The organism is Pectobacterium wasabiae CFBP 3304, from assembly GCF_001742185.1.
In the GTDB taxonomy this organism is placed as follows: Bacteria; Pseudomonadota; Gammaproteobacteria; order Enterobacterales; family Enterobacteriaceae; genus Pectobacterium; species Pectobacterium wasabiae.
Map to the genome: position 1 here is coordinate 3,572,914 of NZ_CP015750.1, position 112,018 is coordinate 3,684,931.

General features: G+C 49.9%; 127 protein-coding genes, 1 tRNA gene and 3 pseudogenes (2 of these 131 running past the window's edge). 89 read left to right on the forward strand and 42 right to left on the reverse strand.

The genetic code is table 11. From position 1 onward, the window contains the following. Positions 1-1,096: the 3' portion of an ABC transporter substrate-binding protein gene (locus A7983_RS16185; protein ID WP_005972789.1), read on the forward strand. The gene continues 500 nt to the left of window position 1, outside the view; 1,096 of the gene's 1,596 nt are visible here — the last part of the coding sequence; its start codon lies off the left edge, out of view; it ends in the stop codon at positions 1,094-1,096. Positions 1,097-1,142: 46 nt separating this feature from the next. Here A7983_RS16185 and A7983_RS16190 read toward each other — a convergent pair whose 3' ends face one another. After that, positions 1,143-1,814 carry an epoxyqueuosine reductase QueH gene (locus tag A7983_RS16190; protein ID WP_039477288.1) on the reverse strand — a complete coding sequence of 224 codons (672 nt, stop codon included), beginning with the start codon at positions 1,812-1,814 and terminating at the stop codon, positions 1,143-1,145. 230 nt (positions 1,815-2,044) lie between these two features. Between A7983_RS16190 and dusC the strand changes: the two genes are divergently transcribed. The 8 genes from dusC to pbpG all read left to right on the forward strand — a co-directional run bounded on the left by dusC (position 2,045) and on the right by pbpG (position 8,983). Next, entirely contained in the window at positions 2,045-2,977 is a 933-nt protein-coding gene (gene dusC / locus A7983_RS16195) for a tRNA dihydrouridine(16) synthase DusC (protein WP_005972785.1), read from the forward strand. A 141-nt stretch (positions 2,978-3,118) separates the two neighbouring features. Next, complete coding sequence (gene mmuP / locus A7983_RS16200; protein ID WP_005972783.1) at positions 3,119-4,531, forward strand: S-methylmethionine permease; 1,413 nt, start codon at positions 3,119-3,121, stop codon at positions 4,529-4,531. Beyond that, positions 4,524-5,471 carry a homocysteine S-methyltransferase gene (gene mmuM, locus A7983_RS16205; protein WP_005972781.1) on the forward strand — a complete coding sequence of 316 codons (948 nt, stop codon included), beginning with the start codon at positions 4,524-4,526 and terminating at the stop codon, positions 5,469-5,471. The genes mmuP and mmuM overlap by 8 nt, the downstream gene beginning before the upstream one ends. Before the next feature lie 17 nt (positions 5,472-5,488). Beyond that, a complete protein-coding gene (locus tag A7983_RS16210; RefSeq protein ID WP_005972778.1) occupies positions 5,489-6,037 on the forward strand; it encodes a hypothetical protein in 549 nt (182 codons plus the stop codon). A gap of 337 nt (positions 6,038-6,374) precedes the next feature. Continuing rightward, on the forward strand, positions 6,375-6,917 hold the full coding sequence (cyaB, locus tag A7983_RS16215; protein WP_005972777.1) for a class IV adenylate cyclase: 543 nt from the start codon (positions 6,375-6,377) through the stop codon (positions 6,915-6,917). A gap of 60 nt (positions 6,918-6,977) precedes the next feature. Next, positions 6,978-7,334 carry an FMN-binding protein gene (locus A7983_RS16220; protein WP_005972775.1) on the forward strand — a complete coding sequence of 119 codons (357 nt, stop codon included), beginning with the start codon at positions 6,978-6,980 and terminating at the stop codon, positions 7,332-7,334. Between the two features lie 41 nt (positions 7,335-7,375). Next, positions 7,376-7,885 (forward strand): DUF6622 family protein, encoded by a 510-nt coding sequence (locus A7983_RS16225; protein ID WP_005972773.1) that lies wholly within the window; start codon positions 7,376-7,378, stop codon positions 7,883-7,885. Between the two features lie 150 nt (positions 7,886-8,035). After that, positions 8,036-8,983, forward strand: a complete 948-nt coding sequence (pbpG, locus tag A7983_RS16230) for a D-alanyl-D-alanine endopeptidase (RefSeq protein WP_005972771.1) — start codon at positions 8,036-8,038, stop codon at positions 8,981-8,983. Positions 8,984-9,057: 74 nt separating this feature from the next. Here pbpG and A7983_RS16235 read toward each other — a convergent pair whose 3' ends face one another. The 5 genes from A7983_RS16235 to A7983_RS16255 form a co-directional block, all read right to left on the reverse strand. After that, entirely contained in the window at positions 9,058-9,744 is a 687-nt protein-coding gene (locus A7983_RS16235) for a glutathione S-transferase family protein (protein WP_005972769.1), read from the reverse strand. 147 nt (positions 9,745-9,891) lie between these two features. Further along, positions 9,892-10,662: a DeoR/GlpR family DNA-binding transcription regulator gene (locus A7983_RS16240; RefSeq protein ID WP_005972767.1), complete on the reverse strand. Its 771-nt coding sequence runs from the start codon at positions 10,660-10,662 to the stop codon at positions 9,892-9,894. Between the two features lie 31 nt (positions 10,663-10,693). Further along, positions 10,694-12,346 carry an ABC transporter permease subunit gene (locus A7983_RS16245; protein WP_005972765.1) on the reverse strand — a complete coding sequence of 551 codons (1,653 nt, stop codon included), beginning with the start codon at positions 12,344-12,346 and terminating at the stop codon, positions 10,694-10,696. Beyond that, on the reverse strand, positions 12,343-13,353 hold the full coding sequence (locus tag A7983_RS16250; protein WP_005972763.1) for an ABC transporter ATP-binding protein: 1,011 nt from the start codon (positions 13,351-13,353) through the stop codon (positions 12,343-12,345). Before A7983_RS16250 ends, A7983_RS16245 begins: the two co-directional genes overlap by 4 nt. Before the next feature lie 77 nt (positions 13,354-13,430). After that, positions 13,431-14,450, reverse strand: coding sequence for an ABC transporter substrate-binding protein (locus tag A7983_RS16255; RefSeq protein WP_005972761.1), 1,020 nt, complete (start codon positions 14,448-14,450; stop codon positions 13,431-13,433). 416 nt (positions 14,451-14,866) lie between these two features. Between A7983_RS16255 and A7983_RS16260 the strand changes: the two genes are divergently transcribed. The 3 genes from A7983_RS16260 (at position 14,867) to idi (ending at position 19,553) form a co-directional block, all read left to right on the forward strand. Then, positions 14,867-16,213 (forward strand): aspartate aminotransferase family protein, encoded by a 1,347-nt coding sequence (locus tag A7983_RS16260; RefSeq protein WP_005972759.1) that lies wholly within the window; start codon positions 14,867-14,869, stop codon positions 16,211-16,213. A 353-nt stretch (positions 16,214-16,566) separates the two neighbouring features. After that, complete coding sequence (gene bglX, locus A7983_RS16265; protein WP_005972757.1) at positions 16,567-18,873, forward strand: beta-glucosidase BglX; 2,307 nt, start codon at positions 16,567-16,569, stop codon at positions 18,871-18,873. Positions 18,874-19,013: 140 nt separating this feature from the next. Next, positions 19,014-19,553 carry an isopentenyl-diphosphate Delta-isomerase gene (gene idi / locus A7983_RS16270; protein ID WP_005972755.1) on the forward strand — a complete coding sequence of 180 codons (540 nt, stop codon included), beginning with the start codon at positions 19,014-19,016 and terminating at the stop codon, positions 19,551-19,553. Positions 19,554-19,631: 78 nt separating this feature from the next. On the opposite strand, the gene A7983_RS24940 is transcribed toward idi, so the two are convergent. From A7983_RS24940 to A7983_RS16280, 3 genes are all read right to left on the reverse strand, one after another. Continuing rightward, positions 19,632-19,739 carry a hypothetical protein gene (locus A7983_RS24940; protein ID WP_005972753.1) on the reverse strand — a complete coding sequence of 36 codons (108 nt, stop codon included), beginning with the start codon at positions 19,737-19,739 and terminating at the stop codon, positions 19,632-19,634. 91 nt (positions 19,740-19,830) lie between these two features. Continuing rightward, entirely contained in the window at positions 19,831-20,478 is a 648-nt protein-coding gene (locus tag A7983_RS16275; protein ID WP_039477416.1) for a LysE family translocator, read from the reverse strand. Positions 20,479-20,530: 52 nt separating this feature from the next. Then, entirely contained in the window at positions 20,531-21,364 is an 834-nt protein-coding gene (locus tag A7983_RS16280) for a helix-turn-helix domain-containing protein (RefSeq protein WP_005972749.1), read from the reverse strand. 214 nt (positions 21,365-21,578) lie between these two features. On the opposite strand from A7983_RS16280, the gene dinG reads away from it, so the two are divergent. The 29 genes from dinG (at position 21,579) to A7983_RS16420 (ending at position 49,160) form a co-directional block, all read left to right on the forward strand. Then, positions 21,579-23,678 carry an ATP-dependent DNA helicase DinG gene (gene dinG / locus A7983_RS16285; protein ID WP_005972747.1) on the forward strand — a complete coding sequence of 700 codons (2,100 nt, stop codon included), beginning with the start codon at positions 21,579-21,581 and terminating at the stop codon, positions 23,676-23,678. A 631-nt stretch (positions 23,679-24,309) separates the two neighbouring features. Next, positions 24,310-25,737: a serralysin family metalloprotease gene (locus A7983_RS16290; protein WP_005972743.1), complete on the forward strand. Its 1,428-nt coding sequence runs from the start codon at positions 24,310-24,312 to the stop codon at positions 25,735-25,737. A 103-nt stretch (positions 25,738-25,840) separates the two neighbouring features. Continuing rightward, the gene (locus A7983_RS16295; RefSeq protein ID WP_005972741.1) at positions 25,841-26,152 is read left to right on the forward strand and encodes a protease inhibitor Inh/omp19 family protein; all 312 of its coding nucleotides are present in this window, start codon (positions 25,841-25,843) and stop codon (positions 26,150-26,152) included. A gap of 17 nt (positions 26,153-26,169) precedes the next feature. Further along, entirely contained in the window at positions 26,170-27,897 is a 1,728-nt protein-coding gene (locus A7983_RS16300) for a type I secretion system permease/ATPase (protein WP_005972740.1), read from the forward strand. A 28-nt stretch (positions 27,898-27,925) separates the two neighbouring features. Continuing rightward, entirely contained in the window at positions 27,926-29,254 is a 1,329-nt protein-coding gene (locus tag A7983_RS16305; protein WP_005972738.1) for an HlyD family type I secretion periplasmic adaptor subunit, read from the forward strand. 2 nt (positions 29,255-29,256) lie between these two features. Beyond that, positions 29,257-30,624 carry a TolC family outer membrane protein gene (locus A7983_RS16310; RefSeq protein WP_005972736.1) on the forward strand — a complete coding sequence of 456 codons (1,368 nt, stop codon included), beginning with the start codon at positions 29,257-29,259 and terminating at the stop codon, positions 30,622-30,624. A 216-nt stretch (positions 30,625-30,840) separates the two neighbouring features. Further along, positions 30,841-31,170 carry a putative holin gene (locus tag A7983_RS16315; RefSeq protein WP_005972732.1) on the forward strand — a complete coding sequence of 110 codons (330 nt, stop codon included), beginning with the start codon at positions 30,841-30,843 and terminating at the stop codon, positions 31,168-31,170. A 1-nt stretch (position 31,171) separates the two neighbouring features. Continuing rightward, complete coding sequence (locus tag A7983_RS16320) at positions 31,172-31,783, forward strand: transglycosylase SLT domain-containing protein (RefSeq protein ID WP_005972729.1); 612 nt, start codon at positions 31,172-31,174, stop codon at positions 31,781-31,783. After that, positions 31,773-32,447: a hypothetical protein gene (locus A7983_RS16325; protein WP_005972727.1), complete on the forward strand. Its 675-nt coding sequence runs from the start codon at positions 31,773-31,775 to the stop codon at positions 32,445-32,447. The genes A7983_RS16320 and A7983_RS16325 overlap by 11 nt, the downstream gene beginning before the upstream one ends. Beyond that, entirely contained in the window at positions 32,437-32,766 is a 330-nt protein-coding gene (locus A7983_RS16330) for a hypothetical protein (RefSeq protein WP_005972725.1), read from the forward strand. The genes A7983_RS16325 and A7983_RS16330 overlap by 11 nt, the downstream gene beginning before the upstream one ends. Next, positions 32,759-33,070, forward strand: coding sequence for a hypothetical protein (locus tag A7983_RS16335; RefSeq protein WP_005972723.1), 312 nt, complete (start codon positions 32,759-32,761; stop codon positions 33,068-33,070). The genes A7983_RS16330 and A7983_RS16335 overlap by 8 nt, the downstream gene beginning before the upstream one ends. Before the next feature lie 244 nt (positions 33,071-33,314). Next, positions 33,315-33,782: a Gp37 family protein gene (locus tag A7983_RS16340; RefSeq protein ID WP_005972720.1), complete on the forward strand. Its 468-nt coding sequence runs from the start codon at positions 33,315-33,317 to the stop codon at positions 33,780-33,782. Continuing rightward, positions 33,779-33,976, forward strand: coding sequence for a hypothetical protein (locus A7983_RS16345; protein WP_005972718.1), 198 nt, complete (start codon positions 33,779-33,781; stop codon positions 33,974-33,976). The genes A7983_RS16340 and A7983_RS16345 overlap by 4 nt, the downstream gene beginning before the upstream one ends. Beyond that, entirely contained in the window at positions 33,966-35,393 is a 1,428-nt protein-coding gene (locus A7983_RS16350; protein WP_005972716.1) for a phage tail sheath subtilisin-like domain-containing protein, read from the forward strand. Before A7983_RS16345 ends, A7983_RS16350 begins: the two co-directional genes overlap by 11 nt. Beyond that, on the forward strand, positions 35,393-35,917 hold the full coding sequence (locus A7983_RS16355; RefSeq protein ID WP_005972713.1) for a phage major tail tube protein: 525 nt from the start codon (positions 35,393-35,395) through the stop codon (positions 35,915-35,917). The genes A7983_RS16350 and A7983_RS16355 overlap by 1 nt, the downstream gene beginning before the upstream one ends. Before the next feature lie 142 nt (positions 35,918-36,059). Continuing rightward, entirely contained in the window at positions 36,060-36,380 is a 321-nt protein-coding gene (locus tag A7983_RS16360; protein WP_005972711.1) for a phage tail assembly protein, read from the forward strand. Further along, complete coding sequence (locus A7983_RS24760) at positions 36,325-36,468, forward strand: GpE family phage tail protein (protein WP_086002476.1); 144 nt, start codon at positions 36,325-36,327, stop codon at positions 36,466-36,468. Before A7983_RS16360 ends, A7983_RS24760 begins: the two co-directional genes overlap by 56 nt. Before the next feature lie 222 nt (positions 36,469-36,690). Then, positions 36,691-38,925, forward strand: coding sequence for a phage tail tape measure protein (locus A7983_RS16365; RefSeq protein ID WP_005972710.1), 2,235 nt, complete (start codon positions 36,691-36,693; stop codon positions 38,923-38,925). Next, positions 38,925-39,842 (forward strand): phage tail protein, encoded by a 918-nt coding sequence (locus A7983_RS16370; RefSeq protein ID WP_005972708.1) that lies wholly within the window; start codon positions 38,925-38,927, stop codon positions 39,840-39,842. The genes A7983_RS16365 and A7983_RS16370 overlap by 1 nt, the downstream gene beginning before the upstream one ends. After that, positions 39,842-40,054, forward strand: coding sequence for a tail protein X (locus A7983_RS16375; protein ID WP_005972707.1), 213 nt, complete (start codon positions 39,842-39,844; stop codon positions 40,052-40,054). Before A7983_RS16370 ends, A7983_RS16375 begins: the two co-directional genes overlap by 1 nt. After that, positions 40,042-41,196, forward strand: a complete 1,155-nt coding sequence (locus A7983_RS16380) for a phage late control D family protein (RefSeq protein WP_005972706.1) — start codon at positions 40,042-40,044, stop codon at positions 41,194-41,196. Before A7983_RS16375 ends, A7983_RS16380 begins: the two co-directional genes overlap by 13 nt. Then, complete coding sequence (locus A7983_RS16385) at positions 41,193-41,774, forward strand: phage baseplate assembly protein V (RefSeq protein WP_005972704.1); 582 nt, start codon at positions 41,193-41,195, stop codon at positions 41,772-41,774. Before A7983_RS16380 ends, A7983_RS16385 begins: the two co-directional genes overlap by 4 nt. Positions 41,775-41,833: 59 nt before the next feature. Then, on the forward strand, positions 41,834-42,181 hold the full coding sequence (locus A7983_RS16390) for a GPW/gp25 family protein (RefSeq protein WP_005972702.1): 348 nt from the start codon (positions 41,834-41,836) through the stop codon (positions 42,179-42,181). Beyond that, on the forward strand, positions 42,172-43,275 hold the full coding sequence (locus tag A7983_RS16395; RefSeq protein WP_005972692.1) for a baseplate assembly protein: 1,104 nt from the start codon (positions 42,172-42,174) through the stop codon (positions 43,273-43,275). The genes A7983_RS16390 and A7983_RS16395 overlap by 10 nt, the downstream gene beginning before the upstream one ends. Then, positions 43,268-43,849, forward strand: a complete 582-nt coding sequence (locus A7983_RS16400) for a phage tail protein I (RefSeq protein ID WP_005972690.1) — start codon at positions 43,268-43,270, stop codon at positions 43,847-43,849. The genes A7983_RS16395 and A7983_RS16400 overlap by 8 nt, the downstream gene beginning before the upstream one ends. Before the next feature lie 2 nt (positions 43,850-43,851). Further along, positions 43,852-45,474, forward strand: a complete 1,623-nt coding sequence (locus A7983_RS24525; protein WP_005972688.1) for a phage tail protein — start codon at positions 43,852-43,854, stop codon at positions 45,472-45,474. Beyond that, the gene (locus A7983_RS16410; RefSeq protein ID WP_005972686.1) at positions 45,474-46,088 is read left to right on the forward strand and encodes a tail fiber assembly protein; all 615 of its coding nucleotides are present in this window, start codon (positions 45,474-45,476) and stop codon (positions 46,086-46,088) included. The genes A7983_RS24525 and A7983_RS16410 overlap by 1 nt, the downstream gene beginning before the upstream one ends. 148 nt (positions 46,089-46,236) lie before the next feature. Continuing rightward, positions 46,237-47,205, forward strand: coding sequence for a DNA-binding protein YbiB (gene ybiB / locus A7983_RS16415; RefSeq protein ID WP_005972683.1), 969 nt, complete (start codon positions 46,237-46,239; stop codon positions 47,203-47,205). An 86-nt stretch (positions 47,206-47,291) separates the two neighbouring features. Continuing rightward, on the forward strand, positions 47,292-49,160 hold the full coding sequence (locus A7983_RS16420; RefSeq protein WP_005972681.1) for a M3 family metallopeptidase: 1,869 nt from the start codon (positions 47,292-47,294) through the stop codon (positions 49,158-49,160). A gap of 40 nt (positions 49,161-49,200) precedes the next feature. On the opposite strand, the gene glnQ is transcribed toward A7983_RS16420, so the two are convergent. The 4 genes from glnQ to dps all read right to left on the reverse strand — a co-directional run bounded on the left by glnQ (position 49,201) and on the right by dps (position 52,265). After that, positions 49,201-49,923, reverse strand: coding sequence for a glutamine ABC transporter ATP-binding protein GlnQ (glnQ, locus tag A7983_RS16425; RefSeq protein ID WP_005972679.1), 723 nt, complete (start codon positions 49,921-49,923; stop codon positions 49,201-49,203). Further along, a complete protein-coding gene (gene glnP / locus A7983_RS16430; RefSeq protein ID WP_005972676.1) occupies positions 49,920-50,579 on the reverse strand; it encodes a glutamine ABC transporter permease GlnP in 660 nt (219 codons plus the stop codon). Before glnP ends, glnQ begins: the two co-directional genes overlap by 4 nt. A 26-nt stretch (positions 50,580-50,605) precedes the next feature. Continuing rightward, on the reverse strand, positions 50,606-51,352 hold the full coding sequence (gene glnH / locus A7983_RS16435; protein WP_005972674.1) for a glutamine ABC transporter substrate-binding protein GlnH: 747 nt from the start codon (positions 51,350-51,352) through the stop codon (positions 50,606-50,608). A 409-nt stretch (positions 51,353-51,761) separates the two neighbouring features. Further along, the gene (gene dps, locus A7983_RS16440; RefSeq protein WP_005972672.1) at positions 51,762-52,265 is read right to left on the reverse strand and encodes a DNA starvation/stationary phase protection protein Dps; all 504 of its coding nucleotides are present in this window, start codon (positions 52,263-52,265) and stop codon (positions 51,762-51,764) included. A gap of 337 nt (positions 52,266-52,602) precedes the next feature. Between dps and A7983_RS16445 the strand changes: the two genes are divergently transcribed. Next, positions 52,603-53,142 (forward strand): shikimate kinase, encoded by a 540-nt coding sequence (locus A7983_RS16445; protein ID WP_005972670.1) that lies wholly within the window; start codon positions 52,603-52,605, stop codon positions 53,140-53,142. A 19-nt stretch (positions 53,143-53,161) separates the two neighbouring features. Here the strand turns inward: A7983_RS16445 and rhtA are convergent, their stop codons facing one another. Next, positions 53,162-54,043 (reverse strand): threonine/homoserine exporter RhtA, encoded by an 882-nt coding sequence (gene rhtA, locus A7983_RS16450; protein WP_005972668.1) that lies wholly within the window; start codon positions 54,041-54,043, stop codon positions 53,162-53,164. Between the two features lie 376 nt (positions 54,044-54,419). Here rhtA and ompX point away from each other — a divergent pair, with 376 nt between their 5' ends. Continuing rightward, positions 54,420-54,935: an outer membrane protein OmpX gene (ompX, locus tag A7983_RS16455; protein WP_005972665.1), complete on the forward strand. Its 516-nt coding sequence runs from the start codon at positions 54,420-54,422 to the stop codon at positions 54,933-54,935. 290 nt (positions 54,936-55,225) lie between these two features. Then, positions 55,226-56,395: an MFS transporter gene (locus A7983_RS16460; RefSeq protein WP_005972662.1), complete on the forward strand. Its 1,170-nt coding sequence runs from the start codon at positions 55,226-55,228 to the stop codon at positions 56,393-56,395. 47 nt (positions 56,396-56,442) lie between these two features. Here A7983_RS16460 and A7983_RS16465 read toward each other — a convergent pair whose 3' ends face one another. Beyond that, positions 56,443-57,843, reverse strand: a complete 1,401-nt coding sequence (locus A7983_RS16465; RefSeq protein ID WP_005972659.1) for an EmmdR/YeeO family multidrug/toxin efflux MATE transporter — start codon at positions 57,841-57,843, stop codon at positions 56,443-56,445. A gap of 373 nt (positions 57,844-58,216) precedes the next feature. Between A7983_RS16465 and A7983_RS16470 the strand changes: the two genes are divergently transcribed. After that, a complete protein-coding gene (locus tag A7983_RS16470; RefSeq protein ID WP_005972657.1) occupies positions 58,217-58,753 on the forward strand; it encodes a rhodanese family protein in 537 nt (178 codons plus the stop codon). A 57-nt stretch (positions 58,754-58,810) separates the two neighbouring features. Further along, entirely contained in the window at positions 58,811-59,140 is a 330-nt protein-coding gene (locus A7983_RS16475; RefSeq protein WP_005972651.1) for a DHCW motif cupin fold protein, read from the forward strand. 240 nt (positions 59,141-59,380) lie between these two features. On the opposite strand, the gene A7983_RS16480 is transcribed toward A7983_RS16475, so the two are convergent. The 4 genes from A7983_RS16480 to A7983_RS16495 all read right to left on the reverse strand — a co-directional run bounded on the left by A7983_RS16480 (position 59,381) and on the right by A7983_RS16495 (position 61,783). After that, the gene (locus A7983_RS16480) at positions 59,381-59,863 is read right to left on the reverse strand and encodes a cold-shock protein (RefSeq protein WP_005972649.1); all 483 of its coding nucleotides are present in this window, start codon (positions 59,861-59,863) and stop codon (positions 59,381-59,383) included. A gap of 295 nt (positions 59,864-60,158) precedes the next feature. Further along, the gene (locus A7983_RS16485; protein WP_005972647.1) at positions 60,159-60,698 is read right to left on the reverse strand and encodes a DUF2058 domain-containing protein; all 540 of its coding nucleotides are present in this window, start codon (positions 60,696-60,698) and stop codon (positions 60,159-60,161) included. Positions 60,699-60,952: 254 nt separating this feature from the next. Next, positions 60,953-61,198 carry a DUF2543 family protein gene (locus A7983_RS16490; RefSeq protein ID WP_005972643.1) on the reverse strand — a complete coding sequence of 82 codons (246 nt, stop codon included), beginning with the start codon at positions 61,196-61,198 and terminating at the stop codon, positions 60,953-60,955. Between the two features lie 198 nt (positions 61,199-61,396). Further along, complete coding sequence (locus A7983_RS16495; RefSeq protein WP_005972634.1) at positions 61,397-61,783, reverse strand: lysozyme inhibitor LprI family protein; 387 nt, start codon at positions 61,781-61,783, stop codon at positions 61,397-61,399. Positions 61,784-62,110: 327 nt separating this feature from the next. Between A7983_RS16495 and A7983_RS16500 the strand changes: the two are divergent. Then, positions 62,111-62,401: pseudogene (locus A7983_RS16500) on the forward strand (IS3 family transposase); the annotation flags it as partial. A gap of 11 nt (positions 62,402-62,412) precedes the next feature. Here A7983_RS16500 and A7983_RS23545 read toward each other — a convergent pair. Continuing rightward, positions 62,413-62,531: pseudogene (locus A7983_RS23545) on the reverse strand (integrase); the annotation flags it as partial. A gap of 192 nt (positions 62,532-62,723) precedes the next feature. Here A7983_RS23545 and A7983_RS16505 point away from each other — a divergent pair. Continuing rightward, positions 62,724-63,434, forward strand: coding sequence for a YnfC family lipoprotein (locus tag A7983_RS16505; RefSeq protein WP_005972630.1), 711 nt, complete (start codon positions 62,724-62,726; stop codon positions 63,432-63,434). Between the two features lie 248 nt (positions 63,435-63,682). On the opposite strand, the gene A7983_RS16510 is transcribed toward A7983_RS16505, so the two are convergent. The 8 genes from A7983_RS16510 to A7983_RS16545 form a co-directional block, all read right to left on the reverse strand. After that, a complete protein-coding gene (locus tag A7983_RS16510) occupies positions 63,683-64,129 on the reverse strand; it encodes an integrase arm-type DNA-binding domain-containing protein (protein ID WP_005972627.1) in 447 nt (148 codons plus the stop codon). 391 nt (positions 64,130-64,520) lie between these two features. Next, complete coding sequence (locus tag A7983_RS16515; RefSeq protein ID WP_005972626.1) at positions 64,521-65,702, reverse strand: phage integrase Arm DNA-binding domain-containing protein; 1,182 nt, start codon at positions 65,700-65,702, stop codon at positions 64,521-64,523. A 4-nt stretch (positions 65,703-65,706) separates the two neighbouring features. Further along, positions 65,707-65,913, reverse strand: coding sequence for a hypothetical protein (locus tag A7983_RS16520; RefSeq protein ID WP_005972622.1), 207 nt, complete (start codon positions 65,911-65,913; stop codon positions 65,707-65,709). Between the two features lie 40 nt (positions 65,914-65,953). After that, positions 65,954-66,289, reverse strand: coding sequence for a nucleotidyl transferase family protein (locus A7983_RS16525; RefSeq protein WP_152413552.1), 336 nt, complete (start codon positions 66,287-66,289; stop codon positions 65,954-65,956). 1 nt (position 66,290) lies between these two features. Next, entirely contained in the window at positions 66,291-66,770 is a 480-nt protein-coding gene (locus A7983_RS16530) for a class I SAM-dependent methyltransferase (protein ID WP_005972619.1), read from the reverse strand. Then, positions 66,767-67,582: a ParB/RepB/Spo0J family partition protein gene (locus A7983_RS16535; protein ID WP_005972617.1), complete on the reverse strand. Its 816-nt coding sequence runs from the start codon at positions 67,580-67,582 to the stop codon at positions 66,767-66,769. Before A7983_RS16535 ends, A7983_RS16530 begins: the two co-directional genes overlap by 4 nt. Then, positions 67,575-68,348, reverse strand: a complete 774-nt coding sequence (locus A7983_RS16540) for a hypothetical protein (RefSeq protein WP_005972615.1) — start codon at positions 68,346-68,348, stop codon at positions 67,575-67,577. The genes A7983_RS16535 and A7983_RS16540 overlap by 8 nt, the downstream gene beginning before the upstream one ends. Further along, positions 68,348-69,223, reverse strand: coding sequence for a leucine-rich repeat domain-containing protein (locus tag A7983_RS16545; protein WP_069704151.1), 876 nt, complete (start codon positions 69,221-69,223; stop codon positions 68,348-68,350). The genes A7983_RS16540 and A7983_RS16545 overlap by 1 nt, the downstream gene beginning before the upstream one ends. 516 nt (positions 69,224-69,739) lie before the next feature. On the opposite strand from A7983_RS16545, the gene A7983_RS16550 reads away from it, so the two are divergent. Further along, positions 69,740-69,973, forward strand: coding sequence for a hypothetical protein (locus A7983_RS16550; RefSeq protein ID WP_005967146.1), 234 nt, complete (start codon positions 69,740-69,742; stop codon positions 69,971-69,973). Here the strand turns inward: A7983_RS16550 and A7983_RS16555 are convergent. Both A7983_RS16555 and A7983_RS24245 read right to left on the reverse strand, forming a co-directional pair. Continuing rightward, positions 69,951-70,178, reverse strand: a complete 228-nt coding sequence (locus A7983_RS16555) for a hypothetical protein (protein WP_043885402.1) — start codon at positions 70,176-70,178, stop codon at positions 69,951-69,953. The genes A7983_RS16550 and A7983_RS16555 overlap by 23 nt on opposite strands. Positions 70,179-70,375: 197 nt before the next feature. Next, positions 70,376-70,840: a hypothetical protein gene (locus A7983_RS24245; RefSeq protein WP_005967150.1), complete on the reverse strand. Its 465-nt coding sequence runs from the start codon at positions 70,838-70,840 to the stop codon at positions 70,376-70,378. A 115-nt stretch (positions 70,841-70,955) separates the two neighbouring features. On the opposite strand from A7983_RS24245, the gene A7983_RS23560 reads away from it, so the two are divergent. From A7983_RS23560 to A7983_RS16610, 10 genes are all read left to right on the forward strand, one after another. Further along, positions 70,956-71,189: a transcriptional regulator gene (locus tag A7983_RS23560; protein ID WP_005967152.1), complete on the forward strand. Its 234-nt coding sequence runs from the start codon at positions 70,956-70,958 to the stop codon at positions 71,187-71,189. A 70-nt stretch (positions 71,190-71,259) separates the two neighbouring features. Next, the gene (locus A7983_RS16570; RefSeq protein ID WP_039477264.1) at positions 71,260-71,778 is read left to right on the forward strand and encodes a YmfL family putative regulatory protein; all 519 of its coding nucleotides are present in this window, start codon (positions 71,260-71,262) and stop codon (positions 71,776-71,778) included. A gap of 195 nt (positions 71,779-71,973) precedes the next feature. Further along, positions 71,974-72,150 carry a DUF4222 domain-containing protein gene (locus A7983_RS16575; RefSeq protein WP_005967156.1) on the forward strand — a complete coding sequence of 59 codons (177 nt, stop codon included), beginning with the start codon at positions 71,974-71,976 and terminating at the stop codon, positions 72,148-72,150. After that, complete coding sequence (locus A7983_RS16580; RefSeq protein ID WP_005967158.1) at positions 72,147-73,169, forward strand: conserved phage C-terminal domain-containing protein; 1,023 nt, start codon at positions 72,147-72,149, stop codon at positions 73,167-73,169. The genes A7983_RS16575 and A7983_RS16580 overlap by 4 nt, the downstream gene beginning before the upstream one ends. Continuing rightward, positions 73,166-73,390, forward strand: a complete 225-nt coding sequence (locus A7983_RS16585) for a PerC family transcriptional regulator (RefSeq protein ID WP_005967160.1) — start codon at positions 73,166-73,168, stop codon at positions 73,388-73,390. The genes A7983_RS16580 and A7983_RS16585 overlap by 4 nt, the downstream gene beginning before the upstream one ends. Next, positions 73,383-74,921: a phage N-6-adenine-methyltransferase gene (locus A7983_RS16590; protein ID WP_005967161.1), complete on the forward strand. Its 1,539-nt coding sequence runs from the start codon at positions 73,383-73,385 to the stop codon at positions 74,919-74,921. Before A7983_RS16585 ends, A7983_RS16590 begins: the two co-directional genes overlap by 8 nt. Continuing rightward, positions 74,918-75,265: a hypothetical protein gene (locus A7983_RS16595; protein ID WP_005967162.1), complete on the forward strand. Its 348-nt coding sequence runs from the start codon at positions 74,918-74,920 to the stop codon at positions 75,263-75,265. Before A7983_RS16590 ends, A7983_RS16595 begins: the two co-directional genes overlap by 4 nt. Continuing rightward, on the forward strand, positions 75,262-75,627 hold the full coding sequence (locus tag A7983_RS16600) for a RusA family crossover junction endodeoxyribonuclease (protein ID WP_005967163.1): 366 nt from the start codon (positions 75,262-75,264) through the stop codon (positions 75,625-75,627). The genes A7983_RS16595 and A7983_RS16600 overlap by 4 nt, the downstream gene beginning before the upstream one ends. Continuing rightward, on the forward strand, positions 75,624-76,649 hold the full coding sequence (locus A7983_RS16605) for a DUF968 domain-containing protein (protein WP_005967164.1): 1,026 nt from the start codon (positions 75,624-75,626) through the stop codon (positions 76,647-76,649). Before A7983_RS16600 ends, A7983_RS16605 begins: the two co-directional genes overlap by 4 nt. Continuing rightward, positions 76,642-76,986, forward strand: a complete 345-nt coding sequence (locus A7983_RS16610) for an antiterminator Q family protein (RefSeq protein ID WP_005967165.1) — start codon at positions 76,642-76,644, stop codon at positions 76,984-76,986. The genes A7983_RS16605 and A7983_RS16610 overlap by 8 nt, the downstream gene beginning before the upstream one ends. A gap of 41 nt (positions 76,987-77,027) precedes the next feature. Here the strand turns inward: A7983_RS16610 and A7983_RS16615 are convergent, their stop codons facing one another. From A7983_RS16615 to A7983_RS16625, 3 genes are read right to left on the reverse strand one after another with little or no spacing between them, the layout of a single operon-like run. Continuing rightward, the gene (locus A7983_RS16615; RefSeq protein ID WP_005967166.1) at positions 77,028-77,438 is read right to left on the reverse strand and encodes a hypothetical protein; all 411 of its coding nucleotides are present in this window, start codon (positions 77,436-77,438) and stop codon (positions 77,028-77,030) included. Next, a complete protein-coding gene (locus tag A7983_RS16620) occupies positions 77,435-77,692 on the reverse strand; it encodes a hypothetical protein (RefSeq protein ID WP_039477253.1) in 258 nt (85 codons plus the stop codon). Before A7983_RS16620 ends, A7983_RS16615 begins: the two co-directional genes overlap by 4 nt. Positions 77,693-77,699: 7 nt before the next feature. Next, on the reverse strand, positions 77,700-78,581 hold the full coding sequence (locus A7983_RS16625; RefSeq protein ID WP_005967168.1) for a hypothetical protein: 882 nt from the start codon (positions 78,579-78,581) through the stop codon (positions 77,700-77,702). Between the two features lie 725 nt (positions 78,582-79,306). Here A7983_RS16625 and A7983_RS16630 point away from each other — a divergent pair. The 4 genes from A7983_RS16630 (at position 79,307) to A7983_RS16645 (ending at position 81,565) form a co-directional block, all read left to right on the forward strand. Next, entirely contained in the window at positions 79,307-80,161 is an 855-nt protein-coding gene (locus A7983_RS16630) for a DNA/RNA non-specific endonuclease (RefSeq protein WP_005967169.1), read from the forward strand. 108 nt (positions 80,162-80,269) lie between these two features. After that, entirely contained in the window at positions 80,270-80,614 is a 345-nt protein-coding gene (locus tag A7983_RS16635; protein ID WP_005967170.1) for a phage holin, lambda family, read from the forward strand. After that, positions 80,598-81,038, forward strand: coding sequence for a lysozyme (locus A7983_RS16640; RefSeq protein ID WP_005967172.1), 441 nt, complete (start codon positions 80,598-80,600; stop codon positions 81,036-81,038). The genes A7983_RS16635 and A7983_RS16640 overlap by 17 nt, the downstream gene beginning before the upstream one ends. Continuing rightward, a complete protein-coding gene (locus A7983_RS16645; RefSeq protein ID WP_005967173.1) occupies positions 81,035-81,565 on the forward strand; it encodes a lysis protein in 531 nt (176 codons plus the stop codon). Before A7983_RS16640 ends, A7983_RS16645 begins: the two co-directional genes overlap by 4 nt. A gap of 56 nt (positions 81,566-81,621) precedes the next feature. On the opposite strand, the gene A7983_RS16650 is transcribed toward A7983_RS16645, so the two are convergent. Next, positions 81,622-82,026: a hypothetical protein gene (locus tag A7983_RS16650; RefSeq protein WP_005967175.1), complete on the reverse strand. Its 405-nt coding sequence runs from the start codon at positions 82,024-82,026 to the stop codon at positions 81,622-81,624. A 346-nt stretch (positions 82,027-82,372) separates the two neighbouring features. Between A7983_RS16650 and A7983_RS16655 the strand changes: the two genes are divergently transcribed. Continuing rightward, the gene (locus A7983_RS16655) at positions 82,373-82,732 is read left to right on the forward strand and encodes a hypothetical protein (RefSeq protein WP_005967177.1); all 360 of its coding nucleotides are present in this window, start codon (positions 82,373-82,375) and stop codon (positions 82,730-82,732) included. Between the two features lie 193 nt (positions 82,733-82,925). Here the strand turns inward: A7983_RS16655 and A7983_RS16660 are convergent, their stop codons facing one another. Next, a complete protein-coding gene (locus tag A7983_RS16660; RefSeq protein ID WP_005967179.1) occupies positions 82,926-83,366 on the reverse strand; it encodes a hypothetical protein in 441 nt (146 codons plus the stop codon). 64 nt (positions 83,367-83,430) lie between these two features. Between A7983_RS16660 and A7983_RS23565 the strand changes: the two genes are divergently transcribed. From A7983_RS23565 to A7983_RS16770, 24 genes and pseudogenes are all read left to right on the forward strand, one after another. After that, positions 83,431-83,781 (forward strand): HNH endonuclease, encoded by a 351-nt coding sequence (locus A7983_RS23565; protein WP_039477231.1) that lies wholly within the window; start codon positions 83,431-83,433, stop codon positions 83,779-83,781. 137 nt (positions 83,782-83,918) lie between these two features. Further along, positions 83,919-84,373: pseudogene (locus A7983_RS16665) on the forward strand (phage terminase small subunit P27 family). 2 nt (positions 84,374-84,375) lie between these two features. Next, the gene (locus tag A7983_RS16670) at positions 84,376-86,097 is read left to right on the forward strand and encodes a terminase large subunit (protein ID WP_005967183.1); all 1,722 of its coding nucleotides are present in this window, start codon (positions 84,376-84,378) and stop codon (positions 86,095-86,097) included. Beyond that, positions 86,094-86,252 carry a hypothetical protein gene (locus tag A7983_RS24180; protein ID WP_005967184.1) on the forward strand — a complete coding sequence of 53 codons (159 nt, stop codon included), beginning with the start codon at positions 86,094-86,096 and terminating at the stop codon, positions 86,250-86,252. Before A7983_RS16670 ends, A7983_RS24180 begins: the two co-directional genes overlap by 4 nt. Next, the gene (locus tag A7983_RS16675) at positions 86,242-87,465 is read left to right on the forward strand and encodes a phage portal protein (protein ID WP_005967186.1); all 1,224 of its coding nucleotides are present in this window, start codon (positions 86,242-86,244) and stop codon (positions 87,463-87,465) included. Before A7983_RS24180 ends, A7983_RS16675 begins: the two co-directional genes overlap by 11 nt. After that, entirely contained in the window at positions 87,458-88,057 is a 600-nt protein-coding gene (locus tag A7983_RS16680; protein WP_005967188.1) for an HK97 family phage prohead protease, read from the forward strand. The genes A7983_RS16675 and A7983_RS16680 overlap by 8 nt, the downstream gene beginning before the upstream one ends. Before the next feature lie 8 nt (positions 88,058-88,065). After that, positions 88,066-89,292 (forward strand): phage major capsid protein, encoded by a 1,227-nt coding sequence (locus A7983_RS16685; RefSeq protein ID WP_005967189.1) that lies wholly within the window; start codon positions 88,066-88,068, stop codon positions 89,290-89,292. An 84-nt stretch (positions 89,293-89,376) separates the two neighbouring features. Continuing rightward, positions 89,377-89,676 carry a head-tail connector protein gene (locus A7983_RS16690; protein WP_005967191.1) on the forward strand — a complete coding sequence of 100 codons (300 nt, stop codon included), beginning with the start codon at positions 89,377-89,379 and terminating at the stop codon, positions 89,674-89,676. Beyond that, positions 89,673-90,014: a phage head closure protein gene (locus A7983_RS16695; RefSeq protein ID WP_005967194.1), complete on the forward strand. Its 342-nt coding sequence runs from the start codon at positions 89,673-89,675 to the stop codon at positions 90,012-90,014. Before A7983_RS16690 ends, A7983_RS16695 begins: the two co-directional genes overlap by 4 nt. Continuing rightward, entirely contained in the window at positions 90,007-90,456 is a 450-nt protein-coding gene (locus A7983_RS16700; protein WP_005967196.1) for an HK97-gp10 family putative phage morphogenesis protein, read from the forward strand. Before A7983_RS16695 ends, A7983_RS16700 begins: the two co-directional genes overlap by 8 nt. Continuing rightward, entirely contained in the window at positions 90,453-90,800 is a 348-nt protein-coding gene (gp17, locus tag A7983_RS16705) for a tail completion protein gp17 (RefSeq protein ID WP_005967198.1), read from the forward strand. The genes A7983_RS16700 and gp17 overlap by 4 nt, the downstream gene beginning before the upstream one ends. Before the next feature lie 60 nt (positions 90,801-90,860). Then, positions 90,861-91,568 (forward strand): immunoglobulin domain-containing protein, encoded by a 708-nt coding sequence (locus tag A7983_RS16710; RefSeq protein WP_005967200.1) that lies wholly within the window; start codon positions 90,861-90,863, stop codon positions 91,566-91,568. A gap of 17 nt (positions 91,569-91,585) precedes the next feature. Continuing rightward, positions 91,586-91,960 (forward strand): phage tail assembly chaperone, encoded by a 375-nt coding sequence (locus tag A7983_RS16715; protein ID WP_005967202.1) that lies wholly within the window; start codon positions 91,586-91,588, stop codon positions 91,958-91,960. A 23-nt stretch (positions 91,961-91,983) separates the two neighbouring features. Next, positions 91,984-92,259, forward strand: a complete 276-nt coding sequence (locus A7983_RS16720) for a phage tail assembly protein T (RefSeq protein ID WP_005967204.1) — start codon at positions 91,984-91,986, stop codon at positions 92,257-92,259. 38 nt (positions 92,260-92,297) lie between these two features. After that, a complete protein-coding gene (locus A7983_RS16725) occupies positions 92,298-92,534 on the forward strand; it encodes a YebO family protein (RefSeq protein WP_005967206.1) in 237 nt (78 codons plus the stop codon). Positions 92,535-92,578: 44 nt separating this feature from the next. Further along, complete coding sequence (locus A7983_RS16730; protein ID WP_005967208.1) at positions 92,579-95,875, forward strand: phage tail tape measure protein; 3,297 nt, start codon at positions 92,579-92,581, stop codon at positions 95,873-95,875. Beyond that, positions 95,875-96,225 (forward strand): phage tail protein, encoded by a 351-nt coding sequence (locus A7983_RS16735; RefSeq protein ID WP_005967210.1) that lies wholly within the window; start codon positions 95,875-95,877, stop codon positions 96,223-96,225. Before A7983_RS16730 ends, A7983_RS16735 begins: the two co-directional genes overlap by 1 nt. Before the next feature lie 45 nt (positions 96,226-96,270). Beyond that, positions 96,271-96,681: a membrane lipoprotein lipid attachment site-containing protein gene (locus A7983_RS16740; RefSeq protein WP_005967212.1), complete on the forward strand. Its 411-nt coding sequence runs from the start codon at positions 96,271-96,273 to the stop codon at positions 96,679-96,681. A 72-nt stretch (positions 96,682-96,753) separates the two neighbouring features. Continuing rightward, positions 96,754-97,506, forward strand: coding sequence for a phage minor tail protein L (locus A7983_RS16745; RefSeq protein ID WP_005967214.1), 753 nt, complete (start codon positions 96,754-96,756; stop codon positions 97,504-97,506). 2 nt (positions 97,507-97,508) lie between these two features. Further along, on the forward strand, positions 97,509-98,237 hold the full coding sequence (locus tag A7983_RS16750) for a C40 family peptidase (RefSeq protein ID WP_005967216.1): 729 nt from the start codon (positions 97,509-97,511) through the stop codon (positions 98,235-98,237). Then, complete coding sequence (locus A7983_RS16755; protein ID WP_005967218.1) at positions 98,221-98,820, forward strand: tail assembly protein; 600 nt, start codon at positions 98,221-98,223, stop codon at positions 98,818-98,820. The genes A7983_RS16750 and A7983_RS16755 overlap by 17 nt, the downstream gene beginning before the upstream one ends. Positions 98,821-98,877: 57 nt before the next feature. Beyond that, complete coding sequence (locus tag A7983_RS16760) at positions 98,878-102,312, forward strand: host specificity protein J (RefSeq protein WP_005967219.1); 3,435 nt, start codon at positions 98,878-98,880, stop codon at positions 102,310-102,312. Next, positions 102,305-103,321 (forward strand): DUF6453 family protein, encoded by a 1,017-nt coding sequence (locus tag A7983_RS16765; RefSeq protein WP_005967221.1) that lies wholly within the window; start codon positions 102,305-102,307, stop codon positions 103,319-103,321. The genes A7983_RS16760 and A7983_RS16765 overlap by 8 nt, the downstream gene beginning before the upstream one ends. A gap of 65 nt (positions 103,322-103,386) precedes the next feature. Further along, a complete protein-coding gene (locus tag A7983_RS16770; protein WP_005967223.1) occupies positions 103,387-105,033 on the forward strand; it encodes a phage tail fiber protein in 1,647 nt (548 codons plus the stop codon). Here A7983_RS16770 and A7983_RS16775 read toward each other — a convergent pair whose 3' ends face one another. The 4 genes from A7983_RS16775 to A7983_RS16790 all read right to left on the reverse strand — a co-directional run bounded on the left by A7983_RS16775 (position 105,034) and on the right by A7983_RS16790 (position 107,518). After that, on the reverse strand, positions 105,034-105,255 hold the full coding sequence (locus tag A7983_RS16775; protein ID WP_005967225.1) for a hypothetical protein: 222 nt from the start codon (positions 105,253-105,255) through the stop codon (positions 105,034-105,036). It lies immediately after the preceding gene. 114 nt (positions 105,256-105,369) lie between these two features. Beyond that, positions 105,370-105,446: transfer RNA gene (locus A7983_RS16780), tRNA-Pro, on the reverse strand. Between the two features lie 78 nt (positions 105,447-105,524). Next, positions 105,525-107,273, reverse strand: a complete 1,749-nt coding sequence (gene yejM, locus A7983_RS16785; RefSeq protein ID WP_005967227.1) for an LPS biosynthesis-modulating metalloenzyme YejM — start codon at positions 107,271-107,273, stop codon at positions 105,525-105,527. 14 nt (positions 107,274-107,287) lie between these two features. Continuing rightward, a complete protein-coding gene (locus A7983_RS16790; protein WP_005967239.1) occupies positions 107,288-107,518 on the reverse strand; it encodes a YejL family protein in 231 nt (76 codons plus the stop codon). Between the two features lie 218 nt (positions 107,519-107,736). Between A7983_RS16790 and yejK the strand changes: the two genes are divergently transcribed. Continuing rightward, entirely contained in the window at positions 107,737-108,747 is a 1,011-nt protein-coding gene (gene yejK, locus A7983_RS16795) for a nucleoid-associated protein YejK (RefSeq protein ID WP_005967242.1), read from the forward strand. Positions 108,748-108,802: 55 nt separating this feature from the next. Here the strand turns inward: yejK and A7983_RS16800 are convergent, their stop codons facing one another. The 3 genes from A7983_RS16800 to A7983_RS16810 all read right to left on the reverse strand — a co-directional run. After that, a complete protein-coding gene (locus tag A7983_RS16800) occupies positions 108,803-109,951 on the reverse strand; it encodes a DUF1624 domain-containing protein (protein ID WP_005967243.1) in 1,149 nt (382 codons plus the stop codon). A 99-nt stretch (positions 109,952-110,050) separates the two neighbouring features. Next, positions 110,051-110,335, reverse strand: coding sequence for a 50S ribosomal protein L25 (gene rplY / locus A7983_RS16805; RefSeq protein WP_005967246.1), 285 nt, complete (start codon positions 110,333-110,335; stop codon positions 110,051-110,053). A 259-nt stretch (positions 110,336-110,594) separates the two neighbouring features. After that, positions 110,595-112,018 carry the 3' portion of a DEAD/DEAH box helicase gene (locus tag A7983_RS16810; RefSeq protein ID WP_005967247.1) on the reverse strand. The gene runs 337 nt beyond the window's last position, so 1,424 of the gene's 1,761 nt are visible here — the last part of the coding sequence; the start codon falls outside the window, past its right edge — the gene reads right to left on this strand; it ends in the stop codon at positions 110,595-110,597.

The following is a 112,018-nucleotide window of genomic DNA, read 5'->3' on the forward strand; positions in this document are numbered from 1 at the left end:
CCCATTTCTGGCCGATCTAGCCTGGTACTTCGCTTCCATTCTCTCTGCGGAATATGCCGACGCCATGCTCAAAGCCGGCACGCCGGAGCGCGTGGATATGGAGCCGATTGGCACTGGACCGTTTGAATTAGCACAGTATCAGAAAGATTCGCGCATTCTGTTTAAGGCGTTTCCAGACTATTGGGAAGGCAAAGCCAAACTGGAACGGTTGATTTTCACTATTACGCCAGACGCCTCCGTGCGTTACGCCAAGCTGGAAAAGAACGAGTGTCAGGTGATGCCATTCCCTAATCCTGCCGATCTGCCGCGTATGAAAGAGAACAAAGATATCGTACTGATGCAGAAGGCGGGATTGAATACCGGTTTCCTGTCGTTCAATACCCAAAAGGCACCGACGGATAATGTGAAAGTACGGCAGGCATTGACGATGGCGATTAACAAATCGGCGATTATTGAAGCCGTTTTTCAGGGCACTGGCACTGTGGCGAAAAACCTGCTGCCGCCGGGCGTTTGGAGCGCCGACAGTGAGTTGAAGGATTATGACTACGATCCCGATAAGGCCAGAGTGTTACTGAAAGAAGCCGGTTTGGCAGAGGGCACCGCTATCGAACTGTGGGCGATGCCGGTGCAGCGTCCGTATAACCCGAATGCTCGCCGTATGTCGGAGATGATTCAGGCCGACTGGGCGAAAGTCGGCGTGCAGGCCAAGATTGTCACCTTCGAGTGGGGCGAATACCTGAAAAGGGTGAAGGGCGGTGAACATCAGGCAGCATTGATGGGCTGGACAACGGCGACGGGTGATCCTGATAACTTCTTCGGCCCGCTGTTTACCTGCACGGCAGCCAACGGCGGTTCCAACTCGGCAAAGTGGTGCTATGCGCCGTTTGACAAACTCATCACCGATGCGCGTGCTTCACAGGATCATGAGCAGCGAATCGCTTTATACAAGCAGGCGCAGCAGATGATGCACGATCAGGCTCCGGCCGTGATGATTGCGCATTCCACCATCTTTGAACCGGTACGCAAAGAAGTGACCGGGTATGAAGTTGACCCGTTTGGCAAGCATATTTTCTATCAGGTCGACGTGAAGAAATAAGAAGCCGAAAGTCCGGCACGCTGTGCCGGATCCCGGTGTTATGCGGTTATTCGGTTTCGTCGCCGTAATACAGTTTACCGATGCGGATAATATCGCGCCCTTGTGATTGGCGATATTTATTGGAATCACGCAGTGAATAGATGCAGCCGCAATATTCTTGCTGATAGAAATGTTCACGCTTGCTGATTTCGATCATCCGCGCTGAACCACCGCCTTTGCGCCAGTTATAATCCCAGTAGGTGACACCAGGATATTTCTGCGCCGCATTCTGGCCGCATTCGTTAATCTGCTGCATGTTTTTCCAGCGGGAAATCCCCAACGAACTGGAAATTACGCTAAAGCCGTTTTCCGCGGCATACAGCGCCGTGCGTTCAAAGCGCATATCAAAACACATGGTGCAGCGAATGCCGCGTTCGGGCTCCCGCTCCATGCCTTTGGCGCGTTCTAACCAGTTATCTGAGTCGTAATCCGCATCAATGAAAGGCACGTTATTCTGTTCGGCAAAACGCAGGTTTTCCTCTTTGCGGATCAGATATTCACGCTGCGGATGGATATTGGGGTTATAGAAGAAAATGGTGTAGTCGATGCCAGAAGCGGTGATGGCTTCCATGACTTCACCAGAGCAAGGGGCGCAGCAAGAGTGCAGCAGCAGTTTGTCTGCGCCATTTGGCAGTGAAAGCTGCGGGCGTTTAAATTCTGCGGTTTTGACATTCGACATAAAAATAGCCACTTCGTTGTGGTCCGTGAGGACGGTACTGGCACAAATTCGTAACGAATTATTGATGATATGCCCACGAGAGGCAACCTTTGGGCCTATCTGGCGTTATCTTTCCCGTTGCGTTATCCGTACAATACCCCTAACCACGGGCTTAAGTGACCTGTATTACCCTAATATTGCCTGCTTTTTGGGCCGTCTTATTAACGATCGAAGAATTATTGAGTAGCGTTATGCGTGTTCTGCTTGCCCCGATGGAAGGGGTTCTCGATTCATTAGTGCGAGAACTGCTGACCGAAGTAAATGACTATGACCTGTGCATCACCGAATTTTTACGCGTGGTGGATCAGTGCCTGCCGGTTAAATCCTTTTATCGCCTTTGTCCGGAATTGCAGCATGCTAGCCGCACGCCGTCCGGCACGCGGGTGCGGGTTCAGCTATTAGGACAATACCCACAATGGCTGGCGGAAAATGCGGCACGGGCGGTGGAGCTGGGTTCGTATGGCATCGATCTTAACTGCGGCTGTCCATCAAAGCTGGTGAACGGCAGCGGGGGCGGGGCGACGCTGTTAAAAGATCCCGAACTGATTTATCAAGGCGCAAAAGCCATGCGTGAAGCGGTGCCTGCACATTTACCTGTCACGGTGAAAATACGGCTGGGGTGGGATTCCGGCGCTCGCCAGTTTGAAATTGCCGATGCGGTGCAGCAGGCGGGAGCCAGCGAGCTGGCCGTGCATGGTCGCACGAAAGAAGACGGTTATAAGGCCGAATGCATTAACTGGCAGGCGATCGGGGAAATCCGCCAGCGGCTGCGGATTCCGGTGATTGCCAACGGTGAAATCTGGGACTGGCAGAGCGCACAGGATTGTATGGCGACAACGGGCTGTGACGCGATCATGCTGGGGCGCGGTGCGCTGAATGTTCCGAATCTGAGCCGCGTGATTAAGTATAACGAACCGCGTATGCCGTGGCCGGAGGTCATGCTGCTGCTACAAAAATATGTGCGGCTGGAAAAGCAGGGCGATACGGGACTGTATCACGTCGCGCGCATTAAGCAGTGGCTCGGTTATTTGCGTAAAGAGTACGCTGATGCCACCGAATTATTCAGCGAAATTCGCACGTTGAAGACCTCAACGGATATCGCCCGTGTGATTGGTGAGCCGTAGGTGCTCACCGTTTTTCTTCCTTCTGCTCAATTTTAACCCACCCCATCGCTCTCCCGCTGCCTGTACTTTACTTTACGAATCAGTTGACGGTATAACACCCCATCTATTTGGAAGTTTAGACGTCTATAACGAAAGGTCATCATGGAACAACACGCATCAGGTTCGGAAGGGCAGTTTAAGCGCACCATGAAAGCTCGCCATTTGGTGATGCTGTCGCTCGGCGGCGTCATTGGTACCGGCCTGTTTTTCAATACGGGGTACATTATTTCCACGACTGGCGCGGCTGGGACACTATTAGCGTATTTGATCGGCGCACTGGTGGTGTATCTGGTGATGCTGAGTTTGGGGGAGCTATCTGTTGCGATGCCGGAAACTGGGGCGTTCCATGTGTATGCGTCTCGCTACCTCAGCCCGGCAACGGGCTATACCGTGGCGTGGCTGTATTGGCTGACGTGGACGGTCGCGCTTGGTTCTAGCCTGACCGCTGCTGGTTTTTGTATGCAGTATTGGTTTCCACAGGTGCCCGTCTGGACCTGGTGCCTGCTGTTTTGTGTGTTGATCTATTTACTGAATGTTGTGTCGTCCCGTTTCTTTGCCGAAGGGGAGTTTTGGTTCTCGATTGTTAAAGTGGTCACAATCCTTGCCTTTATCGTACTCGGTGGAGGGGCGATGTTTGGCTTTATTCCGATGCAGGATGGTTCGCCCGCGCCGTTCTTCCAGAACATTACTGCGTCTGGCTGGTTCCCTTACGGCGGCCTTCCGATATTGATGACGATGGTGGCGGTAAACTTCGCCTTCTCCGGTACGGAACTGATCGGCATCGCGGCAGGAGAAACTGAGAATCCGCACAAGGTTGTACCGATGGCGATTCGCACGACCGTCGCGCGGTTGGTGATCTTCTTTTTGGGGACGGTGCTGGTGCTGGCGGCGATAATCCCAATGGAAGAGGCCGGTATCGCCAAAAGCCCGTTTGTACTGGTGTTTGAAAAGATTGGTATTCCTTACGCCGCCGATATTTTTAATTTCGTGATTTTGACGGCGATCCTGTCTGCGGCTAACTCAGGGCTGTATGCCTCGGGGCGTATGCTGTGGTCGTTGTCCAACGAAGGCACGTTGCCACGCCGTTTTTCTCGTCTGACGCGCCGGGGTATTCCGCTTTTTGCTATTTCCGTCAGTATGCTGGGCGGGCTGCTGGCGCTGTTTTCCAGCGTGATCGCTCCGGACACCGTTTACGTGGCGCTGTCCGCGATTTCCGGTTTTGCCGTGGTGGCGGTGTGGTTGAGTATTTGTGCCTCGCACTATATGTTTCGTCGCCACCATGTCCGCACCGGAAAATCTCTTTCCGAACTGCAATATCGTGCGCCTTGGTTCCCGATAACACCGATTTTGGGATTCTTGCTCTGCCTGCTGGCCTGCGTTGGGCTGGCGTTTGACCCAAGCCAGCGGATTGCGCTGTGGTGTGGAATTCCATTTGTCGCGCTGTGTTACGGTGCTTATTATTTCACGCAGTCAATGAAGAAGCGTGGATTAACAGGAGTGGAAGACATTGCGTAAAAATACGGTGACCGACATGCTGGCAACGGCATCAACGATTGTGCTGGACGGTGCGCTGGCGACCGAACTGGAAGCACGCGGTTGTGATTTAACGGATCCCCTGTGGTCGGCGAAAGTGTTGGTGGAAAATCCGGCGCTGATTTATCAGGTGCACCTCGACTATTTCAAGGCTGGGGCGCAATGTGCGATTACCGCCAGCTATCAGGCAACGCCGCAAGGGTTTAAGACGCGTGGGTATAGCGAAGCGGAGTCGTTGACGCTGATTGCCAAAAGCGTACAGTTAGCGGCGCAGGCGCGGGATGATTATCGTCGTGACAATCCGCAGGCTGGTGTGCTGCTGGTGGCAGGGTCAGTCGGGCCGTATGGTGCCTATCTGGCGGATGGTTCAGAATACCGTGGCGACTACCAGTTGCCGCAGGCTGAGATGATGGCGTTTCATCGCCCCCGCATAGCGGCGCTGCATGAGGCGGGGGCGGATCTGTTGGCGTGTGAAACGCTGCCGTCTTTTGCCGAAGTCGAGGCGTTGATTGCGTTACTAGCCGAATTCCCTCAGGCGCAAGCCTGGTTCTCTTTCACGCTGCGTGACAGCGAACACCTCAGCGACGGTACGCCATTACACACCGTGCTGGAACGGGTTAACGCCTGCTTGCAGGTGGTTGCCGTGGGCATTAACTGTATTGCGCTGGAGAATGTGACGCCCGCGCTGACGTACCTGTCCTCGTTGACGAATTTGCCTTTGGTGGTTTATCCCAATTCCGGCGAGCAGTATGATGCACTAACCAAAACCTGGAGTAGCGGCCACGATGCTGCCTGTTCGCTGACGGCGTATCTGCCAGAGTGGCGGGCGGCAGGGGCGCGTCTGATTGGCGGCTGCTGCCGAACCACACCTGCTGATATTGCCGGTATTGCGCGCTGCTGCCAGCACGAGGGTCAGCACTAAATAAGGGGGATGCCGTGATGGAAAATGAGGTAAACCTGCAACATATGTACGCGCTTGCCAGGCAGCGCGTCGCACCGGATGTGCCGGTAACGGTGCTGTGCATTGGTGAACAGCAGACGGCGGTCATCTGCGGGACGGCATCACAGCCGTCGGCAACGTTGCAACTGACAATTGGTTTTGACAAAACAGCAGCGACGTTTTTCAAGCATCTTCCCCCGACGCCGGATGAGATGGAGTTGGCGATCATGGCGGTAGAAGATGAGGTGACGCGTATTCGGCACGACCTCCCGGCGGATTCGGTTCTCTTTTCTTTCGATCCGACATTGGTGACAATCGCACAGATTTCGGGCGTGGAAGAGGAGAAGGCGAGCTGGTGTTTGCCGCAGGATGACATGGAACGAACATTTAAACGTCTGGAACGTGTCATGCTGGGGAGTCCAGCGGCCTGGGAAGGGATTCCGCTAGAAAGCGCCTTTTCCGCCCGGCTGCTTATTTTACGTGAGTTTATGCACCATCACGACTTCGATTCTGCACTGATCTTGCTGTTACCTGCGGTTACTGCGTGAAGAACTAGCGGTTTTTTCTTTCTCAGCTACTATTAACGGCGGTCAGCATCCCGTGCGATTCTGACCGTATCTTTTGGCTTGAAAATCATGGGTGGATAGTTGTTACTCGGCACACTTGTGCGCGCTTCACCCTAAAGGATCAACACGTCGTGTTGTTCAAAACAATGACGTTTGTCGTTAAACTCGAATTATTTAGAGTATATGTTACCGGTATGATCTATTTTTCGGATGACTGAATCATTATTTGCTTGAATTTCCGCATGACAGCGTAATAACGCGCTGAATAATGTGACGGAAGATCAATTTTATTTCAGTGAATCCAGTGAGGGGAAAGAACATGGTTGAACATTTCATAGGGAAATATGAAGTTGAACTTAAATTTCACATCGACGATATCGCCGTTTTCAGAAATACGCTTTTTAGTCTTCATCCAGAGGCTTTCGTCTTTGAAAATAAAGAACATGATATTTATTACGATGACTCAGAGAAGCGATTGCAACAGCAAAATATAAAAATGCTGGTACGTCGCATGGAACCATCGGGGATAAAGCTCTGGATTGTTAAAGGGCCGGGAGCCGATCGCTGCGAAGCGGTTAACGTCGAAATTTTTGAAAAAACCGACAGTATGCTACAGACGTTAGGGTATCAGCCCCTGTTTGAGATTCATAAAATTCGCAGCATCTATTTTTTAAATGCTTTTCATATTACGCTCGATTATATTGAATCCCTTGGTTATTTCGTGGAAATATCGATAATGACCGATGATGAAACCCAGTTGAAAGCACTCAGAGATCGGTGTATGTCGTGTGCGCTACAGCTTCAATTGTCATTGGATAATATTGAAACGAAATCGTATTATCAATTATTAGGTTTTAACTGATTGTTCTTTTCTGGTTATTGAATTGTTGCTCTTTTTGTTTTATTTACGTAGGGAAAACTGATGAAAAAATCTATTCCGGCCGTGCTGACCACGTTAGTGATGGCTTTTTCTTTATCCGCTCATGGTAATAATGTGGCGCAATATAAAGATGGCACCTACATCGGTAAAGCGCAGGGTAAGGCGGCAGAGGTTGAGGTGACGGTCAGCATTAAAGAAGGGAAGATCGCTAACGCTGAAGTGCGCAAGCATGGCGATACCGAAGCGATGATGCTGAGCGCGACCGATGAAATTGTGCCGGAGCTTCTTGAGAAGCAGGACATTAATAAGGTGGATGCGGTAACGGGGGCAACGTTATCGAGTCAGGGGGTGATTAATGCGGTGAAACAGGCGCTGGAACAGGCAAAAGTAACACCGTAATCGTGACCATTCGCGTTGATGGATAAAGGAATCACACTGCCGTGGAAAATCTACTGATTACTCTGCGTCACACGCCTTACTGGGTATGGGCCGTTTTGGGTTACCTGATTTATGCTGGCGTAAAAGCCAGTCAGCCGAGGCGACAATCGCTGGTGCGGATGTTAGTTGTGCCTATGGTTTTCATGGTGTGGGGCGTTAGCGCGATTTTTCACACGTTGCAACTCCCGCTTGCGGCGGTGGGCGGTTTTCTACTGATGTTGGTTATTGGGCTGAGCATTGGGTGGATATGGGGAACGACGTCAGGGATCTACCTGCCGGAACCGCGCTGTTTTCAACGCACCGGATCGTGGTGGCCTTTAGTCTTAATGCTGCTGACGTTTTGTTTTCGCTTCTATTTTTCCGTTCAACTGGCCCGGTTTCCCACGTTAGCGCATGATCCGGTATTCTGCTTGTTGTCCGGTGCAGTGGGCGGGATTACCGCCGGGATATTCAGCGGCGTCAGCCTGCGTTTGCTCAACCAGATGCGTAAAATAAGACCGTCTCTAACGTAATGCTATAAAAAACAGTATCTTGCTAAAGCCGTTTGTCAAAATTTGTCACAAAGCTTTTTCTGCTGCATGAGTGCGTGGGGAGAGGCAGTAAATTATAATGCCGATGCCTATCCCTTTCATTTAACAGAATACTGTTTAAGTTATTGAAGAATGACTAAAAATTTTAAGCTTTCTCTTTTTGGCCTGTTGATACTGTCAACCCATGCTGTGATGTTGCCACAGGCTGTGGCGAAAGCGCCGACGTATTCCGCTGGCAGTGCGCATCAGGAAATTGCTTCCGGTAGCGCGATGGTCGTGGATTTGCGTGATAACCATATCCTTTATTCGAGCAATCCTGACGTCGTGGTGCCGATCGCCTCTGTGACGAAACTGATGACGGCGCTGGTGGTGCTGGATGCCAATCTGCCGCTGGATGAAATCATCTCTGTAGATATCAGCCAGACGAAAGAAATGAAAGGGGTGTACTCGCGCGTTCGTTTGAACAGTGAGATCAGCCGTCATGACATGCTGCTACTGGCGCTGATGTCATCTGAAAACCGGGCGGCGGCTAGCCTGGCGCATCACTATCCGGGCGGCTATCAGGCATTTATCCGCGCGATGAATGCCAAGGCCCGTGCCTTAGGCATGACCCACACGCGCTATGTAGAGCCGACCGGCTTGTCCATCAATAATGTCTCGACCGCTCGCGATCTCACTAAACTCCTGATTGCCAGCAAGCAATATCCGCTACTGAGCCAGCTCAGCACGACACAGGAAAAAACGGCGACGTTCACCAACCCGGCGTATAGCCTGCCGTTCAGAAACACCAATCATCTGGTCTACAAGGCGGACTGGAGTATTCAACTGACCAAGACGGGCTTCACCAATCAGGCGGGACACTGTCTGGTGATGCGCACTGTTATTAATCAACGGCCTGTTGCGCTGGTGGTATTGGATGCCTTCGGTAAATACACACATTTTGCAGATGCTAACCGTCTGCGTAAGTGGATTGAAACCGGTAAAGTTAGCGAGGTGCCCGCTGCGGCATTGAGCTATAAGAAACAAAAATCGCTAGCTTCCCGCCAACCGCAGAGCATGGCGAATATCGATACCGAATAACAGATTGTCCCCTCCCCATGTTCTGGATAGGGGCGTTTTGACGGTGGCCGAATGGGCCACCGTCTGCGACTGTGCTATGCGTGTGCGCGAAAATCCTCTATCACTTCACCTGCATTTGTCACATCTTCCTCGTGTGCGGCTTCACGCCAGGTTTCTGCTAATGCATCCTGTAGCCATTGCTGCATCGCGGGCAATGCCAATAAGTGTTCGCAGTAGGCGGCGGCTTCCGACGAGACGGGAAGCTGATAGGTTTTGATACGGAAAACGACAGGAGCAAAAAACGCGTCTACTGCCGAAAATTGTTTCCCCGCCAAAAACGGCCCACCAAATCGTGTCAATCCTTCCTGCCACAGCTCACTGATACGGGTAATGTCGCTGCTGAGAGCTGGAGATATCTCATTCAGCTTGACACGCACGCCGCAGCTCATGGCGCAGGTATTGCGCAGTGCAGTAAAGCCGGAATGCATTTCGGCGGCGGCACAGCGTGCCCAGGCACGGGTTTTAGCATCGGCAGGCCAGATGTCGGGGTGCTGTTCAGCCAGATATTCGGTAATCGCCAGTGAATCCCAGACGGTGATTTCGCCATCGATCAGGCAGGGGACTTTTGCCGTCGGGGAAAAGGCCTTAAATGCTGGCTGTGCCATGCCCGGCGCAAAAACAACCTGCTTCTCTTCGAAAGGAATCGACAGTGTTTTCAACAACACCCACGGACGCAGTGACCAGGATGAATAGTTCTTATTGGCGATGTACAACTGATACATGTCTGAGGCTCCTTGTATTAACGAAGCCTTAGCATTAGCACGAAAGACGGTATAAATCATCCAGCATCTACATGCCAGCGTGGCGAGTATAAGAATCGGGTATGAGGCCAGCGATGAACCACGGGAAAAGCGATCCATCGTGGTTCATCAGGCGATAATCACCTGTTGGCAGTGCCTCTGGAGTAACGAGAGTTCGGGTTTGTCTGCGCTAAGCGTATCAGTCACGATCATGTCGATTTCCTGCATGGTGGCATAGACCACGCGGCTCGTGATGCCAATCTTGCTGTGATCCGCGAGGATAATTCGCGTTCTGGCATGTTGCACCATCGATCGGGCAATTGCCGCTTCGTGGTGAGCAAAACTGGTCGCGCCAGAGGCCGCATCTACCCCGACCGGAGAGAGGATCGCCACGTCGGCACGGTAGCGATCCAGTTCATTGAGGGTGATATCACCGCTGGTTGCCTGTGCTGAAGCTCCCATGTATCCACCGAGTAGTATCACGCTATGTTGTGCGACAGACTCTGTTGCGGTAAGTTTCTGCGCAACGGTGAGACTGTTGGTAATCACCGTCATTCCCGGCATAGAAAGCAGTTCGTCGGCTAACAGGGAGGTGGTGCTACCCGCGTCGATAAACAGCGTTTGTCCGGCCTTTAGCTGTTGCACCGCTGCACGGGCAATAGCCTGCTTCTCTTTTTCGCGCACGGTATTGCGAATGGACAACGGTGGTTCCGGTGCTTCCGTTGTGGCTACGATCCCGCCATGAACGCGGCGCAACGCTCCTGCCGCTTCCAGCTTGAGAATATCGCGTCGTACCGTTTCGCGTGAAACACCGAGATGCTGAATAATTTTCTCGGTGCTCACTCGGTTTAATGTTGAGAGCAGAGCCTGTATGCGATGTAACCGCGTTTCTTCTAACATAGCTGTCCATTCTTTGATGTTTTGACACCGGTTACCATGATTGCCGCTTCTCTGTCACAAGGTGCAGAAGCAGTGCTGTTATCGCCACGATAGCCATAATACAGGTCGAAAAAGCGGCCGCCTGTGACGTAAAGCCGGCTTCATCCAGCCGCATCACGGTGACGGCACCTAAAGGCAGCGACGGCGTGACCAAAAAAATCACGGCTGATAGTGTAACCATTGAGCGCATGAATAAAAACATAGCGACCGAAATCAGCGTTACGCGCATGGCTGGCAGGTAGACATCACGCAAAATACGCACTACGCCGCCGCCTAAAACCGTGGTGGCATCTTCCATCGCATGCGGGACGTTGCGTATCCCCATCATCATCGTGGTGTAGCCTTGCGTGTGATAGTGGTAATAATTGCACAATGCCACCAGCAGCGCCGAACCATACAGCATTCCCCAGGGAAGATCGGCCGAATTAAACGTGAACACATAAGATAGCCCCAATACCAGGCCGGGGACGGCAACAGGCAACGCGCTAAGCAGTGCGGCGGTATTAGCAACTTTGCCCGGTTGGCGGTGAATACCGAATGTGAGCAGGAATAACAGTGCGGTGCCAACCGCTGCCGCCAGTGCTGAGATCCAGACGGATGTCCACAGTGGCGTATAGCCTCCCGCGAGATCGATATCGTAATGTTTTAGTGTCAGATCCAGACGGTACGGCCATAGGCGTATCATGCTGGCAATAATGACGGTGCCAATAACGGTGACAATCATGAGTGCAATCGTCATGGTTGCCAGGTAGAACGACATATCGCGCGTGCGCAGCGGCTGCGGAACGTGCGGAATAGCCGCATGTGAACCAATGGCTTTTTGCCGTCTGGTCGTTGCGCGCTCTATCCAGATCGATGCTGCCGCAGGCAACAGGAGTAGGATCCCGACAACGGCTCCCATGCCGAATTTCATTTGCCCACTGACCTGGCTGTAGATCTCGGTCGCCAGTACTGAGAAGTTGCCGCCGATGACAATCGCGTTGCCGAAATCAGTGATCGTGATGGTAAAGATGACAAAGGCCGCGCTTAGCAGGCCGTATCGCAGGCCGGGCAGGGTGATATCCAGAAACTGTCGCCAGTCAGATGCACCCAGAACGTTAGCGGCTTCATACTGGCGCGTATCGCTATGGCGCAGCGTGGTGCGAATGATCAGAATCGCCTGTGGCAGCGCGTACAGGACGTTGGCGATCAATAGCCCCCAGAAACCGTAAATATCCAATCGCACGCCAAGAAGATTGCCGATGATGCCGTTTCTTCCCAGCAGAAAAATCAATCCCAATCCCAACACCAGCGAGGGCGCAAGGATAGGCAGCGAGGTCGAAAATGCGATAAAACGCTTTGCAGGCATCGCCGTACATTCCAACCCATAGGCGACAATAAATCCCAGCAAGAGCGTGACCAGCGTGGTGACGATGCCAAGTAACAGGCTGTTTGCGGTCGCCCGCCAGATGCCAGGCGAATCCATTAGCGCCAAATAGTTTGATAACCCAACCGTACCGTTGCGATCGTTCAACAGACTGTGCCAGACGATACTTAGCATCGGTATAGCGAAAAACATGAGCAGTGCCAGCAGCGGGACCCACAGACACAGACGGGAAAGCCAGCGATCGCTGACCGTTTGCGGGGGGAGATGTATCTGATTCATGCATGCACCCAAGCGCAGTCTTCTGCGCGAATCGAGAGATGAATGGAGTCGCCTGGGCTCCAGTTCACGGTGCTGCTAGTCTCGACCAACAGCGGCTGCGACTTCCATAGCACCTGTACGCGTTGGATACTGCCGAGGAAACTGGTGTTGATGACCCGTCCTTCAGCACCTTCTACTTTATGCAGCGCAATCCTTTCCGGACGGATAAACAATTCGGCACCTTCTGGTAGTGCTATTTCCTGTGCTGAGGGGAGCAGTTCCGGCATCCATGTGTTGACGACATCACGCGACAGCAAATTGCTGTGCCCCATGAATTCGGCAACGAAACGCGTGCGTGGGCGGGTATAGAGTTCGTGCGGCGTCCCTTCCTGCACAATGCGCCCTCCGTGCATGCAAATGATTTTATCCGCCATGCTCATGGCTTCTTCCTGATCGTGCGTGACCATCAGGGTCGGAATGCCGAGCCGCTGCTGCACGTCGCGTAATTCCTGACGCAATCCGGCGCGCACGCGTGCATCCAGTGCCGAAAGCGGTTCATCCAGTAACAGTAGGGAAGGATTGACCGCCAGCGCGCGTGCAATCGCGACTCGCTGCTGCTGCCCGCCTGAAAGTTGAGCAGGATAGCGATCGCCAAATCCGCTGAGGCGCACGGTGTCCAATAGGTCGCTGACGCGTGCGGCAATTTCCTCAGCAGGCGTCTGGCGGATTTTGAGACCATAGCCAATATTTTGCGCAATCGTCATGTGGGGAAAAAGTGAGTAGGACTGAAAGACGATGCCAAAGCCTCGTTCCCTTGCCGGTACGTTAACCAGATCGCGATCGTCCAGCGTGATTTTTCCCCCATCACAGCTTAATAGCCCGGCAATGATGCGTAGCAAGGTCGTTTTACCACAGCCGCTAGGGCCAAGAAGGCAGACAAACTCGGCATTGTCGATCGACAAATTGATGCGATCGAGAGCGACATAACCGTCAAAGCTTTTATAAAGATTTTGAATAACCAGTGCCATGAATGCGACCTCTTAATTACGACTGCCGCGAAGGCGGACAGACTTTGTGCGGCAGTCTTTACTGCAAATTCAGACCATTAGCGGCCGATGGATTTTTGCCAGATTGCCAGTGTCGCGTCACGATCGTTGGCGCTTTTGGTAAAATCCACAGGGTAGAGAACGTGAGTGAGATCGGCTGGCAGACCCGCCATTTGCGCGGCTTTTGACTGTTCAACGCCAGGGATGGTTACGATCTCTTTGTATTTGGTGTACAGCGCGGCGGCATGGCTGGAAAGTGTCCAGTCAAGGAACCGTTTAGCGTCCGGTTTGTTCTTGGCCGCCGCCATCAGAGCGGAGGCTTCCAACTCATAGCCTGCGCCATCGTTTGGGATCACCATTTTGACGGGGTAGCCTTCTTCAATTGATTGCATGGCGGCGAAAGCCAGTGACACGCCAATGGCATATTCCCCCGTGCGTGCGGCTTTACACGGGCGTGAGCCTGACTTGGTGTATTGGGCGATGTTGCCATCCAGCGACTTCAGAAATGCCCAACCGTTTTGTTCACCTTTAGATTGCAGCAATGCAGCGATTTGCAGGTAACCGGTGCCGGACGACACGGGGTTTGGCATCACAATCTCACCTTTATAGATCGGGTTCGTCAGATCCTGCCAGGAGGCGGGTACCGGAAGATTCTTGGCTTTTAGCGCTTCGGTGTTGACGCAAAAGGCGGCCATATAGCCTGTTGCCGCAAACCACTTGTGATCCGGCGCGCGATAAGTGGCGGCGAGGTTGTCGCTACCTTTGGCATCGTAAGGTTCTAATAATGCAGACAGTCGTGGATCCATCACGCTGGTTACCGCCCAGCCCCAAATGACGTCATGTTGCGGATTTTTGGATTCGGCCAGGATCCGTGGACCAAGGTCACCAGTGGACAAGCGCAGTACGTTAATGGTCAGGTCGGGCAAATCTTTCTTGGCCTGTGCGACGTAATCTTTGATCTCATCTTCTTCCAACGAGGTATAGACCGTGACGGTGCCAGCGTGTGCGGCAGCGTTAACCAGCGTGGCACAGGTGAATGCCGCAAGCAGACTGACGCGGTGAAATAAAGATCGGTTCATAAATGTTCCCCTACGGTTGTGGAAAATGTTGGCATCGGTGTCCCCCTCGTCTCGAACGGAATATCGCTCGTTATGTGCATTTTTGTGTTTATTACGAGTGGTCTAAATTTTTAGCACTAATCGTGCCATTTTCTGATTTGATGATATTTGTTGTTGGAATTTTAAGGTTAATCAATATGTTATTTATTTTTTCTGTGCGTGAGATGACTTAAACAACAAATGGACAGACCGGTGTATTGTTTTTTGTGACGATTTCATTGCACTTTTTTGGCATTTTTGTGCATCAAAAAAGTGCATTTTTTTGTATTTGTGTATTTTATTGCTTTTGGTGTAGGGTGGACATTATCTGAACATGCACGATGCGTTTTACCCCTGTGATATGCCATCGGGCCACAACCTTTGATACAGGAGTCATTATGGCGACACGATCAACCATTATGGATACCAACAGTTTTCGTACTGAACATGCAGATGCGCTGGATGAGGACACCCGTAGACTGACGAATAGGCGCACCCAGGTGCTAGGGGATTCTTACCGTTTGTTCTACCGTAACCCAGTGCATCTGGTGCGCGGTGAGGGGCAATATCTGTGGGATGCTGCTGGGCATAAGTATCTGGATGTCTACAACAATGTCGCCAGTATCGGGCACTGTCACCCTGCGGTCATCGACGCCGTTCACGAGCAAATGCGTCAGCTCAATACCCATACCCGCTATTTGCACGAACGTATTTTGGATTACTCTGCGGATATTCTCAGTACGGTGCCTGCCGCCATCAATAAGGCGATGTACATGTGTACCGGATCGGAGGCCAACGATCTGGCGATTCGCGTGGCTCGCGCTTATAGCGGAGGGACTGGCATTATTGTGAGCCGAGAAGCCTATCACGGGACCAGCGAACTGACGTCCGGTGCGTCGCCTGCGCTCGGAAGTGGGCAGCCTTTGGCGGCGACAACGCGTCTTGTTCCAGCGCCCGATCGCTATCGCGTGAATGCACCCGATTTGGGTGCCTGGTTTGCGCAGCAAATTCAATGTCAAATTGATGATATGGCCGCGAACGGCATCAAATTCGCTGGTCTTCTGGTTGATTCCATTTTTTCTTCGGATGGTGTAATGCCGGGGCCGGCTGGCTATCTGCAACCTGCGATAGAGGTAGTACATGCCAATGGTGGGATTTTCATCGCTGATGAAGTCCAGCCCGGTTTTGCCCGCACGGGCGAACATTTTTGGGGATTTGGCCGGCATGGTATTGTGCCCGATGTCGTGACATTGGGTAAACCGATGGGCAACGGCATACCGGTATCGGCGCTCTTGGCAAAAGCCGATGTGCTGGCGGCATTCAGCGATGACATTCCCTACTTTAATACGTTTGGTGGAAACCCGGTGTCGATGGCGGCAGCACAGGCGGTATTAAACGTTATTCGCGAGGAAGGTTTACAGGAGCATAGCCGTATTGTCGGGGAAAAATTGCAGCGGGAGCTGGCGCTGCTTGCCGATCGCCATGCGTGTATTGGTGATGTGCGCGGGGCAGGGCTGTTTATCGGCTTTGAGCTGGTTCGCGATCGAGAAACAAAAACACCGGATAAAGCGCTGGCGCTGGACGTGGTTGAACAACTTCGCGCTGAACGCGTCCTCACATCGGTTGCCGGTCCGCATGGTAATGTATTGAAGTTGCGCCCGCCATTGGCATTTCAGGAGCATGATATTGACTGGCTGGTCGGGGCGCTCGATCGGGCGTTAAACTTGCAGTCACATCGACGTTAATTTCCCTCAGAGACACATGCGTCGGCAACTGTCGCCGCATGTGTCTCCACGCTGTACGTTTTTCCCCCGTCACCGCCCATCTTGCTTAGGCTGAATGTGAATTATGCGTATCGTCTAGCATTATTCTTGCAGTTTTTATTAAATGAAATCTCAACAAATGCACTATATTACGCGCTGTGCATTTGAGTGCGTCGGTGCGGCAACCTCTATCGGAAGCCTTAGTCGCTTAAGGCAGGGAAGATGTTTTTCACCTTGTCAGAGAAGGGATGTGACCGTCGGAATTTTCAACCTGTCTTGTGCTTCAGCGCGCTGTTCTGACTCTGACGCCTGGATTGACTGGGTCTTTATAACGAATGAAATGGCTTACTTCACTGACTATAGCAATTGGACTTGCCTGTAATCCGGCGTTTGCGCAGGCGTTGACGCCTGTGCCAGCATCAATATCGCCTTCACATCAGCAGCGTGATGCATTCGTCACGGATTTGCTGAAGAAAATGACGTTGGAAGAGAAGATCGGCCAGCTCCGATTGATCAGCGTCGGAACGGATAACCCGAAAGAAGCCATTCGGGAAATGATTAAAAACGGCCAGGTTGGCGCGATTTTTAATACGGTGACCCGCCCAGATATTCGTGCGATGCAGGATCAGGTGATGCAGCTTAGCCGCCTGAAGATCCCCCTGTTTTTTGCCTATGATGTGGTGCACGGCCAGCGCACCATTTTCCCTATCGCTCTGGGGTTAGCCTCCAGTTGGGATATGGACGTGATTGCGAAAAGCGCGCGGGTGGCGGCTTATGAAGCGACAGAAGATGGTCTGAATATGACCTGGGCGCCGATGGTGGATATCACCCGCGATCCGCGCTGGGGTCGCGTGTCGGAAGGCTTCGGTGAAGACACCTGGCTGACCAGTAAAATCGCTGGTGTGGTAGTCAAATCCTTTCAGGGCGATGACGTCACCGGACGCCACTCGCTGATGACCAGCGTCAAACACTACGCGCTTTATGGTGCGGTTGAAGGTGGACGTGACTATAACACCGTGGACATGAGCCCTCAGCGCATGTTCCAGGACTATATGCCGCCTTACAAAGCGGCGATTGATGCTGGCAGCAGCGGCGTGATGGTGGCGCTGAATTCCATCAATGGTACACCGGCCACCTCAAACAGTTGGTTGCTGAAGGATGTGCTACGCGATCAGTGGAATTTCAAAGGCATTACCATTACCGATCACGGTGCGATTAAAGAGCTGATTAAGCATGGCGTTGCCAGCGATCCACGCGATGCGTCACGTCTGGCGCTTAAATCCGGTATCGGGATGAGTATGAGCGACGAATATTTCGTGCGCTATCTGCCTGAGTTGGTGAAAAGTGGTGCGGTGAGCGTGCAGGAGATCGACGATGCCTGCCGTCAGGTTTTGAACGTGAAATACGATATGGGGCTGTTTGAAGATCCGTATCGTCATTTGGGCGTTGCGAGTTCCGATCCGGTGGATACCAATGCGGAAAGCCGCTTACACCGTTTGGATGCACGTGATGTGGCGCGTAAAAGTCTGGTGCTGTTGAAAAACCGTCTGCAAACGCTGCCACTGAAAAAGCAGGGCACGATTGCCGTCGTGGGGCCATTGGCTGACAGCCAGCGCGATACGATGGGAAGCTGGTCTGCTGCGGGCGTCACGAAACAGACGATTACCGTTTATCAGGGCCTGAAGAATGCGGTCGGCGATAAAGCCACGATTCTCTATGCTAAAGGTGCCAACGTCAGTAATCACAAAGGCATCATCGATTTCCTGAATCAGTATGAAGATGCGGTGCAGGTGGATAAACGTCCACCGCAGGTGATGATCGATGAAGCCGTAGAAGCCGCGAAGAAGGCGGATGTGGTGGTTGCGGTTGTCGGTGAGGCTGCGGGGATGGCACATGAGGCATCCAGCCGATCGAATATCGATCTGCCGCAAAGCCAGCGTGACCTGATCGCGGCGCTGAAAGCCACGGGTAAACCGCTGGTGCTGGTGCTGATGAACGGTCGCCCTCTGGCGCTGGTGCGTGAAGATCAACAGGCCGATGCGTTCCTGGAAACCTGGTTCAGCGGCACGGAAGGCGGCAATGCGATCGCCGATGTGCTGTTTGGTGACTATAACCCATCAGGCAAGCTGCCGATGTCCTTCCCGCGTTCTGTCGGGCAGATTCCGATTTATTACAATCACCTGCCGTCAGGCCGTCCTTATACGCCGGAAAACCCGGGTAAATATACTTCTCACTACTATGACGAGGCCAATGGGCCGCTCTATCCATTTGGCTATGGCCTGAGCTATACCATGTTCAGCGTGTCAGACGTGCGTTTGTCCAGTCAGACGATGAAGCGTAACGGAACGATCAACGCCAGCGTAACGGTGAAAAATACCGGCAGTCGTGCTGGTGAAACGGTCGTACAACTGTATCTGCACGATGTGGTGGCTTCCATCAGCCGTCCTCTGAAAGAGTTGCGTGGTTTTGAGAAAGTGATGCTACAACCGGGAGAATCCCGCACGGTCACCTTCACGCTCGATCAGGATGCACTCAAGTTCTACAATGCCCGCATGCAGCAGGTGGTGGAGCCCGGTAAGTTCGACGTGATGATCGGTCTGGATTCACAGCGTGTGAAAAGCGACAGCTTCACCCTGTTATAAATAGGTTAATTCGCCGCCGGAGCTTCCGGCGGCGAATGCACGAAGGGTGATTATCGAAATGCAGTGTGATTGTCGAAATGCAGTGTGATTGTCGAAATAAAACGTGATTACCGGAGAATAAGGTATTGCAGGAGGAAGGTATGCCATTGACCGAAGTGGTGCTGGTTGATGAAAATGACAAGCCAACGGGCGTCATGGAAAAGCAGGAAGCGCACGTAAAAGGCGTGTTGCACCGTGCGATTACTGTCTATATTTTCAACTCTCGCCAGCAGTTGTTATTGCAGCAGCGTGCAGAAGAGAAATATCACAGCGGCGGTTTGTGGAGCAACACCTGTTGCAGCCACCCTGCGCCCGGTGAAGAGACGTTACAGGCAGCGCATCGTCGTTTGTATGAAGAGATGGGGCTACGCTGTGCGCTGACGCCAATGTTTACGCTGACCTATCGCCTGCCGCTGGATAACGGGTTGATTGAGCATGAGTTGGGGCATGTGTATTTTGGCGTGACGGATGATATTCCGAACATCAATCCCGATGAAGTGTCGAGCTATGAGTACCAGTCGTTAGATGAGATAGCAGGGCGGATGGTGGCAACACCTGAGCAGTTTACGGCTTGGTTCCAACTGACTTTCACGCGTATTCCTGAGCACTGGCAAGCGTTCAAATCTGAGCCATCATGCTAGTCTGAACCGCCGCGTTAATTGCCGCGTTTCCGTGCGGCACCGTTCGTGCTGTGGGGAGCACGAGGCAGATCGAAAGCCTCAGCCCGCGTGCTCGATAATAATGTAACCCACCAGCATCATGCCGGACATACCACCTAAGGCGAGAAAGGCAAAGAGACCGATAATGCCGATTTTTTGAAGAGTCATCAGGTTATCCTTTTGTTAATTGCCTCGAATTATAATGCCTTCCGCCCATGAAACAAGGCCGAAACGCTCCGTGTTTTTTAAATACACCTTATTACCAAAATAAAAGCAGCAGGCCGAAAAACAGTAAAATGACGCCAGCACCGCGTTCAATCGGATTAATCCAGCGCGTTAAACGCTGCTGAACTCGCGGACTTGCTATCAGCGCCGCGATGAGCAGATCCCATACCAGAACCACAGAAAACATCCAACTACCGCTCACAACGTGCTGAGAAGGCGTCACATTTTGTCCAAGAATGCTGGTCATCAGGCTGATGTAGAACAGCATATTCTTCGGATTCAACAGCGCAGAACCGAGCCCCAACAAAATTTGTTTACGCAGCGTTGGGCAACGGTTGGACGACGGTTCCGCCTGAAAGGACGGGACAGAGCGGCTTTTTAGTAACTGGTAGCCAATCCAGATCAGGTAAGCCGCTCCGGCTAATTCTATGAGGCTAAACAGCGTGGGCGAATGTTGAATGCCTGCCCAACCGATTGCCGCCAGCAGGATATAAATGCCATTGCCCAACGCGATACCCAGACAGATTCCCGCACTGCCGCGCAATCGGTAGCGAATGGCGTAGGCCGTCAGCAAAAAGAAGTCTGGGCCTGGGCTCAGTAGCGCCACAAAATGTGCCAGCGCCAGCGCAGGAAAATGGGCGGGAAAGAGGGAATCGGCGGAGAAAAGGGAATTGATAAACATCATATTTCTGACCTCGATAAGTAATCGAAGCCAGTCTAGACAAGGTGTTCGGCTATTTATTGTCAAATATTGATCGCGCGTACTGACCCGGTGTTGCTGCGGTGTATTGCACAAACGTTTTGTGGAAATGGCTTTGATCGCAGAAGCCGCTTTGATAGCTGGTATCCACCAGCGGCGTACCTTGTTTGATCAGCGATTTGGCATACTCAATACGCGCATTATTAAGGAATGCCATCGGTGTAATGCCGGTATCGTGACGAAACTGTCGCACGATGGTTTCGCGTCGTAGATTCAGCTCATCCGCCAGCGTTTCCAGTGAAGGGGATTCTTGCAAATTATTCAGCAGACGCTCGCGGACGTGCTGTGTCGTGGTTTGTAACGCCTGATGGGGTAATGCCGGCTCAGGTAGACAATATTGTCGCCAAATGGGCTCCAGCATCGCGTTGAGCTGATTGTCTGCCGACGTGATTTCACCCTGATACAGCAGGGTAACTACGTGCTGATAACGCATAAACAGCGTCGGATCGCGCAGAACAATACAGTTGCAACGTAAGCTATCCGTCTGATAACCACAATGCGTTGCGATCTGGCCGAGGCACCACTCAACATCCAGATAAAGCATGCTGTAGCTGCGCGTTTTCCCTGGAAGCGGGTTACAACTGTGCGGCTGCTGGGGATCGATAAAGATCAGATCGCCAATCTGTAAATGATGCGTTTCGTTGCGGTAATGGCAAAGCGTTTCACCGTATTCGATCGCCCCAATCGAGAATTGCGCATGGCTGTGTGTTTTATAGGCTTGATTGCTGTTGCGCGTAGTGCGGCTTTCAACATGTGGTAATCGTGGCGAAAACCAGTACGATTGGTTAATGGTGTGGACCGAAGACATAATTTACCGAAGCTATGGTTTACCGAAGATCGCGTTTACCGCTCGCGACAAAGACCGTGTTTGATAAAAATACGTGTTTGATAAAAAGAATAGCTTACCCTAATCGCTGGACGAAAGATTGTCGAGGCCGGAATCATCATGTATGTGATATCGGCTGACGTCGCCGAGCGTCTGTGGGACAATGACGGCCAGATTACACAGATATAGAGTATGCATGACGCTGTCCCCCGCAATAAAATTGCAGATTGGTCAATGGTATAAGGCCCTGCAAGAGCAAATCCCGGATTTTATTTCCCGCGTTCCCCAGCGACAGATGATTGCCGAAGTGGCGAAAACGCTGGCGGGTGATTACCCGCGCCATCTGGCTATTGAAGCACCAACCGGCGTCGGGAAAACGCTCTCTTACCTTATTCCGGGGATTGCGGTAGGGCGTGCGGAGGACAAAACGCTGGTGGTCAGTACCGCGAATGTGGCGTTGCAGGATCAGATTTACAGCAAAGATTTGCCGTTGTTGCAGAAATTTATTCCCGAACTGACATTTACCGCCGCATTTGGCCGTCGTCGTTATATTTGCCCGCGCAATCTGGCGATGCTGGCAACCGATCCCGATGCGCAAGGGGATTTACCGCTCTTTCTGGATGATGAACGGGTGTCTGCCAGTAAGGAAGAAGAACGCATCTGTGTAAAGCTTGAAAAAGCGCTGCAAGGCCACGCCTGGGACGGGTTGCGTGACCATTATCAGGATTCGATTGATGATAGCTTGTGGCAGAAATTGTGTACGGACAAAGCAAACTGCCTTGCGCACAACTGTCACTACTACCGCGAGTGTCCCTTCTTCATCGCGCGGCGTGAGATCGAGCAGGCCGATGTGGTCGTCACTAACCATGCGCTGGTGATGGCGGCGATGGAAAGTGAGTCGGTGCTTCCTCCCCCGAAAAATTTACTGCTGGTGCTCGATGAAGGACACCACATTCCCGACGTTGCCCGCGATACGCTGGAGATGTCCGGCGATATTCATCCCGCCTATATGATGGCGCAAATGGAACAACTGGTGCAGCTCGTTGGGCAGTGTATGGCGCAATTCGCGCCTAAATCGCCACCGCGGCTCGCTAACAGTGAACGGTTAACCAGCCATTGTGAGGAAATCCGCGAGTGCGTGCTGTCTTTCTCGCAAATGTGCGCGCTGTTTTTGCCACATGACGGGCAGGAAACCGAATACCGTTTTGCGATGGGAAAAATGCCCGATGAAATGCGTGAACTCTGTGTGCGATTGTTCAAGCTGACCGACACGCTGCGGGCGCTGGTGGAGTACATGCTTAACGATCTCAGCGAAAAAACCGGCAAGCATGATGTAGTGCGGGTCTATCACGCATTGCTGAAAATGAGCCGCCAGCAGAGTTACCTGGAATCTATGAGCAAGCTGTGGCGGCTGGCGGCGATGGAAAAATCCTCTAATGCGCCAGTTTCCAAATGGATAACGCGTGAAATGCGTGATAACCAGTCACATCTTCACCTGCACTGCGCGGGGATCCGCGTCTGCGATCAGCTTGAGAGGCTGTTGTGGGGCAAGGTGTCGCATGTGGTAGTGACCTCGGCAACGCTGCGGTCGTTGAACAGTTTTGCGCGCATACAGGAGCTTTCCGGTCTGAGCGAGCAGGAAGGGGATACGTTTATTGCGCTGGATTCACCGTTCAACCACCGTGAGCAGGGGCGTTTGGTGATCCCTAAGATGCGTCATGAACCGCTGATGGAATCTGAAGCGCAGCATATTGCTGAAATGGCGCAATTTTTCCGGGCAGAATTACAGCAGGATAAGCATAAAGGTATGCTGATGCTGTTTGCCAGCCAGCGTGCCATGCAGCTCTTTCTGACGCAGGTTACCGATTTACGTCTGATGCTGCTGGTGCAGGGAGATAAGCCGCGCTACAGGCTGGTCGAGCTACATCGTCAGCGGGTACAAGAAGGCCAAACCAGCGTGCTGATTGGCTTACAGTCGTTTGCGGAAGGGTTGGATCTGAAAGGGGATCTCCTTTCTCAGGTGCATATCCATAAAATAGCGTTTCCGCCTATCGACAGCCCGGTGATTTTAACGGAAGGCGAATGGCTAAAAAGCCTCAAACGACATCCGTTCATCGTACAAAGCTTACCCAGTGCGTCGTTTAACCTTATCCAACAAGTTGGGCGTCTTATCCGCAGCCATGACTGTTTTGGTGAAATCGTCATTTACGACAGGCGGCTGCTAACCAAAGGCTATGGCGCACAATTGCTGGCGGCACTGCCCGTTTTTCCGATTGAACAGCGGGATATGCCATAACAAATTCCTCTATACCCTAAATAATTCGAGTTTCAGGCAGGCGGCAAGCGAAGGAGTCCCGATGAGCTTACTCAGGTAAGTGATTCGGGCGACTGAACGCGGCCAACGCACAGGTAACTTGAAGTATGACGGGTATATCCGTCCGCCGAATAAGGGGGTAATTAGTCCCTATTTTGCGCTATATTTTTTTATTCTTATTTGTTAGATTTGTCTTGGAACAGCAAGGACGCCGTTAATTCGGGTGACAACTTATGTCATTACGTAGCACGGTTTTATCAACCAAGGACAGGTACGATGATGAAAATGAATGTAATTAATAAAAATTCCTTCCTTTTCAATGATGAGTGCTGTTTGACGCTCACGCCTTTTGCTTTCTCTCTCTACACTGATAATAAAAAATAGTCACCATCACCTTATTATTTATCATTTTATAATAACGAAAATAATTAGCACCTTTTCTGAATTATTTCCTTATGGGGATAATTTTTTTATTTATATTTTTTTTGTGTATAAATAATTTTGGATTAGTTGTATCTCGCCAAGAGAGCATTAGTTTGCGGCGAATGCAAGACTCATGCATGAAGGGATTTAGGATTCTGATCATCCCGATCAGACTTATGGAGAAGAAAAGATGGCTTTACGAGATGACGATACCTCAGTACCTGCATTGCATGCCGCGGGTACGGGGTATAGCGATGTGTACGATCTGTATAATTACCATTCCCGTGGTGAAGGACAGCTTAATGGCAAACCCTCGTTCACCAGCGATCTGGCAGCGAAGGAAATTGTCCGTGACGGCCTGACCTGGAATGGAACGAACGTATTTGGTAAATCCGCTAATTTGACCTATTCGTTCTTACAGAACGTGAAGTCTATCCCTTCTGGCGATCAGGGTTTTGTGAAGTTCAGCGCGGCCCAGGAACATCAAGCCAAACTGTCTCTGCAATCGTGGTCAGATGTCGCTAACCTCACGTTCACCGAGGTTAGCCCCACTCAAAAAGCCACCATCACGTTTGGTAACTACACCCGTGATTCAAGCGGTAAAATGGACTACGGTACTCAGGCTTACGCTTATATGCCGGGTAACCACTCTGCCGCAGGCAGCGCCTGGTTTAACTACAACTCCGAGACGGTGCGTGACCCGACGACGGAATACGGTAAGCAGACGCTGACGCATGAAATCGGTCATGCGCTGGGCCTGAATCACCCTGGTTCTTACAACGCGGGTGAAGGTGACCCAACCTACCGTGATGTGACCTATGCGGAAGATACACGCCAGTTCAGCCTGATGAGCTACTGGAGTGAGCAGAACACCGGAGGTGATTTCCAGTGGCACTATGCCGCAGGCCCGCTGATTGATGACATCACGGCGATCCAATATCTTTACGGTGCAAATATGAACACGCGTACCGGTGACACGGTATACGGTTTCAACTCTAACGCCGATCGTGATTTCTACTCAGCGCATAGTAACAGCGATAAGCTGATCTTCTCCGTTTGGGATGCGGGTGGTAATGATACGTTTGATTTCTCGGGTTACCGAGACGATCAGCGTATCAACCTTACTGAAGGTGGGTTCTCTGATGTTGGCGGCCTGAAAGGTAACGTTTCCATTGCCCACGGTGTTACCATCGAAAACGCCATTGGCGGTTCCGGCAACGATATTATCATCGGTAACGATGCGAATAATATTTTGCAGGGTGGCGCGGGTAATGACGTCATTTACGGTGGCGGCGGTGCAGATATACTGACCGGCGGTGCGGGCAAAGATATTTTTGTCTATGCCAGCGCGAGCGATTCTTCCTATACCTCAGGTTATGACACCATCACGGATTTCCAACGTGGTATAGACAAGATCGACCTGTCAGCGCTGAATCCAAATAAAGATTTGCGTTTTGTCGAAGGGTCTTTCAGTGGGAAAGGCACTGAGGCGATCCTTGACTGGGATGCCAGCAGCAATATCAGCAACCTGTGGTTGCATTTTGAAGGCCAGAGTACGGTAGACTTTTTGGTGGAAATTGTCGGTCGACCATCCGTGGCAACCGATTTTATCGTGTGATATAGCGAGGACGGGGCAACCCGTCCTTTTCTGTTATCAACCTGGGGCCTCTATGAAAAAGTTAATCATCGCGGCGCTGTTAAGTGCAATAGGCGGAGGATGTATGGCAAGTAGTCTGAAATTGCCTTCAGCAAATGAGCTAAGCGGCGTATGGCAATTGCGTGGCGGGGAGCTGCAGTGTGAGGTTGTGCTGCATAATACGCCGTTAGTGGACAGCACCTGGCGTCTTGACGGTGATGCCCAATGTTTAAAAGCGCTGTTATCCGAGGTGCCAGCAGGATGGAGGCCGACGCCGGACGGTATCACGCTGACGAAAGCGCAAGGTCAGACAGTGGCGTTCTTTAGCAAGGAAAAAGAGGGCTATACGCTAATATTGCCTGATGGCGGTACACGCACCATGCACAAACAGCCCTGACAGGAGAGACAAACGCAGTGAGTCAACTAGCAGATAAGGAACGTTCGTTGTTGAGTATACTGCGTCCTTTCCGGCGCAGCTTCTGGAGTATTGGGATTTTTAGCGCTATCGTTAATATCCTGATGCTGTCGCCTTCTCTTTATATGCTTCAGGTTTACGATCGTGTACTGGCCTCGGGGAATGGCACGACGTTGCTGATGCTGACCTTGCTGATTGCCGGGTTGGGAATATTTATGGCGGCGCTTGAATGGGTGCGGAGTCTGGTTGTCGTCCGACTCGGTACACGAATCGATCTGCAATTGAATCAGCAGGTATTTAACGCCGCATTCGAGCGCAATCTGGAAGCTGGCGAGGCAAAAGCGGGGCAGGCGCTGAACGATCTCACGCAACTGCGGCAGTTTATTACGGGCAATTCACTGTTTGCCTTCTTCGATATTCCCTGGTTTCCCTTCTTTTTATTGGTGCTGTTCCTGATCCATCCGGTTCTCGGCCTGCTGGCGTTGGGGGGAACGGTGGTGCTGGTGCTGCTGGCCTGGCTGAATCAGTATCTCACCACGTCGACATTAGAAAAGGCTAGCCACGAGGCACTGCAGGCGACCCATCTTGCGGATACGCAACTGCGTAATGCCGAGGTGATTGAATCGATGGGCATGTTGCCTAATTTACGTCGCCGTTGGCTGGGGCAACACTATCGCTTCATTACGCTGCAAAATTTGGCCAGTGAACGGGCTGCGGTTGTCGGGGCGGCGTCAAAACATTCTCGTATTTTTCTGCAATCGCTGATGCTTGGTGTGGGGGCGCTGTTGGCAATTAAGGGCGAAATCACGCCGGGGATGATGATCGCGGGGTCAATTCTTGTCGGGCGAGTGCTAAGCCCTATCGATCAGCTTATCGGTATTTGGAAACCGCTGAGCAGTGCGCGACAAGCATGGTATCGACTGAATCGAATTATGACCGCTTATCCGCCCAGAACCGAGACAATGGCGTTGCCTGCGCCAGTGGGGCAGCTTAGCGTCGAAAACGTGTTATTGCAGACTCTGCAAGGGGCATCACGATTGCAGGACATCCATTTCTCTCTTCAGGCGGGGGAAACGCTAGCAATTTTGGGCGCATCTGGCTCGGGTAAATCAACACTGGCACGTCTGCTGGTCGCGACGCAAACGCCAACGCGTGGCAAGGTTCGATTGGATGGCGCCGATCTCAGTCAGGTGGATAAAGCAGCGTTTGGTCCGGCAATGGGTTACCTGCCACAGGATGTGCAACTGTTTAAAGGAACGTTAGCGGAAAATATTTCCCGCTTTGGCGAGCATGACGCAGAAAAGATTGTCGCGGCGGCGAAGCTGGCTGGTGTTCACGACATGATCCTTAGTCAGCCGCAGGGATATGACACCCCTCTTGGGGCTGACGGCAACGGGCTGTCGGGCGGGCAGCGGCAGCGTATCGCTCTGGCGCGTGCGGTGTATGGTGACCCCTGCCTACTGGTACTTGATGAGCCAAATTCCAGCCTCGACAGCGAAGGGGAACTTGCGCTGGCGCAGGCGATTACCCATCTTCAGAAGCGGCGGGCGACGGTGGTATTGATTACCCATCGTCCGGCATTAACCACACTGGCGCATAAGATCTTGGTTCTCAATCAAGGCAGGCAACAGCGTTTTGGGCCTGCACGCGACATTTTGAGCGAATTGCAGTCGCGCCGCGCCGCCAACCAGGCGCAAATGACACCTTCTACCGCTGTCCAGCAGTAACAGGGAATGAGAGAAAACAGGGAAAGACATGTCCGCATTTGAATTAAGCGAAGAGAATATGAACCAGAGGGCGCAGCGCGATGAAAAACGTGCGGTACGTCTGGGGTGGCTACTGGTGCTTGCCGGGTTCGGCGGTTTTCTCCTGTGGGCGCTGTTTGCTCCGTTGGATAAGGGCGTCATGGTGAATGGCAGCGTCGTGATTTCTGGTAACCGCAAGGTTGTACAGCACAATCAGGGCGGTATCGTCGATAAAATTCAGGTGAAAGACGGCGACAGGGTTGAGGCTGGACAGATCCTATTAACGCTCAATGAGGTTGATGCGCGTTCGGCGAGTGAAGGGTTGGATGGTCAGTATTTACAGTTGGTCGCGCGTGAAGGCCGACTGCTTGCCGAGCAGCAGCGCCTGGATGACATAGTGATAACGCCACGCTTGCAACCGATACTGGAAAGGCCGGAGGTGAGTGTAATTACGGCATTGCAGCGCGATTTATTGCGCAGTCGTCAGCAGTCGCTCAAGCTTGAAGCGGAGGGGATGCGTACCAGTATCGCGGGCATGGAGGCGTCGCTCAGCGCCCAACGTCAGGTGATGTCCAGTAAGCAGAAACAGCGCGGGACGCTGGAACAACAGTTGGAAGGGTTACGTTCACTGGCAGCAGAGAACTACGTACCGCGCAATAAAATGCTGGAGAATGAGCGTCTGCTGGCGCAGCTTAACGGTGATATCGCGCAACTGGCGGGAGATATTAACCGCACCCGTCATGATATTGAACAGCAAACGCTGTTGATCGCCCAGCGTCAGCAGGAGTACGACAAAGAGGTAAATAGCGAACTGGCAGAGGCACAGGCGTTGTTGAGTGACGTAGGCAGTAAGAAAGAGAAAGCCGATTTCAATCTGGCGAATATACAGATGCGTGCGCCCGTGTCCGGTACGGTGGTCGGGTTGAAAGTGTTTACGGAAGGCGGTGTGATTGCGCCGGGGCAGACGCTTCTGGAGATCGTACCGGACGACCAGCCTTTGCGGGTGGATGCGCATCTTCCCGTTGAGTTAGTCGATAAAGTCTGGCCGGGGCTACCCGTTGAGCTTCAGTTTGTGGCGTTTAATCAAAGCACCACGCCGCGCGTGGCGGGAACCGTCGAACTGCTGTCCGCCGATCGTCTGCTTGATGAGCGGGACGGTTCTCCCTATTACAGCCTGCGAGTGGTGGTGGATGATGAAGGGAAACGTGCGCTGGAAGGGTTGGAGATTAAGCCCGGTATGCCGGTACAAGGATTCATCCGTACCGGAGAGCGGTCGTTCGTCAATTATCTCTTTAAGCCTTTAATGGATCGCCTGCATCTGGCATTAACGGAAGAGTAATCATGCAAAGGATCGCGATAGTTGTGCTGTTGGGCCTGCTTTCTTCGGGTGCTAACGCATTAGGGTTACTTGATGCCTGGGAGTTGGCGCTGCGCAATGACGCACAGTTTCGTGCTGCGGGGTTTGAGCACGCCGCAGGTCAGGAAGAGGAGACGATCGGACGTGCTAACCTGCTCCCCAACCTCCAATATGGCTATAGCGCTAATCGTAGCCATTCTACCGTCACCCAAACGGATAATTTCAACAATAACACGCTAAAACGTGATTACAACAGTTACACGTCGACGCTATCGCTGCGTCAACCGCTGCTGGATTATGCGGCCTGGGCGCGTTATCAACAGGGCGTTGCCCGCACACTGATGGCCGATCAGCGTTTTCGCGATCGTAGTCAGGATCTCATGGTGCGGCTATACAAGGCCTGGAGTAGTGCGCTGTTGGCGCAGGAAAAACTACAACTGTTGGATGCGCAGCAGCGAGCCTATCAGGAACAGTTGACGCTGAATAAACGTCTACTGCTGGCAGGCGAAGGCACGCTAACGGATGTGCGGGAAACGGAAGCGCGTTTTACGCTGACTGAAGCGCAGCGCATTGAACAGCGGGATAATCTGGATTCTGCGATCGTCGATCTGGAGAATATGACGGGTACGACGCTTGATATCACGGCGCTATATCCTCTAACGCTCACGCAACTGCCGTCTACGGAATCAGCCAAGCAGACGCTGGCGCAGTGGCGCGATCTTGCTGTGCAGCACAACGCCAAACTGGCGATGCAGCGAGAAGGGTTGGCGGTCAGCCGTTATGAAATCGAACGCAGTCGCGCTGGTCATTTACCTACGTTGTCGCTGGTGGCATCGTCGCGCAATAGTCGTTCGGAAAGTGAATACAACTACAATCAGAAGTACGACACGCAGAGCGTCGGTTTGCAACTGAATGTCCCGCTTTACTCCGGTGGTTCCGTTTCGGCATCCATGCGGCAAGCGGCGGCAGAATATCAGCAAAGTCAGGCAGAGTTGGACGATCAAACCAAATCCACGCTGGCAGAATTGAAAAAATACTACAATTTGTACAATAACGGATCGGCGAAAATCAACGCTTGGCAAATGACGGCCTCATCGGCACAAGAAGCTGTCAAGGCCACACGATTGAGTGTCGCGGGCGGTGAACGCATTAATCTGGATATTCTGCTGGCCGAACAAGATTGGTATAACGCCCGACGAGAGCTGGCGGAAGCGAAATACAGTTGGCTTCAGGCATGGCTATTACTGCGCTATACGGCTGGTACGCTGAACGAGAAAGATATTCTGGAACTGGCAGCCTGGTTTCAGCCAGCGACGAATTCTTTAGACACTCATAAAGGCATGAGAAACTAAAACAGATGATAAAAATCATACTCGATAAAGGAGTATGATTTTCGCGTGGACGTAAAATTAGCACGAGTTTGGTGTGGATCCTGACGCCTATGTATGGCGAATATAAATGGTTCAATTCTGTGGGATATTGCGCCGTAGCCATACTTAAACTCCTTTAAAATCATCAAATCTCCTCATTTTGCATAATAGCCTCCATTCTTATCAGGAGGCTTTATCGTGAAAAAAATCAAAAAACCACGTCTTACCGGCTGGATCGTGACATCGGCTTTTCTCTTTGCTGTTATCGGGCTGATTTCACCACAACAGCTTCCCGTCACCATCTATAAACTCTCTCTTATCTCACTCGCCGCCGTATTAGGCTATTGGCTGGATCGTTCACTATTTCCTAAAGCTCGCCCCGGTTTATTCCTCGAACAAGGTGATGAACCTGTACCGCGTGGACGCTTTCCCGTTCGGGACGGTCACCACACTGTATTTGCTGCTGCAATGTTACGACGAGCGCTGATTGTGTCAGCCGTTTGCATCGGCGTAGCGATGGGGCTGTGATATGAGACATCTTCTTATCACTCTGCTTCTTAGTCCCCTGTTTTTTAGCGCTACGGTCTGTGCTGACACGGTCCCCCGTGCTGCGCAGGCGTACCGCAGCGATGTGATCCGCAGCGCACGGCTGGATTGGGGCATGAATGCCCCGATTGCGGATTTTGCGGCGCAACTGCATCAGGAAAGTGGTTGGAATCCACGGGCTGTTTCGCCCGTTGGTGCGCAGGGGCTGGCGCAGTTTATGCCGACAACCGCTAACTGGTTTAGCGGTATTGTTCCTGAACTTCACGCTAATCAGCCGTTTAACCCCGCTTGGGCTATCCGTGCGCTGACGGGCTACGATCGCTGGCTGTGGACGCGAATCAGTGCCAGTAATGACTGTGAACGCATGGCAATGACCTTATCGTCCTACAACGGCGGACTTGGCTGGCTACAGCGTGATAAGCAACGAGCGAAAATCGCCGACAAGGATGTACTTCGCTGGTTCGATCATGTGGAAACCGTCAATGCTGGACGCAGCGCCGCCAACTGGCGCGAGAACCGCCATTATCCCGATCGTATCTTGCATCAGTTGGCACCACGCTATCTGGGCTGGGGGAGGGCGACTTGTGTGGAATAGTCTGTTTTTCAATAGCCTGAAATCCCTTTTCTCGCCGCGCGTGGTCGCTGTCCTGCTTGCCGTTGTGCTGCTACTTGCGGTCTATCTGACCGGCCGTAATCAGGGCTACCAGTTGGCGCAAGCACTGGGGGACGCCGTGTTGGCTAAGCAATTGGCGGCGTTCAATTTGCTCCAGCAGCAACAGGCCGAAACCCAGAATCAGCTATTACGTGCGGCGGCAGAGCAATACCAGCAACAGGTAGAGCGTGGGAATCAACTCGAACAGCGCTATGTGACAGCGCGTCAAAAACTGGCGGCGGATAACGCTGCCCTGCAACGGAAAATCGACCATGTTACTCAGCAATATATTGACGAGAAAGGCAAAGTTCAGCCTATGCAGTGCGTGTTTACTCGTGGCTTCGTGCAGTACTACAACGCCGCGTTCGGTCTGTCCGCCAACGATGCCTCAGACATTACCGCCGCTACCCGCCGCACTGGCGCAGCGTCCGGTTTCGGCGCAACCGCTGACACCGAATTACAGCCTTCAGGCGTCTCCCAGCGCGATATTCTCGCCAACATCAGCGACAACGGAGAGCGCTATCAAGCATTAAGTACGCAGGTTAATGCGTTGCTGGATTACATCGAAGCGTTACAACAGACAGGGGAGGTAACACGTGAAAATTGAAGTGGAGTTTTGGTCGTTGGTTGGCCTGCTGCTGTCGTTCATGAGCTTCTTGTTTGCCGCTGGGCGGATTTTACTCACCCAGATTGAAAAGCGACTGAACGAGCGTTTTGCTGCACTGGAAAGCGCTCGCCAAAAGAGTGAGCAAGGGTGGACGCGACTGGAGCGCGAATTTCTGGAGTTTCGTGCTGATTTACCGCTGATTTACGTGCGCCGCGAGGACTACATCCGTGGTCAGACGGTAATTGAAGCCAAACTGGATGCACTTTACAACAAGCTGGAGTTAGTGCAGCAACGGTATTCGGGAGGCAATCATGGCTGATACGCAGGGTATCCGACAGGAGTCGATGCGCTGGCATTTGCTCATCGCATTAAATAAAACGCGTCCTTATACTGCGAATGAAATGTTCCTGCTAGCCGTGATGCAGCGACTGTATGCCGATGCATCAGAGCCGGAGCTACGTCAGGCGCTGGATTATCTGGCCGATCGCAAGATGGCAGTATTGACCAAAGAGATAGGAGGCGTCTGGCTGGCAAATCTCACCCGTCTTGGGGTTGATGTCGTGGAATATGCGGTTGACTGTATGGTTGGTATCGCCCGGCCGGAAAAATACTGGGATCGGTAATTCCGTAACGTTTGGTTTTTCTTCTGCACTTCCTCTTTATCGGTGTCCTCATCTTCCTTTACGCCAGCACAGTTGTGTTGGCGTTTTTTTTATCTAAATAATTTTATATTTCATGTGATTAGACGTTTTTATCAATAAAAAACTCGCTGTTTTTTTCTAAAACAGATTAAAAGCCGCCGCCAACCGTTATCCGGATACTAGCGCCATCAAAACAGGCCACGACCAACACAGCGGGTGAACGGATATGAATACCAAACCAATTATCGATGCAGTGATAGCCCGCCTCCAACAGTACTTGCCCGCACGTCGGATCGCGTCCTGTCCAGAAAACATTCTGATCGGGCCAGACTACCTGACACCTGGCGATGTACTGGTGGGATATCGCGGCTCCGAGTTTTCCGCGCCGGAAGACGTGGATTCTCCGGTTCAGACGCAGCGCCCCCAACTGATGGTTGCCGTGCTGCTGCCGGAGCTGGATGGCGAAGATGGCGTACTTGCCACGCTCGATACCATTCGTCAGGCGCTGGGTGGATACCGACTGTCTGACTGTCATCGTGGTATCCGGTTAGTACGTGACCGCTACGTGGGTTACACCGGAGGTCGTTGGCATTACGCCATCGATTGCACCACAGAAACCCTTTTTATCGAAGACCGCGAGCAGGCGGATGGTCCGCTGCTTACCACGGTTAATTATGAGGAGAAAGACGCATGAAATACCGCTACACCGGTCCCGCCAGCGGCGTCACGCTGGCAGATGGTCAGGAAATTCTGCTTTGGCCCGCTCAGGTGACTGAACTGCCAGCAGATCATGAGTATGTGAAAACGCTGATCGCGCTGGGCTATTTGCTGCCTGTCGCGAGTCAGAATCTGGCTGATAGCGCAACGGAGGTGACCCTTGGCCGCTAATTATTTACACGGTGTAGAAACGATTGAAGTTGAAACCGGTGCTCGTCCGGTAAAAACCGTCAAGTCGGCGGTAATTGGGTTGATTGGTACGGCACCGCAGGGAGCGGTAAATGATGTCACACTGTGTCTGTCGGAAAAAGACGCGGCGCAGTTTGGTAGCCAGTTCGGCGGTTATACCATCCCGCAGGCGCTGGATGCGATTTACGATCATGGTGCAGGCACCGTACTGGTGATCAACGTGCTGGATCCGGCGAAACATAAGTCCTCAGTGAATGCAGAGAAAGTCACGTTTGATAAAGTGACCGGTACGGCGCAATTGGCGAACCGTGTGATCACTCAGTTGATACTGACGGCTGCAGAAGGCGGCGAGCCGTTTGTTGAAGGTCAGGACTATACGTTGGATACGCAAACCGGCGTACTGAAAAACCTGGGTAAAAATATCGATGTTGCGGCTGTAGTCAGTGCGTCTTATGACTTTGCTGATATTACGAAAGTGACCGCTGCCGACATCATCGGCAGCATCAACGCCGCGGGCAAACGCACCGGCATGAAGCTGCTGAACGATACCTACAACCTGTACGGCTTCTTTGCCAAAATTCTGATTTCTCCGGTGTTCTGTACGCAAAATAGCGTAACGACCGAGCTGATCTCACTGGCGGACAAACTGGGCGCGATTGCCTATATCGATGCGCCAATCGGTACCACCTTTGCGCAGGCGCTGAGTGGCCGTGGCCCGGAAGGCACGATCAATTTCAACACTAGCTCTGAACGTGCTCGTCTGTGTTATCCACACGTAAAAGTGTACGACGCGGAAACCAACAGTGAACGTTTGGAGCCGCTGTCGGCGCGTGCCGCGGGTCTGCGTGCCAAAGTCGATCTGGAGAAAGGTTTCTGGTGGTCATCATCCAATCAGGAAATCAAAGGGATTACCGGCGTAGAGCGCCAGTTGTCCGCAATGATTGACGATCCGCAGAGCGAAGTGAATCTGCTGAACGAGCAGGGCATCAGCACCATTTTCAACAGCTATGGTTCCGGCCTGCGCCTGTGGGGCAACCGCACCGCAGCCTGGCCAACCGTGACGCATATGAAGAACTTTGAAAACGTGCGTCGTACTGGTGATGTGATTAACGAATCTATCCGCTACTTCAGCCAGCAGTACATCGACATGCCGATCAATCAAGCGTTGATCGATGCGCTGGTGGAATCGGTTAACGCCTACGGCCGCAAGCTGATCGGTGACGGCGCGCTGCTGGGCTTCAAATGTTGGTTCGATGCCGCTCGTAACGAGCAAACCGAGCTGGCGGCAGGGCACCTGCTGCTTAACTACAAATTCACTCCGCCGCCGCCGCTTGAGCGTCTGACCTTTGAGACGGAGATCACTTCGGAATACTTGGTAACGCTGGAGGGCACTAACTGATGGCCGGGAAAATTGAAGTAAACCGTATTACCAACGCCAACATCTACATCAACGGTACCAACCTGCTGGGACGTGCGCAGGAAATCAAACTGCCGGATGTCTCTATGATCATGCAGGAGCACAAGGCTCTGGGTATGGTTGGCAAGATCGAACTGCCTGCGGGTTTCGACAAGCTGGAAGGCGAGATCAAATGGAACTCCTTCTACCGCGAAGCGATGCTGGCAGCGGCGAATCCGTATCAATCGCTGGCGTTGCAGTGCCGCTCCAGCGTGGAACGTTACGGCTCTCAGGGCCGTATCGAAGAAGTGCCGCTGGTAACGTACATGACCATCATGTTCAAAAAGAATCCGTTGGGAACGTTTAAACAGCACGAAAACCCGGATTTCAGCAGCGCGTTCAACTGCACCTACATCAAGCAAGTCATGAACGGTGAAGACCTGCTGGAGCTGGATTACATGTCCAACATCTTCATGGTGGGCGGCGTGGATCAACTGAACAGCTACCGCGCCAATATCGGCGGTTAATTCAGTCGTTATTGATAACGGTTGGTAAGAAAGGGGCGAAAGCCCCTTTCTTATGCCTGCCATTTGCGTTTTCTAATTCGCTTTAAAATCGTTATTCCTCGCTACACGCGATACTGCTCCCGACATTTACTAAGGAGCTGTTATGCACACCGAAACTTATTCTCTGCAATTCCCTTATACCACCTCTGCTGGCCAATGTGTGGAGTCCATTTCGCTCAAGCGTTTGAAAGTAAAAGACATCAAAGCAGTGAAAAAAATCAGCAATGATCCAAGCCACTGGGATGATGCGCTGCTGTCGCGCATGACCGGTCTGGTGCCGGAAGACATCGATGAGATGGATGCGCAGGACTACATGGCGCTGCAAAAACGATTTCAACAGCTACTTGGGTTGGATAACGCAGCCAGCGCTGCTGTGGAAAGCGCAAGCTCTGCTGGCGAGGTGGTTTCGCTTTCAGCCGAGTGAGATTGATGCGCTGGAACTGGACGATTTTGAACATTGGCTGGATGAGGCCAGCGAACAGATAAAACGTGAGAACGGTGAGGAAGACTGATTATTGACAGGAGTCATTAGGCCACCATTCACCATGACCCGGCCAGCGACAGGACGCTGGCCGTTTTGTTCCTCACCACCTGTCTCCTTCTCCCGCTTATCGCCCGTTCTTTTCCTCGCTTTTTTCCTTATTTGTGATGAGAAAACCAAACTGGAACGGCGCAAGCCGTCGTCTCCGATCCGCCCCGCGAGGGGCTTTTCTGAATGAGAGTGAACCGTGGATATGCTTTTAAACGGAGTCATGCTGGGCAGGGCGTTTGGCACCACGCTGGATGACACAAAAAAATCGCTGCTGTCACTGAGCGATAGCCTCAAACAAGTGCAGGAGCGGCAGCGGCAGTTTAATCAGTCGCTGGAGCGCTTTGGTGCTATCAGCGTACAAATCGTGTTTCAACTAAACCAGTCGATCCGTGAACTGGAAATCAATCAAGAACGTTTGGCTCACAGTCAGTTGCGTCAGGAAACGCTACACGAAAGTCGTGCCGAACAGACTGAAAACCGCCTGGAAATAAAGGAGACATTTAGCTCGGTGATGGCGCCCATCGTGGAGTCGGTCACGCGCTATGCGTCATTTGAGGCGCAATTGCGCGACATCAGTGTTTCACATGCGATGTCGAGTGAGCAGGAAAAGATGATGGGGCAGCGCCTACGTCAATCTTCACAGTGGGTGAACCAAACGCCGGATGCGTTGTTAAGTAGTGCTGGACAACTGCTTGATAGCGGGATGTCTCTGGATCAGGCAACGGATGTTGCGACGGTGCTGGGGAAAACCTCGACTGCCTCCGGCACTACACTGTCCGATCTTACTGAACTCGCAACCACGCTGGATGATGTGTTTAACCTGAAAGGGGCGAAGACATTGGAGGAATCCTTCTCCCGGATGCTGGCAGGCACTAAACAGGGTTTCTCCATGGCGTCGATGGCGCAATATGTCCCCGCGCTGGCTCCGGGATTTACGGCGATGGGCGCGACGGGTGATCAGGCATTGAGCCAACTGGTTTCCAGTCTTAGTGCCACGAAGGGCACGGATACGGAAGCAAATGCGGCAGCGCAACTGGGTAGCTTTATGCATGCAGTAGGGCGAACAGACATTGCCGACAGCTACCGTAGCGCAGGTGTGAATTATAACGCGTCGCTGAAAAGCTACATGAAAGACGGATATTCGCAGTACGACGCTGCGGTTTTGATCGGTAATCAGCTTATCGACAGTAAAGGCAGTCAATTCCAGCAACTGTGGGCCCAGGTCGCGGGCAATGTGGATGCGCAGCAACGTTTAATGCAGCGTTACGGATTACAGGAGGTGTTTCGCACGCCAGAAGCCGTAAATCATGCGCTGTCGATGAGGCAGAACTGGCAGAGCTATCAATCTAACCAGCAGGTGATGAGCAGTCCGGCCGCTACGCAAACGCTGGGTAGCGACTTTGCCCGACAAAATGACACATTGGCCGCGCGCTGGAATCGAATGACGACATCATTGCTGAATATTGCGCTTAACGTGGGTGAGGCGCTAACGCCAGTGCTGGTTTCCCTAAGTGATGCGCTGATCCCCATTTTGGACCAGTTGGTTAACTGGACGGCGGCGAACCCTGAGTTAGTGCGCGGTATTGTGATGACGGTTGCCGGCTTTTTTATATTTGGAAAGGCGGTTATTGGTGCGAAGCAAGGAATTACCTCGCTGCTATCCGCGTTGCAGAAACTTTGGGGCGGTATTTTACAGATTAAACTTGGCTGGCAATTGTTCAGCGCAGGGTTAAGAACGACGGGTTTCTTACAGGGCATTGGTGCGGCGCTGAAATGGCTGGTTGGTGGCACCGGAATATTAGGACGCATGCTTGGTGGTGTATTACGTAGTGGCTTGATGGTAGCTGGCCGAGCAGTCTTGTCTCTGGGGATTATGCTGCTGACGACGCCTGTTGGGTGGGTGGTTGCGGCAGTTGCCGCGATCATTGGGGTATTTGTTTTGGTTTATAAATATTTCGACCAAATTGTTGATTTCTTGGGCATGGTCGGAGCAAAAATCGGCAATTTATCCAATATGGCGATGGAAACCGTCAGTAACACTATTCCTGATGGCGTCAAAAATTTCTTTGGGTTTGGCCCCAGTGAAAAACTCATCGCTAATAGTAATCAGGCGGCAGCCGTTTTAACCCCAACCTCGGTATCTGCATTATTACTACCACCGACACATCCTGTTGAATTACCTAAGAATGAGGACACAATGCCCACCCCGCAACAGCGTGTCTCACTGACACCACCTGTCGGCGGAACGAAGAGCAAGTCTGCCAGCGCAAATCCTTCCGAACGTGTTCAGGTTGCTTTCTCACCCACCATTTACCTCAGCGGTCAGAAGGCTGTGCCAACGCCTGAAATGACGAAGACGCTGACGCTCAGTATGAATGAACTGGAAAATATGTTGAACAAGTTGCTCGCCCAACGCGAGCGCAGGGGGTATGCCTGATGTTTGCGGTATTAGGAAATATTGAATTTAACGTGATCGCTTATTGGGACGGTTTTGATGCGTCGTTCGGTACAGATTATGCCGAGCATAGCCGTATTGAAGGTAAACCCGGTTTGCAATTTATCGGTGCGAAGCTGGATGAGATTCGTATTAGCCTGGCGTTTCACCAGCAGTATTGCACGCCTGATGTGGAGCTGAAGCGCTTGAATGAGGCGATGCGGGCACATCAGGCGATGGCTTTGGTCTTCGGTAGTGGTGATTATCGCGGCTGGTTTGTGATTACTGCACTCACCTCGACCAGCCAGCATACCGATTCGAAGGGTAATGTCTTGGCTATGGATGCTGAGTTGACGCTGCGAGAATATATTGGCGATCCGAAGAATCCGCTCAAACCCCCTGCGATAAAGACCCCAGTTCCCAATGTCAGCGCAATCAGCAAGGTGGTCGAGAAAGTCGGCGACTTTGCGACGTCGCTGCGCACGGCCGTCACGTATGCCAAGAAGGCGCAATCAGCTTTTAAAGCGGTAAAAACTACCGTTCAGATTGTAAAACGGATGAAGAAAAATCCTGAAACCGCGCTCTTGCAAATTCCTGGATTGCTAACGCAGGTAGGGAATGTGTTGACCCCGTTAAGTGAGGTGGAACCAGCGTTTAAAGAAGTGGCGAAAACTATTTCTGAAGCGGCGGTTCAGGCAGAGAAGATGATGCCTGAAATTACAGCGGTCAATAAAGCGGCGAATGACACGCTAAAACAGGTCAAGCAAATTGCCAGTCTGCTACAGAGCGCCAACAGCAAAAACCTCATCGATACGTTGGAAGCCATTAGTAAGCAGGTTGATGCTGTCAGTGACACGTTTAAAAAAGCCGAACCTGCGTTGAGCAAGCTGACCGCTGAAATCATCAAGAGGGTTAAGTGATGTATCTCGAACATATCACCACACAGGGTGAACGGTGGGACACCTTATCCCATCTGTATTACGGCGATCCACTGGGCTATCCACGTATTATTGCCGCTAACCCACATGTACCCATCGTGCCGCTGTTACCATCGGGCTTGGTTGTGCTGATTCCTATCATTGAGCAGGCTGAGGCTAGTAAGACGGAGGACACCCCACCATGGCTACGTTAACTGAAGAATCATTCTCTCCCGGCGTGTCGGAGGTCCTGCAACCAGTGTTCACCCTGTGGTATCAGCAAAAAGACATCACCAATGATATTGCACCGTATGTTACCAGCGTGACTTATACCGACAGCATCAAGAATGAATCGGATGCGATTGAGGTTCGCCTCGATGATACCGATGGACGTTGGCTGGATAAGTGGTATCCCGGGACGGGCGATACGTTGTCGCTCAAGCTGGGCTATCGCGGTGAAACGTTGTTTAACTGCGGCACTTTTTCGATTGATGAAATTGAGGTCAGCGCACCACCCAGTGAGGTGACGATCCGCGGCGTAGCGACATCGGTCAACCGCGCATTACGGACCAAGTCAAACCGCGGTTTTGAAGATACGACGCTAGCCGCGATTGCGATGCGCATCGCGAAAAAGCATCAACTCACGCTGGCGGGGACGATTCAGAGCATCAAAATCGATCGCGTGACGCAATATGCGGAAACCGATGTCGCGTTTCTAAAGCGGCTCGCCAGCGAATATGGCTATGCCGTGAAAGTCGTTAGTGACCAACTGATTTTTTCACATTTGGCGACGTTACGTAGTCAGGAACCTGTTCGGCAAATCAAGCCAACGGATGTTGCGCGTTTTTCATTGCGTGACACGATCAGCCATGTCTACAAAAACGCCAAGACGAAGTATCAGAAAGGGAGTGAAAAAAAACTGATGGTTTGTGAAGCCAACGGTGGTGTGAAAAACGAAATGAAATCTGCTGGTGCGGCGACCAGTGCAGACACGTTAAAAGTTAACTCGCGTGCGGCGGATGCCTCCGGCGCGAGGATGAAAACGGATGCTGCGTTGGATGCACACAACGAAAAGCAGCAAGCAGGGTCGATGACGCTGATGGGTAGCCCGCAGTTGGCGGCGGGTAATAAAATTGAGCTGGTGGCGTTCGGCCAGCTTTCCGGCCACTGGTTGATTAATTCGGCCCGCCATGTTCTGGAACGTGGCAGTGGTTACACCACGGAGATTGAGTTGACACGCGGGCCGGTCACGGCAGGTAAGCGAAAGTCGGACAGCGGGAAAACGCTGGTGACGTACCACCCGGATGGCAACGCGATGGTGAGGAAGGTCAATAGCAACAAGGAGAAAGTAGCATGAGTTTATCTCGTCGAATTGGCACGATAAGCGCGGTGGACGAGGTTCGCGTTATGGTACGCGTTCGTCTACCTGAGTGTGACAACCTGCGCACAGCCTGGTTGCCCGTGTTACAGCGCAATACGCAGAATAACAAGGATTATTGGTTGCCGGATATTGGTGAACAGGTCGAAGTCCTGTTAGACGATAACGGCGAGGACGGCTTGGTGCTGGGAGCAATTTATTCCGCTGCCGATGTACCAATGCTGTCGGATAAGGACAAACGGGCGGTGACGTTCGCCGACGGTGCGCATATTGAATACGACCGTCGAACGCATACGCTAACGATCAACGGCGGCGTGCAGCATATTGCGATTAGCAGCGGCACTGACGTAGTGGTTAATGCCCAGCGAGTCACTATTAATGCGCCGGAAACGACCGTGGCTGGCAAACTGCTGGTGCAAGGGCAACTCACTTACGAGAGTGGGATGTCCGGCTCAGGTGGTGCCAGCCTCAGTGGTGATATCAGCGTTTCCGGCAACGTTAGCGCCAGCGGCAGCGTCATGGACGCCGGTGGCAATTCCAATCACCACTCACACTAACGCCTTCTCTAAACCGCTTTACAATTTCTTTCTCTCACCGGGGGCGACAATAGCCCCCTATGAAAACTCAATCTGTTTTTTGGCAACCGGCGCTGCAACGTTCTGGCGACATCGTCGAAGGAACGGCAGATATCCTGCAGGCGATTCACATTATCCTGCGGACACCCTGCGGCAGTGACCCACATCGGCCTGACTTTGGTAGCAATCTACATCTGTATCTCGATTATCCGATCGATCGTGCGATCCCGCATGTCGTCAGGGAATCGGTAGAGGCAATCAAACGATGGGAACCTCGCTGCCAGCTACTGGCGGTTAAACCTTCTGTGAATGGGGCTCACCTGACGCTGCTTGTTAGTTGGAAAACCGCTAACGGCGCGACACAGACCACGGAGTTGTTATGGCGCTGACAGAACCCAATTTTATTGAACGCGATGCGGCGAAGATCACCGCTGAAATGATCGCGAAATATGAAGCTGACTCTGGGAAAACACTCTATCCGGCGCATGCCGAACGCTTGTTGATTAACCTCTTTGCCTACCGGGAAACCTTAGTGCGTAGTGCGGTTCAGGAAGCCGCCAAGCAGAACCTGGTTGCGTTTGCTCGTGCACCGATGCTGGATTATCTGGCAGAACTGGTCGGTGTCTACCGTTTAGCACCGCAACCAGCGCAAGCAGAACTTCGCTTTACCTCTGAAACGCCGTCAGTCAGCGACCTGCTGATTCCTGCGGGTACTCGCGTTAGCGCATCGGACAGCGTGACTTTTGCTACCGACAGCGATGCGCTGCTGAGAGCGAACGGTAGCGGTGTCACTGTGCTGGCGACCTGCACTGAACGCGGTGATGTTGGCAATGATTGGCTGCCCGCCCAGATCAGTACGCTGCTGGATGAGATTGGTGATAGCGATTTAAGCGTCAGCAATATCACCAAAAGCAGCGGCGGTTCCGCCGAAGAGGGTGACGACCGCCTGCGTGAACGTATTCAACTGGCTCCGGAATCGTTCAGCACTGCAGGGTCGAAGCTGGCGTATCGCTTCCATGCGATGCGGGCACATCAAAATATTGTCGATGTTGCGGTGATGTCGCCGGAACCGGGTGAGGTGGTGCTCTATCCGTTGCTTAGCACTGGTTTGCCGGACAAAAGCCTGCTCTCGCTGGTGGAAAGCTTTTGCTCCGACGAACAGGTACGCCCGCTGACTGATTTTGTCTCCGCCAAATCTCCCACTCAGGTGGATTATGCCATTAATGCCAAATTGACGCTGTTTAACGGCGAGCAGGCCAGCATTGTTCAGGCCGCGGCGGAGAAAGCGGTACAGGCCTGGGTGGAAACCCGCACGGCAACGCTGGGGCGGGATATTGTCCCAAGCCAGATTATCGCCACGCTTTCCATTCCCGGTGTGTATCAGGTGGAGCTCGTTTCGCCGTCATTGATGGTGCTTGATGACAGTGAATGGGCGAACTGTACGGGCGTTAACGTCAGCATCGTCGGGGTATCGAATGGCTGATTCACTGCAACTGCTGCCACCACCGCTGGCTACTGACGCTCGCTTTCGTTCGCTGGCGAAATTGGCTGACCGCTTTGATGACATCGATCTGAATACATTGCTGGTTTATCTGGTCGATATCGCTGATGGCAGTGCCTTGCCCTGGCTAGCCGAACAGTTCTCATTGTTTGGTGATGGCTGGGAATTGGCAGAATCGGATGACTCCAAGCGTGCGCTAATTAAAGCCGCTATTGATTTGCATCGTAGCAAAGGCACGCCCTGGAGCATTAAAGAGATCATTCGACGCTTTGGCTTTGGCGACAGCACGCTGATCGAGAACATTGGTCGTCTGAACTACGACGGTGAAACCACTTATAACAACCTTTATGTACACGGTGATAAAGCGGCGTGGGCTGTTTATCGCGTGCTGCTAAAACAACCGATTACCAACGATCAGGCCAGAATGCTGCGCAATGCCATTGGGATGTTTGCTCCCGTGCGGTGCCATCTGGCCAGTATCGAATATTGGGAAGTGCCTATCCGCTACAACCGGACGGCGATATACGACAGTAACTACAATCATGGGAGCGCTTGAACATGGCGAATTTGTCAGAGAACCCACAATGGGTTGACGGTATTTATCAAATTGAAACGTCAGATCCGGTCGTGGGTGGGCCGGACGGTGTCTCAAATCGACAGGCTAAAGAACTGGCCAGTCGTACCCGCTATTTGAAAAAAGAGCAGGAAAAAACAGGTAGCGATCTGGCGACACACGCGGCGGCGGCTGATCCGCATACACAATATGCACCGAAGGCGAATCCGACCTTTACCGGCATGCCTAAAGCGCCAACGCCGGCAACCGATAGCAATAGTCAGCAGGTTGCGACGACGGCATTTGTACATTCGGTCGGCTCGATGAAATTGGCAAAAGATCAGAACGGGGCGGATATTCCAGATAAAACTGCGTTCTACGGTAACGTATTGCTGAGGGGCACGCTGGGCGATGGTATGACATTCGCTAATTGTGATAAAGCAGGCGATTATGTTGTCGCGATATCCGATCCCAATAAAGTTTCTGATATGCCTACGTATAAAGGGCAGAAATTGTATGGGTACGGTGTGCTACATGTTTCTCAGCGCTATAATTTTGTCGGGCAGGAATATACCAATCACAGTGGAGATTATGCCTGGCGGCAGAAATGGGACGATGGTGTTTATGCGCCTTGGGTTGTTGCACTTAGTTCATCTCGTGTGCCGACTGCGACTGATGTTGGTGCGTTATCTGAGAATGCGACGGCTCAGGCAGCGGTAAAATTTGCAACGCCCCGTACGATCAACGGCATACCGTTTGATGGTACTGCTAATATCGCGCTGACTCCCACAAACCTCGGTTTAACTGAAACTGTGAATCTTGCTGCTGGGGCATTGGCAAAAGCCAAGAACGGCGCGGATATTCTAGATAAAGTGGCATTTATTTCAAATTTGATTGAGCGTGGGCATTTAAGTGATGGGGGAACATTTTCTGCCTGCAATCAACCGGGGATTTATAGGGTTGGTACGGAAAATCCAGCCAGTATTTCCGATATGCCAAAAAATAATAATGGAGAATATCTGTATTGCTATGGTGTGCTATCTGTACAACGTATTGCTGGGGTAATTACTCAGGTTTATAAAAATCATTTTGGGCAAATAGCAACTCGCCAGTCCTGGGATGACGGCAAAGCATATAACAACTGGAACGTCCCCTATGATAGTGCAATTAATAAACCTACTGCAGCTGATGTTGGGGCATTATCTCTCAATGAACTTGTTGGTATCCCTATGCCGTGGCCACAGGCAACAGCACCATCTGGTTGGTTAAAATGTAACGGGCAGATATTTGATCAAAAAATCTATCCACTTTTAGCACAACTTTATCCATCCAGAGTGTTACCCGATCTTCGGGGTGAGTTTATTCGAGGTTGGGATGATGGGCGTAAAATTGACAGTGGGCGTACAATATTGAGCTTGCAGTTAGATTTGTTTAAATCTCATTATCATGCACTTCAATATATCGGATTTGATAATTCTAATAATGTAAATGGCACAAGCGGAAGTCCTCTTAGATATGCATCAGGAGATGATCCTGGATATTTAAATTATAATATAGATTCTTTGGTTGGGGGGGCTGAAACTCGCCCCCGTAATATCGCATTTAATTACATCGTGAGAGCAGCATAATGAAAAATTATTCTATTAAAGTTAATGCAGCAAAACTGAATGAATCAGGTCTCAGCGTTGAAGCAGGTTGGATTACTATTTATCAAGTTCACCCAACGAGCCGAGAGTATATCGGTGCCCATTATGAATATTTGCCTATTGGCGTTGGTATTCCTGCGGATAGTTATTCCGATGAACCAGAATTACCACCATTGGGTCTGGCTCTACGCCGAACCAATGATGGTTTGCGATGGGAGCATGTGCCGGATTATCGTGGTCAGACTGTTTACAGTAAAGAAACTCGACAAACTCAGGTGGTAACACTGATTGGTGCTTTGCCGGATAATGTCGCTCTGTCAGAACCAGCGACGGTGTTCGATGTTTGGGATGGTAATGCGTGGATGACGGACAAAGAAGCACAGCAGCAGGCTTTGGTTCTGGAAGTAAAAAAAGAATTAGCAACACGACTGAGTGCGGCTAATACTCAGATCAGTACGTTATCCGATGCAGTAACTTTGGGAATAGCAACAGGAGAAGAAATTACACAACTGGCTGAGTGGCAGACCTATCGTGTTCTGCTCAATCGAATCGATGTCAATAAAGTGTCTGATATTAACTGGCCAGATGTGCCGTGATATCATTGATATTGCCTAATCTCTGACGTTTCATACCCTACACTGCGCCGCATTTATTTGCGGCGCAGTTGTTTTTACCAGAACCTCACCAAACATGTTATTTTTATTGATAAGTTCTTTACTGCGTCGCCGCAAATGAGAGGCCAGCATGGATTACACCAAAATTATCAAAGAAGTGGGGCGCGGGAAAAATCATGCGCGCGATGTCGATCAGGCAACCGCTTATGAACTGTATAGCGCGATGCTGCGCGGTGATGTCCCAGATCTGGAGCTCGGTGGGCTGCTGATTGCGTTTCGCATCAAGGGTGAGTCCGAGGCCGAAATGCTGGGTTTTTATCAGGCGATGGATGAACATGTGCTGCGTCTGAATCCGCCTGTGGGCTTTCCCATGCCTATCGTGGTTCCTAGCTATAACGGGGCGCGGAGGCAGGCTAACCTGACACCACTGTTGGCGCTGCTGCTGGCAAAACTGGGCTTTCCGGTAGTCGTGCATGGTGTAAGCGACGATCCGACTCGCGTTACCAGCGCGGAGATTTTGCGTCATCTCGGCGTGACGATTGCGGAGAACGTCGGGCAGGCTCAGCAGGAGCTTGATAAGGGGAGCCCGGTATTTATCCCTGTCTCGACGTTATGTCCGGCCATCGATCGTCAGCTACAGTTGCGCTGGCGTATGGGGGTGCGTAACAGTAGCCATACGCTCGCCAAGGTCGCGACACCGTTTGGTGAAAGCGAGGCGCTGCGTGTCGCCAGTGTATCTCACCCTGAATATGTTTCCCGTGTAGGGACGTTTTTTAACGATATCAATGGGCGAGCGCTCCTGATGCACGGCACGGAAGGGGAGATTTACGCCAACCCGCAGCGCTGCCCGGAAATTCATTTTATCCACCAGCAACATATCAAAGTACTGCAACTTCGGCAGGATATCAGCGTTGCGCCCGATGCTTTGCCGATTGCGAAGGATGCAGTAACCACGGCGCGCTGGACGGTACAGTGCCTGACAGGTGAAATTGCCATACCGCAGGCGATTCGCTTGCAACTGGCGTGCTGTCTGGTTGCTGCCGGTGAGGCGGCAACCATGGAACAGGCTGTCGCAACGATTAAGAAACGCCTTGGCTGAATGGTTTGCCGGGGCGGATTAGGGCGCGGGTTGTCGCGCCACTTCACTCAGCCAGACGGCTGTCATTTGAAGAGAGAAGGAATAGCATGCAACAGGTAGCGGACTATTTTAATGCATTGAATCGTGACTATCTCGCGGTCCATCAGGCAAAAGAAGAACTGTTTTGGCAACTGTATATGGGAACGGGTAACGATGAGGTGTCCGAACGTTTCTCCGCCGCAGAGAGTGCATATAAGCGTTTCATTTCGCAACCGCAGCGGTTGCCTGAGCTGAGAAACCATCTTGCGACTGTAGAAAACAGCACTCGGGATGAACAACAGCAGGCGTTGTTACACGGTTTACAAGGCTGGTATCGGTTCTTCGACTGTAACGTGATTGAAGATCCGCAGGCTCAGGCGCTGATGGATGAGATTATTGCTGCCGAAAGTGCGCTATACGCCAAGCGTAAATCCTATGAAATGACACATTTGGATGCCAAGGGAGAACGTGTTTCTGCCTCGCTCGGGGAATTGCTGACCAATCAGGCGGCCAATGATACCGAAGCTTATCGCCAGAGCTCTCAGCAGGCGCTGCGTTCTCTCGAACAGTGGCTGTTGCAGAACGGTTTCCCTGAGTTGGTTTCGCTGCGTAACCGCTTTGCTCGTCAGATGGGCTACCGGAACTATTTTGACTATAAGGTCAATAAAACAGAGCGAATGACGCCGGAGCAGTTGTTTTCCATCCTCGATCCTTTCGAAGAACAAACGCGTGAGGCGAATGCTCGTAGTCTGAAACATCTGGCGGACGAAAAGGGCGAGGATGCGCTGCAGCCGTGGAATATTCGCTATGCCAGCGCGGGGGATGTGACGCGCCAGCTCGACCCTTATTTCCCTTTCTCTGCGTCGCTGGAACGTTGGATCAACAGCTTTAAACGCTTGCACATCGGGTTCAATGGGGCAGAAATGCAGCTTGATTTGCTGGTGCGTAAAGGCAAATACGAAAACGGCTTTATGCACGGTCCGGTGCCGCCGTTTGTGCAGGAAGGAAAATGGGTTCCTGCACGGATTAATTTCACCAGTCTGGCAAAACCGGATCAAGTCGGTAGCGGTGCTAGCGGCATCAATACGCTGTTTCATGAAGGGGGACACGCCGCGCATTTTGCCAATATTAAGCAGAATGCACCCTGTTTTTCGCAGGAGTTTCCGCCAACCTCAATGGCCTATGCCGAAACACAATCCATGTTCTGTGACAGCCTGTTGGGCGATGCTGACTGGTTAAAACGCTATGCAAAGAATGCGCAGGGAGAGACGATTCCTGATGAGTTGATCCGTGCAGATATTAGCACGCAGCAGCCGATGCGGGCTTTCAACGAGCGCCATATTCTGCTGGTGCCGTATTTTGAGTGGCAGCTCTATTCGTGGGATGACGAGGCGCGCACGCCGGAAGCGATGACAAAACTGGCACGTGATACCGAGTTGCGAATTCTGGGTACTAACGGTAGCCCGCGCCCGACGCTAGCGATTCCACATCTACTGTCTATGGAGTCGGCGTGTTCTTATCAGGGCTATTTGCTGGCGCTGATGGCGGTGGAGCAGACGCGAAGCTACTTCCTGCAACGCGACGGCTATTTGACGGACAACCCGGCTATCGGGCCGGATTTGGCACAGCACTATTGGTTGCCGGGTAATAGTGTGAGTCATGACGATACGCTGCGTAGCCTAACGGGTGAAGGATTCAATCCCGCCTATTTGGCACAGGCCTGTAATCTGACGGTAGAAGAAGCCTGGACACAGGCGAAAAGCACGATGGCGCAGGCCGCTAGCCGTCCTCAGCCAGCCGCAGATTTCGATCTGTCGGCGCGTATTCGTGTGGTCGATGGTAGTCGCGTGCTGGCGGATAACGCACAGGGCGATGAGAAGATGTGCCAGGATTTTGCGATGTTTATTGAGCGGGAGTATCCGCGTTCACAGATATAAGGCTGAAAAGAAGCAAGGGGGCGAATGCCCCCTTAGTTGATCAAGATACGTGTTGCAGGAATTCACGCAGGCGATCGCTGGGTGGATTCGTAATCAGCGTTTCCGGGTCGCCATCTTCCGCGATGCGGCCTTTATCAATAAAGATCAGGCGTGAAGCCACTTTATGGGCAAAGCCTACTTCGTGAGTGACGATCACCATCGTCATGCCTTCCTCGGCCAGATCTTTCATTACGGTCAACACTTCATGGCGTAGCTCTGGGTCAAGTGCCGACGTCGGCTCATCAAACAGCATCAGCTTCGGTTTGACTGCCAGTGCACGGGCGATGGCCACGCGCTGCTGTTGGCCACCGGAAAGCTCGGAAGGGTAGTGATGCGCGCGTTCTGACAGACCTACTTTTGCCAGCAATTCCAGCGCCAGTTTCTCTGCCTCAGCTTTACTCGCGCCGCGCACTCGGATCGGACCGAACGCGACATTTTCCAGAGCGGTAAGATGTGGGAACAGATAAAACTGCTGGAACACCATCCCTGCTTCTTGGCGGATTAAACGTTCATCAACGCGGGGATCGTTCACTTTCAGTCCGTCAACAATCAATTCACCGCTGGTAATCTCTTCCAACTTATTGATGCAGCGCAGCAGCGTGGATTTACCCGAACCGGAAGGCCCGATGATAACGACAACTTCACCTTGGCCGATGGTGAGATCGATATCGTGTAAGACTTGCGTCTTGCCAAAGTGTTTGGATACGTTTTTAAATTCAATCATATAATCTTAAGTCTTCTTTCCAGACGACGCAGAATAAAGCTGAGGACCAGCGTGATGCACAGGTAAATAATGGCAACCGCAGTCCAGATCTCCAGCGCACGGAAGTTGCCCGCGATGATTTCCTGGCCTGAACGCGTGAGTTCAGCCACACCGATAACAATAAACAGTGATGTGTCCTTGATACTGATAATCCACTGATTGCCCAGCGGCGGCAGCATGCGGCGTAGCGCGAGTGGGGCAATCACATGGCGTAATGTCGCGCTGCGAGACAGCCCTAGTGCCAGACCCGCTTCACGGAAGCCGTTGTGAATTGACAATACCGAACCACGGGTAATTTCCGCGATATATGCACCGGAGTTAATCATAATGGTCACCACGGCGGCGGCAAAAGGGTCAATCCGCACGGACGTGAAAATCATCGGCAGGGCGAAGTAAATAAACATCACCTGCACAACAATCGGCGTACCGCGAATAATTTCAATAAAAACGAGCGAAATGCGGCTGGAAAACCAGCCGCCGTAGGCGCGGGCAAAGCCCGCGACCACGCCAATCACCAGGCCACCAAGCAGACCCAGAACAGAAATCAACAACGTCATTTTTGCCCCTTCCATCAGGAGGGGCAGAGAAGGCCAAATGGCACTCCAGTCAAACTGCATGGAATATCTCCAGATTAAATCGGCAATTACTTAGGTTCTACGCCAAACCACTTCTTGTAGATCTCAGCATAAGTGCCGTTTTCACGCAGTGTTTTCAGGGCGCCATTCACTTTTTCACGCAGCTCATTGCTGCCTTTCGGGAACGCGATGCCGTATTGCTGGGCTTTAATAGAATCACCTACCGCTTTAAATTGGCCATTGCCTGCGGTTTTGATGAAGTAGAGGATATTTGGCGTATCGTGCAGCACGGCGTCAGCACGGTTGGTGCCCAGTTCCATATAGGCGTTGTCGATATTTGGGAACTGGCGCAGATCTTTGGTTTTGATATTGGCTTTCGCGTAATCAACGGAACCTGTGCCACTTTTCACCGCAATCACTTTACCGGCTAAATCCTGCTCGCCTTTGATATCGTTGTTGTCCGCTTTAACCATCACCAGCAGGCCGCTGTCATAGTAACCGTCAGAGAAATCGATTGCTTTTTTACGCTCTTCGGTAATGGTAATGCCTGCGAGCGCCAGATCGATGTTACGCGTTTGCAGGGCAGGAATAATACCGCCGAAATCCATTGGCTTCAGAGTGTATTTCAGGTTGAGTTGTTTAGCGATAGCATCCCAGAGGTCGATGTCAAAACCGACGTACTTGTCGCCTTGTTTGAATTCAAAAGGGACGAAAGCGGTGTCTGTCGCGACAATCAGTTCTTTCTCTGCGGCATAACTGGATACGCTCATCATTAGCGTCAATGCAGCCAAAGAGGCCTTAAGTAGTGATTTCATCAAATCCTTCCTATTTAGCAGTTGTGGGAGCTTTTTGTTTTACAGGCGTTTTAAGCATAGTACGAAAGTGGAACCCATTAGAACATTAGGCCAATTATCATGCGTTGTGCTTAACCTGTTGTTTTTATTTTATTACCTTGCAGACGGTGAAATTTTCATCTCCGATTCGCCCAGGCAAGGCGCTGTTATGATTAACTGATTTACACGAGGGAAACAACCGTTGATTGGTGTTATGGCCAATTAATGGAGGCAAAAGCTAATTTTTTGAGCGTCTTAACGGATAAAATGCGTGGTTTGTGCGGATTACACGAAGAAAGAGGGAAGCTTGAGTGGATTTATCAGGTAGTAAAAGGCTGCCTAGGCAGCCTTAAGTGCGTTCGTTATAACTCACGCGGGAAGATAATATCGATTATTCGATGTTGGATTCAATGAACCACAGGAACTGATCCAGATCGCGTGATGCAGCGGTCAGAATGTCTGCAGAGGCTTCATCTTCTGTTTTACCAATGGCCTTGCGTACATTGTTCGCGACAATCGCATAACGTTCGGCCAGCGCTTTTAGATGATCCTGAACGCTATGGATGGTAGTCGGATAGCTTTTCAGTGAAGTTTGTTTACCGACAATTTGCACGGTACCCAGTGCGATACCACCTATCTGCACGACGCGTTCGGCGATGGTATCCTGGTGGTCAATAATCGAGGTGCGGAAGCCATCCAACATTTCATGAACGGCGATAAAGTTTGCACCGCGCATGTTCCAGTGTGCCTGTTTGGTAATCAACGACAGGTCGATGAAATCAACAACCAGTTGGTTTAACAGTGCGATCGTCGAGGTTTTAACGCTATCGTCCAAATCATTGCGAGTATAAAGCAGTTCGGACGGTGCTGATTTCACGAGTTTGGCGGTAGACATAATAGTTATCCTCTCTTTAATTATTCAAAGTCTTACTGTTCAACGTGATTAATTATAACAGCGATAAAAATTAATATTGAAAAGAATTGCCTATCAAATGAATAGCCATAGCATAACGATATTATGGTTATTTGTAGTCAGGATTTTTCTGATATCAATAATGTAGATGTGGCGAAATATTTTAATTTCCGCTGAAATACAATGTCATATATTGATGGATGTCATTATTACATGGGTAGAAATGATTATTATTCATTGGCGTTCGCATTGAAATAGAATGAAGGTGCTGTTTCCCTTCTTAAAACATATAGTGTGTTATTGAAAGGAATAGAGGGAAATGAGAATTAATATTATTGGTACTAGCGGAAGTGGAAAATCTACGCTCGCACGTCATTTGTCTGAGAAGTTGGATGTACCCTACGTTGAAATGGATGCGTTGTTTTGGTTGAGTGACTGGCAAGGGAGAACGGATGCCGACTTCTTTCAACGGCTTGAAAGCGCACTGGAATCAGATGGTTGGGTGCTGGATGGCAACTATAACCGAACGAGAGATATTAAATGGCGCAATGTTGATGTCGTGATATGGGTCGATTACTGTTTTACCCGTACACTTTTCCAGGCTGTGCGGCGTGCCTATCTTCGGGCATGGCGCAAAGAGGAACTCTGGAGCGGTACAGGTAACAAAGAGTCCTTTCTTCGCAGTTTCTTTAGTCGAGATTCGATTATATTCTGGACAATAAAAACCTATTCGAGAAACCGGAAGCGGTATCTGGCGGATTTAGCTGACCCTCGTTATCGCCATATCCGCTTTATTACCCTGCATTCACCTCAGGAATGTGAAACTTTTCTGCAACATTTTCCCGAGGAAATGAAATAAGAACATATTCTATTTCTATTTATGTCTTCTCTTCTTTACGTACCTCTGCTGATTTTATTGTCAACGTTGCGCCTAGTGAGGCGGTGATAATAAATATCAGCGCCATCCACTGTATAAACGCGAGGTGTTCGCCGAGGAAAAGTATCCCGGACAAGGCGGCAATAGCGGGTTCCATACTCATTAGGGTGCTGAATGTTCTGGCGGGTAGACGTGTTAATGCCACCATTTCCAGAGAATAGGGCAGCGCAGTGGACAGGATTGCAACGGCAATGCCGAGCGGGAGTATCGTAAGCGAAAACAGCGTGCTTTCAGCGTAATATGCGCCAATAGGGCAGAAGATCAGTGCGGCAATACAGGAACCAATAGCAACGGTGCCTGGCCCATGATTTGCCCCTGCTTTTTGCCCGAATAGAATATAGAACGCCCAGCAGGCACCTGCACTAATGGCGTAGGCAGCCCCCGTTAAATCAACATTTCCGATATTGTGACCCAGCGGCAATAAAAACCACAAACCCGCAACTGCAAGGAAAACCCATAGAAAATCAATCAGTCTGCGTGAAGCTAACATAGCAACGGCAAGTGGACCGGTGAATTCCAGTGCGACGGCAATACCAAGTGGCACCGTCTGCAATGAGAGATAGAACAGAAAATTCATACCGCCCAACGTAATACCATAAATCAACAGCGGCAGGCGGTTGCTACTGAAGCGCATACGCCACGGTTTGAAAATGATGCACAGAATGATCGTCCCAATTCCCAGACGTAATGCCGTAACGCCAGTGGCTCCGATGAGCGGAAACAGATTTTTGGCCAGAGCAGCTCCGCTTTGGATAGACAGCATCGAGATAATGATGAGCAATACAGGGATGAATGATGACAAACGGTGGGGAAATAAGGTCATTCTTTTGGCCTTAAAAAAGGTATAACATTCCGTCGCTATTATATCCAATTGTAAACAATTTGTCTGGTATGAATTGACTTTTATTGACCTTTATTTACGCATCATTTAACTGGGATTTTTTCATCCAATACCACTAGCATACAAACTGAGCGAGAAATTCAGAATTGTCTGTTTTACCGCCCGGTGGTGAATTTATTTTTAATCTAACTGTCACAATGAAAACTTCAATATAATTAGTGTGATAGATTGATTTTGACAATATTTGTTACATCTAAAGCCTAATTGATAAATATTTATAGGGCGGCAAGCTCCGAACTTCTTTGTTATATTTACTGCGTTAGTTAGTCTTTCATAAAATGAATTTGAGGCTGTAAATATGAAAAAAATCGCGTGTCTTTCCGCTCTGGCTTGTGTATTAGCCGTTGGCGCAGGTTCTGCATTTGCTGGTCAAAGCACCGTAACTGCCGGTTATGCTCAAGGTGATGCTCAGGGCGTACAAAATAAAGTTAAAGGTTTTAACCTGAAATATCGTTACGAGCAAGATAATAACCCACTGGGCGTTATTAGCTCATTCACCTACCTGGAAAAAAATGGTAGTGATGACGGTTTTTATAACAAAGGTCAGTACATGGGCTTCACTGCGGGTCCTGCTTACCGTCTGAATGACTGGGCAAGCCTGTACGGCGTTGTTGGTTTCAGCCACGGTAAAGTTACAAGCAACGACACCAATGGTCTGGATAACGCCAGCAATGACGATTACGGCTTCACCTACGGTGCTGGTGTTCAGTTCAATCCAATCCAAGACGTTGCTCTGGATGTTGGTTACGAACAAAGCCGTATCCGTAGCGTTGACGTTGGTGCCTGGGCTGTTGGCGTAGGTTACCGCTTCTAATCTAACCCTGTAGGGTTTTTATCCCTCAGTGTTGGCGTTAGCTGTGTCAGAAGAATCCGCTCTTTTTAGAGCGGATTTTTTTATGGATTTTTGTCTAAGCCAGCAACGAGCTTTACCCGTAATTTATCCAGTCGCCTTCCAACCGATCGATATCCGGTCGTTCTTGCTGCCATTGATCACATGCATACTGTAACAGCCTATTATAAGATATTATCTTGACGTGAAGATTCTTTCTGTGAAGATAATGTTCATCAGGCAGCAGTGACTTGTTTAAGCGATTGAGGTTATACATGGTAGTGGCATCAACGGCCCGCACGCGGGTTTTTCTTTTCTTCACGATTATCCTGTTGGGGTTGAATTTACGCCCTGTCTTGGCAGGCATTGGTCCGTTGTTGAATCATATTCAGGCTGCAACGGGTCTGGATGACAGCATGGCAGGGATGTTAACGACGCTCCCTGTGTTCGCTATGGGGTGGTGCGCGTTATATGGCGGGCAATTACAGGCGCGTCTCGGTGAGTATCGCGGAATCACGCTGGGTATCGTGGTCATTGCCTTGGCGTGTAGCGCCCGGTGGTGGCTGAATAGCGGTATTGCGCTGCTGGTTAGCGCTGCGCTTGCCGGAATCGGGATTGCCTTGATTCAGGCGCTGGTGCCGTCGTTTATCAAGCTCCATTTTGGTCGTCATAGCAGTCTTCTCATGGGCTTTTACACCACGGCGATAATGACCGGTGCGGCGTTTGCTGCTTCATCGGTTTCTCCGCTGGCAAATGCGTGGGGCTGGCAACGTGCATTGGCCTGCTGGGGAATTGTGGCGTTGGTTGCGGCGGTGGCCTGGCGATGCGTTCCTAAAGCGTATACCGCGAAGCAGGGTGCAGTGACCGTTTTAGCAACGCGTCGAAGTGGAATGGACTGGCTGCTGATGGTGTTCTTTGGTATTGGGACGGGCGCATATACCTTGGTGCTAGCATGGTTACCGCCGTATTACATGCAACTGGGATTAGATGCGACACAAAGCGGTCTGATGTTAGGCGCATTAACGATGACGGAAGTGATTTCCGGTCTGCTGGTATCAACGTTCATTAACCGTTTTCCCGATCGACGGAAGTTGCTGCTTCCTATTTTGGCTGTGATGCTGGTGGGCATGATTGGGCTGATTGCCGCCCCGCTGACGTTCACATACCCTATCATCATCATGCTGGGGATTGGGATTGGCGCGCTGTTCCCGCTGTCGCTGATTGTGGCATTGGATCAGGTGACTGAACCGCATAAAACGGGTTCGCTGATGGGTTTTGTGCAAGGTGGTGGTTATATCCTCGCCAGTTTAATGCCGCTGCTCGCCGGGTTTATACGTCAGCATACGGCGGGTCTGGAACAGGCTTGGATGATTATGACCGTCGGTGTGGTTGTGTTGATTATCATGGCGACCCGTTTTGCTCCGTTGACGAGCCCGGGCCGCTAAGCATGTTATTCTTGTTGTAAGCGAGCGGATGTCCTCGCTCGCCATCATCAATCTGTCGGTGAGCGATAGCGCCATAGCCAGCGGCCGCTCATCAGTCGGCGGTAATAGAAGAATCCGCGCACAATCCAATCAAAGAACATGCCCATCCACACGCCGATCACGCCAAAGCCGAGCATCACGCCGAGGATGTATCCCGCGATGACCCGACATCCCCACATGCCTGCCATCGCTACCCACATGGTGTAGCTGGCATCTTTTGCTCCTTTCAGTCCAGCAGGTAATACCCACGATGCCGCCCAGATTGGCATAAATAGCGCATTAAGCCACAGGAGATGTTTTGCCACGTCGATTACTTCCGGCTCATTGGTGTAAAACGATGCCAAAAAGCTGGCGCTAGGGACCGAGAGAACGGCAAGAGCGCACAGCCCAATGTTGGATAGCCAGAAAATATGTTTTAGCTGACGAGTGGACTGCATGATCTGGCCTTTCCCCAGCCGTGTACCAACAATAATCGTGGCGGCTGCGCCGAGCGAATTACCGGGCAGGTTAATCAGCGTCGAGATGGAGAAAGCTATAAAGTTTCCAGCAATCACTTCGGTTCCCATGCCTGCGACAAAGCGCTGGGTGATGAGTTTACCGATATTAAACATCACGGATTCGATGCTGGCGGGGATCCCGATGCTGAGTACCTCGTAGAGAATCGACACGGTAAAAGGTGCAAAGTAAGACCTGAAGGGAATGCGCAACGCACCGTTAAAACCGTGCATCAGCGTCAGAATCACGAGTATTGCTCCGATATAGCGTGAAATGGTAATTCCGATGCCTGCACCGATAAAACCGAGTCCCTCCCAGGAAAATGCCCCGTAAATCAGTAGGCTACTGATGGCAATGTTGAGGATATTCATCCCAATATTGATGACCATGGGTAACTTGGTATTCCCCGCGCCCCGGAGCGCGCCACAGCCGACTAGCGCGACAGCGACAGCAGGATATCCCCACACTGTCCAGCGAAGGAACGTGAGAGCCAGCGTTTTAACCTGTTCATCGGCCTGTCCTGCGATCAGATCGATAATCGCCGAACCAGCGAATTCAACCAGAGCGACCAATAGAAACGATGATAAAACTAGCAATGACATCGATTGACGAGCGGCAGATCGCGCTTGCTTTCTATTACGCTGTCCTAGACTGAAAGCAACAACAACGGCGGTCCCCAATGCGACCGCAGTGAAGAACGCAATGATGACCATGTTGAAGCTATCAGCCAGGCCGACGGCCGCCATGGCCTCTTTTCCCAGCCAACTGACCAGGAACGTACTGAAAACTCCCATCAACACGACGCAAAGGCCTTCAATAAAGATAGGGAAGGCGAGTGGTGAGATTTCTCTCCAGAAGAGAACGCGGTTGGAGTAACGCTTTTTATACCAGTCTGTATCTTTTAATTTTTTCATGAAACGGTCTTGGAGATATCTCAAGTTTCCCAGTCGATAAGGTAAACAGAACCATAGAATGGCCCGTAAATAGCATCATTTTTGTACGGTGCACTTATCTCTTTGATGCGATTGCGACAGCACGGCTGTTTTTAAAATAGTGTTCCTATTTACAGAGTATCAGTCGGCAAATCGATGTCCAGCCTCGATTGCTTTCCCTGCACGGAAAGTGGTTGCACGCGTACATTATTTAATTTAGATTTAACTTAATTAGATTTGTCTAAACTAATGGCGGCACGCATACAATCAGCAATATCATCTTTCTTGCTGGCTGAACACCATGTTGAGTGGCGCATTATGATGGGTTTCAACGGCTCGAAAGAGGATCACGATCATGCCAACACCACTTGCGATTTCACCCGCACAGGCCAGCAAATTGTTAGATGAAGGCGCGATACTCATTGATATTCGCCAGCCGGAAGAGTACGCCCGCGAGCATATCGCACAGGCGAGATTGCGCCCGCTGAATCCCACAGCAGGATATGCTCTTCCTAAAGAGGATAGGGAAGGAAAGATTATAATTTTCCATTGTTTGTCTGGTATGCGTTCAGCACAGAATGCTGAGATTCTGATGCAGTCTGCGTTTCCGGCAACGGCCTTTTTACTTAATGGTGGAATGACTGCCTGGAAAAAGGTGGGTTTTCCAACGGAAATCAATAATAAACAGCCAATTGACATCATGCGGCAGGTTCAAATCGCCGCTGGTGTACTTATTCTGAGTGGTGTATTACTGGGTTACAGCGTCAATAGTGCTTTCTTCCTGCTCTCTGGATTTGTGGGGGCGGGGTTGCTGTTTGCTGGCGTTACCGGTTTTTGCGGTATGGCAAGGCTGTTAATGAAAATGCCGTGGAACCGTGGCGCCAAACGCTGATTAGCGAAAATAGTAAGCGGAGTGTTAACCAATAACGTTGAGAATAGGGGCTGTAGTATGGACATGAAGAACATTCCGTTTGGTACGACTGATTGGTCACAAATAGAACCCACTGAGTATAAGGGGGAGTCGGGGATCGCGTATTGGCGAACACAGCGTTTTGATCATATCCGCGTCCGTATTGTCGAATACACGCCGGGCTATCTGGCTGATCACTGGTGCTCAAAAGGGCATGTCCTGCTGTGCCTTGAAGGCGAACTTCATACGGAATTAGATGATGGTCGTGTTTTTGTCCTCAAACCTGGAATGAGCTATCAGGTTGCGGATAACGCGGAAGCGCATCGTTCCTACACTGAGACGGGCGCTAAGCTGTTTGTTGTCGATTGATGTTATGGGCTACGTGGTGCTGCGGAGACAGATTGTGCAGTTGTTTCATCATTCAATCGAACTAACATGGCGCACAACGTGGCGAAAGCATTAAGTGGACTGACACATGGAGTGGCTTGATTGCTGGCGGAGTTTGTGAAAGAACGATATATCACAGTGCACTGAAGTCAGTTAGCGATGCCGAAATCTTGCTGATGAATAATGGTGCGGGATTTCGGCACAGGAGCGTTCTAAATTATTTCACATTTTTAGCTGTTTCACTGCGGCATCTATGTCTATTTCATCTTCTGAGAAGATTAACGTTGTTCCCTGAAAGGTGGTGATCGCCAGTTTTTTCAGCGAGCGCATTTCACCAGGTTTAGTGCTTGATTTTGGTCTGATACTACTCATCAGTGCCCCCACAGACAGCACCACATTTTCTTTATCAATGTGGGTATCGGCAGGCACTTCTTCGCTGTAAACCACGAAAGACTTGAGCGACGTGAGTTTTAAACGCTCGCCCGCGATATAGATGTATTTACTTTCCGGCACAACTTTTACAGCATAAGCCGATAGACCCTTGTTATTCGTAGTGGGTTCGAAGGTGACCGCCGCATCTTTCTTAATCAGATCAGGGTTGGCGACTTTAATCACATGAAAATAACGGTTATCACCGTTTTCATCTTTGATAAATCCAAAACCTTTATCTTTAAACCAGGTTGTGATCGTTCCGTTCATCGCCATTACCGCCTGCTTAATCGTTTATCTACTCAGTTTTTGCAGCGCGCAGTGTAAAACACATTTCCTGCGCAGACCATGCCTTTGATTTAAGTCTGGACGATAAATTTCTGGTATGCGAGGGCGCGGTGACGATATAAGCGATAGAGAGTAAAATGCTGCGTCCAGTTGTGGTGAAAACGTTAACAGGGTGGTCGGCGACTATCTAGGATAAGACAGTGCTTTTATTGGCTGGCTGAACACAAAATATGACTGAAAAGCCCTGAAGGACTGTTCAGTCTAGGCATTTGTAAGACGTTTATTACCACATTAAATCATCTGGCACTTTAAAATCAGCATACGGATCTTCTTCGTCTTGTTCTTCCTGACTAAGCGCACTATTTAATACAATGCTGTCCGCATCTCGCTGCATGATTTTATCGGCTACGATGGCGGGGATAATAGCGTATTCACTCTCTCCGCTGTTATCGAGAACCAAACGTGCAATAGCGAGACGGCCACTAATCAACTGAGCCTGAGTCAGTTTGTCCACATCTATTTTTTTAATTAAATTATTATCTGTGAAGTTAAAACCAACATTGCCTTTTGAAACATCAATCCTATTCATTTCAATAAGTTGCTTAACCTGGGCTTTATATTCTTTAGATAACGTCGCTTGTTTTTGTTGTTCGCTTAGCTGCTTGTCACGCTCAAGTTGCGCTTTTTTATTTTCTTCTACAGCCTCTCTTGCCTCACGAGCCTGAACGCGTGATTTTTTAGCTGTTCTTTGGACTTTGGCCATTTTTTTGCTGGTGACTAATCCAGCTTTTAGCATCTGCTCTTGTAAGGTGAGTTTTGTCATCTTCGTTTCTAAACCAGTTGGATAATGTGTGGGATTATACCCGTAATTTTTGAGGCTATACCAGATTGCAGGATTTGATCGCTGCGTCACTTGAATTTGGGGGAGACTGCTATCTACAGTTGGCGTTAGCTGGCCTCAGAATTGGATACAACGTTCAGTTTTGGGCACTATTCGTCCGTGAGCAGTGCCAGGATTTCTTAGGTGTTATGAGTGATATGCGATCATAACATCGCTACGTTGTATCCTTTTCAAAACTACTCATTGCCCCATTGATTCAGAAACATCGCTATCTCATCAATACGTTGTTCGTCTATACCAGCCTCGCTGGCCATCTCTTTCTGCGCATCCTCGCTGATTTCTTCATTATTCATTAAGCGGGTGATCAGCAACTGAAAATAGCGAGCCAGAGCTTCGCGTTCTGGCTCGCTCACCGACTTTGCGGATTCCGTCGAATATTCATCCGCGATGTCATAATATTTAAGTGGTATTTCATTGTTCATAAGTAGCCCAAGGGTTAAGGTCTTTGTCAGTTGCTGCTTGCGTCATCTGGCCCGAATAATATCATTCTTATTCGACAAGAGTAATTCCAGTGGCAATTTCGTTATTGAACACGGTGGTGAAGGTATGAAACACCCGTGTAGCGACTCCTGATTTTTTCACGAAAGATGTTGGGTTTATATTGTAACCGATTCGGTGGCTTAAAGCGGGCAGCTCAGATCCCCTTCTTTACAACGTAGCATGCTTTTGAATTCTTTTACGCGCGCGGCGGTTTTCTGTGTCAGGCACTGGGAATACAGCATGCCATGAACCGATCCCCCTGTTGTTGGGAAAGTCTGAAACTCACAGTCAGCGTCGCGATAGGAAATCCATCTTCTCTGCGCTGACTTGAGCAGTGCTTTGTGTTCTTCAATAACTGTCCGTTTTACGATATCTTGATAAAGCTTATTAAGCTCATCATCCACTTTTTTATACGTCTGATCCGCGCATTGACTCATATCGAGTTGCGTGTTGGCGTTATTGCAATCCAAAGCCGCAGCTTGCGCCGTGGGCAGTAAAAAAAACCATACAATGGCTAATTTTTTCATTATTTATCCTCTGTAAGCAGGAGCTACGTGGTTTTGTTGAATAAATCAGATTTTGGGTAAACGTGCTTATCGAAAGATCGCCTCTGAGGTAATGTGTACACTTTCCGGCATATCGGCCTTTATCACTTTGTTCAGAGTGGACTACGATGGTCAGGTTTTTTGCAACCTGACCATCGTAGTCCACTGTTCATCGCGACATCGCCGTGTATTATACGCTGCCGTAGCGTATAAGGATAAATACCATGGCTATCTTGAAAGAGGTTGGTGGCTTAAATTAAGTTTTTCTTGATTTGTTAAAGCCAGACTCACAAACCGATAGGGCCGGAGATAGCGCATTCGGACAGAGGCAGTCAATATGCGAGCCATCGATACCGGGATGTACTGAAAGACAAGGGTTTACGCTGCTTAATGAGCGGAAAGGGTTGCTGTTACGACAATGCAGTAATGGAAAGCTTCTATCACACGCTGAAAACGGAGTTGATGTGTGGCAAAACGTTTGTCAGCAGAGAACAAGCGATGAACGCGATATTCGATTATATTGAGGTGTTTTACAATCGCCGTCGCAAGCACTCGACGCTGGGTTATCAAACGCCGGTGGATTATGAAATGGCGGCGTAATTAGGTGGGTATAATTTCAGAGACAGATCAATGTTGAATAGGGCCAGATCGCGCGTTTTACCTTCCAGTTCAAGTCTGATTCAATCCCCCAGATATGAGATATCTGAAGCGGTCTTTTTTGTCTGATGATACGGTCTTTGTTTCATACTCAAATCTCCTGCTGTGTGGAAGATTTGAGTATGATTGTCCTCCAAGAGCGAACAACAGATGCTTAATTTGTGGCATGAAAGCATCTCGATTATTCGTGGCTATTCGCAAAGAATTTGATAACTTGAGTTCGCCGTCACCTTAGAGAGCGATCCTACTGATAAAGGAATAACTAATGAAAGCAAAGGTGTTTTTAAGTCTATTATTTTTGGCAATGTCATCTAATGTCGCTGCATTTACTCAATTCAAACCGGCGGTATTAAATGCTGCTCTTTTGTTCGAGCATGATGCAACTACCGGGAACGTAAAACACAGCCTTCAGTGGATCCGAGATGTTTCCGGTAAACTTCAAGCTATGACAGAAGTTAAATTTGATCGCAGCGGATGCTTTACTAATATCAACATGGTTGATAAAGCAAATGACCGAGAGTTCCATTTGGTAAACAAAGATGGCGTACTGACCTCTTTTAAAGGTCAGCGTATTACCGGAAAAATCAATGAACGTTGCGAAATCACTGAGCTCGAGAATGAAAAGGGCAAATTTGTGCTCAGCTATAATGTGCGTGGGTTGCTTGAAACAATTGTGGACAAAGATACGGGCGAAGTTGTAGAGCGATATGAATATCACAGTAACCAATTCCCTGTACGCATAAGGAACTACAAAGATCAAAAGGATAAGCGCATATTTTACCCATCCGGAAGCGCGCAATTTATTGACTCAGAGACAGTATCAAAAAGTGGGGAGTTAACCGTCCGGGTGAAGCAAAGTTGTGCTTACACTGCCGACGGTAATGCAGATAAATGCTCGTTAATAGCCTCCACTAATGACGACTATCATGGCTCAATCCTCATCTGGATTTCTAACCACGAAATAGAATATTTCTGAATCTATTAAAAATGGCCTAAATAGCAGCGCCTAATACCGCATAATTCGAGTTTCAGGGCAAGTGAAAGAATCCAGGATCACTTATTCAAATAAATGATTCTGATAACTGCGCGCTTTCTTACAACCAGTTTATGAAAGAATTCATTCTTATTCGGCGTGTTCTCACTGAGAACAGCACCGACTATATGCACTACATATTCCACGCGTTTTTTCTGGTTCAGTTTATTGCCCCATATATAAATACAGCATCAGCCATTGGCGATGCGTAATCCTCTGGCTCCTTCCGACGCCATCACTTTTCCTGTTGCGGCTGTTTCTACAAATTCACCCCACCAGCACATCAATATCTTGCGTTGTTCCAGATAGGTGGAGCGGTTATAGTTTTCTGTAGCATTTTTTTGCCGTGATTGCTCTGCTTGCTTATGCTCCTGCGGATCAACGTCTTTGCTAAGAAGAAGTCGTGCATCTTCGCGGAGCTTACGCGCTTCGGCAAGAGATACCGAAGGGTAAGAGCCAAGGCTAATCATTGCACGTTTGCGAGTGAAGGGTTTGTAGTAGCGAAAACGCCAGAGTTTTGAACCGCTTGGAGTGACCTGTAATTCTAAACCGTCTCCATCGTAGAGGGTGACGGCACGGTCAGTGGCCTTGGCGCTTTTGACCTCAGTATTGTTCAGGGGCTTTGTCTGACGTGCCATATCGCTCTCCAATCAAATCCGCAAAGCTGTTTAGGCATAGGGTTTAGGCTACATGTTGCGTCGTATGCCTATATCTATGCCTAAAAAGTGTGGATTTCAATGTATCAATATGGAGTTAAGTAGACAACAGAAAAACAGCAGGCTTATGCAACCTACTGTTTAATCTGTTCTTTATAGTCTTGTCTGGACTTCAGTAGACAAAACGTTGGGGACATTTGGTCGGCACGAGAGGATTTGAACCTCCGACCCCCGACACCCCATGTCACCGGACTGATTCGCCGTAAACCCGCGCCAGCACTGGCCTCAGCACCGTTTTGTATGTATATGCAAACAGTGCATTCCCTGCAAAATCTACATCATATACATCAATGACTTATGTGTCGTTTTACCATTACCCTGTTTTAATTTCAGCGTGAGGAACAGTGACCCAGTCCAGATGATTTTGAGTATAAATTTTCGTTGATTTGGCATCGCTGTGCGCCATGCGCGCCTGTGGATCTATTCCCTGCTTCTCAAACATAAATGCGGCTAGCGCACGTATCTCGTGAAATGTTGGGCGCTCTGCTAGTGGATATTCAGACGCCACCCCGACAGTGTCACGCAAGTCAGAGAATGCCCGACTCAAATAGTCTGGGCTAACCTGAGTGGGGTGATTAACCTCCTGGCTGATTGGATTGCTGTTTTTCTCGGGGAGCCGGTGCACTACATACGGACTGGCGATCCGGTCTCTACTGTCATCAATGATGCGCTTAAGCTCACCCCCGATCGGTATAGCGATGTGCGAGGCTTCCTTTTTATGTACCTTCTGTCTGTGGATGTACAGCACACCATGTATTCCATTTTCTGGCACTTGATGCCATAGACAACCGCACACCCCTTCTTTGGGTTCTTTTATTGAATATTTGATACGAGAAACTTCAAGCCGTGCTTGTGTTGTTTGCAATGCAAGATCCATAGCCGTTCGTAACCAGCTTGGCGCAGACGCTCGAATGCGCTGAAAATCCTGAAATGAAAGACGGCGGCGTTTTTTGCCATCCACCCGCCGCATTTTCTTGCGAGACGCAGGGTTGTCGAACATTAGCGACTCATCAACAGCATAGCTGAAAAGCTTTTTAAGAAAGCTAATTTTCCGGTTTTGCACGTTTGCCGATGCTTCTGAATGGTAATGCTGGATATATGCGTTAACGTGCTCCAGTTCTATATCGCATGATACAATATCGCAGAAAAATTCTTTCACGCGGAGAGCATCATTATTCCAGTCAGCGAGCGTATTAGGGGATGGTTTTTCGTCAGTGATCGCACGACTCATAATATTATCGACATGGTTGGAGAAAGGGAGGTTTTCTCCCGATCTCCCGCCTGACTCCCTGATCAGGGAGTTGATTGATACGGCTGATTCCGGGCGCATTTGATAGTTATATTCACGTGCTATTGCAATCGCTATTGCTCGATCTTTCCCTATACTCTTTTTCTTCCCTGTAATTAACGTGAATCTGTAAACGCCTTTACTTTTATCAAAAAAAAGATAATCGGGCAGCGATCGATATTCGCGTTTTCGTGGGCGAGCAGCCATTTCATTACTCACTAATTAACTGCATAACAGCCTGGGAAACGGTGGAGTCAACACCCCATTTTTCAGATGAACAGACCCATGCAGAGCCATCAACGATGCGGCCCCGCAAGAGGCCGTTTTCAATCCATCGCTTTATAGTTCTGGTATCTGGCTCTGAGCCAACTTCAAACTCCCGTTGCCCCCATTTACTTGCTTTCATCAGCTTGCTCATGGGTCATTTCTCCACACCGATTAATTACCAGCCTGTGCACTCAGGCGTTTTCACGCAACCAGATGCAAACTGGCCCGTCTTCTGTATCGTGAATAGAACCAACAAACCAACCATCACCGGCTGGTGGTGTTGGGTTCCAGTCGGACACATTAAGGTCGCCAGCTTCAAAGTAGCGATCTCTAATAGCATCAGCTTCTGTTGCTGGGTCGGATTCCAACTCTGTAATCCCCCAATCCATGCCGTTGTTCTGCATCCATTCATCAAACTCAACAGTAGGAATGGACTCTCGATCTGCGCAAAACTCTTCGTATTTCGGGTGCGTCCAAAAACCGTATTCGTCCCGTTCAACGGGTAATGCTGTAATTGTTGATTTCATGTCATTCACCATTTTTCACAAAAATAACCCAATGAGTTTTGTCATTTTTTCCTGTTCGCTGGGTGATGATCGGTCGCTCATTTATCAGCGATAAAATCTGGCTGGTGGGTATCTGAGTTTCATTCCACTTGAAAATCAATACACCGAGCGGGCGCAAAACTCGGAATGCCTCCAAGAATCCTGCGCGTAAATCATCACGCCACGTTTGCGGGTTAAGCACGCCGTATTTTTTCCGCATCCATCCCTCTGGACCCGCCCGTTCAAGATGAGGAGGATCGAATACAACGACAGGGAAAGACTCGTCAGCGAATGGAAGCTGGCGGAAATCAGCAATGATGTCCGGCGAAATCACAAGGCTGCGCCCATCACACAATGTATGTTTCTCGTCCCGAATATCTATAAACACAGCTCGTGGGTCGCTCTTGTCATGCCAGAACATGCGACTGCCGCAGCACATATCTAAAATCGTCGCATTAGTCATACTTCACCGTCCTGGCAGTCTTGCTGGTGTCCGTTATCACCAAGAACCCAGCGCAGTGCATCTGCATAATCGCCAGTAGCGTTTTCGAGAGCTTTTGTGATTTCCTTTCGGCTTTTGAGTTTCGGTTTCGCGTTGCCCAAAACCTCACGCTGACGACGAACGCGCTCATGCCCAGACACACCGCTGGTGGCCTGAACTAGCTCTTTGACTTTTTCGCGCTGATCATCCGGTGGGAGGTTTGCCAATTGCCTAGCGTGGCCGGTATTTATTTGCCCAGACTCGACAGCATCCTGAACCGCTTGCGTGCAATCCAGCAGGGCGAGTGTTGCTGTAACCGTCTGAGCGCTGCATCCAAAATAAAGAGCCAGATCGCTTTCGTCGTAGCTGAGTGTCAGCATTGACGCCATCTTCTTGGCTCGACCAAGCGGTGTATCTGGTATATGAATTTCATTGGCGCTGATTGCAGCTTCTTTCGCACGATGCACCGAGCCAATACGAACAACTGCGGGAACCATCAGACAAGGTTTTCCCTGATCGACTAATCGCCGGTTCGCTTCACGAGCGTGCTTAACGCGCTGGCGACCGTCAACTACATACACCGTTCCGGTTTCTCTGTCTTTCCAGATAACTATCGGCTCGATAACCCCCTGATCCATGATGTTTAGGACCATAGCCTCGCTCAGTGCCAAATAGATACGTTCGTCATAAAGCGGGTGAGATGGGTCATCTGTCATATATAAGTTTTCTGGAGCGAAATTGAGAACGTTAGTTTTCCCTTGAGCCCCATAAGCATCTTTCGAGTTTTTAGCCACGTTGCACCCCCGCCTTAAGCTGTGCTTCTAATTCGCAGATGACTGAGCGGAGGTGTTCGTTATCTGCATGCAGGTGATTAACGTGGTCAAGAACCTCAGCAGATAACGGTTTTCTACCAGGCAGTTTCAGTCCTTGCTGGATATTACGCAGCATCAATGAATGCATGGCGTTCTCTATAATGAGAGCATCATCCTCTGGTGGCCCCAAATACACTGGCTCGCCTTCATAATCGACAGCTAAATACTGCCCAGCAGTCAGATCGTGAAAGCGATGAATGAACTGCTGCTTAGCCTCAACCGGTGACATGGGGACAATAATCCGATTTGATGGCGTAATACCCTCAAGAATCGGCCATTCGCCAGAATTGGCATGCAGCAACGCTTCTTTCTCTGTTGCCAGCATAACCAGATCGGCGTGTTTTACTTCAGGGCTGGTTTTCAGAGGCAGATCGAATTTCATCCGCACCAACTGTTCAATACGTGTTTCAATGGATTTGTAGTCTGGCAGCAGGTGCTTCAGCGGCGACATCATGTCGTTCACATATGCTTCGTGTGCGTCATGCATGAGCGCTTCCAGAGCAAATTTCTGCGGAACGATATAGCTTGCCCCAACAGAGTGTTGAGCAACGGAATACGGCCAGTTTGTATGTCCGCATAACCGGTTGATCTGGCTCAGTGAATGCGCGATATCCAGCAGACAGATACTGTCTAAATTTGGATCGGCATAATTAAAATGCCGCCCCGTATAGGTTGAAATCCAGCTCATTATTCACCAGCCTTATTCAGTTTTTCTGTCAGATCTGCAACACAATCCCGCGCCGCTTGTTTGTACGCCTCAGCCGCATCACCGGAATAGCTTTCATCAACAGCAGATTCAAATTCATCTAGAGTGTCCCAGAAGCAGCCTGCGGCGATTCGGAAATTCCCCTGAACCCAGGCGGCGAAGATGGTTCGGCTAGAGTTGCCGCAATTCTCGCGGTAAGTGACGTTATCAAAACGCTGCGGATCGAGATAAAGCGAGTCGCAGGTGAAGTTCTCAGGCAGACTGGTGATGCCGGTACCTTCCAGGTCGAGGTAACCGCCGACGCTCAGGTTCTCAGGCAGACTGGTGATGCCGGTACCTTCCAGGTCGAGGTAACCGCCGACGCTCAGGTTCTCAGGCAGACTGGTGATGCCGGTACCTTCCAGGTCGAGGTAACCGCCGACGCTCAGGTTCTCAGGCAGACTGGTGATGCCGGTACCTTCCAGGTCGAGGTAACCGCCGACGCTCAGGTTCTCAGGCAGACTGGTGATGCCGGTACCTCTCAGGTAGAGGGAACCGCCGACGCTCAGGTTCTCAGGCAGACTGGTGATGCCGGTACCTCTCAGGTAGAGGGAACCGCCGACGCTCAGGTTCTCAGGCAGACTGGTGATGCCGGTACCTCTCAGGTAGAGGGAACCGCCGACGCTCAGGTTCTCAGGCAGACTGGTGATGCCGGTACCTTCCAGGTCGAGGTAACCGCCGACGCTCAGGTTCTCAGGCAGACTGGTGATATCAGTACGTCCCAGCAGAGACAGATCGCCTTCAATTACAATAGCGGCATTATCATTAACAACATGGTTAATTTTTTTCTTTTTCAAAACATCTACAAAATTAGACATTTAGATTTCTCCACACCGGTTTTTAGGTTGAGTTAATCCCTCGCCGCAAGGCGATTAATTTGCACATTTGGGATTAATTAATGGGTTGCCCCAGAACTTCTATTTCTCTACACACAAAGGTGGATGCCGGAGTTAAAAAACAAATAAACCGATTCATCATTTCAATTTAAATGAATCCGGCATCCGCCTTTATATGCAGTAAAAAAGTGCGGTGACCCGAGAACCCCTGGTGTGGCATAAACCAGACCACCGCAAAGACTACACACAGCAATTTCACAGCTATCACGGTCCTACGTGATTTTGTAGGGCGCTCGGAGTCGAACCGAGTGTAGGGTAGGGAACCCAACAATCACCTGATCACCACAACGGAAAGAGCACTATCTCCGGTTCTCTCGCCAGCCTGCAAAGCAGCAGCCGTCCCCTAAATGCTCTTACCTGTTGTGTACCTGATTTACTTCACCACCTCAGGCGGCAGTGGTATCTTGGGAGTTACCACACAACCAAGAAGGAACTTACATGCTTAAATCACACCTGATTGCTAAATGCCTTTTTCAGTGCGGCATGATTAGCGATATTCAATCTGGTGAATCTGCTGTAGAAAGTATCTTCAACGAATACTTCCCTGACGGCAGTTTCAGCAAATGGAACACTCAACTATCTGATAACGTCGCTGAGCATTTTTTGCATATATCACGCGGCTCCAGCACTATCCGCGTCGATTCGTTTATCAAAGACCTTTGGGATCTTTAATTGGTAGAGAACCAAGTGTTTCAAACAAGCCGTGCGTAATGGTTTTACCGCTTCGCCCTGCCTCTTTTTCAAGGGCAACCTTGTCCATTATTGCCTCGGTCAGAGCCTGCATAAAACTGATGTAATCAGCCGCTACAGCACTATCGGTTTGCAGTGACGCCAACAGCACACCATTCACATTGATTTGAATCAAACGCCCTGACATGCTCATCACTACCTCTCTGTGCCTGTTCGCTGTTGATGGAATTAATATAGCGTAACGCGAAATTATACGTCAAGCTGAATTTAGCGAAACGCAAATTAGACGCGAAACGCTAAATCGCAGACATAAAAAATCCTGCCAATGGCAGGATTAGTTAGATAAGTCGTCAAGTTACTGGCTCACCATTAGACCAAACCAGCTTAAGCCTTGTTTTTCCTTGGCTCTTGCCGAGATCCTTTTTCCGTCAACCAGCGCCTTGCTTTGGACTCAAGAGAGTCAGCGTAAGCTCGAGCATCGCTATCAACCCATTCGGGTATTTTATCGTTACTGTGACGCAGAATATATCGAACTACCGCTTGCTGTTCAGGGAGGGCGTGTGCAAATAGTTCGTTTATATCTACACCAAGAGACTGTTCATTTGGAGTGGGGGACGAATGATCAATATCGAGCCAGCCTACAGGTTTTCCCGCCGCCTCCTCTAAGCGCCTAGCTGTTCCCTTGCGCATGCCGCGTCGCTTGCCCGTTTTAGAGTCTTTCGCTCCCTTCTTGAGATTGGTGAATTGAGCGGGTGACATGCCAACACGACTAGCGGCCTCTGCTGGGCCGCCTAACTCCACCTCTAAGAGGCGCATGTTCTCACGTCTGATTTCATCAATATCTTTCATGTCTGAATTACATAGCAAAACGCAAAAGTGGTATATGCGCGTAACGCTTAATTTCTTGTTTGTAATTTCGCGTTACGCTATATTCCTGTGATTCCATTTAATAAAGCGAGCATTTATGAACCTGAAAATTTTTACAGGCCAACGTCGGGGATTAGCAACTTTGCTTGGTAAGGAGTTAGGCGTAAACGCTTCACTCATATCGCAGTGGGCTAATGGAGATAGACAAGTCCCAGCTGAACGCTGCCCAGAAATCGAAAAAGCTACAGATGGCAAAGTCACCTGCGAAGAGCTTCGTCCAGATGTTGACTGGGCATATCTACGCAGCACTGAGCGAAACCAAAATCAGTAAACGCCACTTTCTTGCCGCATTTTTACGACAAAGCAGGGCAGGGCGAAACCACAAGAAAAGGTAACTCACTGTGGACAATAAAAACTTTACCGCTCCAGCGGACATAACAGCAGCCATGCACAAGTTGATCACCGAGTTCGCTGGTGGCTACGAAGCGATGGCTCAGCAACTGGCGCATGACGGCACATACAACGCGCTGAGTAATCGCGTTCGGCAGGTGGGCGGACAAATGGTCCCATTCGGTATGGCCATTCAGATGGAGGCAATTTCAAGTAGGACGGATATCACTCAGGCGATGTGTAAGCGTGCTGGTGGTGTGTTTGTGAAGCTGCCAGACGTTGAGCAAACAGACAACGAAGAGTTGCTGGTCAAGTTCAACGAACTACTGGCCTCGCTTGGGGCATTTGCTGCGGCACACAACGAATTTACGGCAGATGGTGTGCTGGATCGGGATGAAACCAAACGCATGCGAGCGAAGGGCTATCGGGTTCAGAGCCTGGTCGCGGAAATCATGGTCGTGACAGAGATGTTGTTTGGAGAGGGTGACGCCAGCAGTGTGCAGCCGCTGGCGTCGGGTGCGTGTAATTAATCGGTGTAGAGAAACTAAACGCATGAACATATTACAGCAAAAAACAGGATTACCACAATTTCGTTGCCTGCCATTGATTGGCGGCGATAAACCCGTTTCGTTTCGGTATGAGCGGATGATAAAGGGGCGCTGGATACCCTGCAACCACGGGAGAGTGAACGGCATTGTGGGTGTGATTAACCGCAGGGGGCAGGCATGGGCGAACAAATCGCAGAACTTGATCGGCGTTACCGCGATCAGTACGGAAAAATCGTCCATGTCATCGGATACGACCGTCAGAACGAGCGCGTCATTTTCATGCGAGAAGGCTATGAGCATGAGTGCGTCAGCCCCTTATGGCAGTTCCAAGCAAAATTCACGAGGGTGTCATGAGCGTTAAGTTGTCTGCATTTGTCTGGGACGGTTGCGCATCGTCTGGCATGAAATTGGCATCAGTGGCCATCATGGCACGCCTGGCTGATTTCTCGTCAGATGACGGCGTTTGCTGGCCTTCAATAGAAACTATCGCGCGTCAACTGGGTGCGGGACCAAGCACGGTTCGCACGACAATAGCTAGGCTGGAGAAGGACGGCTGGCTTACTCGCACCCAGCGAAGGAAGGGCAATCGCAACGCATCGAACATGTACCAACTGAACGTTGCGAAGCTGTATGCCGCTGCCCAATCTCACCTGTCAGATTCTGACCCGTCAAAATCTGACACATCAAATTCTGACGCATCAAAATTTGACCCGTCAAAATCGAGCAAAAAAGGCGGTTTTCACCCTCCAGAATCTGGCGGGGATCCGTCAGTAAATTCAAAACATGATCCATCAGATAAAAAGACTCCTTGTCCGCCTGCTGAGCAGCCGGACCCTGAAGTCGATTTAACTGATTCTGCTAAGTCGGTTCTGTCCCACCTGAATCAGGTTACAGGCTCCCGTTATCAGGTTAGTAAAACCTCTCTTGAAAATATCCGTGCTCGCATCGGTGAGGGATTCACCGTGGACGAACTTTGCCTGACCGTCGATTACCTCAACGCCAAGTGGGGCGCAGATCTGAACATGGCTGAATACTTGCGCCCAGTTACGCTGTTCCAGCCAACGAAATTCCCTGGCTATCTGGAAGGTGCTCGTAAGTGGGATGTCGCTGGTCGTCCTGTACAGCGTGACGGGAAGTGGTTCACTCAGGAAGGGCAATCACTGTCAGCTGATCACACCGAACGTGATGCGGCATACCGCCGATTCATCGGCAGCGCATTACCAACCAACAACCCCAGCCAGATTGAAACTCAGGTGCGTGCTGAGGCCAGTAAAGCCGGGTTGAAATCGTCAAAACCTGAATTTGCAATGAGTCGCTGGAACAGCATCTGGAAAGACGTTGCTCAGCGCCAGCTGGGAGGGAAGGCCGCATGATTCTGGACGACATCGAGTTAGCGAAGCAACTCGAAGAAAAACAGCTTTGGCGTCGTGCCGCTCGGCAGTGGCTGACAGTAATGGATCGGACAAAAGGCACGACAGAGCGCGGGCTGGTAGCAACTCGTCGATCAATTTGTCTGGGTCGTGCTCGTATGACTACGCAGCAATACAGCGGTGTTCGTGTGATGACAGTAGCGGGAGGCGTACTCAATGACTGACAAGAAAGCCATCCAAGTTGTTAGTTTTTCCGGCGGTCGCACTTCAGGTCACTTAGTTCACCTAATGGAACAGCGAAGAATTGCTGGTGAAGATGTGCGTTACATATTCACTGATACCGGTGCTGAGCATTCCAAAACGTATGAATTCATCCGTAATATCGTTAAGCACTGGGGTATCGATCTGATTTGCTTGCGGTTAGTAATCAATCCTGAGCTTGGAAAGGGCAATAGCTACAAAGTAGTTAGCGTTGATGAGATTGGTCCCGACCTTCAGCCATTCCGGGATGCTTGCTCGAAATACGGCACACCTTATGTCGGTGGTCGATTCTGTACTCGGACAATGAAGATCGAGCCGTTCCATCGGTATTGCAAAGACCATTTTCCTGAGCATGAGAAATGGTTGGGTATCCGTATCGACGAGCCTAAGCGGTTGACGCCTAAAGAGGGTGTCCATTACCTGGCTGACATCAGCGATATGGAGAAAAAAGACATTCTTGCTTGGTGGAAGCAGCAGCCTTTCGATCTGGACTTACCTGAACATCTGGGCAACTGCGTATTTTGCATTGAAAAAGGGATTAATAAGATTGCTCTCGCCGCCCGCGACGAGCCGCAGCTCGCCGCTGAATTCTGGCAACTTATTACAGATCCTTCTGTTCGCGTTGTCGATAGACGCCAGCAGGCCAATAAAATCATGTACAGGGGTAATCACTCGCTGGAATCGGTTATCGCGCTGTATGCAGACAAAAGTCGTGAAGATATTGCTGCCACAATTCGGGGTAATGGCGGTTATGAGTCAGGCTCATGCACCGAGTCATGCGAAGCCTTTGCATGTGGTTTTGATGGTGAAGATCTGCTGGTTGATGAAATAGAAACCGCTCCGGCAAACGAATACGTAGCCAGCCTGAATGCATACAAAGCAGCGCCAGCCCATGAGTTAAAAAAAGTTGGCGATCAGTTGTGCACGCCGGATCCACTTTTCTGGGGGATTAATGCCATGTTTGGCCCACTGGTATTGGACCTGTTCAGCGACGGCGAAAACTCGAAGTGTGAAGCCTATTACACCGCCGAAGACAATGCTCTGGCGCAAGACTGGTCGTCGTGTCTGGCTGAACTGAACGGTGCTGCATTCGGAAACCCGCCGTATTCCCGCGCAAAGCAGCACGAAGGCCAATATATCACCGGCATGCGCCACATCATCGATCATGCTATGGAAATGCGTGAACTTGGCGGGCGCTATGTATTCCTCATCAAATCAGCTACAGCCGAAGTTTGGTGGCCTGAAGAGGCCGATCACATCGCATTTATCCGGGGGCGCATCAGCTTCGATCTACCGACTTGGTTCAAGCCAAAAGATGCCACACAGATAGCAAGCAGTGCCGGTTTTGGGGTTGCAATCGCGGTATTTGATAAGCAATGGCGCGGACCAGCAAGTGCCTACATCGAATGTGATCGGCTGTATGCACAGGGTGAAGCATTCATGGCACAGATCCGCAGAGAAGCGGAACGGATGACGAGGAGGGCAGCAGCATGATCAAAGGCCCTCTCATCAGCAGTCAGCGCTATCTTGATCGTGAGAAGGTCGCGGACAAGGCTTATCGGTTTACCAAATTTTACGTTGAGGTCTATCCGGTCGTTCTCCATGGGAATCAATACACCCTAATTATGGACGGTCACCATAACTATGCAGCCTCAAGACTGGCAGGTGTAGAGCCTACCTATCGCCCAATCCGTAAGAAACTGGCGAAGATATTTAGCGGAATGACGCAACGGGAAATTGAAGTCTTCCTGATCAACAACCTTACTGACAGCCACCTGTATTACGTAGAAAGCGGTGAGGTTGTTGAAGAATTGACTATGCCGGAGGTGAGGGCGTGAAATTAACTCTTCCGTTCCCGCCGAGCGTAAATATGTACTGGCGACATACCATGCGTGGGACAAAGATAAGTGCTGGTGGCCGCACCTTTCGTGCTAATGCCATCGCCAGCATTTACGAAACGTTACGCCATCGACCTAAGCCTATCGCCACTTCGGTGGAGGTTCATGTCGTTCTGTACCCCCCAACCCGACAATCCCGCGATCTAGATAATTACCAAAAGGCTCTATTTGACGCTCTGACGCATGCTGGTGTGTGGGAAGACGACAGCCAAATTAAGCGCATGCTGGTGGAATGGGGACCAGTAACGAAAGGTGGCAAAGCGGAGATAGTGATCAGTGATTTTCAGGCAGGTACTGAATGAGGGCGTTATTACGTGCTGTTACTGTGCCTGAGCTGGGACAAGTGATATTACGCCCTGGTAAAGAGTTACTTTCATTGTTTACTGGTCGTGTGCTGGTGGTTAGTGAGCCGGATGAACTTAAAGGACTTCCGTCTGGTTTGCTGCCAAGTCAAGAGCAACAGCTCGCCAATGATCCACGCTGGCGCTCATTCCTCACGAACGAACGTGTGATAAACACCGCTGGTGGCACTGATAGCCTTATTAATTGGCTAAATCAGGCTATGGTCTGCCAGCGGGAAAGTGAATACCACTCACAGCATATGACCACCCTCAAATACGGTAATAGCGCCATTCGCCTGTGTTGGCACTGCGATAATCTTGTGCGCGATCACGAAACGCCAGTTCTGAACGAGATTGCCGATCGCAATGCTGCTGAATGGGTAATCCACCAAGCGAGAACATGGTTAACGCTGCCAGAAGGTCACCAGGTTACCGCTCATGAACTTAGTTGGTGGTCAGTAGTGAAGGGTGTTTCTGACCTTCTGCCAGCCCATGCAATACGCATCAGCCTGCGTATGCCCGCACCAGAGGATAAGCCCGGCCCACAGCGGGAATGTGACATCGAATGGACAACACCAGTACGGGACATCATTGATGAGCGCATAGAGCGGGTTAAGCCTGTAATCCGTCTGGTTGAGGATGCTGAGCCACCAGCGGGTTTTATGTTACGACCGAAATTACAGCGCATGGAATGCGAGAAGTACACCAGGTGGGTGAAGTCCCAGCCCTGTGCATGCTGTGGCGCTCCTGCCGATGATCCGCACCATGTGATCGGGTACGGACTCGGCGGGATGGGTACAAAAACGCATGACCTGTTTGTTATTCCCCTGTGCCGCCGTCATCACGACGAACTGCACAGGGACGTAGCAGCATGGGAGGCAGAGTACGGCAGTCAGTTACTTTTACTGGTCCAGACCCTAAACCGTGCATTTGGGATCGGGGCTATTTCAATCGGGAAACTAAAAGGTGTAGAGAATGAGTGATATGTATGAGCGTTTAGATCGCTGGGGTGCGTGGGCTGCGTCTGAGCAAAGTGGTGTGGACTGGCAACCTATAGCAGCCGGCTTTAAAGGACTTATCCCTCACGGTAAAAAGTCACGTTCTCAATGTTCCGACGACGAAGGGCTGATGATCGATGGTTGTGTTGCTCGGTTGAGAAAGTATAAGCCTGAAGAATATGATCTAGTTGTCGCACATTTTGTTTTAGGAATTTCCCTACGGGCGATAGCCAAAAAGCGAAAGTGTTCCGATGGAACCATTAGAAAAGAGATGCAAACAGCCGAAGGGTTCATTGGTGGTTGTTTGGCAATGCTAAATTGAGCATGTGACATTAATTGGTCTTAGTAGGTAAGGCCGAGCAATCATTCAGTATCAACAGTGTCTGTGGGCGATGATGCATCGGCAACCTGCACTGTTTTTCCTATATTTACTAATTGTCTAACGGTTTTTTCTCTATCCTTCAGTAGTTCCACTCTGAATGCAGGAGATATGTTAGGACTTAGCAACTGCTTATCTATGTTTTTCAGATCTCGCTCAGATCTATTACGTAATGAAGCTTCTGCTGGCGTTTCAAGCCCATGCCTGTTTATAACCCAATTCATAAAATAAGTTATAATCGCAGAAAGGATAGGAGCTAAGGCATATAAAGCAGGTCGCCATGGATCGTCAGCGTCTGGGAGCAGTGGTGGAACTAAGGTAGTCAAAAGCGCTCCTAACCCTCCGGTTGCCGCGCTATTTTTCGCTGAGATGAATGGTTTTTTTTCCTCAATCATTGTTTAGCCTTTGATTGTGCTAAGGCGTCGTCTAAGATGCGAACCAGGCTTCGCCCATCCTTGCGGTCGAGTCTTAAGAAGAACGTTCGCTTAGTTTTTTCCTCTTCGTCAATCAATGTTATTTCTAACTTGCGAGTAGGAAAAATCTTGCGCCAGAGCAGGCTAAATGAGGCATATGCGAAGCGATAGAATGTAGGGAGGCAAAGAATGCCCCCTATCCACCCAATCAATTGCAAAACCTGCTCTGCTAACATATGACCTCTATATGATTCTTCTACTCGCATCAGCCCTGTGCCTGATGACTTTCTTTATGATGTATTTTTCTGTCACATTCCGTGCAGTAAATGTTTTAGTTATTTCAAGGGTTACAGAGAAAAGGTCGTCGCTTGAGATCGCGCCCTCCGCTTGTCGAACTTTCGCAAGAAACTCAAAGTCGTTAAGAAGGACAGAATGTTCCTCATTGTTATACTCCATTCGCCACCCCTTCTCACTCTGAAAGTTGACCTGGGTAAACTTAACGTTAACTTCGCGGATTTCTATTTCTTTTTGTAGCAGAGTTCCCCGAGGAAGTGGTTTAACTTCTTCAGTCTGCCCGCCTTCTAGTCGAATCACCACTTCATCATTTTCATTTAAAATTTTGAAGACAGGATCCTCTTTACCTTCTAGTGGAGTTTGAATCACTGATATCAGCGCATCACGAATTGTAGGATCTGTCACTAAAGCTGCTACAGGCGTGGGGCATTCAATTTCTTCACCCTCTAGTTCCAGTATGGTGGTTTGAGTTCCAGCTTTTCGTGTCATAGTGATGACCCTTGAGCTACCCAGTTGCCGGATTAAGGAGAGGGCGCTAGCACCACCAGCAGCACCAACAGCACCAGTTATCCCTATAGTTCTTAGAACATCGATTGCATCTGGAAGCAATTGAATAATTGTGTATGCAATGCCAAGGGAACCCGCTTCAGCAGGGTTGGTTACTAACACCTTTACCGACTTCTGCCCATCATTTAAAAGGTCATCGGCTTTAGTGATTAGCTTTGTCATAGACAAAATAGAATTACCAAGAGTTTCAGCATCAATAGCATGATGGGATAGCTCATTATCGTCAGCATCATAAAACACTTTAAACGAAGTAGTTTGTTCCATTTCTAACCCTTATCATTTTCGTTATAAAAACACATGCAATCCATATAGTTAGCATTGGAACTGAATTTGTTTGGTTGCTGTATGTATTTTGTGGTTTTTAAAATACATCTCTTCATATTAAAAATCATTAACGCGTACGCAAAAACTTAGTTATTGTGATAAGTGTGGTCACATGGCACGAAAGCTTACCCCTGTTGTTATCTTTTGGTTTAAGCATAAAAAAAGCCACTATTGCAGTAGTGGCTTTGGGTAGAAATGCGACGATCTTAGTTTGGTGTTGAACGACGATGGGGTTTAACTTTCGTGCCATCTGCTTTCGTGTAGCCAGGAACAACTACGATTTTCTTGTTCTGGACTCCACCTTTGGATGTTTTGGTCTTAGCCAAAATAATCACCTCTCAGTAATATATGGAAGTGCAGCGGGATGCTGCGTACGTTTGACATCCTTGTTAAGTCTTGCTCCTATGCCAACTACATTATGTTGTGTTGTTTTTTATTTCAATGACACAATATGTATGATAATTGATGTGCGTCAAAGACAGTTATTCAAGACCATAAGCTGCGCTAATTCATAGCCTTTTTATTTCTTGTAAATCACTTGTACCGCCCGCGTTTTTCAGCGCAAATAAAGAAGTAAATCGGTTTAATAAGTTGTGATAATTCCTCTATGTACACTTTACTTGTCCGAGTGACACATAAACTGCGCATATCAAAGAGGGATACACATGAAACTGAACTTCATCAAACTGCTTCCAGCCCTGTTACTTGGGGCGTGCTCAACGCATCAACCGCAAGAAACAGCCGAACAGCCTCAGACTGAAATCACAGCGCCTGCACCAGCTCGTCAGGCTGCTGTTGCATCTGTCGCGGCAGTGTCGAAAGATAACTGTCTCGTGGGTTGCCCGGTAGGCGGCAGTTCCCAGACTCTGGTCCGTGATGCATATACGCTGAATAACAACGCCTCTACTCGTTTCGCGAACTGGGTAGCGTATAAAATGACGTCAGCAACTCAGGCAAGCGGCCGTTCACGCACATGGCGTCAAGACCCTGATTTGCCTGCTGCTGATACGCTGGCACCAGCAGCATACACTGGCGCTAATGCGGCCATTGCTGTTGACCGAGGTCACCAGGCTCCATTGGCTGGGCTCGGGGGCTCGTCAGACTGGCAGTCTTTAAATTATTTATCGAACATCACGCCGCAGAAGGCGGATTTAAACCAGGGCGCGTGGGTGCGCTTAGAAGACAAGGAACGGGCTTTGTCGAATAGTAAAACTGTCTACACAGTCACTGGCCCACTGTTTGAGCGCAATATTGCTACATTACCTAATGCGCCAGCAGTTCAAATCCCTAGCGGTTACTGGAAAATCTTGTTTACTGGTTCAAGCCCTGCGGATGGGAAATACGCGGCGTTCATCATGGATCAAAACACACCACGCAACGCGAATTTCTGTAATTTCCAAGTGACGGTTAGTCAAATCGAACAGAAGACAGGCTTAAACATCTGGTCATCGCTTCCTGCGAATGTAGCCAACACAATCAAAGCGCAGAAAGGTTCGCTCGGTAGCGACCTCGGCTGTTAATACCGCTCAGTAGTAACTAATCAATAAATCACATAGCCCGCTGTAAGTAAGCGGCGGGCTTTCTTTACCCTTAAATCACACAGCGCCGACCATCAGGGAGGTGGAGACATGAAAATGCAAAACAATATTCACACCTGGGCTGACCTATGGGAGCTATTCCGCGCTTGGTGGAATGGTGATGTTCCTATGGGAGGCGTACTGCTCTCAATCGTAGTGACTGGTCTACGCGTGGCGTATACAGGCGGCGGATGGCGAAAAATGATGTTGGAAGCTGCGTTATGCGGTGCTCTCACACTGACAGTGGTTTCCGCTCTGGAATATTATGACCTGCCGAAGAGCCTCACGATGGCGATCGGTGGGAGTATCGGATTCATTGGCGTTGAGCAGATTCGAGCTGTAGCGCTACGGTTTCTGGGTAATCGTTTTGGGGGTGGCAATGCAGATCAGCGCTAACGGTATCAACCTCATTAAACAGTTTGAGAGCTGTGAACTGACGGCCTATCAAGATGTCGTGGGTGTGTGGACAATCGGCTATGGCTGGACGCAGTCGGTTGATGGAAAACCCATTCGTCGCGGTATGACGATAGGCGCAGCCACTGCTGATCGGCTACTAAAAACTGGCGTTGTGCAGTACGAGCAGGCGGTGAATCAACTGGTGCGAGTCCCTGTCAATCAGAATCAGTTCGATGCGCTAGTGTCGTTCGCGTACAACCTGGGTATTCGCTCTTTATCAACATCCACTCTGCTGAAAAAGCTGAATGCCGGTGATTATGCTGGCGCTGCTGACGAGTTCCCGCGTTGGAATAAAGCTGGCGGGAAAGTTCTGACTGGACTCACTCGGCGGCGCGAGGCGGAGCGTGCTCTGTTTTTGTCGTGAACATCGTCACGAATTGGAAAATAGCCACTGGCACGCTGGTGGTTGGAATCATTACTGGCGGCGCATTCTGCTGGTGGATCACATCAACGAGTTATGACGCTGATATAGCGACACTGAAAACTGAACATGCTCTGGTGGTGAAATCCGTATCAGATAAAGCGGCAGAAGATAGTGAAGCAGCTCGCAGTCGTGAGCATGGTTTTCAGCAGCAAATAGCAGCGCTGGACACTGAGCACACAAAGGAACGGGAAGATGCGAAACGTGAAAATGAGCGTCTGCGTAATGATATTGTCAGCGGCAAGCGTCGCGTGCAGTTCGCCAGTGCAGCCCTTGCAACCTGTGAGCAATCAGCGGGAGCGGTACGCAGCGCCGGCAGCATGGGCAATGCAACCGCCGTCAAACTCTCTGCAACTGCTGGCAGAAACATTCTCGATATCAGAGCCGGAATAAAGGACGATCAGGCAAAGCTGGTTTACCTTCACGGGTATATTCGAGCGCTACAGCAGCAGGGCGTCATCGCCAACTAATTAACGGCTTGCAAGCGTACGTGCGGGAACAGTAACTTGAATAAAATTATTAATAATCATAGCCCTGTAACAAGAGAACATTGCTTGACGACCCACCAGTCACGGGCCACAAGCACCCAAGAACCTGGTGCCAAGGGAAGCCCGCGCTTGTTAATCTGCTGAAACATCTCGTATTCGGTGTCAGACACTTTCTGTTGGAAGAAAATCGCATAGTCAATGGCGAGGTCACTTGGGGTAGGGTTATAGCCATCAGGACTCATCTTGGAGGCCATTGAAACATAACGACTCAGCGCAAGCTTCATAACCTGAACTGTATTGTCAGCCATCATTATATTGGCGATATACGCACATTGGTTGATTGATTGCACTTGCTGATACTCAGCCATACTCACGCCTTCAGCATTCACTGCGCCAGAAGAAGCGATGATAAGTGGCACGGCGGTTAAAAAATTAGTTTTCACAAAAGAGACCTCAGCATTAGGGAGGGTTAAGTTAGCATTCGCTTCATGATCGTGGAAGTGTGTATGACGGATGACGGATGACGGATGACGGATGACGGATGAAGGTTGTGCCTTGATCTGATTCGTTATGTTTAGGCAACTGCGCGGCCACTGCGGAGTGTGGCAAGTATTCACTGAGTGCCTGTGATAATGTCGAAATGTGGTGAATGCGCAAACTGGTGCGGTATTGTGGGAAGTTACGCGGTTAGTAGCATAAGGCACGTTTACTATTGTATTTGATCTTGGTTAATAAGCTTATCTTTGGATTTTCCGATACTAGTTCTTCATTTCAATGGAGAAATAGTGAATGTCAAAAAAAACCACAATTTTATACTATGTGATGGTCACCTTCGATATAACTGTCGGCGATAAATCGAACATCTATAGTGAGGTTTCAGATCTACTTGAAAAAAATGGACTTACTAAGGATTGCGATGGAAATGAGCTTCCCGAAAACGTTTACTTTGGAACAAGAAAAGCTGAAATCACTTACGAAGGTGAGGTGCTTACCCAGGAAGATATAAAAGCCAGAGGGGTAAGGATAACTAAGCGTTATTATGATCTCTTGAAGGAGTTTTTTAACGAGAAAAAAATCAAATACAAGATATTCATTACTGCTAGCCGTAAATCGACCACAGCCATCCGATATACAATTTCTAAAAAATAACACAAGCTGCCAATGGGCGTTTTTTCCACAATCACAGCCCCAGCATCTGCTGGGGCTTTTTGTTTACACAATCGTTTACGGCGAGGTATGAACAATGAGCTATCAACGAAGCTGGTTTATCTGCATAAGTACATCAGATTGCTACAGATGCAGGGGTGCTTGAAAAGCAACCACCCCTAATGGCAGAGGATAATTAATAGGAAATTCGACCAACTGACTTTAAAGATTTCAAGACGGAGGCAGTGATTTCTAAAAACAGTGAACTGTCATTGTAATCGTAGCTAGGATTAGGCTTGTATTCGTCAACGTAAACCAAGGCGTTCTTCCCCAAAAAAAAGCAGGTAGTTTCTTTGAGGCAATCCCCATCATCATACTCACCAGTGAATTTCAAAAGAGGAACATCGTTAATGACAATTAATCGCTCTTTAAATGTTATTTCTATGTCATAGATATCTATTTTTAGCGTGATTAAACCATCAGTGTTTTGGTCTAGTGAAAATGCTGACTTTTGAAAATCACTTGCGTTCATTGAATCAATCAGTTCTTTTTTTAAATTAGATGCAACCTCATCTAATTTTTTCTTATGCTCCACACATCGAATTACCTTTCTAACATCTAAATATTTTTCGTACATGTGTTTATCCTAAATTGTTAGATGAAATTTGATTATAACAATAGCTATTGTTGAGAGTGTGACCATGCCAGCAAGAATACCCCGCGCATGTCGTAAGCACGGCTGCGGAAGCACAACAACAGACCGCTCAGGTTACTGTGAGCAACACCGCAACACTGGATGGGAATCCCATCAGCAGGGTAAGAACCGGCACGAACGTGGTTACGGTAATGATTGGACAATCAGACGCGCACGCATACTGCAACGCGATAATCATCTATGTCAGGAATGTCTACGTAATGGTAGAGCAGTAGCGGCTAAGACGGTTGATCATATCAAAGCCAAGGCGCATGGGGGAACAGATGATGATTCAAACCTTGAAAGCCTGTGCTGGCCGTGTCATCGCACCAAAACCGGACGCGAACGGCTCAAGTGATAGCGATTCTCATCAGAGGGGAGGGGGAGGGTAAATCTCTACATCCCTGCGCCCTAAGTACCGCCGCCTAGGTCAGATTTTTACGCGCCTGAAATAAGGAATTTTTTTTCGACAATTTTTAACATTTGGAGCCTCTCATGGGAACCTCGATTCGGGCGTCCGGTGGGGGGAGAAAACAGAAGGTCGGGACTAAAAATAAAAGCAGTCTGACCAGAATTGCACCTCCCCGGAACTAATGAGCGATACAGCAATTCGGATGTGGAAAACTCAGAGCAAAATCCTGATCGAGCGAGGTACGTTTGAACTTGAAGATGCTCCGCTATTGCTGGCGTACTGCAATTCCTTTCATTTAATGATTACAGCGGAAAAGGTCATTACTAAGCAGGCCGAGATTGATTTGGAAAATATGGGGCTCGCTGATCTTGGCGGAACTGGTGGATTAAAGAAACACCCGGCAGTAGCTGTTCGTAATGATTGTGTTTCACAACTTGCCCGCCTGGGTTCTTTGCTTGGCCTTGACCCACTCAGCCGTATCAGAATGATTGGCGGCACGGAAGGCGATGAAGAAGAGAATGAATTCGATGAGTTTTAATTATGGCCTCATACCCGAACGTGAATGCCGCCCAGCAATACGCTCGGGAGGTGATTAGCGGAAAAATACCAGCCTGTAAATATGTGATTGCAGCATGCCAACGCCATTTTAATGATATTGAAAAAGCAAAAAATAAAAACTGGCCGTACCGCTTTGACAGAGACAAGGCTGAACGGGCATGCCGATTTATCCAGTGTTTACCGCACACAAGCGGTAAGTGGGCAAAGCAAAAATTAAAGATCACCCTGGAGCCTTGGCAGCAGTTTATTTTCTGCATGGTGTTCGGTTGGGTTAAGAAAAAAAACAAGATGCGCCGGTTTCGTGAGGCGTATACAGAGGTTCCCCGTAAAAACGGTAAATCCCTGTTTGCTGCTGGCGTCGGTACGTTTATGTTTTGCGCCGATGATGAATACGGTGCCGAAGTGTATTGCGGGGCAACTACTGAGCGGCAGGCGTGGAAGGTTTTCCGTCCCGCGTTACTGATGGCTCAGAAACTCCCAAATTTACGTAAACGGTTTCAGATCAAACCGTGGGCAAAAAAAATGACCCGCCCAGACGGATCGGTGTTTGAACCGATTATCGGTGATCCGGGTGATGGTGACTCTCCATCGTGCGCATTGATTGACGAATATCACGAGCATGCGACGGACACTCAGTACACCACAATGACAACGGGCATGGGGGCAAGAACGCAGCCGTTGGCATGGATAATTACGACTGCCGGATTTTCTCTCGAATGTCCCTGCTATGAAAAGCGGCGTCAGGTGGCTGAGATGCTGGATGATGTTATTCCGAACGAGGAACTGTTTGGCATCATCTATACCTTGGATGACGGGGATGACTGGACCAAGCCGGAGGCATTAGCCAAGGCAAATCCCAATATGGGGATATCGGTCGAAGAAGATTATTTATTGGCACAGCAGCGGCTAGCAATCGATGTTCCATCCCAAACCAATAAGATAAAAACCAAGCACTTTAATCTGTGGGTTTCAGCAAAATCGGCATATTTCAATCTCGAAAAGTGGAAAGCATGTGCTGATACGTCATTAAAGATAAGTGATTTTTACGGTGAGGAGAGCCATTTAGGTATCGACCTGGCATCCAAGCTGGATTTGAACTGTGTTTGCCCTGTTTTTACCCGCGAGATAGAGGGGCGTACGCATTATTTTTGTGTTGGCGCTCAGTTTTGGGTTCCTGAAGATACCGTTTTTTCTCCTGATCCAAAACTGAAACGTACCTCCGATCGCTATCAAAAGTTCGTGAATATGGGGAAACTCATCTCCACAGACGGCGCAGAGGTTGATAACAGACAAATATTTGAACACATTGTCTCAATGAATGAGACGGTTAAAGTTATGAGTACCCCGATAGACCCACACGGTGCAACCAGTCTTTCTCACTCGCTGGCTGATGAGGGACTCGGTCCTATCACAATCATTCAGAACTACACCAACATGAGTTCACCGATGAAAGAGCTAGAAGCAGCTATCGCATCTGGTCGATTTCATCATGATGGGAACCCCGTCATGACATGGTGTATCAGCAACGTTGTAGGGAAGACCATTCCAGGCAGTGATGATGTCGTTCGCCCAACGAAAGAAGGCGATGAAAATAAAATCGATGGCGCAGTCGCGCTCATAATGGCAATCGGTCGGGCAATGTTGAATGAGCCTAAAGATTTCCTTTCCACTCTCGATCCTGATGAAGACCTGTTAATGCTATGAAATCACTGATTACTGATGTTATCGGGCTAGCCGGTTTCGGTTCGCTTGCCGCAGGCGTGTATCTGCAATTTGGGCTGGCCGCAGCATTAATTCTGTGTGGTGTTCTGTTGCTAATTTTTGCGCTGGCCGCCGCAAGGGGGAAAAATGCTACTTGATACCCTGTTTCGTAATGAACCACTGGAGAATCCCGCCACTCCGCTCACTGGCGATTCCGCAGAAACCGACAATATTTTCGGACGTGACGTTTACGTCAGTCCTGAAACAGCCATGAAGCTGGCGGCGGTTTATGCCTGTATCTACGTTATTTCCTCAAACATTGCGCAGATGCCACTACATGTGATGCGCAAGTCAGATAACAAGGTGGAGCCAGCACGCGATCACCCCGTCTTTTACCTGGTACACGATGAACCAAACACATGGCAGACCAGCTATAAATGGCGTGAGTTAAAACAGCGTCACATTCTCGGCTGGGGGAATGGCTACACATGGGTTAAGCGCGGTCGGCGTGGTGAGGTTACGGCTCTTGAATCATGCATGCCGTGGGAAACAACGTTACTCAATACCGGAGGACGCTATACCTACGGGGTTTACAACGAAGAGGGCGCATTTGCTATCAGTCCTGATGACATGGTTCATGTTCGGGCGCTGGGAAATAACCAGAAAATGGGGCTAAGCCCGATCATGCAGCATGCTGAAACCATTGGCATGGGGATGAGCGGGCAAAAATACACAAGTTCATTTTTTAACGGTAACGCCCGGCCTGCGGGGATAATTTCAGTAAAGAACGACCTGAACGCGGAAAGTTGGGTGCGCCTCAAGGCGATGTGGCAAAAAGCCGTTGCCGCCCTGCGTAGCGAGGAGAACAAAACAATGCTTCTCCCTGCGCAGTTGGATTACAAGGCGCTGACTGTATCCCCGGTTGATGCCCAAATCATTGACATGTCGAAACTGAACCGCTCAATGATTGCCGGAATATTCAACGTTCCGGCACACATGATTAACGATCTAGAAAAAGCCACTTTCTCAAACATTACCCAACAGGCCATCCAGTTTGTGCGCTACACGATCATGCCGTGGGTGACTAACTGGGAGCAGGAACTAAATCGGCGTGTATTTACTCGTGCAGAACGCGCAGCAGGCTACTACACCCGCTTCAATCTCACTGGACTTCTTCGCGGTACGCCGCAAGAGCGGGCGCAATTCTACCACTTTGCAATTACTGATGGTTGGATGAGTCGCAACGAGGCTCGCGCATTTGAAGACATGAACCCCGTAGACGGACTGGATGAAATGCTTGTCAGCGTTAATGCGTCCAACCCTGCTAACAATTTCAACGATACAACAAAAGAGGAGCAACCCAATGAATGACCGTGAGTTGCGTTGCTATAGCGGCGAGGTTCGCACAGAACAGGCGGGTGATGGGCCAGCGCATATTGTCGGCTACGGCTCGGTTTTTAACTCTCGATCTGAACCGTTGTGGGGATTCAGGGAAATCATCAAGCCAGGCGCATTTGATGAGGTGTTGGGCGACGATGTGCGAGCGCTGTTTAACCATGATGCCAATTTCATCCTTGGACGCTCGGCGGCGGGAACATTGGTCATCGGCATTGATGATAAGGGGTTACGTTACGACATTACTGCGCCAGACACACAAACTATTCGTGATCTGGTGCTGGCTCCGATGGCGCGGGGCGATATCAGCCAGTCATCCTTTGCTTTCCGTGTCGCCCGTGACGGTGAGCATTGGTATGAGGATGAAGAGGGGATCGTTATTCGTGAGATTAACAAGGTTTCCCGACTATTCGATGTCAGCCCTGTGACGTATCCGGCGTATCAGGAGGCAGATTCCGCGCTGCGATCTATGGCGGCATGGCAGGAGGCGCGTGATAGCGGCGCACTACAGAAAGCTATCAATGAAAAAATGGCGCGTGAGCGCCTCCTTAATTTGATAAATGCGTGAGGAACGACATGAAATATCATGAACTGAAGCAAAAACGTAACACCATCGCCACCGACATGCGTGCTCTGCATGACAAGATCGGCGATAACACGTGGACAGACGAGCAGCGCACCGAATGGAATAAAGCGAAATCTGAACTGGATGGACTGGATACGCAGATTGCCCGCGAAGACGAGTTACGCCGTCAGGATCAATCGTATGTTGATGACAACGAGCGCGAGCAGCGTCAACAGCAGCAGAACAACGGCGATCCGGCAGCGCAAGCCCAAGAAAAGCGCCAGGCGGCATTCGATCGCTTCCTGCGTAATGGCTTTGCTGAATTAACCAGTGAAGAGCGTCAGGCGCTGAAGGAATTGCGTGCTCAGGGAACCACGCCAGATGCAAAAGGCGGTTACACAGTTCCAACGCAGATGCTGAATAAAGTCGTCGATTCAATGAAGGCTTACGGCGGAATTGCCAGCGTCGCGCAGATTCTGAACACATCTAATGGTCAGGACATCACCTGGTCAACCTCTGATGGCACCTCTGAAGAAGGTGAATTGCTGGGTGAAAACACTGAGGCATCGGAAGAGGACGTGAGTTTTGGTACTGCGATTCTGGGTGCCAAAAAACTGTCATCGAAAATTATCCGCGTCTCTAATGAATTACTGCAAGATAGCGGTGTTGATATTGAAGCATATTTAGCTGGGCGTATCGGTCAACGGATCGGGCGCGGTGAGGCTAAATATCTGGTTCAAGGTACCGGCGCGGGTACTCCGGTTCAACCAAAAGGGCTCGTAGCTTCAGTTACGGGGACGGTTAACACCGCCGCTGCCGCAACGTTCACCTGGAAAGAGATGAATAGCCTGAAACACGCTATTGACCCGGCATATCGCGGTGTCCCGAAATACCGCTGGGCATTCAATGATTCCACACTCCAAATCATGGAAGAAATGGTGGACGATCAGAAACGCCCGTTATGGTTGCCTGATATTGCTGGCGGCTCTCCAGCTACGATTCTCAACATTCCATACGTTATCGATCAGGCTATCGATAACATTGCAGCAGGTAAAAAATTCGCGTTTCTGGGCGATTTTAACCGCTTCATCGTTCGCCGAATTACGTACATGACGCTCAAGCGCCTAGTGGAGCGCTATGCTGAATACGATCAGACGGCATTCCTCGCGCTCCACCGTTTTGATTGCGTTCTAGAGGATGTGGCGGCTATCAAAGCGCTGGTGGGTAAACCAGCATAACTGGAAATCTGAATTGACTCATGCCGCGCAAGCGGTTTTTTTGTGCCTGCAATCTGGTAACGGGTTGCAGGCGGAGTGGTTTTTATGATTCCAACAGTCAAAGAATTGCGCAATCAGTGCCGGATCGACAGCGACGACGCTAGCGAGGATGAGGTGCTAACTCTTTACTGTGCGGCGGCAAAACGGCGGGCGGAGAATTACATCAATCGAACGCTGCATGATGATTCAGCGCCGGAAAATGACAGTGAAGGGCTGGTGATATCGCCTGATATCAAGTTGGCGCTGATGTTGGCGGTTGGATTCTGGTATGAAAATCGTGAGGCGCAGAACCTGCCAACCGGATTCTTTGTGATTCTGGAACCCTACAGGTTTATCCCTTTATGAATATCGGAAAAATGCGCCACCGCGTCACCATCCAGAATTTCACCACAACCCGCGATGCTGGCGGGCAACCCATAGAAACATGGAATGACATCGCTACTGTGTGGGCCGAAGTTTCCCCGATCAGTGGCCGTGAATTGGTTTCCTCTGGTGCGGTATCTGCTGAAGCGACAATCCGTGTGTGGATGCGGTTTCGTCGAGATGTATCGGCGGCATCCCGTCTGTATTGCCTGAATGGACCATTTAAAGGGCTGGCGCTGGATATTATCGGTCCACCAATACCAGACGGTAAGTGCACCCGGCTGGAAATACTGTGCAAGTTGGGGGTGAAACGTGATTGATTTTGGTCTTGATTTCTCCGGCCTGAGCGAAATAGCAAAAGATCTGGAAAAACTGAGTCGTGCAGAGAATAACAAGGTGCTGCGTGATGCCACTCGCGCCGGCGCTGACGTGTTGAAAGAAGAGGTTATCGATCGCGCTCCCGTGAACACGGGGAAAATGCGTAAAAACGTTGTTGTGGTAACGCAGAAATCACGGCGAAAGGGGGAAATCTCATCCGGCGTGCATATTCGGGGTGTTAATCCGAATACTGGGAACAGCGACAACAAAATGAAGGCCAGTAACCCTCGCAATGCGTTTTACTGGCGATTTGTTGAAATGGGTACGGTAAATATGCCCGCTCACCCGTTTGTTCGCCCTGCATTTGATGTCAAACAGGAACTGGCGGCGCAGGCTGCAATCCAGCGCATGAGTACCGCAATTGATGAGGCGTTGAGTCGATGACAGAAACCGATATTTACCCGCTAATCTCTGATCTGTCTGGCGGTAATGTTTATCCGTACATCATTCCGCTAAACGCAGAAGGAGAGCCAGCTATTTCCCCGCCGTGGGTTGTATTTTCGTTCGTGTCTCAGCCGTCTGCTGATGTGCTGTGCGGTCCCGCTGAAACAACATCATCCGTTCAGTTTGACGTGTATGCGAAAACTATTGCTCAGGCGCGCGAGATTTGCGCGGAGGTCATCGCGGCATTATCGCCATTGGCTCCAGGCAACCAGATGCTAACACAGGGACACGATACAGAATCATCGTTATACCGTTGTACGGCAGAACTCCAGTTTATCGACTAACCCCACGTAATCACCATCCTGACCCGCCATTGAGCGGGTTTTTTATTTTTGGAGACGTCCATGACCGCGCTTTATGAAAAATCACAGAAAACGGTAATCAGAATCTCGTCAGCGCCGACCACGCTTGAGGGGATTGAATCAGCTACATTTCTCGATCTGAGTTGCACCATCAAAGAAATCCAGTTCACTGGTGGACAGAAAAACGACATCGACGTAACAACGCTGTGCTCGGACGAAATGGAAAACATCAACGGCTTACCTGCACAGTCTGAGGTCTCATTGTCTGGCAACTTTTATCGCAATGCAGCACAAGACGCACTGCGTGATGCATACGATAACGATACTCGTTATGGATTTGAGGTAATCTTTCCGTCCGGCAATGGATTCCGGTTCTTATCTGAAGTGCGCCAGCATACGTGGTCGTCAGGCACTAACAACGTGGTGGCTGCAACATTCTCCCTGCGACTGAAAGGCAGGCCAACAAACATTGTGCCTGGTCCATTGGCATTTACAACCAACCTACCAGCCACAAGGACGGTGGCGACTGGTGCCGCGTTGGCGCTGGCCGTGGCGGTTAGCGGTGGTCTCGCGCCGTACTCCTATAAATGGCTAAAAGATGGCACCGTGCTGAGCGGTCGCACGGCTGCGTCATTCAATAAATCTACCGCAGATGCTGGTGATGCGGGGGCGTATACGTGTGAGGTCACTGACTCAGCATCATCGCCAGTAACGATTACGTCCGCGTCTTGCACCGTCACCGTTAGCTAATCTGGAGCACCAAAAGCATGGCAAAGAAAAGCATTAAATCTCTGGCATTAGCGCCCGGCGCGGGTTTTCTCACAAAGGCTATTGAGGTTCCAGAGTGGGAAGGGGTGAAAGTTATTCTGCGCGAACCAAGCGCTGAAGCGTGGTTACGCTGGCAGGACGCGGTAAAAACTGACGATGACGGCGAATCCCTGTCTGTGTCAGAACGCGCCCGCCGTAACCTTCACGCCGATGCGACGTTATTTATCGATATCCTGCGTGATGAAGACGGCGAACCTGTATTCAGTGTCGATGATATTGAAGAGGTTGAAACCATTTACGGGCCAGTGCACAGTCGCCTGTTACGTCAGGCGCTTGATATCATCAACGATACGGAGATCGCCAAAAAAAAGTAGCTTCGCCGGGAATGCAGTTTTTGATGGCGCTGGCGCTCCGTATGGGGCGCACGCTGTCAGAATTGCGTCAGGAAATGACGGCCAATGAATTACGGATGTGGATTGAGTACGACAAATTATCTCCGATCGGTGACTCGCGGGGCGACACTCTGGCCGCGCAGATCGTTAGTGCGATTTGGGGGGCTCAGGGCGTTAAAGTGCCGCTCACCGATGCGATGTTGGACTGGTCAGGAAAAGAGGAGGAAGAGGCAGATCAGTTTGGCAATCTTGAAGCGTTTCTTTCTATGGCTGCTGGATAGTGATATTTTTCTCTCCTTATCGCGAAAAGGAGAGAAATATGAGTACCTCTGGATGGATTATTGTTTTTCTAGTTGCCCGAGTTATCGATTTATTTATTTGGTATTTATTAAATCGAAGTAGCGTTAGAGCTAATGAGCAGATAAAAATCTTGCAAGAAATAAATGAGAAACAAAGTGCGCAACTAGAGTTGCTAACTTCTATTGTTCATAAAAAAGATGGTCCAGAAAAAGACTATCTTGAGGAGGCTAGGCGAAGAGCTGGGCTAACTGATTAATTTAACCCGCTACGGCGGGTTTTTTATTGTCTGGATAAAATAAAATGGCAACCCTGCGCGAATTAATCATTAAAATTTCCGCTAATTCTCAATCATTCCAGTCAGAGATAAACCGTGCCTCACGTATGGGGGCTGATTATTATCGAACCATGCAAAACGGAGGGCGTCAGGCTACCGCTGCTGCGCGTGAGAGTCAACGCACATTTGCTGAACTGAATAACCAGTTTGTTGGTATTAAATCGGCAGCAGCAGGAATTGTTGGCGCAATGTCTGTAACCTCATTAATCACAATGGCTGATAACTGGGGTCAAGTCACATCGCGCATGAAGATGGCGACTGAGTCCAGCGATGAATTGGCAATGGTGCAGCGTCGTTTAATGGAAATCAGCGATCGCACCTATAAACCCATTGAGGAACAGGCAGAACTATTCATCCGGAGTTCTAACGCGATGAAAGAGTTGGGTTACTCCACTGCTGGCACCATAGATTTTATCGATTCCATTTCAAGTGCATTAACGATCAATGCCGCTAGTGCTGATAAAGGGCAGTCGGCTATTAATGCGCTATCTAAATCAATGGTTCAAGGCAAAGTTTCCGGTGACGAGTGGAATACCGTCATGGAGGTTATGCCCACCGTTATTGGCGACATTGCCCGCGCTATGGGAACGACAGAAACCGCAGTTAAAAAACTGGCCGCAGACAGCAAATTGTCTATGCAACAGTTTGCTGATGCTGTGATTGCTGCTCAGCAGAAAAATGCGGAACTGGCTGAAAACATGCCAACAACTGTTGGCGATGCGGTTACAAAACTGTCCAACCATATGAAAAAATATGTTGGAGAGGCGAACAGTGCGTATGGAACGACTCAGGCTCTTTCAGGCGGCATCAGTAGTTTAGCCGATAATATCGATACGGTGGCTACAGCAGGGGCGGCGCTGGTAGGCATTGGATTTGCCCGCTATTTTGGCGGTATGGCGTCAGGCGCATACAGTGCTACAGCAGGGATAATTTCTGCTGCAAAAAGTGAGGTCGCACTGGCTGAAGCGCAGTTGCGCGGCACTCAAATTGCTGTTGCCCGTGCTCGTTCTGCTGTTTATCGTGCTCAGCAGGCGCTCGCCGCTGCACGCGGAACGGATGCACAGGCAGCGGCTGAAAAGCGGCTAGCGGCAACTCAGGCGGCAGTAGCTCGTAACGTTGTGGCGAGAACAGCGGCACAAACAACTCTGAACAATGTCACTGCCGTTGGGTCGCGGCTAATGTCCGGCGCTTTAGGATTGGTGGGCGGCGTTCCTGGTCTGTTGATGTTGGGTGCCGGTGCTTGGTACTACATGTATCAAAAGCAAGAGCAGGCGCGCCGATCAGCTCAGGAATATGCCAGTACTATTGATGAAATTCGTAAAAAATCAGGCGCAATGTCGCTGGCTGATGCGTCAGATAATTACAACAAAACACAATCATCACTATCAGAGCAAAACCGATTAATTGATGAACAGAAAGAAAAGATACGCCTGATTCGCGTTGAAATTGAAGGCTACCAGAAGATACTTGCAAATCCCGGCTTAACTGTCGGCGGTTATATGGTTAATCATCTAGTAAGTGTAGAGGATGCAACGAACGGACTATCAGCGGCTACGGAAGGTTTATCTGTTGAACAAGATCGCTTGTCTCGCCTGCAAGGTAAGGCTCAGGACATTCAGAGTGTTTTGGTTGGTTTGGAGTATCGCCGCTCGGAGTTAATTAAGCAGCAGACAGCAGATCAGAATGCTGCGTATCAATCTTTATTACGAATGAATGGGCAACACACTGAATTTAACCGCCTGCTATCTCTGGGGAATGATTTATTGTCAGCTCGTCAGGGTAATGCATCGTTTCCGTTTCGAGTCCCTAACGCTAAATTAACTGACAAACAAACTGATGCTTTAGAAAAAAGTCGTCAAGATTTGGAACTTTCCAAGTTAAAGGGGGAGGCCAAGGAGTTAGCGAGGCTGCGATATTCTGCCGATGAATTAGGGTTAACAGATAATCCAGCAAATCAGAAATCCAGACAGGATTATATTAATAATAACCTGGACAAATGGAGAAATGACGAAGCAAACAAGCCGACAAAGAAAGGTCCCAAAACTGATGAAGAAAAGGCTATCGATAATTACGATCGCCTAATCAAACAGCAGCGCGAACAATTGGCGCTCGGTAGCTCAAATACTGAGTTGGCGAAAATAAAATATCAGACGACACAGGGGGAATTATCTACCCTAACGAGTATTCAGAAACAGGAACTCGCTCGAAATGCTGCACTGATTGATCAGGCAGAAATAAGGAAAAGAGCGGCTGAATACGAAAACGGGCTGATTGATTCCAACGCTAACGCAAAAGCGGCGAACGATACCAATCTAACCGGATTCGGTGAGGGCTCTCGCGTTCGTGATCGCATGAATGAGATGATCGCAATTCGTCGTGATTTTATTCAGAAAGACGACGAATTGCGGCGGCAACATCAGGCAGGTGAAATCGATGATGAGTTTTTCAATCGCGCAATTGCACTGAATAAACGTTATCTCGATAAGCGCCTGAGCGATCAGCAAATGTATTACACGTCGCTCGATGATCAGCGTAATAACTGGATCGGTGGTATGCGTGATGGTTTCGCTGATTGGGCTGATGATGCCACGGATTACGCTACACAGGCATCGCAGGGTATGAAAACAGCGATGAGCAGCGCTGTAGGCTCTATTACTGAAATGCTGAACGGTAATAAAAATAGTTGGAAAGATTGGGGTGTGGGCGTCCTGAAAATCATTCAGAGCGTTTTGATTAACATGGCCGTGGCAAATGCCGCTAACGGTGCGAGTAGTATAATTGGCACTGTTTTTGGGATTGGTGCATCAGCTATGGCGGGCGGGGCCGGAGCCGCGTCAGCAAACAATGCATTCTCGACTGGGGCGTATAGCAATTTGACATTCAATGCGTTGGGTGGTGTTTATGATTCTCCATCGCTCAGCGCATACAGCGGCGGTGTTTATAGCACTCCGCAAATGTTTGCGTTCGCTAAAGGGGCTGGCGTATTCGGGGAAGCGGGGCCAGAGGCGATTATGCCGCTCACCCGCGCCGCAAATGGTTCGCTGGGTGTGAGGGCGATTATGCCGGATATTCAATCCACAAATAGCGGGGGGAATGTTTACGTGACCATCAACGAAAGCGGCACTGCGTCTGTTTCTGGCAATGGCGATCAGAATTTCGCCCGTGAGTTTACTCAGATAATTCAACGTGAGTATCGCAAATTGCGTGACAAAGATTTATCGCAGAACGGAGTGTTAAACCGGGCTATTTCGGGGCGGCGATAATGGAAATCTTCACTTTCTGCCCTCGCGTTAATCCGGAGGGCGCGTTCACGCAGCGAACGCGATCGATACAGTTTGGTGACGGATACACGCAGCGCTCTGGCGATGGTATTAACGGCGAGTCACAGAGTTGGCCATTAACGTTTGTTGGTGATGCCGAATATGTTCAGCCAATCGTTGCATTCCTACGCCGTCACAGGGGATATGCGGCATTTCAATGGGTAAACCCACTCACTGAGCCAGGGCTATATTGCTGCCCTGATGGATTTAACGTCACAGCCCTGGGTAAAAACAGTAGTGGTGCTCAAATTTTACAACTCACAGCAACGTTCGTGACTGCATACCACGCGTAACTAGTGATAGGATGATTCTGATTGTAACTACACATGGATGCATATATGAAAAAAATAATTTTTATTTTTCTGGGTATCGCTGTTTTATCTGGATGCTCTAGACCTCACGGGCCTGCTGAAAAAATCCTAAACCCAGAATTAGTGACTCCAAATGTTAGCGAGCAGCAAACAAAAATTACAGTCACCCGGAATAAGCAGTTTATAGGTGGTGGCAGTGGTGGTATGTGTAAATTCTTGGTTTCAATTGATGACAGAGATATAGCTCTATTAAAACAGAACCAGTTTGTGACCGCTTATATAAATAACGGATTGCATAAACTGCGAGTCAGCAATGAATGCAACGTGCTTTCAATGGGAATGAGGAAGACACTTGATGTTGTTGCTGATGGCGCTGATCAGGAATATGTCACCGAAATAGGGATGTGGGGGCAATATAGGATGTGGAGAGTAAAATAATTACTCATCCTCTATTATTTTTTATGATAGTCGGCCCGCTTAATTGCGGGTTTTTATTGTCGAGATAAAATCATGTCATTAAATACCGACTCCCAAAAACTGGAGCCGGGCGATCGCGTGCGTCTGTTTGAAGTGGACTGCACCGCGTTCGACGGCCCCGAACTGTATTTTCACAATCATCCCATTCAACACACTGCGGCAGAGATTGAAGCGGCGGGCGGGGATGAAGCAAAGCTGCTGGCTAAATCAATCTGGTGGCAAGGGCAAGAATACAAAGCGTGGCCCACTCAGATAGAGGGGCTGGAAATGACCAGCGACGGCAGCGCTCCAACTCCGACGCTATCGGTCGGTAACATCGATGGGACGATTACCGCGCTGTGTCTTGCGTATCAGAATTTGGCGCAGGCCATCGTGCGTATTCACACCACGTTTGCGCATTATCTTGACGTCCGTAATTTTCCTGACGGCAACGCCGACGCCGATCCGACACAGGAGCGGCTAGAGGTTTGGTACATCGACAGCAAGATTCGTGAAGACGATACGGCTATCTCGTTTCAGTTGTCATCACCTGCCGATCTTCGGGGAATCATGCTCCCAACTCGCCAGATTCATAGCCTATGCACATGGTGCCAACGTGGGCAGTATCGCGGTGCATCGTGTGGATATACCGGCACTAACTATTTTGATGCAGATGGTAATCCTGTTGACGATCCAGCACTGGATGAATGTTCCGGGCTGCTATCAACTGGCTGTAAACCTCGCTGGGGTGAAGATGCAGAATTGCCGTTCGGTGGGTTCCCTGGCTCTGCGCTAATAAAGAGGTGATCGTGAAACTCAGGAAATTAATCATTACAGAAATACTCGCTCACGCAGAGTTGGATTATCCGCGTGAATGTTGCGGCGTAATTGTGCAGAACGGCAGGAAACAGCGTTACGTCAAATGTCGCAATACGGCGACTGAACCTAACGACCAATTTTCTATGAGTCCAGATGATTACGCCGAGGCTGAGGACACAGGCACAATTATTGCGATCGTTCACAGTCACCCTGACGCGACAACGCAGCCCAGCAACCTCGATCACGCGCAGTGTGACCTGTCACAGTTGCCGTGGGTAATAGTGAGCTGGCCGGAGGGCGACATTCGCACCATTATGCCGAGCGAGGGCGTAAAGCCTCTGTTAGAACGTCCATTTGTTCACGGCATATGGGACTGTTACGCGATTGTGCGGGATTGGTATCAGTTAGAGCGAGGTATCACGCTGCCCGATTTTGAACGTTCGGATGGATGGTGGGATCGGGGCGAAGACCTCTACATAAAACATTACGCCAGCGGGGGATTTACTGCCGTCAGCAGTGAGCTACAGCCCGGTGACGTAATCATTATGCAAGTGCGGGCAGATGAACCGAATCACGCCGGGGTTTACATTGGCAGCGGCGAAATGGTGCATCACATGTACAACCAGTTAAGCCAAAACGTGCCGTATGGCGGGTACTGGCTGGACAGAACTATTACCCGCTTACGATATACAGGGGGTGCCAATGTCGGTAGCAATTGAGTATCAGCCACTAAAAACCATCCGGCTGTATGGGGTGCTGGGGGCAACGTTTGGGCGCGTACATCGTCTTGCAGTTGAAAGCCGTCAGGAAGCAATCAAGGCGTTAAGCGTAATCATCCCCGGCTTTGAAAAGTTTCTACTGACGAGTAAATCGCGTGGGCTAACGTATGCTGTGTTTGATGGCAAGCGGAACCTGTCTAAAGACGAACTCGATTTTAACATCAGTAGTGAAATCCGCATCGCACCGATTATTATCGGTAGTAAACAGACTGGATTATTTCAAGTGATACTGGGTGCAATACTGGTTGTTGCCGGGTATTTCACATTCGGCACTACGTCAACAATCGGCGTCAGTATGATGATGGGCGGGGCATCAATGGCCCTCGGAGGTGTCATCCAGATGTTAACACCAATGCAGGGCGGGTTATCAATGCGCGAATCCCCTGACAATAAACCGAGCTATGCATTCGGCGGGCCGGTTAACTCCATTGCGCAGGGTAACCCAGTTCCTATTCTCTACGGTCGCCGCAGAATCGGCGGTGCAATTATCTCTGCGGGAATTTACGCAGAAGACCAGCAGTAACATTTAACTCACCACCCCGACCCGCCGCGAGCGGGTTTTTTCGTTTCTGAGGTATCCATGCAATCAGTGATTGAAGGCCGTAAAGGTGGCAGCAGTAATGCGCGAACGCCCGTGGAGTCTCCCGACTCTATCCAGTCAACGTCTTATGCAAAAATGCTGTTGGCGCTGGGCGAGGGGGAGTTCAAGGGCGGTCTGGATGGCACTAGAATTTTTCTTGATGGGACGCCGATCACTGATGCGAACGGTAATGCTAATTTTTCCGGCGTTACGTGGGAGTTTCGGTCTGGCACACCCGATCAGTCATATATCCCAGGATTCCCCGGCGTTGAAAATGAAATCACAGTAAGCACTGAATTAACGAGCCAAATTGCGTGGGTGCGCTCACTAACGAACACGCAATTGTCTGCTGCACGACTCCGTTTCTCATGGTCTGCGTTGCAACAGCAGTATGATAACGGTGATGTGGGCGGTTATCGCGTTGAGTATGCAATTGATGTGGCCACGGACGGCGGCAGTTATCAGCAACTCCTGAGAACCGCAGTAGACGGGAAAACGACAACAAAGTATGAGCGCAGCCACCGCATTGATCTGCCCAGCGCTAATACGGGATGGCAAATCCGCGTGCGCCGTATCACGCCAAATTCAACGAGCAATCGTATAGCAGATCGCATGGTCATTGAAGCTATCACAGAGGTTATTGACGCTAAATTGCGGTATCCAGAAACAGCCCTGTTACTGGTGCAATTTGACGCTAAACAGTTCCAAAACATCCCCGCAGTTTCCTGCGAACCCGATGGCCGCATTATTCGCGTTCCGTCTAATTACGATCCGGTTGCGCGTAGCTATAGCGGAGCGTGGGACGGCGTATTTAAATGGACGTGGACAAATAACCCAGCGTGGATTTATTACGACATTCAGATCAGTGAGCGTTTTGGACTAGGTAATCGTATTCGTGCTGAGAATTTGTCGATCACTAAATGGGATTTATACCGGATTGCGCAGTATTGCGATCAGTTAGTGCCGGACGGTCGGGGCGGTAGCGGCACTGAGCCTCGTTTTCTCTGTGATGTGTACATTCAGTCACAAGAAGAGGCGTGGACTGTGCTCAACGATCTGGGCGCTATTTTTAGAGGCGCGACGTTCTGGGCTAACAATCAGATGAATGTCGTTGCTGATATGCCCCGCGACATTGATTACATCGTGACGCGTGCGAACGTCAGGGATGGGAAATTCACATACAGCAACGCGAGTGAGAAAACGCACTACAGCCAGGCTATGGTGTCGTGGTCTGACCCCGCAAACGCTTATCAGGATGCTATTGAGTCAGTTAACGATAATAAACTGGTTCGGCGTTATGGCATTAAACAGGCAGACGTTACAGCGATTGGGTGCATCCGTCAGACTGAGGCTATCCGCCGCGGAAAATGGATTCTGCACACGAACGATGCAGACCGGGCAATCTCGTACACAATGGGGTTGGATGGTGACATTCCAGTGCCAGGTTCAATCGTTGGTGTCGCTGATGCGCTGTTAGCCGGTCGTCCGCTGGGTGGACGCATTAGCGCCGTTGATGGCCGCAATATCATTCTTGATCGCGTGTCGTCTGCCGCCGTTGGTGAGCGCCTGATTATCAATCTGCCCAGCGGCACGGCGCAGGGGCGCACAATTGAGGCCGTCAACGATAAAATCATTACAGTCACGACTGAATACAGTGAAACGCCGATCCCTGAATCCGTTTGGGCTGTCGATGCTACTGATTTGGCGTTGCAACTTTACAGAATCATCGGAGTTGCTGAGGGTGACGATGGGGTATCGTTCGATATTACCGGCATTCAGTATGACCCCGATAAATGGGATAAAATCGACACTGGCGCACGCATTGAATCGCGCCCGATCAGCGTTATTCCCCCATCTGTCCAGCCCGCCCCTGCAAATGTTTCAATCAATAGCTACAACGCCGTCGATCAGGGCATAAACATTACGACATTGCGCGTGACGTGGGATAGAGCCGAGAGCGCGATAGCGTATGAGGCACAATGGCGGCAGGACAACGGGAACTGGATAAACGCCCCGCGCACCTCCGCGCTAGGGTTTGAGGTGTCTGGCATTTATGCAGGGCAGTACCAGGCGCGTGTCAGAGCTATTAATGCGGCTGAAATCTCCAGCATGTGGGCGAACGCGCAGGAAACCACGCTGAACGGCAAAGAGGGCAACCCGCCCGCGCTGTCCAGCTTCACGACGACGCCGCTTGTTTTCGGTATCAAGCTCGACTGGGTTTTTCCTGCTGACACGGCCGACACACTGAAAACTGAGATTCAGTATTCCCCAACGAGCGCCGGCCAGAATGCATTATTACTGGCAGATGTGGCCTATCCAACGCGAAGCTATCAGCAGATGGGGTTGAGCATTGGTCAAGAGTTTTTCTATCGCGCCCGTATTGTCGATAAATCCGGTAATCAGGGGCCGTGGACCGGCTGGATACGTGGGGAATCCAGCACTGACGTTAGTGATATCACTGACGTTATCGTTAAAGAGGTTACTGATACTGAAGCGTGGAAATCTCTAATTGATCCGCTCGAGCGTGATATAGCTAGCGGGATGTTGAACAGTATCGAGCAGGCGAAAGCGATTATCCGCAATAGCCTCGCCAACGACTCGGAAACCCGGCGTTGGCGTGCTCAAAACGGTGAACGCACAGCAGAAATCACGGAAACCCGCGCTGCTGTTGCTAATGAGGTTGAAGCTAGGACGATCGCGATGCTGGAAATGCAATCTCAGATCGGCACAACAAACAGCAATCTCAATGCATTACAGCAGACAGTCACGACACTGGAACAGACTACAGCTCAGGATATCACGAGTCTAAATAGCAAGATGACTGATGCGGAATCCGGTATTTCTGCTAATTCGTCGGCAGTTCAGGGACTCAAAACGTCAGTTTCAAATATTGATGGGCAATTGTCGGCGCAGGTTACGCAAATTAGTACGTTAACAGCAACAGTTAATGGTGTCTCAACTGAAATCAGTGACGTTAGCAGTGTCGTTAATGGCATGGATGCGAAAATGTCAGCGTATCGATCAATTAAAGTCGCCGTCGATGCAAACGGGCGTCAGTATATCGCTGGAATTGGTTTCGATGTCTCTAATAATCAGGAGGGAATGCAGGCGAATATTATTATGCTCGCCGATCGCTTTACAATGATGGTTAACGCCGGAGGTGTACCGACACCGATATTTACCAATCAGGGGACGCAGGTTATTTTGCGTAGTGCTGTTATTGGTGATGCGACAATCACTAGTGCAAAAATTGCCGACTCTGCTATAAATAACGCCAAAATTGGAAACGCTATATATTCATCTGGCTATAAAGAGTCAGGCGGGCTGGGCGGGTGGTTGATCAGTAAACCAGAAAATAATTTATCGTTCGTGGACTCAGGGAAACGGCTGCGCATACAAATCGGAGTAATCACGGGGGTAGCTCCCGATGTCTGAATTAATCGACATAATGGTGACGCCAGATATGCTAAACAATAAACAGATACTAATCAGTGGGTGCGTGTCTGTTAGGTATTTGCAAACCATTACTCTGCCCGTTCCTACAAACAATCAAATGTCTTACTTTTCATGGGATTATCATATAGCGAATAAAACACCTAGCTCTATTTTACTTCCTGTTATTGTTACTGCGGGTAATTGGTGGATGCAAGGCGGCGGCGGTGTAGTGCCGTTCAGAATTAATAATATAGCAAAATTAGCGGTCAACGGTGATGTTGTGCGAGCTGAGATTGAATCTATAGCTTGGGGGAGTAGACAGGAAATCCCGAATTCAGGTGTCATTGATGTTTATGAAATCCTTACGAATGACACTCAGGAACGTTCGGATTTTGGTCTATTAATAACAGATGGTGTTGATTGGACGCAATTCAACAGTACATCAGAAATTTGCGCCATGGTACACAGGGAAACGGTGGTAATAAATGGGGCGGGATGGGTGCTGCCGCCCCATATTGGTGACAGACGACGATGTATAATATTTGGCGACTGGAGTTCCTCTGATTCTGCCATACAGTACGATTCATTAAATTATAAAATCAGTAGGATTGGAGCTGATATTGAAGTTGATATTTATGTGTTTTCGGTTGGTGCCAACCTTACGACTCCAACTGTCGGGATCGCAGTATATAACGAGATGGGAAATATAACGTTCTCATCTGAGAATGTTCCCATTATTTATCCAAACACGGAGTTCAATCCAAAACGTAACGCACAGTTATTACCGCACACAAAAAATCTTGTACAGATTAGAGATTATGGACATAAGGTGGATACAGAGTTGGACCGTGTGTTGATACGGAAAACTGCACTGATGAAAATTGGTAATAGAGCGAATCTTGTACGCGGTGACCTGATATTTAACGATCAGACCAAAATTGGTATTCATGACATAGAGTTCGTATCATCTAACCTCATGGTATTAGATGGAAATAAATACGGTAATTAAAATTTTCATCATCTCTCAATAATACAATACCGCTTCGGCGGTTTTTTTTTGCGTCTGGAGAAAATATGTCTTGGTATAAAACAGGATTCGTTACTGTAACAAATAACAGTAAAATCATTACAGGTACTGGAACACAATTCACAAACCCACTAAACGGTGTATCAGCAGGCCGGATGTTATTGTTACCTGGTGCTGGAACTGTGCAGATTTATGAAATTGAGTCTGTGCAGTCAGATACTCAATTAACGCTCGTATCTGCGTTCGAGGGCACAACTGGCAGCGGTAAACCATACGCAATCCCTACGTCACCGAGCGTGTCTATTGAGCAGTTCGCGCATGAGTTTGCTTCTACACTCGCATACTATCAGCAGCAGTTGCAGGGCTGGCAGTCAATACTGACTGGTTCTGGCGACATTACGCTCACTGCGCCAGATGGACAGACCATTACAGTTCGTAGCCAAGCCGAATGGGATAGGCTGCTATCTCAAGCAACGACTGATATTAGTGATGCGATGAAAAAATCCGCAAACGGATCAGATATTTCCAATGTCGCCGCATTTAGACAAAATATCGGATTACAAAATGCAATGTTAATTGGGCAATTCGGTTGGGGTGGTAAAGTTCCGCGCATACCAGATAACGTTGATCTTTTGGAATATTTCACTTCAAGTAGGCCAACCGGATTATACTGGGGAGGCCCGGCATTAAATAAACCCGCTGGATTCACGGACGTACTTTATGAATGGCTCACAATAGAGGTGGAAACGGGTTTATTTTATGGAACGCTAACCGCATATAATTTCACACCGGGAGCTGGTGGCTACAAAATAGCAGGTCTTGAGGTGTTTAATAACCAGTGGGGCGTGTGGGGCTACGTTTGGGATACTAAAAACCTTCCATCTCCGGTTACTGAATCTACGGCTCAGTGGATAACTGGCGATAAGGGTTTTAAAAGAGACAATCATGCATTTACAATTTCATCAGCCACACCGGAAGCTGCCAGTTACATCATTGCGCAAAATAGTAACGGCGTAAATTTATGGTATTTGGGCAAAGGCTCATCTGGGCCTATTGGCAATATATCACTATATAATTATAAGGGCCTTTGTGGAGTTGATTTAAACTCTAACGGTTCAGTTAATATAAACGCCGCTGCATTTCATCATAACGGGCATGACGTGCTATCTAATGGATTAAATGCAGTTGCAGATTCCGGGGGCTACTGGAAAACAGCTTCTCCAGTCATCAATATTTATGCTGATGGTTCATTTACTACTACAGATGAAGCCGCTGGCGTTAAAGTTGAACGGCTGAGCGAGGGCGTCTACAAAATAACAGGTTGCCAGGGCATGCACCCGGATGCTGCATGGAATGGCATCGACGGCGGTGTGAGTAATCCCAAATGCCGCAACGATAAAGCGCTACTGTGGAACAACTACGAAGTTGACGATGACGGCTCTGTTACTGTCCACACCTTTCACCGTGTCCATCCAGACGCTATGCCGTTCGCTCAAAACAGACTGACGCTCGACAAAGAGCCGTTTGACCCGAAAAAGGGCCACACATCAGATATGGAGTGGCCGGACCAAACGCCGATCGACGTTCCGCGAGGCTTGTTCATTCAAGTGCGCGTGAACATGCCGGAGCGCATCGAAACGAAACCTGTAGTCAGCCACAGCAACGTTTACTGCAATACCATCTCGCCAGTTTAATCACGCGAAAAACGACAGCTGCCCGGCTATGATGTCTAGTGCATCCTCAAGTGTCGGCACGGGATCAATATGTATCGCTGGCGCGTCAGTTTCGCCGACGCGTACAGCGACATAGAAACCAGAGTCTTCAATGACAGCGTATGAACCCACAGGGCAATCAGTCAGCATGTCGCTGTCGTCGAGTACGCAGATCGTCGTTCCGTGATATGTGATCGTTTCCATTTCTCATCCTTGATTTTATGACAGGTTATTCCCCCGTAATTCCACCATAATTCCCCCTGTAAAATCCAGACGAAAAAAAACCAACCGTAAGAGGTTGGTTTTTCTGGGATTATTTGGTCGGCACGAGAGGATTTGAACCTCCGACCCCCGACACCCCATGACGGTGCGCTACCAGGCTGCGCTACGTGCCGATGCTATGGGTATTTATACTACATTTTCCTGACCCTATTGCAATAGCCAGATGGAACGACTGCTTTAGATTTAGGCAGTTAGTTAGCAATAAAGCGCCTTTCGTTCGTTAGTACCTGCAAGAGTAGGGCAAGTTGCGGTTTTTCATCATTCAGCCGATTTCCCGCCATGTCGTAAGCTCGGTAGTTACCGTTGCTTTCCAACACGATAATCTGTTCTGGTGTCGTGATCAGCAGCGTGCCTCCGTTGCCGTTAATCAGCCACGGATAGCGTCGTTGGGCAGAGAACAGGTCTTCGCCTTGTGCATAATCATCCGTACTGTTTTTAACATGGAGCAGGCGCTGCATCAGTGTGACCATGACGTCCTTGTTGTCTGTCATTTTCGTAATGGTCTGCGCTGGCGTATTCGGCCAGTGAACAATAAGCGGTGTTTGCCATTGCGTGCGAGTGAAACGTGCCGTGTTGTTGGTATTGGCATTCTGGTTTTGTGCGGTTGTCACGATAATGACTGTGTTATCCAGAATGTTCTTTTCCTGCAAAGTACGGATGATTTGACCAATCTGGCGGTCAACATCCTGAATATTCATTCGGCTGTTTGGCTCGATGTCTTTGCTGGAAGCATTTTTCGGCGCACTGTTCAGTTCAACGTAAGAGAACCAAGGCGCTGGGTTATTATCACGATTGAGCCACTCCTGCCATTGTGTGATGATGGCATCGCCGCTTTGTTGCTGCGGCGCGGGCAAGGAGAAATCAGAAAGCAGCGCCTGACGGTAGAGCGGGCTGTTGAAGCCGTTCGCCGAAAATAGCCCAAACTGGTAACCTTGCTGACTTAATGCTGCGATCAACGCAGAGGGTTTCCGCGCACTCAGGATACCATCCATATAGGTCGTCGAGAGGCCGTAAAACAGATTAAACAAAGCGGCATCTGGCTGAGAGCCTGAGTCGTAATGATCGCTGAAATGCACGTTTTCTGCAGCGAAACGCGACAGGTTCGGCATCCGGTTTTTTATGGCGTCAGGCTGCGTATCATCAATCATCACCATCAGCAGGTTATAGCCGCTACCACTATCACGGAAGGTGATGTTATTGAGCGGATACTCGACTGTCATCGCTTCAGGATTACCCTGCTGCGTCAGCCGACGCTGATATTCCTGCGCATCCAGCAGGCCATGTTTTTCCAGAAAACGTCGTGCCGTCATCGGATAAGATAGCGGTAGATTGGCGCGCTGCATGGTAATTGGGCGGTAGAAATTCGCATCGGCCCAGATATACATCAGGTGTGACGCGAAGAACGCCGAGATGAAAACGCCCGCCAGTGGTTTGCCAAAATGACGACGATTCAGGCTGCGTAATTTTTGCCAGCACCAGGTGCCGAATAGCATCTCCGCCATAAAAATCAATGGAATGCCGATAAACATCCACTGCCAATCGCGGGCAATCTCCCCCTGTCCTGGGTTGATGACGAGTTCCCAAACGGTGCTGTTAAGGTGCAGGTGAAAACGCGTAAAAACTTCAACATCGACTAGCAATATCGTCAGCCCGGCCGTTGCCAGCGCCGCAGACAGGAACCGTAGCAGGCGCTGCGACATCACAATGAACGTGAGCGGGAAGATGACCAGCAGATAGGCGGCAAAGACGATAAAACTAAAATGACCGAGCCAGCTAACCAGCGCATAAATTCGGCCGAACAGGGAAGTCGGCCAATCGGCAACAAACAGGTAGCGGCTACCCAGCCCCAAAGTGAGCAAAATGTTGAATAAGGCGAACCAGTGTCCCCAACTTATCATCTGGGAGACCTTTTCGCGGTAGCGCTGACGGTTGGTTACCATACGTTGGCCAAAACTTAGTGAGCTTTATCGGCTTTTTTAATCGAAGCCTGTAGGGCTTCAGCGAAAGAACGCGCCAGAACCTGACGTTGCGCAGGTGCGATGCTGGTGTTAATCAGGTTCGTCACCATATTACCGAGCACCATCAAAGCAAGATCGGTCGGGGCGTGGTGCTTTTCCAGAACATTGACCATCTCAGAAAGCAGTTGTTCAACGTGTTCGTCACTATAACGGGATGATTGTGGCATAAAATGGCGTATCTCAAGCAGGTAAAGTCGCTTATCTTACCGTATAGGCTTATGCTTTTCTGCACTTTTATCATTAATGCATTTTTATCACTGACGTGCTTTCATCAATAACAACGAGTGTAGACGCTTAGCGCGTACAGATGTGACGGCAGCTTTATGTATTGCGGCCTGCCCGTATCAGTGTTTGAATACGCGCCTTGCCAAAAGGAGAGTTTATCATGAGTCTGGATATCGCCCAGATTGCCTTGCATCAGCTAATTAAACGTGACGAACAAACGCTGGAAATGGTGTTGCGTGATTCCCTGCTGTCGACCAACGCGGCAGTAGAAGAAATGATGGCTGAACTGCATCGTGTTTACAGCGCCAAGAGTAAGGCCTACGGGCTGTTTAATGAGCAAAGCGAGCTGGCCGATGCGCTGCGGGCTTGTCGCAAAGGGGATGAGGACTTTCTGAGTTTCTCACGCGCCGCGACCGGACGACTGCGTGACGAACTGGCGAAGTACCCGTTTGCTGAAGGCGGTATCGTGCTGTTCTGCCAGTACCGCTATCTGGCGGTCGAATATTTATTGATATCGGTGCTTAATAGCTGCAATAGCATGCGGGTTAATGAACAGTTGGATATCAGCACTACGCATTATCTGGATATCAATCATGCCGATATCGTTGCGCGTATCGATCTGACAGAATGGGAAACCAATCCTGAATCCGCGCGCTATCTGACGTTTCTGAAAGGCCGTGTCGGGCGCAAGGTGTCTGACTTTTTCATGGATTTTTTGGCCGCGTCAGAAGGGTTGGACACCAAAGCACAAAACCGTGGCTTGCTGAAAGCGGTCGATGAGTATTGTGATGAGGCACAACTGGATAAAAACGAGCGCCAGAATTATCGTCAGCAGGTGTATAGCTACTGTAATGAGCAGTTGCAGTCCGGCGAGGAAATCGAGTTAGCGTCGTTGTCGCAGGAACTGCCACCGCTGGGTGAGAAAACCTTTCAGCAGTTTTCAGCCGATCAGGGCTATGAGCTGGAAGAGAGCTTCCCTGCCGATCGTGGGACACTGCGTCAGTTGACCAAATTTGCTGGCAGCGGCGGTGGCATCAGCCTGAACTTTGATGCGTTATTACTCGGTGAGCGGATTTTCTGGGATCCGGCGACGGATACGTTGACGATTAAAGGCACGCCGCCAAACCTGCGCGATCAGTTACAGCGTCGGACGAGTGGTGGTAAGCAGTAGAAAGAGATCCAGCCCTTTTTTTATTACTCAGAAAAAGGGCTGTTGCTGATAACAATTAGAAATATTTAAGCCAGCGGATGTCTCGGCGACGGGCTTTTAAGCGTGCAAACGCCCGGACGGGCGAAAATAGCACGGCCATCAGTACCAGAGTACACACCCACAGTTGCCAGACGGCGGAAAAACCGAACCACTCCCCCTGATTCTTCCCCCAGATTGCTACCGTAGTTAAATATATGCCTTTTAAAACATACAGATGCAGTAGATAGAAAAACATTGGCGCAGCGCCGAAGCTCGCTAACATAACAAGCCAATGCTTTTGCTGCTGACGTTCAAACAGGGCGAGCAGGCCAAACCCGATACCAAGCGTCAGGCAGATAAACAACAATGATGGCGGGTATTTCGTGATGTTGAAATAGCTCATGAGCGTCTGAGTGATGACATCACCCGGCAGCCAGGGTTTATCGCCATACAAATTGATGCTGCGCAATATGAAGAACAGCGTTAGCGTGATTCCGGCCAGAGCGAGTAGGGTTTTCTGGCGCTGAAGCGGAAAGATGTCTTTTCGGTATAGCGCGCCAGCCGCATAGCCAAGTGAAATGACGCCAATCCAGGGAAGCACTGGATATGAAGTACGCATACGCAATGTTTCGCTGATTTCTATCCAACTGCGATCGTGCAAAATAGCCCAGGGAATCGACCAGATGGAACCTGCGGAAGCATGCAGAGAGTCCAGCAGATTATGCCCGCCGACGATAACGAGACCCAATATGAAAACCAGTCTGGCAGGTAACCAGATCAGCGCGCTGAGGGCGAGCATACTCATACCGATGGCCCAGATTACCTGCAAATAAATGACCTGCGGTGGGAATTGAAACGTCCATGCGAAATTGATTAGCGTGATCTCAAGAACAATCAGAATTAAGCCGCGTTGGAACAGAAAGAGGGCGGTTTGCCGACGATCTTGCACTTTCTGATGATAAAGCGCCGCAGAGAGGCCAGTTAAAAACACAAACACGGGGGCGCACAGATGGGCCAGCGTGCGGTTGATAAATAACATGGGATCGGTGCTGGTGACATCTATGGGATCGGCAAGCTGGAGGTGCAGATAAAAGGTTTCCCGCACATGGTCTAGTAGCATAAGTACCATCACCAGACCGCGCAGGGCATCGATAGCGATAAGCCGCTGAGATATCTCTCGAGACATGTTCACATTCCTTTGTGAATGAATAGATTTTTATAAAAAAAACGCCGCATAGGCGGCGTTCTTCTTTCCCGGCGTCCCGGAAAACGACTTCAGCGCAAACTAAACGCGAACGAAGTCGATGTGAGTCAGTTTAGGCTTGTAAACGTGACGTTGTACAGCCTGAACTTTAACTTGAACTTCTTTGCCATCGATAGACAGGATCAGTGTTTCACCGTAGAAGCCATCTTTAACTTCTTGGTTTTTCACTGAATCGTGATCCAGTTCGATAGAGACTGGTGCTTCTGAACCACCGTAAACGATGGCTGGGAATTTACCAGCGGAACGCAGGCGGCGGCTCGCACCCTTACCCTGACCTTGACGTGCTTCTGCTTTGATAGTAATCATTTTCTTCTCTACTTATATAAAGTAATCCTGCTACAGGCGACCCAGCAGCAGGTTGGGTTATTCAGCTTCTGCGAACAAAAGCGGGCTAAATTCTAGCGGAATATGGCTTCATGGGCAAATGAATCCGGACATTACTCGTCATACTTCAAGTTTCATGTGCGTTGGCAGCGTTCTGTCACCCGAATCACTTACCAGAGTAAGCTCATCGGGATTCCCTCACTTGCCGCCTGCCTGAAACTCGAATTATTTAGAGTATACCTTAGCCGCGGATCTCGTTGGCGCGGCGAAAGCGGCCCTGATAATCAAAGAGCTTTTCGCGTATTTGCCAGAATTTCCCGTTTTTACGGGCGACGACAAAATCAGGGGCGCGTAATAATATCTGCTGTGCGATGACATCGGCGGCATTCTGCCAGTTAAACGGCGTTCCCGGCGCGCGTTGATGAACACGTAAAAATTGTTGCAGAAACACGTGGCGCTGCGCGGTGGAGTGTAGGCGAAAACGTTCGCTCACTTCGGCACCTTCTTCATCATGATAGGTGATTTTCAGCCATTCTCCTTTAGCGTCCTGTCCCTGCTCGAAGCTCATGCCGCTACAGCGTAAAACCAACGCATCTTTCAACTTTAGCGCTGCTTTTAGCATGTCATCGGGGTCAACTAATACTTCATTACATTGGTGGCAGCGCCGTGCGGCAATATCGTTTTCCGCACCGCAGTGTGGGCAGACTTTAAACCGAAATCGAAAATCACACTGCTGACGTTGCCCATTTTCTGCCATTTCCCAGCCCTGACAGCGCCGGCCATAGTGTTCGATGATATCGCCATCGGGAGTGGTTTTTCCCCAGAACAGATTGGCAAAACCGCATTCAGGACAGAAGACTTGCACCGGCTGGCTGCCAGCATGCGGCTTGCTGTTGCCGACTTCTGGCGTATAGAGATCGTGCGGGTTGCCTGCGTAATCTAGTATCAGGCAGTCCGTTTTCCCCGGATATAAACGCAAACCGCGCCCGACGATTTGCTGATACAGGCTGACTGACTCTGTCGGGCGGAGAATGGCAATAAGGTCGACATGCGGAGCATCAAAACCTGTGGTCAGTACTGCCACGTTGACCAGATAGCGCAACGACTGCTGCTTAAAGGCGTCAATCAACGCATCACGCTCGGCAGGTGGCGTATCGGCACTGACCAGCGCCGCTTGACCCGCGGGTAACAGAGCTGCAATCTCTTTAGCATGTTCGACGGTGGAGGCAAAAATCATCACGCCGCGCCGTGTTTGCGCATAATCGATGACCTGGCTAATGATGTGCGGCGTAATGCGCTGCTGGCGTTTGAGTTCGAGATTCAGGTCAGCTTCGCTGAATAGCCCGTTGCTGCGGGCAACAAGTTTGCTGAAATCATATTGCACCACCGGCATATCCAGCCGATCAGGCGGTACCAGAAAGCCATGCTTGATCATATAGCGTAGCGGTAACTCATAGATGCAGTCGCGGAACAAACAACGCTCGTCGCCGCGCATCATGCCGTGATAGTGATACTGATAGATCCAGCCTTTGCCAAGGCGATAGGGCGTCGCCGTTAGGCCGAGTAGCCTTAGCCGTGGGTTAGTTTTTTGCAGATGCTGGATGATTTGTTGATATTGGCTGTTATCGGCATCGCTGATGCGGTGACATTCATCAATGATCAACA

Excerpts from the sequence above, each read along its gene's own strand:
- A7983_RS24245 (WP_005967150.1), bottom strand. The coding sequence starts at position 70,840 with ATGAAAGATATTGATGAAATCAGACGTGAGAACATGCGCCTCTTAGAG.
- A7983_RS16320 (WP_005972729.1), top strand. The coding sequence starts at position 31,172 with ATGAGACATCTTCTTATCACTCTGCTTCTTAGTCCCCTGTTTTTTAGC.
- A7983_RS16685 (WP_005967189.1), top strand. The coding sequence starts at position 88,066 with ATGAAATATCATGAACTGAAGCAAAAACGTAACACCATCGCCACCGAC.
- A7983_RS16760 (WP_005967219.1), top strand. The coding sequence starts at position 98,878 with ATGCAATCAGTGATTGAAGGCCGTAAAGGTGGCAGCAGTAATGCGCGA.
- A7983_RS16460 (WP_005972662.1), top strand. The coding sequence starts at position 55,226 with ATGGTAGTGGCATCAACGGCCCGCACGCGGGTTTTTCTTTTCTTCACG.
- A7983_RS16635 (WP_005967170.1), top strand. The coding sequence starts at position 80,270 with ATGAAAATGCAAAACAATATTCACACCTGGGCTGACCTATGGGAGCTA.
- A7983_RS16465 (WP_005972659.1), bottom strand. The coding sequence starts at position 57,843 with ATGAAAAAATTAAAAGATACAGACTGGTATAAAAAGCGTTACTCCAAC.
- A7983_RS16800 (WP_005967243.1), bottom strand. The coding sequence starts at position 109,951 with ATGTCTCGAGAGATATCTCAGCGGCTTATCGCTATCGATGCCCTGCGC.
- A7983_RS16675 (WP_005967186.1), top strand. The coding sequence starts at position 86,242 with ATGCTACTTGATACCCTGTTTCGTAATGAACCACTGGAGAATCCCGCC.
- A7983_RS16575 (WP_005967156.1), top strand. The coding sequence starts at position 71,974 with ATGGGCGAACAAATCGCAGAACTTGATCGGCGTTACCGCGATCAGTAC.
- A7983_RS16775 (WP_005967225.1), bottom strand. The coding sequence starts at position 105,255 with ATGGAAACGATCACATATCACGGAACGACGATCTGCGTACTCGACGAC.
- A7983_RS16220 (WP_005972775.1), top strand. The coding sequence starts at position 6,978 with ATGAAAAAATCTATTCCGGCCGTGCTGACCACGTTAGTGATGGCTTTT.
- A7983_RS16555 (WP_043885402.1), bottom strand. The coding sequence starts at position 70,178 with ATGTCAGGGCGTTTGATTCAAATCAATGTGAATGGTGTGCTGTTGGCG.
- glnQ (WP_005972679.1), bottom strand. The coding sequence starts at position 49,923 with ATGATTGAATTTAAAAACGTATCCAAACACTTTGGCAAGACGCAAGTC.
- A7983_RS24940 (WP_005972753.1), bottom strand. The coding sequence starts at position 19,739 with ATGACTCTTCAAAAAATCGGCATTATCGGTCTCTTTGCCTTTCTCGCC.
- A7983_RS16755 (WP_005967218.1), top strand. The coding sequence starts at position 98,221 with ATGTCGGTAGCAATTGAGTATCAGCCACTAAAAACCATCCGGCTGTAT.
- A7983_RS16355 (WP_005972713.1), top strand. The coding sequence starts at position 35,393 with ATGGCCGGGAAAATTGAAGTAAACCGTATTACCAACGCCAACATCTAC.
- A7983_RS16490 (WP_005972643.1), bottom strand. The coding sequence starts at position 61,198 with ATGAACAATGAAATACCACTTAAATATTATGACATCGCGGATGAATAT.
- A7983_RS16680 (WP_005967188.1), top strand. The coding sequence starts at position 87,458 with ATGAATGACCGTGAGTTGCGTTGCTATAGCGGCGAGGTTCGCACAGAA.
- A7983_RS16420 (WP_005972681.1), top strand. The coding sequence starts at position 47,292 with ATGCAACAGGTAGCGGACTATTTTAATGCATTGAATCGTGACTATCTC.
- glnH (WP_005972674.1), bottom strand. The coding sequence starts at position 51,352 with ATGAAATCACTACTTAAGGCCTCTTTGGCTGCATTGACGCTAATGATG.
- A7983_RS16610 (WP_005967165.1), top strand. The coding sequence starts at position 76,642 with ATGAGTGATATGTATGAGCGTTTAGATCGCTGGGGTGCGTGGGCTGCG.
- A7983_RS16290 (WP_005972743.1), top strand. The coding sequence starts at position 24,310 with ATGGCTTTACGAGATGACGATACCTCAGTACCTGCATTGCATGCCGCG.
- A7983_RS16280 (WP_005972749.1), bottom strand. The coding sequence starts at position 21,364 with ATGTCTTCGGTCCACACCATTAACCAATCGTACTGGTTTTCGCCACGA.
- A7983_RS24525 (WP_005972688.1), top strand. The coding sequence starts at position 43,852 with ATGGCGAATTTGTCAGAGAACCCACAATGGGTTGACGGTATTTATCAA.
- A7983_RS16670 (WP_005967183.1), top strand. The coding sequence starts at position 84,376 with ATGGCCTCATACCCGAACGTGAATGCCGCCCAGCAATACGCTCGGGAG.
- A7983_RS16310 (WP_005972736.1), top strand. The coding sequence starts at position 29,257 with ATGCAAAGGATCGCGATAGTTGTGCTGTTGGGCCTGCTTTCTTCGGGT.
- A7983_RS16515 (WP_005972626.1), bottom strand. The coding sequence starts at position 65,702 with ATGGCTGCTCGCCCACGAAAACGCGAATATCGATCGCTGCCCGATTAT.
- A7983_RS16335 (WP_005972723.1), top strand. The coding sequence starts at position 32,759 with ATGGCTGATACGCAGGGTATCCGACAGGAGTCGATGCGCTGGCATTTG.
- glnP (WP_005972676.1), bottom strand. The coding sequence starts at position 50,579 with ATGCAGTTTGACTGGAGTGCCATTTGGCCTTCTCTGCCCCTCCTGATG.
- A7983_RS16620 (WP_039477253.1), bottom strand. The coding sequence starts at position 77,692 with ATGTTAGCAGAGCAGGTTTTGCAATTGATTGGGTGGATAGGGGGCATT.
- A7983_RS16630 (WP_005967169.1), top strand. The coding sequence starts at position 79,307 with ATGAAACTGAACTTCATCAAACTGCTTCCAGCCCTGTTACTTGGGGCG.
- A7983_RS16400 (WP_005972690.1), top strand. The coding sequence starts at position 43,268 with ATGGCTGATTCACTGCAACTGCTGCCACCACCGCTGGCTACTGACGCT.
- A7983_RS16250 (WP_005972763.1), bottom strand. The coding sequence starts at position 13,353 with ATGGCACTGGTTATTCAAAATCTTTATAAAAGCTTTGACGGTTATGTC.
- A7983_RS16345 (WP_005972718.1), top strand. The coding sequence starts at position 33,779 with ATGAAATACCGCTACACCGGTCCCGCCAGCGGCGTCACGCTGGCAGAT.
- A7983_RS16725 (WP_005967206.1), top strand. The coding sequence starts at position 92,298 with ATGAGTACCTCTGGATGGATTATTGTTTTTCTAGTTGCCCGAGTTATC.
- A7983_RS23565 (WP_039477231.1), top strand. The coding sequence starts at position 83,431 with ATGCCAGCAAGAATACCCCGCGCATGTCGTAAGCACGGCTGCGGAAGC.
- dps (WP_005972672.1), bottom strand. The coding sequence starts at position 52,265 with ATGTCTACCGCCAAACTCGTGAAATCAGCACCGTCCGAACTGCTTTAT.
- A7983_RS16595 (WP_005967162.1), top strand. The coding sequence starts at position 74,918 with ATGATCAAAGGCCCTCTCATCAGCAGTCAGCGCTATCTTGATCGTGAG.
- A7983_RS16260 (WP_005972759.1), top strand. The coding sequence starts at position 14,867 with ATGGCGACACGATCAACCATTATGGATACCAACAGTTTTCGTACTGAA.
- A7983_RS16765 (WP_005967221.1), top strand. The coding sequence starts at position 102,305 with ATGTCTGAATTAATCGACATAATGGTGACGCCAGATATGCTAAACAAT.
- A7983_RS24180 (WP_005967184.1), top strand. The coding sequence starts at position 86,094 with ATGAAATCACTGATTACTGATGTTATCGGGCTAGCCGGTTTCGGTTCG.
- A7983_RS16550 (WP_005967146.1), top strand. The coding sequence starts at position 69,740 with ATGCTTAAATCACACCTGATTGCTAAATGCCTTTTTCAGTGCGGCATG.
- A7983_RS16410 (WP_005972686.1), top strand. The coding sequence starts at position 45,474 with ATGAAAAATTATTCTATTAAAGTTAATGCAGCAAAACTGAATGAATCA.
- A7983_RS16505 (WP_005972630.1), top strand. The coding sequence starts at position 62,724 with ATGAAAGCAAAGGTGTTTTTAAGTCTATTATTTTTGGCAATGTCATCT.
- A7983_RS16590 (WP_005967161.1), top strand. The coding sequence starts at position 73,383 with ATGACTGACAAGAAAGCCATCCAAGTTGTTAGTTTTTCCGGCGGTCGC.
- A7983_RS16210 (WP_005972778.1), top strand. The coding sequence starts at position 5,489 with ATGGAAAATGAGGTAAACCTGCAACATATGTACGCGCTTGCCAGGCAG.
- A7983_RS16710 (WP_005967200.1), top strand. The coding sequence starts at position 90,861 with ATGACCGCGCTTTATGAAAAATCACAGAAAACGGTAATCAGAATCTCG.
- A7983_RS16545 (WP_069704151.1), bottom strand. The coding sequence starts at position 69,223 with ATGTCTAATTTTGTAGATGTTTTGAAAAAGAAAAAAATTAACCATGTT.
- A7983_RS16695 (WP_005967194.1), top strand. The coding sequence starts at position 89,673 with ATGAATATCGGAAAAATGCGCCACCGCGTCACCATCCAGAATTTCACC.
- A7983_RS16245 (WP_005972765.1), bottom strand. The coding sequence starts at position 12,346 with ATGAATCAGATACATCTCCCCCCGCAAACGGTCAGCGATCGCTGGCTT.
- A7983_RS16385 (WP_005972704.1), top strand. The coding sequence starts at position 41,193 with ATGAGTTTATCTCGTCGAATTGGCACGATAAGCGCGGTGGACGAGGTT.
- A7983_RS16380 (WP_005972706.1), top strand. The coding sequence starts at position 40,042 with ATGGCTACGTTAACTGAAGAATCATTCTCTCCCGGCGTGTCGGAGGTC.
- A7983_RS16340 (WP_005972720.1), top strand. The coding sequence starts at position 33,315 with ATGAATACCAAACCAATTATCGATGCAGTGATAGCCCGCCTCCAACAG.
- A7983_RS23560 (WP_005967152.1), top strand. The coding sequence starts at position 70,956 with ATGAACCTGAAAATTTTTACAGGCCAACGTCGGGGATTAGCAACTTTG.
- bglX (WP_005972757.1), top strand. The coding sequence starts at position 16,567 with ATGAAATGGCTTACTTCACTGACTATAGCAATTGGACTTGCCTGTAAT.
- A7983_RS16240 (WP_005972767.1), bottom strand. The coding sequence starts at position 10,662 with ATGTTAGAAGAAACGCGGTTACATCGCATACAGGCTCTGCTCTCAACA.
- A7983_RS16605 (WP_005967164.1), top strand. The coding sequence starts at position 75,624 with ATGAGGGCGTTATTACGTGCTGTTACTGTGCCTGAGCTGGGACAAGTG.
- A7983_RS16660 (WP_005967179.1), bottom strand. The coding sequence starts at position 83,366 with ATGTACGAAAAATATTTAGATGTTAGAAAGGTAATTCGATGTGTGGAG.
- A7983_RS16395 (WP_005972692.1), top strand. The coding sequence starts at position 42,172 with ATGGCGCTGACAGAACCCAATTTTATTGAACGCGATGCGGCGAAGATC.
- ybiB (WP_005972683.1), top strand. The coding sequence starts at position 46,237 with ATGGATTACACCAAAATTATCAAAGAAGTGGGGCGCGGGAAAAATCAT.
- A7983_RS16720 (WP_005967204.1), top strand. The coding sequence starts at position 91,984 with ATGGCGCTGGCGCTCCGTATGGGGCGCACGCTGTCAGAATTGCGTCAG.
- A7983_RS16365 (WP_005972710.1), top strand. The coding sequence starts at position 36,691 with ATGCTTTTAAACGGAGTCATGCTGGGCAGGGCGTTTGGCACCACGCTG.
- A7983_RS16730 (WP_005967208.1), top strand. The coding sequence starts at position 92,579 with ATGGCAACCCTGCGCGAATTAATCATTAAAATTTCCGCTAATTCTCAA.
- A7983_RS16585 (WP_005967160.1), top strand. The coding sequence starts at position 73,166 with ATGATTCTGGACGACATCGAGTTAGCGAAGCAACTCGAAGAAAAACAG.
- A7983_RS16790 (WP_005967239.1), bottom strand. The coding sequence starts at position 107,518 with ATGCCACAATCATCCCGTTATAGTGACGAACACGTTGAACAACTGCTT.
- mmuP (WP_005972783.1), top strand. The coding sequence starts at position 3,119 with ATGGAACAACACGCATCAGGTTCGGAAGGGCAGTTTAAGCGCACCATG.
- A7983_RS16370 (WP_005972708.1), top strand. The coding sequence starts at position 38,925 with ATGTTTGCGGTATTAGGAAATATTGAATTTAACGTGATCGCTTATTGG.
- A7983_RS16525 (WP_152413552.1), bottom strand. The coding sequence starts at position 66,289 with ATGAAATCAACAATTACAGCATTACCCGTTGAACGGGACGAATACGGT.
- A7983_RS16445 (WP_005972670.1), top strand. The coding sequence starts at position 52,603 with ATGAGAATTAATATTATTGGTACTAGCGGAAGTGGAAAATCTACGCTC.
- A7983_RS16360 (WP_005972711.1), top strand. The coding sequence starts at position 36,060 with ATGCACACCGAAACTTATTCTCTGCAATTCCCTTATACCACCTCTGCT.
- yejM (WP_005967227.1), bottom strand. The coding sequence starts at position 107,273 with ATGGTAACCAACCGTCAGCGCTACCGCGAAAAGGTCTCCCAGATGATA.
- dusC (WP_005972785.1), top strand. The coding sequence starts at position 2,045 with ATGCGTGTTCTGCTTGCCCCGATGGAAGGGGTTCTCGATTCATTAGTG.
- A7983_RS16770 (WP_005967223.1), top strand. The coding sequence starts at position 103,387 with ATGTCTTGGTATAAAACAGGATTCGTTACTGTAACAAATAACAGTAAA.
- pbpG (WP_005972771.1), top strand. The coding sequence starts at position 8,036 with ATGACTAAAAATTTTAAGCTTTCTCTTTTTGGCCTGTTGATACTGTCA.
- A7983_RS16510 (WP_005972627.1), bottom strand. The coding sequence starts at position 64,129 with ATGGCACGTCAGACAAAGCCCCTGAACAATACTGAGGTCAAAAGCGCC.
- yejK (WP_005967242.1), top strand. The coding sequence starts at position 107,737 with ATGAGTCTGGATATCGCCCAGATTGCCTTGCATCAGCTAATTAAACGT.
- A7983_RS16475 (WP_005972651.1), top strand. The coding sequence starts at position 58,811 with ATGGACATGAAGAACATTCCGTTTGGTACGACTGATTGGTCACAAATA.
- A7983_RS16305 (WP_005972738.1), top strand. The coding sequence starts at position 27,926 with ATGTCCGCATTTGAATTAAGCGAAGAGAATATGAACCAGAGGGCGCAG.
- A7983_RS16625 (WP_005967168.1), bottom strand. The coding sequence starts at position 78,581 with ATGGAACAAACTACTTCGTTTAAAGTGTTTTATGATGCTGACGATAAT.
- A7983_RS16740 (WP_005967212.1), top strand. The coding sequence starts at position 96,271 with ATGAAAAAAATAATTTTTATTTTTCTGGGTATCGCTGTTTTATCTGGA.
- A7983_RS16485 (WP_005972647.1), bottom strand. The coding sequence starts at position 60,698 with ATGACAAAACTCACCTTACAAGAGCAGATGCTAAAAGCTGGATTAGTC.
- A7983_RS16275 (WP_039477416.1), bottom strand. The coding sequence starts at position 20,478 with ATGTTTATCAATTCCCTTTTCTCCGCCGATTCCCTCTTTCCCGCCCAT.
- A7983_RS16255 (WP_005972761.1), bottom strand. The coding sequence starts at position 14,450 with ATGAACCGATCTTTATTTCACCGCGTCAGTCTGCTTGCGGCATTCACC.
- A7983_RS16640 (WP_005967172.1), top strand. The coding sequence starts at position 80,598 with ATGCAGATCAGCGCTAACGGTATCAACCTCATTAAACAGTTTGAGAGC.
- A7983_RS16615 (WP_005967166.1), bottom strand. The coding sequence starts at position 77,438 with ATGATTGAGGAAAAAAAACCATTCATCTCAGCGAAAAATAGCGCGGCA.
- gp17 (WP_005967198.1), top strand. The coding sequence starts at position 90,453 with ATGACAGAAACCGATATTTACCCGCTAATCTCTGATCTGTCTGGCGGT.
- cyaB (WP_005972777.1), top strand. The coding sequence starts at position 6,375 with ATGGTTGAACATTTCATAGGGAAATATGAAGTTGAACTTAAATTTCAC.
- A7983_RS16295 (WP_005972741.1), top strand. The coding sequence starts at position 25,841 with ATGGCAAGTAGTCTGAAATTGCCTTCAGCAAATGAGCTAAGCGGCGTA.
- A7983_RS16745 (WP_005967214.1), top strand. The coding sequence starts at position 96,754 with ATGTCATTAAATACCGACTCCCAAAAACTGGAGCCGGGCGATCGCGTG.
- rhtA (WP_005972668.1), bottom strand. The coding sequence starts at position 54,043 with ATGACCTTATTTCCCCACCGTTTGTCATCATTCATCCCTGTATTGCTC.
- A7983_RS16655 (WP_005967177.1), top strand. The coding sequence starts at position 82,373 with ATGTCAAAAAAAACCACAATTTTATACTATGTGATGGTCACCTTCGAT.
- A7983_RS16540 (WP_005972615.1), bottom strand. The coding sequence starts at position 68,348 with ATGAGCTGGATTTCAACCTATACGGGGCGGCATTTTAATTATGCCGAT.
- A7983_RS16470 (WP_005972657.1), top strand. The coding sequence starts at position 58,217 with ATGCCAACACCACTTGCGATTTCACCCGCACAGGCCAGCAAATTGTTA.
- dinG (WP_005972747.1), top strand. The coding sequence starts at position 21,579 with ATGACGCTGTCCCCCGCAATAAAATTGCAGATTGGTCAATGGTATAAG.
- A7983_RS16390 (WP_005972702.1), top strand. The coding sequence starts at position 41,834 with ATGAAAACTCAATCTGTTTTTTGGCAACCGGCGCTGCAACGTTCTGGC.
- A7983_RS16715 (WP_005967202.1), top strand. The coding sequence starts at position 91,586 with ATGGCAAAGAAAAGCATTAAATCTCTGGCATTAGCGCCCGGCGCGGGT.
- A7983_RS16520 (WP_005972622.1), bottom strand. The coding sequence starts at position 65,913 with ATGAGCAAGCTGATGAAAGCAAGTAAATGGGGGCAACGGGAGTTTGAA.
- A7983_RS16375 (WP_005972707.1), top strand. The coding sequence starts at position 39,842 with ATGTATCTCGAACATATCACCACACAGGGTGAACGGTGGGACACCTTA.
- A7983_RS16690 (WP_005967191.1), top strand. The coding sequence starts at position 89,377 with ATGATTCCAACAGTCAAAGAATTGCGCAATCAGTGCCGGATCGACAGC.
- A7983_RS16495 (WP_005972634.1), bottom strand. The coding sequence starts at position 61,783 with ATGAAAAAATTAGCCATTGTATGGTTTTTTTTACTGCCCACGGCGCAA.
- A7983_RS16735 (WP_005967210.1), top strand. The coding sequence starts at position 95,875 with ATGGAAATCTTCACTTTCTGCCCTCGCGTTAATCCGGAGGGCGCGTTC.
- idi (WP_005972755.1), top strand. The coding sequence starts at position 19,014 with ATGCCATTGACCGAAGTGGTGCTGGTTGATGAAAATGACAAGCCAACG.
- rplY (WP_005967246.1), bottom strand. The coding sequence starts at position 110,335 with ATGATTACTATCAAAGCAGAAGCACGTCAAGGTCAGGGTAAGGGTGCG.
- A7983_RS16530 (WP_005972619.1), bottom strand. The coding sequence starts at position 66,770 with ATGACTAATGCGACGATTTTAGATATGTGCTGCGGCAGTCGCATGTTC.
- A7983_RS16190 (WP_039477288.1), bottom strand. The coding sequence starts at position 1,814 with ATGTCGAATGTCAAAACCGCAGAATTTAAACGCCCGCAGCTTTCACTG.
- A7983_RS16480 (WP_005972649.1), bottom strand. The coding sequence starts at position 59,863 with ATGGCGATGAACGGAACGATCACAACCTGGTTTAAAGATAAAGGTTTT.
- ompX (WP_005972665.1), top strand. The coding sequence starts at position 54,420 with ATGAAAAAAATCGCGTGTCTTTCCGCTCTGGCTTGTGTATTAGCCGTT.
- A7983_RS16580 (WP_005967158.1), top strand. The coding sequence starts at position 72,147 with ATGAGCGTTAAGTTGTCTGCATTTGTCTGGGACGGTTGCGCATCGTCT.
- A7983_RS16235 (WP_005972769.1), bottom strand. The coding sequence starts at position 9,744 with ATGTATCAGTTGTACATCGCCAATAAGAACTATTCATCCTGGTCACTG.